Below are 113625 nucleotides of genomic sequence, written 5' to 3'. Positions count from 1 at the left end.
CTGCCCCTGGGATCTGCGCCAGGACTACGCCAGTATCGTGCCCCACACCCTGGAAGAGGCCTACGAGGTCGCCGACGCCATCGCCCGGCGGGATTTCCCCCAGTTGCGCGACGAGCTGGGCGATCTGCTGTTCCAGGTCGTCTACTACAGCCAGCTGGGTCGCGAGGATGGCCATTTCGACTTCGCCCAGGTGGTGGATGGCATCACCCGCAAGCTGGTGCGGCGCCATCCCCATGTCTTTCCCGACGGCGACCTGCATGGCCCCCTCGACCTGCCGCGACTGGACGAGGCGACCATCAAGCGCCGCTGGGAAGAGATCAAGGCCGAGGAGCGCGCGGAAAAGGCTGCGGCGCCGGAGCAGCTGTCGCTGCTGGATGACGTGCCGGCCGCGCTGCCGGCCCTGAGTCGTGCGGCCAAGCTGCAAAAGCGCGCGGCCAATGTCGGTTTCGACTGGGCCGACGCCACGCCGGTGGTGGCCAAGATCCAGGAGGAACTGGACGAGGTGCGCGAGGCCATGGCCAACGGCCAGGCGGCCCAGGTGGCGGAAGAGGTCGGTGATCTGTTGTTCGTGATGGTCAATCTGGCGCGCCACCTGCACGTCGATGCGGAAGATGCCCTGCGCCAGGCCAATGCCAAGTTCGAGCGGCGCTTTCGCTATATCGAAGAAGGCCTGAAAGCCCAGGGTAGAGCGCCCCAGGAGGCCAGCCTGGAAGAGATGGATGCGCTGTGGGACGCTGCCAAGGTGGCCGAGAAGGGCGCCGTCGGGCATTCGCTGCAGGGTCGCTGAAATCGCACGTAGGTTGGTGCTGAGCGTAGCGAAGCCCAACGCTGCCAGGGTCAGGACGGGGTTCGCTGTGCCGCTGAAGCTCGGCTGTTGGGCTTCGCTGCGCTCAACCACAACCTACGGCATGCCTTACCACCCCGGCGACAGCTCCGTAGCGTGGAAAGCCGCGCAACGTTTTCCACTGGCCCGCTCTTGGGGGAGATGAGGCTGCGCCGGTATCCACCCTAGGGCATCCGCTCCCACCCCGAGGATAGATCCGGCTGGTCGGCCAGGTGCGCCGGGCATTTGCCCTTGAGGTGCCAGGCAAAGGCGATGATCTCGGCCAGGGTGCGATAGAGCGCCTCGGGGATTTCCGCGCCCAGTTCCAGGCGCGCCAGGATGCGCACCAGGTCGGCGTTCTCGTAGATGGGTACCTCGTGCTCCCGGGCCGTGGCCAGGATGAGTTCGGCCAGTTCGGCATCGCCCTTGGCGGAGAGGATGGGGGCGCTGCTGCCGTCATAGGACAGCGCGATAGCCTGGCGGGCGGCGGATGTGCTCATGCGGTGTCGTCGATCCAGCGTTGTTCGAGGGTGGTACGTGGATGGCGTGCGGGACGGCCCTGGCGGCTGCTGAGGTCGCCGACCACGAAGCCGGCTGCCAGCAGGCGCTCGCGCAGATGGGGCAGTTCGGTATCGATCAGCGTCGCGGTGGCGCCTTTTTCCGCCCAGAATTCGCTCGACAGCCGGCCGCTGGCCAGTTGCGCCCGCACCTGCAGCGGCCCGAGCGGCGCCAGGTCGAAGGCCAGTTCCACCTTCCACAGGCTGTCGCGGGCTTCACCGCGGGTATCCGGCGGCGGTCGTTCTTCCTGGAAGCGCACCTGCACCGCACCAAGGCGCTCGCCATCGCGCCAGGGAATCTCGGTCTGCCAGGTGGAGAGGTAGTAGCCGTCCGGCAAGACCTGGGTCTGGGCCAGGCTGGCGAGCTGGTGGGTCTGCAGGCGGGCGATGACGCCCGTCGCCAGCTGCAGCAATTCGTCGAGTTCGGCGTTGGTGGCACTGCGGCCACGACCATCGCGTTCGCCCAGGGGGAAATCCAGAGCGGTGGGCTGGCGACTGGCGGTGGCGGCGTCACCCAGGGCCCGGCGCAGGGCATCGGGCAGATTCTGCTGGGCGGTCTGGATCGCGACCTGGGGATTGCGCAGGGCATCGCCCGGCACGCTGGCCAGCAGACGATCCACCAGGCGCAGCAGGTTGGCCTTGAAGTCTTCCTGGAGATCGCGACCGCCGCGATCCAGCAACTGTTGCTCCAGTTGCAGGCCACTGCGCGCCAAGGCGCGGGCCCAGCCCTGGGGCGTGCCCAGCGCCTCGGTGGTTTCCAGATTGGCCAGCAGGGACTTGAGCGCCGCGCCCACCGACGGCGGCAGCTCTGCCTCGGGGACGTCCTCCAGCCATTGCAGCAGGGCATTCATCGACAGCTGGCGCTGCCCCTGGCCCTGCAGCTGGCGGTCGATGTCGAGCTGGTCGAGGCGCTGCGCCATGGGCAGCACCGTGACCTCCTGGCTGTCCTTGATCACCACGGTCAGCAGACTGCCCACCGGGACCGGGCGGGGCGATTCCAGCTTGAGCTGGCGACCTTCGAGACTGGAACTCAGGGCCTTGGCGATCACCCCGTAGGTGGGCGTCGCGCCGGGCGGCTGTTGCAGCAGGCTGCTCAGCACCCGCAACTGCAGGGTGGTGCCCACCGGCAACTGGCGCAGATCCAGTTGCTGCAGCGGCGGCGGTGGTGCGTCGCCCTCCAGGCTCTGCAACAGCACCGCCAGCTGGGTGGAGCCGAGGGTGCTCACCAGCAGCTGGCTGCCCACCGGCAGGTTGTTGGTCGGACTCTGGGTGGTGAGCAGGACGCTGCCGCCCTCGGCCAGCTGCAGTTGCAGCAGGAACTGGAAGCTCTGGCCGGCCGGACGGGTGGCGAGTACCTCGGCGGTGGCCGTGCTGCCGGGCGGAATCAGGTCATCGAGGGATTGCAGGGCCTGCAGGATCTGCGCACCCGCGTCCGACGCCTGCGCCGCCGCGGCCCGGACGGGCAGGGCGGGCGTGACGCCGACGCTGGGTTGGATCGCGGAGATGGAAGTCATCGGGCAGGTCCGGTGGAATCGCCTGTGTATAATGGCGCGCCTTCGAGGGCGTGTGCCGGGTTAACGGCCAGCGCCCGACCGACTTTAGTGCCGTGAGATCCCCTGTCTTGAATCAGCCCCTGCTCGACGCCGTCGCGCTCCGTTGCGAACGGGGCGGTCGCCTGCTGTTCGATGACCTGAGTCTGAGCGTGGCGGCGGGCGACTCGCTGCGGATCGGTGGGGTCAACGGCAGTGGCAAGACCAGCCTGCTGCGCATCCTGGCGGGACTGCTGCCGGCGGATGCGGGTAAGGTGCGCCGGCCCGCCGCGGCCGAATTGCTCTGGCTGGGGCATGCGCCCGGGATCGCCGAGGGGCTGACCGCGGCGGAAAATCTCCACAGTCTGGCCAACCTGTGGCGCCCGACCACGAGTGAGGCCTGCCGGGCCGCCCTGGCGGTGGTGGGGCTGGCCGACTGGGCGGACGAGCCCTGTGGGCAGCTGTCGGCCGGCCAGCGTCGCCGCGTTGCCCTGGCTCGGCTCCAGTTGCCCGAACCGCCGCGGCTCTGGCTGCTGGACGAACCCTTCACCGCCCTCGACGCCAGCACCTGCACGCAGCTGGAAGCGCGTCTGCGCACCCATTGCGCGGCAGGCGGCGCCCTGGTGCTGACCAGTCACCGCGAACTGGAGGTCGTCCCCGAAGGGCATCGGCTGCTCTGGCTGGACGGTGGCCGATGAGCGGCGCCTGGCTGGCCATCCTCAGGCGCGAAGGGCGTCTGGCCTGTCGCCGTCCGGCGCTGTGGCTCACGCCCCTGGCCTTCCATGCCCTGGTGGTGACCCTCTTTCCCCTGGCCCTGGGTCCCGATAGCCGGCAGCTGGCCGCCCTGGCGCCAGGCCTCCTGTGGATAGCGCTGCTGCTGGCCTTGCTGCTTGGCCAGGAAGCCCTGTTTCGCCGCGACTGGCAGGATGGCTCCCTGGAGCTCTGGCTGCTGGCGCCCCAGCCCTTGCCGCTGCTGGTGCTGCTCAAGCTGCTGGTGCACTGGTGCTTCGCCGGCCTCGGCCTGGTGGCGCTGACGCCGCTGCTGGCGCTGATGCTGGGGTTGCCCGCCGCGGCCCTGCCGGCGACCCTGGCGGCCCTGACCCTGGGCAGTCTGACCCTGACCCTGATCGGCGCCATCGGCGCGGCGCTGACCGTGGGGCTGGCCCGTGGCGGGCTGTTGCTGGCGCTGCTCAACCTGCCGCTGCAGATCCCGGTGCTGATCCTGGGCGCCAGTGCCCTGGACGCGGCGCGTCTTGGCCTGCCGGTGACGGGGCTGCTGCTCTGGCTGGGTTGCCTGACCCTGCTGGCCCTGACCCTGGCGCCCCTGGCGGTCGCCGCCGGCCTGCGCATCGGCGCGGCCCAATGACGAGGACGACATGAACTGGACCTGGCTGCATCGCCTGGGCTCTCCCGCCATCTTCTATCGCCTGGCCGGCCGCCTGCAGGGGCCCTGCCTGGCGCTGGCCGGGGTGCTGCTGGCCGTCGGTTTGGTGTGGGGGTTGTTCCTGGCCCCGCCGGACTACCAGCAGGGCGACAGCTTTCGCATCATCTATGTGCATGTACCGGCCGCCTTGCTGGCGCAGTCCTGCTATCTGCTGCTGGCGGTCGCCGGGGCCATCGGCCTGGTCTGGCGCCTCAAGCTGGCCGACGTGGCCCTGCGCGCGGCCGCGCCGATCGGCGCCTGGATGACGGTGATCGCCCTGGCCACGGGGTCGCTGTGGGGCATTCCCACCTGGGGCACCTGGTGGATCTGGGATGCCCGGCTCACCTCGATGCTGGTGCTGCTGTTTCTCTATCTGGGCGTGATCGCCCTGGGGCAGGCCATCGAGCATCGCGAGAGCGCCGCCCGCGCCTGTGCCATCCTGGCCCTGGTGGGCTCGGTCAATCTGCCGATCATCAAGTATTCGGTGGAGTGGTGGAGCACCCTGCACCAGCCGACCACCTTCAGCCTGGTGGAACGTCCACCGATGCCCGCCGCCATGTGGCTGCCGCTGCTGGTGATGGTGCTGGCGTTCTATCTGTTCTTCGCCGGCGTGCTGCTGCAGCGGATGCGGGTGGAGGTGCTCAGGCGCGAGTGGCGCAGTCGCTGGGTGCGCCTGGAGCTGGGGGAGGAGGGCACGTGAGCGGGCTGGAGTGGGCGCAGGTCCTCGGTATGGGCCGCCATGGCCTCTATGTCTGGCCGGCCTTCGGCCTGACCTTGACCATCCTCGGCGGCCTGCTGCTGCAGGGCTGGCGGGCGCGGCGGCGCCTGGAGCGGGCGTTGCGCCAGCGCTGGCGCCGGGAGCGGCGGCCATGAATCCGGTCCGCCGTCGACGGCTGCTGTGGGTCCTGCTGCTGTTGCTGGGCGTAGGGGGCGCGGCGGCGCTGGCCCTCAGCGCCCTGCGGCAGAACATCAACCTCTTCTATACCCCGAGCCAGATCGCCCGGGGCGAGGCGCCGCCCGCCACCCGCATCCGCGCCGGCGGCATGGTGGAGAAGGGCAGCCTGGTGCGCGCCGCGGATTCCCTGGTGGTGAGCTTCGTCATCACCGACTTCCAGCGCGAGGTGCGGGTGAACTATGCCGGCATCCTGCCGGATCTGTTCCGCGAGGGGCAGGGGGTCGTGGCCCTGGGCCGACTCGACGACCAGGGGCGTCTGGTCGCCGATCAGATCCTCGCCAAGCACGACGAGAAATACATGCCGCCTGAGGTGAGCCAGGCGTTGCGTCAGGCCGGACGGCCGCTGGACGGCGCGAGGCCGACGCCATGATCCCGGAACTCGGGCAACTCTGCCTGCTGCTGGCGCTGGCCATGGCCCTGGTGCAGGGCACCCTGCCACTGCTGGGCGCCTGGCGCGGCCAGGCCGACTGGATGCGCCTGGCGCGCCCGGCCGCCTTCGGCCAGTGGCTGTTCCTGGCGCTGGCCTTCGCCGCCCTGACTTGGGCCTTTCTCCAGGACGATTTCTCGGTGGCCTATGTGGCGGCCAACTCCAACAGTCGCCTGCCCTGGTACTACAAGGTCAGCGCCACCTGGGGCGCCCACGAGGGCTCCCTGCTGCTGTGGGCGCTGATCCTGGCAGGCTGGAGCCTGGCGGTGGCATGCTGTTCGCGGTCATTGCCCCAGGCCCTGCTGGCGCGGGTGCTAGGCATCCTCGGGCTGGTGGCCACGGGGTTCCTGACCTTCCTGGTCGCCACCTCCAATCCCTTCGCGCGCCTGCTGCCGCAATTTCCGCGGGAGGGCAACGACCTCAATCCGCTGCTGCAGGACCCGGGGCTCATCCTGCATCCGCCCATGCTCTACATGGGCTACGTCGGTTTCTCGGTGGCCTTCGCCTTCGCCCTGGCGGCGCTGCTCGAAGGGCGACTGGACGCGGCCTGGGCGCGCTGGGCACGACCCTGGACCCTGCTCGCCTGGGCCTTTCTCGGCTGCGGCATCGTGCTGGGGTCCTGGTGGGCCTACTACGAACTGGGCTGGGGCGGCTGGTGGTTCTGGGATCCGGTGGAAAACGCCTCCTTCATGCCCTGGCTGGTGGGCACGGCGCTCCTGCATTCCCTGGCGGTGACCGAGAAGCGCGGCCTGTTCAAGGGCTGGACGGTGCTGCTGGCCATCGCCGCCTTTTCCTTCAGCCTGCTGGGGACCTTTCTGGTGCGCTCGGGGGTGCTGACCTCGGTCCATGCCTTCGCCAGCGATCCCACCCGCGGCGTCTTCATCCTGGCCTTCCTGCTGCTGGTGGTCGGTGGTTCCCTGGCGCTGTTCGCCTGGCGCGCGCCGGCGCTCGGCGGCTCGGCCTCCTTCGGCCTGGCCTCGCGCGAGGCGCTGCTGCTGGTCAACAACCTGATCCTGGTGACCGCCGCCGCCACGGTCCTGCTCGGCACCCTCTATCCCTTGATCATCGACAGCCTGACCGGCGCCAAGCTGTCGGTGGGGCCGCCGTATTTCGACCTGCTGTTCGTGCCGCTGATGGCGCTGCTGATGCTGGCGCTGGGCGTCGGCGTGCTGGTGCGCTGGAAAAGCAGTCCGGGTCGCTGGCTGGCGCGCCTGCTGGCGCCCATCCTGCTGGGCTGCGCGGTGTTGGCCGGGCTGGTCGGCTGGTGGCTGGACCAGCCCAGGGCGGCGATCCTGGCGGTACTGGCGCTGGCGGCCTGGATCCTGCTGACCGCGCTGCGCGATGTGCTGGGCAAGGTGTCGGCGCTGGGTTGGCGCCGCGGCCTGCGCGGTCAGCCACGCAGCTACTGGGGCATGCACCTGGCCCACCTGGGCCTCGCGGTGCTGGCCCTGGGCGTGGTGCTGGCCAGTCAGCTGGATGTGCAACGCGACCTGCGCCTGGCGCCGGGCGAGCACGTCGAACTCCAGGGCTATCGCTTCGGCTTCGCCGGAACCCAGCACTACGAGGGGCCCAACTTCACCGCCGAGCGTGCCCTGCTGCAGGTCGAGCGCGAGGGGCGGGTGGTCGCCCTGCTGACCCCGGAGAAACGCCGCTATCTGGCCAGCGGCGCAGTGATGACCGAAGCGGCCATCGACGCCGGCCTGACCGGCGATCTCTATGTCGCCCTCGGCGAGCCGCTGGGGCAGGGCGCCTGGGCCGTGCGCCTGCAGATCAAACCCTTCGTCCGGCTGATCTGGCTCGGCGGGCTGCTCACCGCCCTGGGTGGCCTGCTGGCCCTGGCCGATCCGCGCTATCGCCGCCGGCGCTCGTCTTCCCCTGCCTCTGCCGCGGAGTCCGCCTGATGCGCCGTCGCCTGTTGCTCTGCCTGCCACTGCTGGCCTTCTTGGTGCTGGCCGGCTTTCTCTTTCGCGGGCTCTATCGCGATCCCCAGGCCCTGCCGTCAGCGCTGGTCGGCCAGCCCTTTCCGGCCTTTTCGCTGCCGGGCGTACAGGACGAGCGACTGTTCACCCGGGAGGACCTGCTCGGCCGCCCGGCGCTGGTCAATGTCTGGGGCACCTGGTGCGTGGCCTGCAGGGAAGAGCACCCGGTGCTCACTCGACTCAAGGCCGAGGGCGTGGTGATCCACGGCATCAACTACAAGGACGACCAGGCCAGCGCCCGCCGCTGGCTGGCGGAATTCCACGACCCCTACCAGCTCGATATCCGGGACGACGAAGGCCGGCTGGGGCTGGACCTGGGCGTCTATGGCGCGCCGGAGACCTTCCTCATCGATGCCCGGGGCATGGTGCGCTATCGCCACGTCGGGGTGATCGATCAGCGCGTCTGGGATGCAGACCTCGGGCCGCGCTACCGCGCCCTGGTGGCGACGCCATGAAAGCCGGCTGGCTGCTGCTGTTGCTGGTCTGGTCGACCCTGAGCCAGGCGGCCATCGACCCCTATGGCTTTCGCGACGACGCCGAACGCGCGCGCTTCCAGGCGCTGACCCGCGAACTGCGCTGTCCCAAATGCCAGAACCAGGACCTGGCCGATTCCAATGCGCCCATCGCCGGCGATCTGCGCCGCGAGATCCAGCGCCTGATGGCGGCCGGCCGGAGCGATGACGAGATCATCGCCCACCTGGAGCAGCGCTACGGCGAATTCATTCGCTATCGGCCGCCCTTCGAGGGCCGCACCCTGCTGCTGTGGCTGCTGCCGGCCCTGGGTCTGCTGGGCGGGACCGGGCTATTGCTGGTCCTGACGCGCCGGCGGCGCCCGGAGCAGACGCTGAGTGACGCCGAACGCCAGCGACTGGCCGCGCTGCAGGCGGAGGAGGAGGAGCCAAGATGCTGACCTTCTGGGGGCTGGCGGGACTGCTGCTGATCCTGGCGATGTTGATCCTGCTGGTGCCGCTCCTGCGCGGCGGACGTGTCATGGCGGACCGGCGGGCGATGCTCAATCGCACCCTTTATCAGGAGCGCCTGGCCGAGGCCCGGGCGCGGGCCGCACGGGGCGAGCTGGACGAACAGGCGCTGGCGCTGGCCGAAGCCGAGGCGGGCCGCAGCCTGCTCGCCGACAGTCCTGCCGAGAGTTCTTCGCCGCTGCGTCACGGCCGGCGCCTGGGCGTCGCGGTCGCCCTGGCCGGTCCGGCCCTGGCCCTGGGGCTCTATCTGCTGCTCGGCGCCTGGCCGGCGCTGCAACTGAGCCAACGCCTCGCCGCGGCGCCGGTTTCGCCCCAGGCGCTGCTGGCCGATCTGCAAGCGGCGACGCGACTGCAACCCCAGGCGACCGACAACTGGTATCTGCTGGCGCGCGCCTATGCCGGCCTGGGTCGTTACCAGGATGCCGTGGCCGCCTTCGAGCAGGTCATCCAGCGCGATGGCCGGCGTGCGGAAGTCCTCGGGCAACTGGCCCAGGCCCGGTTCTTCGCCGCAGGGCGCCAGCTGGATGCCCGCACCCAGGCCCTGGCCGACGAAGCCCTGGCCGCCAATCCTGGCGAGCCCACCACCCTGGGTCTGCTGGGCATGGCTGCCTACGAACGGGGGGGCTACGCCGAGGCGGCAGACTACTGGCAGCGGCTGGTCGCCGTGCTGCCAACGGGCGATCCCCTGCGCGGCACCCTTGCGCAGGGGGTCGCCCGAGCGGAGACGGCGGCGCGGGCGGCCGGTCAGACACTGGCGGTGCCGGGGCTCGAAGTGGAGGTCCGCCTGGCGCCCGCGGTGGCGCAGCGGGTGCGGCCCGAGGACAGTGTCTTCGTGCTGGCGCTGGCGGTGGACCAGCCCGGCCCACCGCTGGCGGTACGGCGGCTGCGGGTCGCCGATCTGCCCCGCCGGGTACGGCTGGACGACCGCGACGCCATGCTGCCCCAGCGCAAGCTGTCTGACCACCGGCGGGTACGACCCGTGGTGGTGATCGCCCGGGGCGGCGATCCGCTCAGGGGCGACTGGCGGCATGAGGGACAGCCACTGGAACTCCCTTCTACTGCGTTCAGCCCATTGCGCGTGGAAGTCGATGATGCCGTTGCGCCATGATCGGCCAGGATTCCAACAAGCAGGGCAGGGAAGGCATGTACACCTATGAAGACGCCATCGCGGCGACCCGCGAACTCTGTCGCCAGATCGAGCACGCGCCTGCCCGGCGGCGGGCGGTGCGCGAAGACTTCTATCAGCGTTTTGGCGATACCGACGACGACGGCCTGAGCTATGGCGATTCGGAGCTGGCCTTTCTCGACTGGGAAATCCAGGCCGGTGTCCTGGATCCCGTGACCGGCAGCGCCTGGTGGCGCAACGTCAATCTGCACTTCATCTATCTGTCCGAGCTGGCCGGTTGCCTGGCGCATCACGGCTTGGCCGGTGACCAGGCGCCCTATCCGACGCGCTGCTGGCTGACCTTCATCGCCGATCCCACGCCGCGTCACTGGTACCGGGCGCACAATGCCTCCATCCTTGCCGGCTTCGCCCTGTATCAGCAGGACGCGCGCGCGGAAAACGCGGTGGGCCAGCTGTTCCTCAACATCACCCTCTACCGACTGATGTTCGCCCAGGCGCTGGTGGAAGAGGCGACGCTGTTCGCCGAGCTGGGGGCCTTGCTGGCCGATCCGCGCGGCTTCTCGGTCAAGTTGCTGGTCAGCCTGGCCGACTTCTATCCCCCGCACTATCCCCTCACCGAGGCGGATCGCGAGGTGATCGAGGGGCACGGGCTGGGCATCGAGGAGCTGGGCGTGCGCCTCATGGACGGCTGGATTCGCCTGGAATTGCACCGCCTCTACAGCGAGGCCGCCGTCTGGAACCAGGCGCCCGAGTTGCTGGCTTACCTGGACGGCGCCGAGCCGTGCTATCCCCCTGCCGTGGAGCGCTGCGCCGAGCGCGCAGCGCTCCAGGCAGTGGCGCTACTGGAAGGCGTCCTCGCCGGGCAGGATCTCTCGGTGGCCGAGCACGGCGCGAGCGGTCTGCAGGCCGGATAGGGTAGCCGACTCCACGCAGCCCATGTTGAAGCCGTTGTCGATCCAGTCGCCGGTCAGATAGAGGTTGCGGCAGACGGTGCCGTCGGTGGGCAGCCGATAGCGGCTGCTGCCGGCCACGCTCTGCACATAGCGCTCGCTGGGGTCGACGTTGGCGCGCCAATACTGATGGTCGAAGCGCGCCGGGCCCTGGACGTCGGCGGGCGCCAGCAGGAAGTCCCAGCGATAGCCCGCGGGCGTCACCGCTTGCGGCCAGTAGGCGCCCAGTTTGGCGTTCATGAGGTCGAGGAAGGCCTGCTTCACCTTGGTGGCTTCCTGCTGCGGATAGCCATCCTTTTTGCCGATGGGTGGGGCGGCCTCGGCGGCGAGGACCCCGCAGAAATAGCTGATGTCCGCCGGCGGCGTGCCGCTCGACCAGTCTTCGCGGTCCACCAGGTAGCTGACATCGGCCCAGGAGTCCATCGCCTGGGCGGCGAAGCCCAGCAGCTCGGGGGCCTGCCCACCCTGGGGCGAGCCACTCCAGCCCAGTTGCCAGGCGTCGCGATTCTGCCAGAGTTGTACCGCCTGGGTGGCGACGGTGGCCACCTGCCGGGTCATGCGGTCGAACGCCGGGTCCAGGGCGCACAGGCTGGGGGCGAGGTCGGCCAGGCCGGCCACGGAGATCCCCAGCACCACCTCGTCGAAGTCGCGATCGACCTGCAGCTCCAGTTGCTCGACGCCCTGCCAGCCGCTCCAGTTGGATTCCAGATTGATCTGGTTCTCCTGCAGCTCCCGGGCGATCTGGTCGTCGAGCTGGTCGTACAGTGGCGCCGAAGGCCAGCAGGGCAGGCCCTTGACGTCCACCAGTGGCCGGTAGGCGGCATCCTTGAGCCTGACCTGGCGCTGGATCTGCAGGCGCGTCACCCGGGGACCCTGACCGTCGTCAGCGGCTTCGATAGCGGTGACCTGGTGGAAGAAGCGGAAGTCCACCCCGCGGCGGGCGAGCACTTCGTAGTAGGGCGCGAAGACCACGTCGCCCATGCCGGCCTGCATGCGCCAGATGAAGGAACCCTTGGCCGTGGTCAGGGCCAGCAGGGCGGCGCGCAGCACGGTGCCGGCCTCGACGTCGGGCTCGGCGAGGTCGCCGTCGCGATAGGCGAAGATGCCGCCATGCAGGGACTTGAGCACCGCGCCGTCCAGGGTCGCGGCACTGGCGCCATGGCGGCCCAGCCAGGCCTGGAAGGTTTCCCCGTTGAGCGCCACGAAGCCCTTGGCATAGACCTCGTCGGCGAGCATGCCGATGAGCACGGTGAGGCCGAAATCCATCAGCAGCCACAGCCGGTGGGCCTTGACGTGGGTCTGGCTGCGGTCGTGCAGGATTTCGCCGAGCAAGCCGCGGGCCCTGCGCAGCAAAGCCAGCAGCACGGGATGGTCGACGCCCTCGGGCAGCGCCGTGCGGGCCTGCTGCAGCTGGCGCTCCACCTCATTGAGGGTCAGCTCCTGCAATTCTTCCCGGCAGTGCGCGCGCAGCCGGGCGAACAGGCCGCTCGGCGCGGTGGCGGTCGGGGTATCGTCCACCTCGCCCAGCCGCAGCAACCACTCCAGCAGATCGCCGAGGGCGGCCATGAAGGGCTTGGGATTCCAGCCCTCGCCGGGCTTGCCGGGCAGGGCCAGGGTATCGATGGGCCAGGTGGTCCACTGCCCCTGGAAGGCGTCGGCGAAGGCGGTATGGGAATGCGGGAAGAAAGCCTCGTCGAGGGTCGCCAGCGGTGCGCCGGCAGGCCGGTCCAGTTCCTCGTAGCACTGCCTCAGGCTATGGAAGGCGTTGTAGTAGAAGCCGAACCAGACATGGATGCCGTGTTCTTCGATGCGCTGGTGGTCGGCGGCATTGCGTCCGCTGGCACCCTTGCCGCCGAGACGCCAGCCCTGCTGGTACAGCGTGATCTGATAACGGTCCTGCCAGTTAGGCTCACTAGTAAGACGAAAGGCGGTGGTGACGGCGGACACGCCACCGCCCAAGATGGCGATCTTGCGGATGGAAGGTACAGCGTCCATGCATATTGCTCCGAAGTGTGCAAATTGTTGCACCAGTGGACGAATGCCACGTGATGGCTAGGGTAATATCACTATATCGAAAAGTTCCCTTGAGACTTTAGCAAGGCAACGGGAATAGTTGAGGCGCTGGTCCGGCATCCCCGGTCGGCCGAGGATCGAGGCGAACGCGGTGTTGAGTATTCCAGGCTACAGCTGCAAGACGCAGGTGAGCGAAAGCCGCCATGCCCTGATCTACCGAGGTACGCGCCTGGCCGACGGTCAGCCGGTGATCCTCAAGCAGCTGGCCGCCGACTATCCCACGCCCCAGGCGCAGGCCGGGCTGCGCCATGAATTCGAACTGACCCGTCGTGCCAGCGCCAGCGGGGCGGTGAGCGCCGCCCTGGAACTGCTGGAATACCAGGGCCGCCAGGTTCTGGTGCTCGAAGACATCGGCGGCACCGATCTCGCTGGGTTGCTCGCCACCGGGCCACTGGCGCTGGACGACTTCTTCGATTGGGCGCTGGCCATCGTTCGCGCCCTGGCGCGGCTGCACCGGCTGCGCATCGCCCATAACGATCTCAATCCCCGCAACATCGTCTGCAACGGCACCACGGGCACCCTGCGGCTGACCGATCTGGGCATCGCCACGGTCTTTGGCGCCGTCAAGGGTAGCGACGCCCGCCTGGAGGGCTCGCTCACCTATCTGGCCCCGGAACAGAGCGGGCGGACCGGGCGCCACCAGGACTATCGCAGCGACTTCTACGCCCTGGGCGTGACCTTCTACGAGATGCTCGCGGGCGAGCCGCCGTTTCGCGCCCAGGACCCGCTCGAACTGGTGCATGCGCACCTGGCGATGCGCGCGCCCTCGCTGGTCGAGCGGGTGCCGACGGTACCGCCGATGCTGGCGGCGCTGGTGGACAAGCTCATGGCCAAGGCCGCCGAAGAACGCTACCAGGGCTGCTTCGGCATCCTGCGCGACCTGCAGCGCTGCCAGGCGGCCCATCAGGCCGGTGAACGGGCGCCCTTCGCCCTGGGCGAGCAGGATCCGCCGGCACGCCTGATGCCGGTACGCACCCTGCAGGGCCGCGGCGCTCCCCTGCGCCTGCTCGAAGAGGCGCTGGCCCGGGCGACCCTGGGCCGGATCGAAGCCGTCTTCGTCAGCGGCAGTTCCGGGGTAGGCAAGTCAGCGCTGGTGCAGGCCTTCGTCCGCCGCCAGGGTGAACGGGTACTGCTCGCCCACGGCAAGTTCGAGACCCTTGGCAGCGGCGTGCCCTATGGCGCCCTGCGCCAGGCCGCGCGCGAGCTGATCGAGATCGGTCAGAGCCTGGGCGCGGCCTTTGCCGACCGCCTGATCGAAGCCCTGGGTGACAACGCCGGGGTGCTGACCGAGGTCTCGCCCGAGCTGGCCACCTGGCTCGGGCCCCAGGCGCCGGTGGCCGAACTTCCCCCGCAACAGGCCGAACAACGCTTCGACGAAGCGGTGGTCGCGCTACTGCTGGCCTTCGCCACGGACACCCGTCCGCTGCTGCTGTGGCTGGATGATCTGCAATGGGCCGACAGCGCTTCGCTGCGACTGATCGAGCGCCTGCTGGCGCGGACCGACCAGGGGCCGTTGCTACTGGTGGCGACCCATCGTGAGGATCAGCTGGCCGGCAGTGCCCTGGAGCGCCTGCTCGGGGCGGCGCTGGTCCGTACCCTCTCGCTGGGTCCGCTGTCGCGCGTGGAGATCGAGCGACTGATCGCCGAACTGCTGCCGGCGCCGGCGGAGGAGCAGGCGGCCCTGGCCGGTCTCTGCCTGGACAAGACCCTCGGCAATCCCTTCTTCATCGAGCAGCTGCTGCGCAGCCTGCAGCAGGAAGGCCTGCTGGAATTCGACGGCGAGCGTGGTCAGTGGCACTGGGAGCTGCCGCGGCTGCAGGCCCTGGACGTCTACGACAATGTCGTCGACTTCATGGTCGGCAAGCTCAATGACCTGCCGGCCAACACCTCGCAACTGCTGCAGTGGGCAGCCTGTCTGGGCACCCATTTCTCCAGCGATCGTCTCGCCACGCTGATGGCGGAATCGCCCGCGGACATCCGCCGCCTGTGCCAGTCGCTGGTGCAGGAAGGGCTACTCACCGAGCCCGAAGGCCGCCCGGCGGGGGAACAGACACCCACGCACTACAGTTTCTTGCACGATCAGGTACGCCATGCCGCTCATTCGTTGCTGGCGCCCGCCGAGCGCGAGCGGGTCCACCTGCGCGCCGGTCAGCTGTATCTCGCCGAAGGCAGCGCCACCCGGCTGGATGCGGTCAATCACCTCAACCTGGCGCTGGCCCTGATCGAGACGCCCGCCGAGCGGCTGCAGCTGCTGGAGCTCAATCTGGACGCCGCGCGCAAGGCGCGCCAGGCCAATGCCTATCCCGCCGCCCAGGAGTTCCTGCGCACGGCGGTCGCGCTGATCGACGACGCTGCCTGGGAAAGCCGCCATGTGCTGCTGTTCCAACTGCATCGGGAATGGGCCGAGGTCGCGCACCTCTGTGGCGATGCCAACGAAGCCCTGCGCATCTGCGAAGTGCTGCTGCCACGGGCGCGTACCACCTTCGAGGAAGCCGGGGTGCGGGCCCTGCAGATCGACCTCTACAGCGGCCTCGGACGCTTCACCGAAGCCCTGGTGGTGGCCAAGGCCGGCATCCAGGTACTGGACGAACCCTGGCCGGAGGCGCCGGACGACATCAACCAGGCCATCGGTGCCGACAGCGCCGAGGTCGAGGCCTGGCTCGCCGCGCGCCATCCGGCGGCGCTGCTCGACCTGCCGCCCATGGAAGATCCGCGTGCCCAGTTGCTGATCCGCCTGCTGGGCCTGCTCTGGGGGCCGGCGATCAACGTCGACCTGCCGATGAGCCTGCTGGCGGTCATGCGCATCGTCAAGCTGTCGATCCAGTACGGCAACGGCGATCTCTCGCCCTTCGGCTATGCCAACTACGGCTCGCTGCTGTCGGCCTTCCATGGTCGCTACGAGCTGGGTTACCAGGTCGGGCGCCTGGCCGTCGACCTGGTCGACCGCACCGGCAATCTGCCGCTCAAGTGCAAGGTCTACACCATGTTCGCGGTGACCAACAGTCCCTGGTCGAGCCCCATCGCGGACAACGTCGCCCTGCTGCGCGAAGCCCTGGCCGCCGGTCAGCGCACCGGCGAGATCATCTTCACCGCCTACAGCGCCTTCCACATCCTCAAGCACCTGCAGCACGCTGGTGCGCCGCTGGACGACATCCTCGGCGAAACCGCGGAGATCGAGCGGATCCTGCTGGGCATCGGCGATCCCAACACCCTGGAGATCTTCACCATCCTGCGCCAGTCGCTGCGTCTGCTGCAGGGGCTCACCCCGGGTCAGGAGACCTGGGACGAAGAGGGCCAGGACGAAGCGGCGCTGGTGCGGCAGATGCAGGACAGCGGCCATGTGCTCTGTCTGAACTACTACGATTTCAACAAGATGCAGGCGGCGCTGCTGTTCCGTAGGCTGCCCCAGGCGCGGCACCACGCCGAAGCCATGGAAGCCTCGCTGGCGGCGAGTTTCGGCTGGTTCAGCATCGCCGAGCACGCCTTCTATCAGGCGCTGATCCTGCTGGCCGAGGGCGAACTGGCGGGCGAGGCGCTGGCCAAGGTCGAGGTCGCCCAGGAACGGCTGAACGGCTGGGCCGCGCACTGCCCGGAAAACTTCGCCCACAAGCGCGACCTGGTGGCGGCCGAACGGGCCCGCCGCGAGGGCCGGGTCGAAGCGGCCATGGACCTCTATGAACAGGCCCTGGAATCCGCGCGACTGCACGGCTTCCGCCAGGGCGCGGCGCTGGCCGAGGAACTCTATGGGCGCTTCTGGCTGGAACAGCAGCGTCCGCGGATCGCCCGGACCTATCTGCAGGATGCCCAGCGCAGCTATCTGCACTGGGGCGCCGCGGCCAAGGCCCAGGCGCTGGAGAACGAATTTCCCCACTGGTTGCGCGTGGCCGAGGCCACTGCCCTGACGGTGCAGCGCACCCAGGGCCAGGCCACCAGCGAGATGATGCGACTGGACTGGCTGTCGGTGCTCAAGTCGCTGCAGACCATCTCCAACGAACTGGCGCTGGATCAGCTGCTGGCGCGGATGATGCGCATCATCCTGGAGGAGGGCGGCGCCCAGCACGGCCTGCTGCTGTTGCCCGAGGGCGGTCGCTGGCTGGTGCAGGCCTCGATCTGCAGCGGCTCGGGCGAGCCCAAGGTGCTGCAGGGTCTGCCGCTGGCGCTGAACGAACAGGACTCCGCCGAGGGCCTGGTGCCCCTGACCCTGGTGTCCCACGTGATCCGTCATCGCGAACCGGTGATCCTGGACGACGCCGCCCGCGCCGGCCGCTTCGTCCGCGACGCCTACATTCGCGCGCGGCGCCCGCGTTCGGTCTGTTGCCTGCCGGTGCTGCGCCAGGGGCGCCTGATCGGCATCCTCTATCTGGAAAACAACCTGCTGGCCCAGGCCTTCACCCCGGGTCGGCTGCAGGTGCTGGGCATCCTGGCCACCCAGGCGGCGATCTCCCTGGAGCACGCGCAGATCTACGAAACCCTGGAGCAGCGCGTTGGCGAACGCACCCTCGAGCTGGACCAGGCGCGCATCCGTGCCGAGGAAGCGGCAGCGGCCAAGTCGCTGTTCCTGGCGACCATGAGCCACGAGATTCGCACGCCGCTCAATGCCGTGATCGGCCTCAGCCGCCTGACCCTGGGCACCCGGCTGTCCGGCGAGCAGCGGGGTCACGTCGGCAAGATCCTCGACTCCGGCGAGACCCTGCTGGGGGTGATCAACGACGTGCTCGACTACTCGCGCAACGAAGCCGGCGGTACCCAGCTCGAACAACTGGGCTTCAACCTGGCCAAGGTACTCGAACGTACCCTCAACCTCTGTGCCATCAAGGCCCACGAGAAAGGCGTCGAACTGGTGCTGGATTGCGGTCCGGACATTCCCCTGGCGCTGGAAGGCGATCCGCTGCGCCTGCAGCAGGTGCTGGTCAATCTGCTGAGCAATGCGGTCAAGTTCACCGAGCGGGGCCATGTGCTGATCCGCGTCGGCGCCGTCTGCGAAGCCGGCCGTGCCCATTTCAGCCTGGCGGTCGAAGACACCGGCATCGGCCTGACCGAGGCGCAGCAGGCGCAACTCTTCCAGCCTTTCACCCAGGCGGATGGCTCCATCAGCCGCCGCTACGGCGGTACCGGCCTGGGCCTGGCGATCTCTCGCCAGCTCACCGAACTCATGGGGGGCACCCTGGAGGTCCATAGCGAAGCCGGGCGCGGCTCCTGCTTTACCCTGCGCCTGACCCTGCCGGTGGTGGGCGAGCCCGAGCGGCTGCCCAGCCAGACGTCGCGGCAGGTCCTGCTGGTGGACGACCACGGCCTGGCCCGGCGCACCATGGGGCAACGCCTGCGCGAACTGGGCATGCAGGTGGTGGAAGCGGAATCCACCGCGCAGGCCCTGGCGGCCATGGCCACGTCGGTCTTCGAACTGGCCATCGTCGACTGGCGCCTGGGCGCCGAGGATGGCCTGGCGCTGGCGCGTCAGTTGCGCTTCCGTCAGCCGGAGCTGGCGCTGACCCTGCTGGCCTCGCCCTACGAGGCGGAAGAGGTGCGCAGCCTGGGCGAGGATCTGCCGGGCCTGGAGCTACTCGACAAACCGGTCACCGGCCCTGCCGTGCAGCGCTTGCTCGCGGGCCTGGGCCTGGCGCCGGTCGCCGCGCCGACGGTGGGCCAGAGCGTGGTGGATCTGCAGGGCATTCGTCTGCTGCTGGTGGACGACAACGCCATCAACCGCCAGGTGGTCATCGGCTTCCTGCAGGGCAGCGGCATCCTGATCGACGTGGCCGAAGACGGCCAGGCGGCGCTGGACCAGCTGGAACGGCAGCGCTACGACCTGGTGCTGATGGACGTCCATATGCCACGCCTGGACGGCCTGTCGGCCACCCGCGAATTGCGCACTCGCCCGGCGCTGGCCGCGCTGCCGGTCATCGCCATGACCGCCAACGGCCTGCCGGGCGATCGCGAGCGGTGCCTGGATGCGGGCATGAACGATCACCTGGTCAAGCCGCTCGATCCCGCCGAGCTGTTCCGCATCATCGCCGCGTGGGCCAATCTGGAGCAGCTGCAGCGCGCCGAGCGCAAGGCGGTGGAAGAGGTCGTCGACGTCAAGGAGGTCAGCGTGCTGGCGCGGGCGCGTGCCAGTGCGGTGCTCGAACCCGAGTCGGCGCTACGTCTGCTGCGCGGCAGCGCCGAACTCTATGAGCAGTTGATGCGGGATTTCCGCGTGCAACAGGCTGAACTGCCCGGGCGGATCGCTGCCTGGCGCGCGGCGGACGATGTCACCGCGCTGTTCGAGTGCGCCCACGGCCTGCAGGCCACCGCCGCCTATGTCGGTGCCATCGCCCTGCAGGAAGCGGCGCAATGCCTGACCAACCGGATCCGGCTGGCCCAGCCCATCGGCGAGGACGTGCGCCGCCTGCAGGCCGAGGCCGAGCGCTGCCTGGCGTCCCTCGACGAGATCCTGGTCGAGGTCGCCGGCGGCGAGGAGGCCTCCGTCGAAGAACTGGAGGCCCTGCTCGAACGCCTGGTCGGGCTCCTGCAGACGTCGGACTTCGCCGCCGAGGAGGTGCTCGACACCCTGTTGCGCGCCTGCGTGAGCACGTCCCACAGCGCCGATGTGGTGCGCATCCGCGAATGGGTCAATGACGTCGAGTTCGAACATGCCGCCGATGCCACCGCGGACCTGCTGCGGCGGGTGCGGCAGGCCGGGAAACGGTCGGGATAGTTGCCGATGGAGGGGCGTCGTCCCGACCTGCCGTTGATCCTCATCGTCGACGATCAGAAGAGCAACCTGCGCGTCCTCGGCGACCTGCTGCGCAACGAGGCGCGCATCATGCTGGCCAAGAGCGGGGTCCAGGCGCTAACCAAGGCCGCCCGCGAACACCCCGATCTGATCCTACTGGACGTGGTGATGCCCGGCATCGACGGCCTGCAACTGATCCAGCTGTTCAAGCGCCGCGCCGAGACCAGCGCCATCCCGGTGATCTTCATCACCGCGGCCAACGACCTGCACCGCGAGGTGGAGTGCTTCGAGCTGGGCGCCAGCGATTTCATCCAGAAGCCCTTCAATCCGCTGGCCGTACTGGCGCGGGTGCGGCTGCACCTGCAGCTCGCCCGCCAGCGGCGGCTGCTCGAGGAGCTGGCGCACATGGATCCACTGACCGCGGTGGGCAATCGCCGCCGCTTCGACGAGCAGCTGACGATCGAGTGGCAGCTGGCGGTCAGCCGGCGGGGCTCGCTGGCCATCGCCATGCTCGATATCGACTACTTCAAGCAATACAACGATACCCACGGCCATGGCGCCGGGGATCAGGCGCTGGCGCGGGTCGCCCAGCTGCTGGAGCAGCGCATCCGCGAGCGGGACTGCCTGGCGCGCTATGGCGGGGAGGAATTCGTGCTGTTGCTACCCGGCGCCTCGCGCACGGCCGCGGAAGCGGTGCTGGAGCGCTGCCGGCAGGGCATCGCCGAATTGCGCATCGCTCATCCGCTGGCAGAGGACCGTCTCTGGCTGACCATGAGCATGGGCCTGGCCTGCTGCAATCCGACCCCCGAGCAGACCCCAGACGGCCTGCTCAAGGCCGCCGACAATCTGCTCTACCAGGCCAAGGCCGAAGGGCGTAATCGCCTGGTGAGTCGCAGCTTCTAGACGTTCGCCGAGGCGCCCTGGGACGGAAGGTCCTTGGCGCCCTTGACCAGATGCACCCGGTTGCGGCCCTCGGCCTTGGCCTGGTACAGCGCCTGGTCGGTGCGTTCGATGAAGGCTTCGTGATCGTCGCCGCTCTGCGGCTGGATGCTGCCGACGCCGATGGAGATGGTGACGAAGCCGAGGTCGCTGCCGGAGTGCGCCACCTGCAGCCGCTCCACGCCGGCACGGCAGGCTTCGGCGACCTTGAGCGCGCCCTCGGCGTCGGTCTCCGGCAGCACCATGGCAAATTCCTCGCCGCCGTAGCGGGCCACCAGGTCGGCCGGTCGCTTGAGTTGCTCGGTGAGCACCGCCGCCACCTTCTTCAGGCAGAGATCGCCGCTGAGATGGCCATAGGTGTCGTTGTAGCGCTTGAAGTGGTCGACGTCGCACAGCAGCAGGGCCAGCGGCTGGCGATTGCGCCGGGCGCGCAGCCACTCGCCTTCGTAGGTCTGGTCGAAATGGCGGCGGTTGTTGATGCCGGTGAGGCTGTCGATGGCCACCAGCTTCTGCAACTGGATATTGGCTTCGGCGAGCTGGCGCTGGCTTTCGCGCAGGAAGCGAAAGGCCTCGTCGCGCTGGGCGCGCAGCACATGGGCCTCGGAGTGATAGCGCACCCGCGCCAGCAGTTCCAGCTTGTCAGGCAGCTTGACCAGATAGTCGTTAGCACCGGTGGCGAAGCTCTGCGCCTTGACCTGGGGATCCTCCTTGGAGGAGAGCACCACGATGGGCACGTCGCGCAGCGCCGGCTCGGCACGGAAACGCCTGACGGTTTCCAGGCCGTCGATCTCGGGCATGATCAGGTCCTGCAGGACCACCGTGGGCTTGAGTTGCAGGGCCATGTTGACCGCCTGGTGGGCGTCCAGGCAGTAATGCAGCTCGATGTCGGGCTGATCGGCGATCATCCGCCGCAGGGCTTCGATGATGATCAGCTGATCGTCCACCAGCAGCAGACGCACCTTGGGTGCGGTCAGGCTGTCCAGGGTATTACCCTCGTGCGTGGCCATTACTGCGAGTCCTTGTGCGAGCGGGGTCGAACGTCCCGCGTCTCTTCTTGGCCAGTCCCTGCCACTGCGCCGTCCAACGCTCCTGTTGGCGACCTGTCATATGCTGTCCCGCGAGCCGTTGCCGAAGCGTCGCTGCAGCCAGGCACCGATCTGCGTGGGGCTGAGTACGCGCTCCGCGGCGCCCATTCTAACCGCAGCCGCGGGCATGCCGTATACGGCGCAACTGGCCTCGTCCTGGGTCAGGGTAGGGCAGCCGCTCTGGCGCAGGGCGTAGAGGCCACTGGCGCCGTCGCGGCCCATGCCGGTCAGCAGGATCCCCAGGGCCTTGGCGGACCGCAGCGGGTGGCTGGCGAGCTGGGTAAAGAACACATCCACCGAGGGACGATAGGGATAATCCACCGGCTCGGCGGTGTAGGCGAAGCGGCCGCGCCCGTCCAGCAGCAGGTGGTCGTCACCCAGGGCCACTGACACCTGACCGGGTGCTGGCAGGGCGCCGGGCAGGGCGGCGGTGACCGGCCAGGCGATCTGGGTGCCGAGCCAGCCGATGAAACTGGGGGCGAAGCGCCGGTCGATGTGTTGCACCAGCACCACGCTGGCCTCTTTGGTTGGCGCCCAGGCCTCGAACAGGCTGACCAGGGCCGCCGGTCCACCCGTGGAGGCACCGATGGCCACCAGGCTGTCGGTGGTGGCTTCGGCCGCGGTGCTCGGCGCGGCGGCGGTGGCCTGGAGCGGGCGCGTGGCCCGTTCGGGCAGCCGCACCAGGGGTTCGATACGGGCGATCTTGCGCAGCAGGGCGCCGCCATCGGCACCGCCGCTCAAGGCCGGGGTAGCGGTCACGTCGAGGGCGCCGGCGCCCATGGCGCGAAACACACCCTCGCAGTCGTCGGGGGTGGCGGTGACCATGAGGATGGCGCAGGGCGACTGCGCCATGATCCGCCGCGTCGCCTCGACGCCGTCCAGGCGGGGCATCTGCAGGTCCATGAGGATCAGATCCGGGCGGTCCTCGGCACAGCGCGCCACGGCTTCCTCGCCGTCATGGGCGATCCAGGCGACCGTATGGCGCCCGTCGCCGATCAGCAGTCGACGCAGGGCCTCGGTGGCCAGCAGCAGATCGTTGACGATGGCGATTCTCATGGCGCTCCGATGAGGTCCTGCACGGCGGTGATCAGGGCGTCGTCGTGGAAGCTGCCCTTGGTCAGATAGTAGTCGGCACCGGCCTGCATGCCCTTGAGCCGGTCTTCCGGGCGATCCTTGTAGGACACGATCATCACCGGCAGGGCATGCAGACGCGGATCGCGGCGCACCAGTTCCACCAGTTCGATACCGTTCATGCGCGGCATGTCGATGTCCGACAGTAGCATGTCGAATTCGCCGGCGCGTACGGCGTTCCAGCCGTCCATGCCATCCACCGCCACCTCCACCTGATAACCCTGACCTTCCAGGAGCTTGCGCTCCATCTCGCGCACGGTGAGGGAGTCGTCCACCACCAGGATACGCTTGACCCTTCGGCTGTCCAGGACGGCACCGCTCTGCACCTGCCGCAGGCGGCCCTCGCCGAGCAGTCGCTCGATGCCGGTGAGCAGATCGGCGACGTCCAGCAGGAGTACCGGACTGCCGTCGTCGAGCAGCGCCCCGGCGGTGACCGAGCGTAGCTTGCCGAAGATCTCGTCCAGCGGCTTGAGCGCCAGGCCCTGCTCGCCGCGCAGGCGATCCACCACCAGGCCGTAGCGCCGTTCGCCGCTGCCGATCACCAGCACGGCGAGATCGCCGGTGGGCGGCGCGCCGTCCAGCTCCAGCAACTGATGGGCCGCGACCAGCCCCAGGCGATCCTCGCCGAGCAGGAAGAAGGCCTTGCCCTCCAGCGAGTGCACCTCGGCTGGGTCCAGGCGCAGCACCCGTTCGATCCGGTTGACCGGCAAGGCATAGGCCTCGCCGGCGATGTCGACGATCAGCGCCCGAACGATGGAGCGACTGACCGGTACCAGCAGGTGGGTGCTGAAGCCCAGGCCCGGGCGGGTTTCCAGGCGGACCTCGCCATCCAGAGCGCGAATGGCATCGGCCACCACGTCCAGGCCCACGCCGCGGCCGGAGAGCTCGGTCACCGTCTCCTTGAGACTGAAGCCGGGCAGCAGCAGGAATTCCAGCAATTCCGCCGGGGTCAGCTCGGCGGCCAGCGGGGGCGGACTCAGGCGCCGGGCGATGACCGTGGCGCGGATGCGCTCCAGGTCCAGGCCGCGGCCGTCGTCGTGCAGGCTGACCTGCAGGCGCCCGGCGACATGGCGGGCTTCCAGGCGGATCTGGCCGCACTCGGGCTTGCCCAGGGCGCGGCGCTCGGCCGGGGTTTCCAGGCCATGGTCGACGGCATTGCGCAAGAGGTGGTTGAGCGGGCTTTCCAGGCGCGCCAGCACCTCGCGATCGATCAGGGTGTCGGCGCCGTCCACCTGCAGCACGGCATCCTTGTCCAGGCCCCGGGCCAGGTCGCGTACCAGCCTCGGGAAGCCCTGGACGGCATCGCGCAGTGGGCGCATTCGCACCGCCAGCACCTCGTCCAGCAGCCCCTGGCAGACGCCGAGCAGGCGCCGCTCGTAGGCTTCCAGGGCCTGCAGCTGCTGCTGATAGCGATCGAGCAGACCTTCCTGGCGCTGACGCACGTCGCTGCTGACCGCCTGTGCCTGGCCGAACAGGCCCTGCAATTCCGCGCGATAGCCCTGGAAGCCCTGGACCAGGCCATGCAAGCCGAGGCCCATCACCCGGGCTTCGCTGGTGAGGGCGAGGATCTGGTTGAAGCGACCGCTGTCCACTCGCAGCGGGTCTCGGCTACGCTCGGCGTCAGGGGCAGGTTCTTCGGGTACGGCGGGTGCAGGCGCCGGTTCCCGCGGGGCGACGGCGGTCGCCGGGAGCGGATCGCCCGCGCCGGCGCTCAGCGCCTGCGCCAGCGCCCGCTGGCTATCACGCTGTTCGCGCTGCCAGCGCTGGCTGGCGGCCTCGTCCAGGCGACTGACCTCGCCGAGGACGTCGACGCAGCGAAACAGCTGGTCGATGTCCGCCGGACCGAGCTGGCGGCGTCCGGCCTGGACCGCGACCAGGCAATCCTCCATGGCGTGGGCCAGCTCCACCAGGCCGTCGAGATCGACGATGCGTGCCGCGCCCTTGATGGAGTGGGCCGCGCGCATCATCGGCTCGATCACCCCCGTGTCGGTGGGGTCGCGCTCCAGGCGCAACAGACCGGCATCCAGCGCCTGCAGGTGACTCTGCACCTCGCTGGCGAAGAGATCGTAGAGAGACATCTCGCGCACGTCGCGCGGTGGCTGACTCATCGCAGCGCCTCTTCCAGGGCCCGTTCCAGACGCGCCAGCTCGAGCAGGCCGACCTGATGCGTGCCCTCGCGATAGACGCCGCCCAGGTAGCTGAGTAATTCGCCGCCCAGGGTGGCTGGCGGCGGCTGCACCTCGCCAGGGGCGTAGCGCTGCAGGCCCAGGACCTCGTCCACCTGCACCGCCCAGTCGCGGCGCCCGATATGCAGCAGCAACAGGCGCGGAAAGCCGCGCGTCTGCTCACCCGGCGCCACCGCCAGCAGCAGCTCCAGGGCGATGCAGGGTTGCAGCTGGCCGCGCACCGGGACGATGCCGCGCAGGAACGGCGAGCGCCGGTGGGGGACGCGGTGCACGGCGGTGGGATCGGTGGCGGTGACCAGGCAGCTGCCGGGCAGCCCCAGCCATTCCGCACCGAGGCGAAAGACCAGGGCGCTGGCCGAGCGCGCCTGGCGGTCGTCCAGGGGCTCGGCATAGTGTGCGGCCCAATCGGCACGCTCCAGGGCGTGGAGTTCGCGGTTCAGGCTCATGCGTCGTCACCGGCGCGGGTCTGGATGCGCGCCGCCCGTTCGCGCAGGCGTCCGGCTTCATCGAGTCGGCCGGCTCTTTCGCAGATCAGCGCCAGACGACAGAGCGCGGGGTAGTGCCCCGGCTCCAGATAGAGTGCCTGGCGCAGCGCCCGCTCGGCCTCGGCGGCGCGGGCGTCGGGCAGGATGAGCGCCAGCAGGAAGTGGGCACCGGCCTGGCCGCGATCCGCCTCGAGCACGTTGCGCAACAGCGTCTCGGCTTCGGCGCCGCGTCCGGCATCGGCCAGGCGCTGGGCCTCTTCCAGGGGCGAAGGGCCGGCGGAGACGAGGCTGGCCGGGGCGGGGGCGGGCAGACTTCTGGCGCGCAGGCGCGCAGGCAGGGTCGCCGCGGCGGGTGGGCGCGCTGCGGCCTTGCGCCGTGGCGGCGCAGCCGGCGGGTGCGGACGCGGTTGCTCGGGGGCGGCGGCCTGGCGTTTGACCAGGGCCGAGGCGTGGGCCACGCCCAGGCTGGCGAAGCCATGACGCATGGCGCTGACCATCTCCGAACTGCCGACGCAGAGCAGGCCGTCGTCGTGCATGAGTGCGGCCAGGTGGCTGAGGGCGCGGCCCTGGGTCTGGTCGTCGAAATAGATCAGCAGGTTGCGGCAAAGCACCACGTCGAAGGCGGTGCCGTCGCGCAGGCTGCCCAGCTGCAGGATGTTGCCCTGGCGAAAGCGCACCTGGTTGCGTACCCGCTCGGCCAGCCGCTGGCGATCGCCCTGGGGTTCGAAATAGCGGTCGCGAAAACTCAGGTCGCGGGCGCGAAAGGAATTGCGCCCATAGAGGCCGCGGCGGGCGCGCTCCAGGGACGGCTCGTTGATGTCCACCGCGGTCACCTCGAAGGCCGCAGCCGGCAAGCCGGTGTCGAACAGCGCCATGGCCAGGGTGTAGGGCTCTTCCCCGGTGGAGCAGGGCAGGCTGAGCAACCGTACCGGCACGCCACTGCGGGCATGGCGTTCCTGGGCGAAGCGGGCGGCGTGGGCGATGGCCTGGGGATCGCGAAAGAACCAGGTCTCGGGAATGACCAGCAGGTCCAGCAGATCGGCGAATTCGGCTTCGTCGTCGAGGATGCGCGACACGTAGCCCTCCGCATCGGCCTCCTGGCGCTCGCGCAGCCGCTGGCGAATGGCACGACCGAGCATGTCATCGGCGATGGCCAGGCCGGTGCGCGCCCGCACCAGGGGCGCCAGCCGGGGATCGAGCTTCACGCGGCCTCCTGGAACAGCAGGGCGGCGAGGGCCGGCGAGAGCAGACGATCCGGCTCCAGCCACAGCCAGAGCCCTTCGGGCGTCTCCAGCACCTCGCCGAGCCAGGGGTAGTCGGGCAGTCGGACGCCTGCCGGTCGCGGCGCGCGGGCGGTGACCCGGCGCACGCCGGCGACGCCTTCCACCACCAGGCCGAGCGGACGGCTGCGGCCATCGGACGGAATGAAGTCCACCAGCAGGATACGGGTGTCCTGGCGCGCCTGGGCACTCGGGCCGCCGCTCATGGCGGTGACATCCACCACCGGGATGGCCGCGCCGTGCAGATTCATCAGGCCGGCCACTCCGGGCGGCGCAGCCGGAAAGCGGGTCAACTGCAGAAAGGGCAACACCTGGCGGATCGCCGTCGTCGGTAGGGCTGCCGCGGCATCGGCCAGCTGGAAGATCAGGACCTGCATGGTCAACGGGTGACCGAGAAGGTGGCGACGCTACTCTGCAGGTCCTGAGCCGTCTGCTGTAGATACTGGACCGCCTCGCTGGTGGCCTTGAGCGCCTCGGTGGTCTGCTGGGTGCTGTCGTTGAGCTGGGTGATGGTCTCGGCGATCTGGCCGGCACCCACCGCCTGGGACTGCATGCCCTCCAGCACGATGTCGAAGCGCGTCGGCAGCTTCTGCACGTCCTCGATCACCTCGGCCAGCTGATCGCTGACGCTGGCCACCTCCTGCACGCTGCGGCGGATCTCCTCGGAAAACTTGTCCATGCCCATGACGCTGGCGGAGACCGCGGAATTCATGTCCTTGAGCATCTGCTCGATATCGTCGGTGGCGGCGGTGGTCTGGTCGGACAGCCGGCGGATCTCGGTGGCCACCACCGAAAAACCCCGCCCCGCCTCGCCGGCCTTTTCCGCCTCGATGGCGGCGTTGAGCGACAGCAGGTTGGTCTGGTCGGCGACCTTGGTGATGGTGGTCAGCACCTTGTTGATGTGGCTGGACTTCTCCGACAGCGCGGCAAGCTTGGCGTTGATGGAATCGGTCGCCGCCACCATGCGCTGCATGGTGGCGTCCATGCTCGCCAGGCTGCTGCGCGCCTGTTCCGCGCCCTCGGTGGTCTCGTCCGCCACCTGGACGGCTTCTTCCATGGTGCGTACCAGGGCGTTGGCGTTGGCGGCGATCTCCCGCGTGGTGCTCAGCACCTCCACGCTGGTCTGCGCCTGCTCGATGCTGGTGGCCTCCTGCTGGCGTGAAGAGGCGGCGATCTCGGTGGTGGAAGAGGTCACCTGGATGCCGGCGCGCTGCACCTTGGCGATCATGCCGCGCAGGTCCTCGATCATCTTGCTCAGGCCGCGGGCCAACTGGCCGATGGCGTCGTCGCCGCTGACCGCGGTCCGCCCGGTGAGGTCACCGGCGGCAGCCTTGTTGACCACCCCGAGCAGGTCGTCGACATCGGCGCGCAGGCGTTGCATCAGTACCTGTTCGCGGGCGTGATCATCCTGGATCTGCTGCGCCATCTGATTGAAGGCCAGACCGACCTGGGCGAGTTCGTCACGGCCCCGTACGTCCACGCGCGCACTGCTGTCGCCCGCGGAAATGCGTGCCACGGTATCGGTCAGCCGGCGCACCGAACGCAGCAGATGATGGGACAGCAGCCAGGCGATGAGGGCGGCCAGCAGCACGCAGAGGGCGCCGCCGGCGACCAGGGTCCAGGTCAGCTGATCGCGTACCTCCTCGGTATGGCCCGCTCGTTGCGCGTACAGGCGGTGCTCCTCATCGACGATGCTCTGGATCTGCTGACGCATGGCCGCGACCTGATTGGTCAGGGTGGCGATCAGGGGCTCATTGGCCAGCTGCACCGCCGATAGATTGCCGGTATCACGCAGGCGCAACAGCGGTTCGAAGGTCTGCTGCCGCCAGGTGTCGATGTCCGCGGTAAGGCGAGCGAAGCGCTGCTGCTGACCAGGATTGTCCTGGGTCAGCTGCTGCGGCACGCGCACGGCTGCGGCCAGTGGCACCAGCGCCTGGCGGGCGAGGTCGGCGTCCGCGGTGGCGCCGGAGTACCAGTAGTTACGCAGCTTGGCCCGGGTTTCGAGCAGATTGTTGTCGAGCGTGGTGACCGACAGCAATACCTCGGCGGTGTGCCTGTCCCAGCGATTGGCGTCGACCAGGCTCTGCAACGCGGCATAGGTCAGCCAGAGCAGCAGGACCACCAGGGCGATGATGGCGGCAAAGCCAGCGAAGAGTTTGTTCTGGATGCGAATGTTGTTGAGCATGGGCACCGGCGCAGACGGACAGAGGTGGAGGAAGTGAGCCCTGGGGACCACTCGGGTTGTCCGATAAAAGTAGCACGGTCATGCATTTGTGTGAGTTGCAACGCACTTCAAGGCTCAGGGCCTGCAGTGCCAGCAAAGCCAGAACGGCAAACACGGAAAGGGCAGCCGGCCAGGTCTTACGATGCCTGGAGGGCTGCCGGGCGACGCCGAATGACGTGGGTCAGGTCGCTTCGACGTCATTCGCCACATCGGTTCGACGGGTGCCATGGCTGTTCTGACCACCCTTGCGCCCGGCTTCGGAAGCCCGCGCCGGATTGTTGGCGAAATTGCCGCCGCTGGCACGTCCACCCTTGCGCCCAGCCTCGGCAGCGCGATCGCGATTGTTGGCGAAGTTGCCTGGATTGTTGCTCTTGTTAGCCATAAGAACATCTCCCACTTTCAATTATTGAAGAGTCGAACACTGCGCTCCCCAAAAGGCTCAGCGTTTCGGTTATTGAGAGTAGGGGTATAGAAGGCGAGTTCGGGCGAGGTGATAAAGGGGTGTTTTGTTATACAGCATGCAAGTTGAATACAGGCCTTTATTTAACAATCGCCAGGCTAGAGCCGTCAGGTAGCAGGTTGTACAGGAGCTGTAGAAGATTCTTCGTACAGGGCCGCAATATTCCAGTGGGCTGTTGTTCAAGCGCTGAAATGTCTTGAAACATCCGACTGTAGGGCGCATCGCTGTTGGGCTCTGCTGCAGTCTTGACTCAGACGCCTTCGCCGGGAGCTCGTTCTTTCTCCAGGCGTAAATTTATCGCTAATTCAATAGCGTCGTTCCTAATTACTGTTACCGGGTAACGCTGTTCGCATGACGAAAAAAGGGGGGCGAACGGCTAAGCTAGGGCGTTTCGCTGAGGAAACAAGTCGATTGATCAGGGGGGCTGGACAATCACCGATATAAGATTCCTTCGATAACGCTTAATGCGATAGGAAGTTTGTCATCGAGCCCGCGGGGGCGGGTTCCGCAAAAAAGTCCTTTTCAATTTATCCCGAATGTGAGAAAAAATCCCTAAATCGGGAGGAGAGCATGCTTGATCAACGTCTTGCCGCCAGGCTGAAGGCCCTGCGCCTGGCACGCGATCTGTCACTGGAACAGTTGGCGACCCTGAGCGGGGTCAGCCGCGCGGCGCTGTCTCGGCTGGAAAACGGCGAGGTCAGCCCGACCACGGCGGTCCTCGGGCAGCTCTGTTCGGCCTACGGGCTGACCCTGACACGCCTGTTGCACAGTGTGGAAAGCGACTTTCCCGCCCAGGTCGAGCGCCAGGCCCAGCAGATCTGGACCGATCCCAAGCAGGCCTTCAACCGCCGTTCCGTCTCGCCGCCAGCCCAGGCCCTGGCGGGCGAGGTCATCGAAAGCCACCTGGGGCCGGGCGTGGATATCCGCTATCAGGCATCGCCTCGTCCCGGCCTTGAACACCATCTGCTGTTGCTCGAAGGCGAGTTGCAGCTCTGGATCGAGGAGCAGCCCTACCGCCTGGGTGTCGGCGACTGCCTGCGCTATCGCCTCTGGGGCAGCAGCCGGTTCCTGAGCGGCCCGGCGGGCGCGCGTTATCTGCTGTTCATGATCTGAGGTGCGTCCATGAGTGCTTCCCTGCGTATCGAGCGGCTCGACGCCGCAACCTTCACCCGTCATCTGGATGACTTCCGGCGGTTGCTGGCCGCCTGTGTCGAACAGGGCGCCAGTATCGGCTTCATGCTGCCACTCGGCGACAGCGTGAATCGGCGCTTCTGGACCGAAGCCGTGGCGCCAGGCCTGGAACGGGGTACCCGGCTGCTGTTCGCCGCGCTCCTGGACGGTCGCGTGGTCGGCAGCGTGCAACTGGTGTTGGATACCCCGGCCAACCAGCCGCACCGCGCGGACGTGGTCAAGTTGCTGGTGCATCCGGACTGCCGTCGCCAGGGACTGGCGCGCCGGCTGATGCAGGCGGTGGAAGCGGCCGCCCAGGCAGAGGGGCGGGAATTGCTGACCCTGGACACCCGCAGCGACGACCATGCCGAGCCGCTCTATCTGTCGCTGGGCTATCAGGTGGTCGGCCGGATTCCCGGCTATGCCCTGGACGCCCGCCAACCGGAACGCCGCGACAGCACCACCCTGATGTACAAGACGCTGACCGCCGCGCCCGTTAAGCTGGGCGCCTTCAGTTAAGGACGCCTACCCGCCATGCCGCCTCGCTCCGCTCCCGAACTCTGGCAACTCCTGCGCGCTCAGGCCGAGGCTGGGCGCCGCGACGCCCCGGCCCTGGCCGAGGGGCTGACGCGAGCGCTGCTGCAGCCGGTGGATCTGGCCGCCGCCCTGGTCCGGCGCTGCGCCGAGGCCCTGGCGGAGGATCCGCGGCAGGCCGAGGCTCTCGCCGAGCGCTTCGCTGCCCTGCACGCTGACTGGCCGGAATTGACCATGGCGGCCTGCGTGGACCTCGAAGCGGTGCTGGCACGGGATCCGGCCTATGCCAGCCTGCTGGAGATCTTTCTGTTCTCCAAGGGCTTCCTGGCCCTGCAGACCCAGCGTCTGAGCCATGCCCTCTGGGGCAACGGCGAGCGGCTGCTGGCCCTGCACCTGCAGGCGCGTTGCAATCGCCTGCTGGCCATCGACATCCATCCGGCGGCGCGGCTGGGGCGCGGCCTCATGCTCGACCACGGCACCGGCATCGTCATCGGCGAAACCGCGGTGGTGGAAGACGACGTCTCCATCCTGCAGCAGGTGACCCTGGGCGGTACCGGCAAGGAGCAGGGCGATCGCCATCCCAAGGTGCGTCGCGGGGTGATGATCGGCGCCGGGGTCAAGATCCTCGGCAATCTGGAGATCGGCGAAGGCGCCAAGATCGGCGCCAACAGCGTGGTCCTGCACCCGGTGGCGCCCCACACCACGGTGGTGGGCATTCCGGCGCGCCCGGTGGGTCGCCCGCGCGACGCTCATCCGGCCGAGAGCATGGACCAGTCCTTCGACGGCTGAGCGAGAAAGACCTCGGCCTTGGGATAGCGCTCGCTGTTCAGCGCACTCGGCTGCAGGCCTTCAGCCTGCGCCAGGCTGCGCACCAGCTCGCGATTGAAGGCACTGTTGCCCGGATCCGCCAGGTAGTCGGGCAACGCCAGCCAGCGGGCATCCTCGATCTCGTCCGGATCCTGGATGGCGATGTCGGCACTCAGGGGATCGAGACGGCAGACCACATAGAGATTGGACTTGCCGAAGCGGTAGGGGTGGGTGGTCACCAGCCCGGCCACGCTGCGAAAGGCGCTGTGGATGCCGGTTTCCTCCCAGACCTCGCGCACCACCGCCGGCGCCAGGTCTTCACCCAGCTCGACATGGCCGCCCGGCAGCTTGTAGCCCTGGCTGCCGCGTTCGCGGATCGCCAGCAGTTCACCGCGGGCGTTGAGCACCAGGCCGCCCACGCCCAGGCTGTGGGTCGGCACGAAGGGCGCGAAGGCCGTGGGTGTGCCACGCCAGACCAGCGTGAGTTCCTCCTCCAGGCAGTTGTGAAAGACGAAGCCGGCGCTGGTGGCCACGCCGACCAGCTCGCCAAGGGCCAGGGGCAGGGTCAGCCAGATCAGGTTGCGGCCCTCGCGGCGGGCGCTGTCTAGCAACTCGGCCAGCGCTGGAGCGAAGGCCTCGCGGGTGGTGGGCAGCGAGGCGGCGTCGATGATCAGGCCGTTGAAGGCGTCTTGGCGATACTGCACGGGCTTACTCCGCAGGGCGTGGCTGGATGGGCGAGGAGGGCACGATACCGGCTTCGCTGGGCAGCAGCAGACTGGCACGCGGATTGGCGATCTCGATACCGCGTTCGCGGAAGCGTTCCAGGATGCGTCGGTTGAGTTCGCGCTGGACGCCCCAGCGGCCCTTGTCGAGGCATCTCATCTGCCCGGCGATGGTCACCATGGAGCCATCGACGGCGTCCACGCCCCAGATCTCCAGATCGGCGAGGATAAGGTCCTTGAAGGCCTCGTCGGTACGCATGCCCGCGCCGATGTCCTTGAGTTCGGCGATCACTCGCTCGATGTCTTCTGCGTAGCCCACGCTGATGCGCAGGGCGGCGTTGCCCAGCCCACGGTTGATGTTGTTGACCGCCGACACCGAGCTGAAGGGCACGATGTGCAGGGAGCCGTCGCCGGCGCGCAGGCGCACGGTGCGGATCGACAGGTACTCCACGGTGCCCGAGACCCCGGCCACGGTGACCCAGTCGCCTACCTGCATGGCGTTTTCCAGCAGCAGGAAGATACCGGTGATGAAGTCCTGCACCAGCTTCTGCGAGCCGAAGCCGAGGGCCACGCCGATGATGCTGGCGCTGGCCAGCAGCGGCGTGGTGTTGATGCCCAGCTCGCTCAGGGCGGTCAGGCCGACGATCAGCGCGACCAGGATGAACAGCCCGGTGCGCAGCATGGGCAGCAGGGTGCGCAACCGGGCGGCCCGTACCGTATCGCCGCGTTCGCTCCAGGCGCTCAGCCGGCGATTCACCGTGGCGTTCGCGCCTTCCCAGACCACGACGGCGATGATGGCGGCGATGAGGATGGTGAGGAAGGCGGACAGCAGGCTGCGTCCGATGCTGCCGTCGCCGAACCAGTCCAGCACGCTCCAGCCCCAGGACTGGAACAGCGCCAGGGCGGTGATCAGGGTGACGATCACCCCGACCAGCCAGCGCGCCAGCGGATAGTAGCGCTGCAGATGCAGATCGGTGCTGCTGCCTTCGCTGGTCGCCGGCTGGAACAGCCGACCGAGCAGACCGAGCAGGAACACCGCCGCCAGGCGCCCGAGGATGACGATGCCGGCGGAGAGCGCGACGAAGTTCATCAGGCGCGGCAGGCCGTTCTCGATGTCCAGCGCCCACATGGTCCAGCCGCCCATGACGAACACCGCGGCGAACACCGCCCAGACCTGACCCAGCCAGGCCCGCAGCACGGCGAAGGCGCCACCGCCGTCCTGGCGCCCGGCGATACGGGCGGCCACCGGGCGGCGCACGTGGAAGATCAGGCCCACCACCAGCAGGTGGGCCAGCAGCGAGACCAGCTTGACGATGGCCTCGCGGCCCTCTTCGTTGGCGCCGAGGATGTCCGCGGCCTGGGCCAGCGCCAGGCCGAAGGTGATCAGGGCGACGAAGGCATGCAGCCAGCGCAGCAGGGTGCAGGCGAGGGCCGCCTTGACCTTGAGCAGGCGGATGCCGTGGGCGGCGGGATCGATCAGCAGGCGGATGACGATCAGCGCCAGGCGCGTGGTCAGGTAGGCGCCGATGAAGCCGCCCAGCAGCTCGCGCAGCTTGGCATCCGATCCCACCAGGTAGTGGATCAGCAGCGCCGTCATGGCCCAGAAGGCCAGCAGCGGCAGCAGTTCCAGCAACAGCAGCCCGAGCGCGAAGGGCAGGTGCCGCAGGGTGGTCCAGTGCTGCTCGGCGCTGGGCCGGGCGCGGCTGGCGTATGCGGCATCGGTGGCGGCGGACTCGGTCGCTGGCGCGGCTGGCGCGGGTGCGGCGCTGTCGGATGGGGCGATGGGCACCTCTTCGAGCCGATCCACGCCATCGCGCTGGGTCTTGACCAGGGCCACCGCCGGTTCCGCAGGACGGGTAGCCGTGTCCTCGGTCGTGGTTGCCGAGGCTTCAGGTGGAGGCTGCTGGGCCGCCGCCTGCTGGGCCTCGCGCCGGGCGCGGCTGTCGGCCTGATCGGCATGGCGTTGCAGCCGTTGCCGAGTGTTGCGGAGCGCCCGGCGCAGCAGCCATTCGCCGATCAGCCCGGCGGCGAAGAGGGTCGCCAGGGTCAGCAGGGCTTCCAGCAGGGCATGGCGACCCGCTTCGGAGGTGAAGCTGGCGCGCGACCAGTCCGGCAGGGTGCGCACCGCGCGCTGCACCTGGTTCAGTTCGCTGCCCAGGTTGTCGGCCCAGCGTCCGACGCGACTGAGCGTCTGGGCGATCAGGCCGTTGGCTTCCAGGGGCACCAGCGCCTTTTCCTCGCCCGCCGCCGGGGTGGCGGCCGTGATCGGCGCTGCGGCGGTTGCCGTGTCCGCCGGCGCCGGGTTCGTCCCGGCGGCGCTCGCCGGCTGGCTGGCGATGGCCTGCAGGGTCAGGATCAGTTCCTGGCGGCGTTGCGGATCCTGCAGCAGGGCCGCGACCTGGCGCGCCTGCTGGGGGTCGAGGCCGGTCGAGGCCTGGGTGGGGGGTTCGGCGGCGTGCAGGGGCAGCGCCAGGCACAGCAGCAACAGGACGAGTAAGGCTTTGAACATGGTTGAGACCTGAGCAGCACCAAAAGACGAGTCTGGCCACATAGACTCGTCAGGCAGCGCGATGACTCACTGGCGAATGGCGACGCCAAGAATAGACCCGGCCTGCATTCAATCGACTTTAAATGTAAATTTTGCATATTAGATTAGTTCTAAATTGAATTTTACTAATTATCAGCCTGTGCTTTACCGTCGTGCCATTGGATCGCCACAGCGTATCTGACGTCGGTTTCCCGACCCGGCTCGGCGTCCGGCGGCAGGGTGAGCGAGCGGGCGCTTCGCGCCCGATCCGGAGTCGGGTCGACCGCTCTGGTACGGCCTTGATCTGATGCACGCCGCGCGTGGATTCACCCTTTCGGGAATGACCGAAGGCGGCTCGCCGCGACCGTCGCAGGTCGGTTCATCCGTCCTTTACATCTCGATTGGCACGCCACCCGACGCTGTGGAGCCTGCCCGGAAACATTCAGGAGGCTTCATGACCATTCACACCTTCAATCGACGCCGCCTGCTCGGCATGGCGGGTGCCGCCACCGCCGCTGCCCTGGTCGGCCGGCTGGGCTATGCCGCCGAGGCGGTCGCGGTCCACGCGGGGCATGCCGTCCAGGGGCTGCCGGTCGCCAGTCCGGTGGATTTCCTGCAGGACACCGCCCGCTGGGCCTTGCCGGAGCCACGCAAGGTGCGGCTGGCGGTCAATCTCAACGCCGTCTGCCTGGCGCCGGTGACCGTCGCCGATACCCAGGGCATCTTCGAGCAGCACAACCTGGACGTGGAGTTCGTCAACTTCGGCAACTCCACCGAGGTCCTGCTGGAATCCATGGCCACCGGCAAGGCCGACGCGGCGGTGGGCATGGCGTTGCGCTGGCTCAAGGCGCTGGAACAGGGCTTCGACGTCCAGCTCACCGGTGGCACCCACGGCGGTTGCCTGCGACTGCTGGCGCGGGAGGGCGGACCCGGTGACCTGCCGGCGCTCAAGGGCGCCACCATCGGGGTGACCGACATGGCCGCGGCGGACAAGAATTTCTTCGCTCTGATGCTCAAGCGCCACGGCGTCGATCCCAGCCGCGACATCACCTGGCGGGTCTATCCGGTAGACCTGCTGGGCCCCGCGCTGGACAAGGGCGAGATCCAGGCGGCCAGCGGCTCGGACCCCATGATGTACCGGGTCAAGCAGCGGCCTGGCATCGTCGAGCTGTCCAACAACCTGACGGAAGACTACGCCAACCTCAGTTGCTGCGTGATCGGGGTCAGCGGCACCCTGGCGCGCCAGGACAAGCCGGTGGCAGCGGCCATCTCCCATGCCATCCTGCAGGCCCACGCCTGGGCTGCGCAGCATCCGGAAGCCGTGGCCGAGCACTTCCTGCCACTCACGGTGAACAGCTCCCGGGAAGAGTTGCTGGCCATCCTGCGGGAGCACACCCATGCCCACTATTCGGTGGGCGAGGCCTTCGTCAAGGAAATCGCCGTCTACGCCCGCGACCTCAAGCAGATCGAGGTGCTGCGGTCGCGGACCGACCCCTTGGAATTCGCGGAGAGCATCCATGCCGACGTCTTCGCTTGAATCCAGTCAACTGGTGAGGACCACTGCGTTGTCCTGGCGTGGCGGCTTGCTCGCCGCCGTGGCCTGGCTGGCCTTGGCGCTGTTCCTGCCGTTCTATCCCGAGCACGGTCGGCCCTGGCCCTTCACCCGGGAGTTGGCCGTGGTGGCCACCGCGGTCGCCGCGCTGTTGGCCCTGCTGGCGCTGCTGTCCGGACGGAGCGAGCGGCTTTTGGTCAGGGTGCGCAAGGCTGGTCCCTGGCTGATTGCGCTACCCCTGCTACTGGGGCTCTGGACCCTGGCGACCGCGAAACTGCGATTGCTGCCGGTCCCCTTCTTCGCGCCGCCTCAGGCGCTGGTCGAGGTATTCGTCGACGATTGGCCGCGGCTGGGCCTGAGTCTGGTGCATTCCTTCTGGCTGTTGCTCAACGGCGTCATCGCCGGCGCCCTGTGCGGCTTTCTGGCCGGTCTCGCCATCGGCTGGTCCCAGCGCATCGGCTACTGGGTGCATCCGGTGCTGCGCCTACTCGGTCCCATCCCGTCCACTGCGTTGCTGCCGATCTGCTTCTTCTTCTTTCCCACCAGCTGGAGCGCGAGCGTCTTTCTTATCGCCCTGGCCACCTGGTTCCCGGTCACGATACTGACCTGGTCCGGCGTCGCAAGCGTCGATCGCGCCTATTACGAGGTGGCACGGACCCTGGGCGCGAGCAATGCCTTCCTGATCCGGAGAGTCGCCATTCCGGCGGCCTTGCCGCAGGTGTTCGTCGGGCTGTTCATGGGGCTGGGGGCCTCCTTCTCGGTGCTGGTGGTGGCCGAGATGATGGGCGTCAAGGCCGGTCTCGGCTGGTATCTGCAATGGGCCCAGGGCTGGGCGGCCTACGCCAACATGTATGCGGCCCTGCTGGTGATGGCGTTGCTCTGTTCGGGGTTGATCACCCTGCTGTTCGCTATCCGCGACCGGGTGCTGTCCTGGCAGAAGGGGACGATGAAATGGTGAGTGCAGCGACTTCGATAGTCCCGGAAACCAAGGGGATGACCCTGGCGGTGCGCGGTCTGAGCCACGCCTTCGAGTTGGCGGATGGCCCTCTGCCCGTGCTGGACCGCGTAGATCTGCAATTGGCGGCCAGCGAGAGTCTGGGGTTGCTCGGCCCCTCGGGCTGTGGAAAGTCGACCCTGCTGCGGCTGGTGGCGGGCCTCGAGCTCGTGCAGAGTGGCAGTCTGCTGGCTGATGGCGCCACCATTCCCGGGCCGCATCACGCCCGGGTCCTGATGTTCCAGGATCCCACCCTCTATCCCTGGCGCAGCGTTTGGGACAACGTCGCCCTCGGTCTGCAGGCGCGCGGCCTGCTCGCCACCCAGCGCGAACGGGTGGACGAGGCCCTGCGCCGGGTCGGTCTGTTGGCGTTTCGCAACGCCTATCCGCGCCAGCTGTCCGGGGGCATGGCGCAGCGTGCGGCCCTGGCGCGGGCATTGGTGAACGAGCCACGGCTGCTGCTGCTCGACGAACCTCTGGGCAAGCTGGACTCCTTGACCCGCATCGCCATGCAGAGCGAGCTGATTCGTCTCTGGCAGCACCAGCGCTATAGCGCCTTGCTGGTCACCCATGATGTCGAAGAAGCCTTGCTGCTGTGCGACCGGGTTCTGGTGTTTTCCGCACGACCGGCCCGGGTGCTGGCCGAGATCGTCGTCGACCGGCCCTATCCCCGCCGGCGCGATGATCCGCGGCTGCTGGAATTGCGCCACCATGCCCTGGAGCTCCTTGGGCAGGGCAGCGATTGGTAGTGCCGGGGCCGCACGTGGCGGGGCCCGCGGAGGTCAGGTCAGGCGCGCGGTGCGCCGCCGCCAATCGCCCGGCGTCTGCTCGGTCCAGCGCTTGAAGGCGCGCTGGAAGGCGGCGGGAGAGGCGAAGCCGAGCAGGTAGGCGATCTCGCCGAAACTGGCCTCGGTGTCGCGGATATAGGCCAGCGCCAGGTCGCGGCGGGTCAGGTTGAGCAGGGTACGGTACTGGGTGCCTTCCTCGGCCAGCTTGCGCCTGAGCGTCCAGGAGGGCAGGCGCAGCCGGGTGGCGATCTGTTCCAGCGTCGGCTCGCCATGCCGCAACAGCGGCCCCATGACCTCGACCACCCGCTCGGTAAGTCCACGGGTGCGGGTCAGCCGACCATGCTCGGCTTCGCTCAGCGCCAGCAGCTGGCGCCAGGTGGCCGGGCAGTGCTCGGGCCCGGGCAGGGCCAGGGTCGCGGCATCGAGCAGCAGGGCATTCTCGGCGGCGCCGAATTCCACCGGGCAGCCGAAGGCGGCCTCGTAGGGCGCCAGGTCCGCCGGCGCGGGATATTCGATGAGGACGCGCCGCGGTCGTAGCGCTCGCCCGGCCACCGTGCCCAGCAGTGCCAACCAGGCGCTGAGCACCACGTCCACCACGAAGCGGTTGTAGCCGTTGTAGGGGCTGATGCTATAGAAGTGCAGCCAGGCGTCGCGGCCCTGGGCGGCATAGCGCGACTGGCCCCGATAGTTGCGGCCATAGAGCGGCTCCAGGCTGAGCAGCGTCTCGGCGGCGTGGCGCACGTCCGGCGCCTGGCCCACGGTGATGCCGGCGAGGCCGAGAAAGGCCGGTCGCATCGCCCGGCCCATGGCCAGGCCCAGCGCCGGATCGTCCGTCAGCTCCAGGGCGGCATGGCCCAGGCGCATGTAGTGGGGAATCGACAACCGTCCGCCGGGCTCGGCCAGCCGCGCCGCGGTCAGGCCGAAGCGCGCCAGCAGACTGGCGGCATCGGCGCCCCGCTGGTCGACGGCCGCTGCCAGCGCCAGCACGAAGCCGGTGGAAAGGTCGCCCAGGCGCAGCGCCGGCGCGCTCATAGCCGCAGATTGATCAGCTTGCTGCCGGCCTGGGCGGAATCGGTGGCCGCTGCCGCATCCGGGATGAAGGCCTGGCTGCCGCCGCCGGCCTGCCATTCCCAGAGACGGCCGCGCAGCTGCACTTCCAGGGCGGCACGGATGCCGGCGGCGCGCAGGCGCTGGACGTCGAAGGGTGCCGATGCCGGGGTGGTGCCCGAGGCGAGGGCGGGGATCGCCAGCAGGTCCACCTGGGGAGCATCCAGCACGCCGGCGCGACCGGTGTCGCTACCCTGGATGACGCCGAGACGGCCCAGTGGCGTCTCCAGCCGCAGCAGGGGCGGGCTGAGATCGTCGCCGCTGTCCCTGGCCGTCAGCGGTCGCACCAGCGGTTGGCCGAGCACCTTGCCGTCGGGGCCGAAGACCAGGGTGACATTGCGCAAAGGTCCCGTGCCCACCTGCAATTCGCCTTCGACCAGGGTCGGACCGGGCAGGACGATGGAGCCGGCCACCAGGGTGACGCCGTACTGGCGGGCGAGGCCGCCGAAGAGTTGCTGGTAGGCGCTGGCCATGTCCCAGGCCTTCATGCGCAACAGGCTGTCGGCCAGGCGCCGGTCACCCTCGGCCTGGAACCAGGCGCGGGCCACACGCAATGGGTTGCCCAGCAGCAGCCACTGGATGGCTTCTTCGCTGCGCGCGGCGGCATAGACCTCGGGCTTCTCGCCCATCAGCGCCAGGGGCGTGCCCAGGTGCTCGGGCAGCACCACGATGGTCTGGGCGCCGATCAGGCCCAGGTGCCGTGCATTGGCCAGATAGGCATCGAGCTTGAGGCGCAATCGCTCGGGATCGCCATAGTCCAGGACGACCAGTTCGGGCTCGATCCCCAGCAGGTTGCCGGTGGTCGCCGCGGCTGGCGTGGTGGTCAGGTCCACCGCCAGGCTGCTGCGCAGATCCGACAGGTAATGGAAGGCTGGCCGCTGGGCCACCCAGCCCGCCAGCACGGCGAACAGGGCGATCAGCACCAGGAACACGAGCTTGCGCATCGGCACTCCAGAGCGGTCCCGGCCTCCTGGGCCGGGCGAGATAAAGGTGCCCAGGGTAGGAGACCCGACCGCCACTGCCAAGGGGTGGCTGTACATCTGGGTAAAGAGGTTGTCATTTCTGGTGATTGAGGCCAGCCCGCGCTGCTCCTATCGTGGCGCCAGGCTTTCCCAGAAAGGCCAACCACCGGAGACCGCCATGATCGAGCTCGCCCCCCGTAATACCACCCCTTTGAATAGCTATCCGCATCTGCTCGAACCCCTGCCCGTGGGGTCGATCACCTTGCGCAATCGCGTGGTGATGGGGTCCATGCACACGGGGCTGGAAGAGCGGCCCGGCGGCTTCGCGCGGATGGCCGCCTTCTTCGCCGAGCGAGCGCGGGGCGGGGTGGGGCTGATCGTCACCGGGGGCATAGCGCCGAACGAGGAGGGGGCGGTGGCCAAGGGCGCGGCCAAGCTGACCACTCCCGAGGAGGCCGAGCACCATCGGCCGGTAACGGACGCGGTCCACGCCGCCGGCGGCCGTATCTGCCTGCAGATCCTGCACGCCGGTCGCTATGCCTATAACCCCCAACTGGTGGCGCCCTCGGCGCTGCAGGCACCGATCAATCCCTTCACCCCACGCGAACTGAAGGAGGCCGAAGTGGAGGGGCAGATCGCCGCCTTCATCCGCTGTGCCACCCTGGCGCAGCAGGCCGGTTACGACGGCGTCGAGGTGATGGGTTCCGAAGGCTACTTCATCAACCAGTTCATCGCCGCGCGGACCAATCACCGCACGGATCGCTGGGGCGGCGATTTCGCCAGTCGCTGCCGCATGCCGCTGGCTATCGTCGCGGGCATCCGCGCGGCAACCGGCCCGGACTTCCTGATCATCTTCCGCCTCTCGCTGCTGGATCTGGTGGAACACGGCAGCACCCCCGAGGAGTGCCTGCAACTGGCACTCTGGCTGGAAGACGCCGGCGTCAGCTTGATCAACACCGGCATCGGCTGGCACGAGGCGCGCATTCCCACCATCGCGACCCTGGTGCCGCGCGGCGCCTTCGCCGCGGTCACCGCGCAGCTCAAGGGCCGGGTGCGGGTGCCGCTGATCGCCACCAACCGCATCAATACCCCCGAGGTGGCCGAGGCCATCCTCGCCGCCGGCCAGGCCGACCTGGTGTCCATGGCCCGGCCGTTGCTGGCCGACCCGGACTTCGTCGCCAAGGCCGCCGCCGGCCGCGCCGACGAGATCAATACCTGCATCGCCTGCAACCAGGCCTGCCTGGACCACACCTTCGCTGGCAAGCTGACCAGCTGCCTGGTCAATCCGCGCGCCTGCCACGAGACCGAGTTGCAGATCCTGCCCGCCACCCAGCCTCGTACCTTCGCCGTGGTCGGCGCCGGACCGGCTGGACTGGCCGCCGCCTGCACCCTGGCGGAGCGGGGGCATCGGGTAGTGCTGTTCGAGGCCAGCGAGCGCATCGGGGGCCAGTTCAATGTCGCCAAGCGCATTCCCGGCAAGGAAGAATTCGGCGAGACTCTGAGGTATTTCCAGCGGCGCCTGGAGCGACTGGCGGTGGACGTCCGCCTGAATCGCCGGGTCAGCGCCGCCGAGTTGCAGGCCGAAGGCTTCGCCGGAGTGATCCTGGCCACCGGGGTGACGCCGCGGGTGCCACCCATTCCGGGGGTCGACCATCCCAAGGTGCTGGGCTACCTGGACGTCCTGCTGGAGCGCAAGCCGGTAGGGCGGCGGGTGGCCCTGATCGGCGCCGGGGGCATCGGCTTCGATGTGGCGGATTTCCTCACCCACGGCCATCAGGAATCGGAGCCCATCACCGCCTTCTACCGGGAGTGGGGCATAGACCCCAGTTTCAGCAGCCGCGGCGGGCTGGCACCGGCCGCGCCGCCGGCGGTGCCGCGCGAGGTCTGGCTGCTGCAGCGCAAGCCGGGCAAACCGGGCAAGGGCCTGGGCAAGACCACCGGCTGGATCCACCGCGCGCGCCTGCAGCAGCGTGGCGTCAAGGCGATCGGTGGGGTGGAATACCTGGGTGTCGACGACGCCGGCCTGCACCTGCGCCTGCCCGATGGGGCCGAGCAGGTATTGGACGTCGACAACGTCGTGCTCTGCGCGGGCCAGGAGTCCCTGCGTGAGCTGGAAGACGAGTTGCTCGGTGCTGGCGTGGCGGTGCATCGGGTCGGCGGCGCGGATGTCGCCGCCGAACTCGATGCCAAGCGTGCCATCGATCAGGCCACTCGACTTGCCGCCGAGCTGTAACTCTTCGTTGCAATCACGGATGATTTCCGTGATCCACTCCGCATAACATCGGTTCCAGACCGACCCTCGTCCCAATGTCTGGCCTCTCTTCCATTCCGCCGAGCAGGATTGGCTAAGCTGCCGTCCTGATGCGTCGGGTGGGGGCCCGGCGCTTCGGGAGTCGGGCGGAGACGCGGGTCAAGCGCGTCGCCGCCGGAGGTCGGCGGGCGGACGCAGGTCCGATCGCCAATCGGCGAGACGCCGGCCTCGGTATTCATGTGGGATCGACAGAGCACGCGGCGAGAGATGGCAGAGACGTTGAACGAAGAGGCGGTACTGACCCCGGTGGTGCTGGGGTTCGGCGACCAGGGTGTGAATCGCGCCTTGCTGTTTCCCGATTTCCAGGCGCTCTGGCAGGGCGACCAGACGCTGCTCGACTGCGCCGGACGGCGCCATCGCTTCGTCTATCTGCTGCTGGACGATCACCGCCGGGTCAAGGCCGCGGTGTTTTTCCTGCTGGCCTTCGATGCCCAGGGCAGTCCGCTGCCGGAATGGGATCTGCCGCTGGGGGAGCTGGCCGAGCGCGGCGATGTCGGTCCCGACCTGGGCGCCGGGCCGATCCGCCTGGCCAGTCGCAGTCATTGTCCGATTTCCTGGCACCAGGGCGATCTCTGGGATCCGCGCAGCGAGGCCGAGCACGATGACTGGCAAGCGATCCGCGATTGCCTGGGCCTGGTCGCGCCGCGCGATGGCGAGGTGGAGCTGGCCGGGGAATACCATCCCAGCGCCGCCGATGGCATCGACGTCGAGGCCCGTCTCGAACGGGTCCGCCGCATCCTCGCCCAGGAACACCAGGAGGCGCTGGACAAGCTGATCGCCGGGCAGCGCACCCGGCTGTTGACCCTGACCCGCCAGCACCAGGAAGACCTGGCGCGTCTGCAGCGCGACGCCGAGGAAGTGCGCGCCGCCAAGGCCGAGCTGGAGGTGCGCTACGCCGCCCTGGCCCGGCACCTGGAGCAGCAGCACGAGCAGGCCCGGCAGCAGCGCGAAGAACTCAACGAGCAGATGCGCACCCTGGAGCGCAACGCCCTCTACAAGATCGAGGCGCTGCGCATCCAGTCCGAAGCCGAGAGCGAGGCCCGGGTGGCCGCCGCCGTGGGCGAGCTGAAGAACCAGCTGACCATCCGCGAGGTGGAACTCAAGTACCGCGACGAGCTGGACGGCCAGTTGCAGGAAGACATCCGCCAGCTGCGCGAGCGCTGCGCCCAGCTGATCGGCGACAGCAACGAAGGCCAGCTGGAGCGCCTGGCGCGTCAGGGCATCCTGTTCGTCACCTTCCAGCCCGGCGCCGGTCATCTGATCCTCAGTCGCCAGGACGTCCCGCGTTTCAGCACGGACCCCCTGGGTTATGTCGCCGAGCACTGCAAGGTCAGCCGCGAGCAGTACCAGCGCTGGCTGGAGCACCACCAGCAGCCGGTGTGCCAGGCCGAGGTGGATGGCGAGCGCTGCGGGCGGCCGGTGGTACGGGTCGAACATCCCGCCCAGTTCGATCCGCTGCGTTCGACCCTGTGCGCCGAGCACCGCGGCGATGACAGCGATGGTGACGTCGCCAATCTCTGACTCGCTGGCCGATGACATTTCCCCCACCCGCCGCGCTCCAGGAGGTGCAGCTCGCCGCCCTGGCACCGCGCGACCTGCGCCTGGCGGTGCTGCGTCTGGATCAGCGCCCGGCCGGGCACAATGGCAACAAGGGCTACAAGCTGCGGCCCTGGCGCGAACGCCTGGCCCGGGGCGAGGGCCGCGGGCTCATCAGCCTCGGCGGTGCCCACTCCAATCATCTGCATGCGCTGGCCGCTCTGGGCCGGGAGAAGGGCTTCGCCACCGTCGGCCTCTTGCGTGGCGAGCCCTGCCTGACGCCTACCGTCCGGGATCTGCAGGCCAATGGCATGAGCCTGCACTGGCTCGGCTATGGCGGCTATCGCCGCCGGCATGCGGTCGACTTCTGGCAGCCCTGGCAGGCTCGCTATCCCGAGTTGCTACCCATTCCCGAAGGCGGCTGCGACGAGCAGGCCGCCGCGGCCTGCGCGGCCATCGTCACGGAGGTGCGGCAGGGACTCGCCGGCCTGGGCTGGCCCGATTGCCAGCAACTCTGGCTGGCCGCCGGTACCGGCACCACCCTGGCCGGGGTGATCCGCGCCGCCGATCCCGCCTGGCAGGTGGTGGGTGGCCTGGCGGTGCCACCCGGGCATGGCGTGGAAGCCACTCTCGACCGGTTGCTCGCGCAGCGCACCACCACAAATTGGCGCCTGCTGGATGCCAGCCGCGGCGGCTTCGGCCGCCTCGATGCCGAGCTGGCCCGGGCCATGGCGGACTTCGAGGCGCAGACCGGGATTGCTCTGGATCCGCTCTATACCGGCAAGCTCTGGCTGGCCCTGCGCCAGGCAATCGAGAGCGGCGCGCTGGCACCGGGCAGTCGTCTGGTGCTGGTTCACAGCGGTGGTCTCCAGGGCCGCCGCGCACTGGAGACTCAGCTGGCGGCGTTGGCCACCGGCTGAACCGGCCAACCCGCAGGCACCAGGAACAGCCGGGCGTCCTCGTCGCCGCGTGCATCGCGCCGCACCAGCAATTGCGGCCGGATCGGCTCGCCGTCCGGCAGGGGCAGGCAGGGTGTATCGGCCACCGCGGGTGCCAGCCAGTGGCCCTTCGGCAGCACCTCCCAAGGACCCTCCGGCAGTTGCCCGCGCTCGCACCACAGCTGGGGTTGTCGGGGTGGCAGGGCGCCAGCCGGCGAGGGCAGGGGGCGGTCGAGGGGCTGGAACAGATAGCCGCCCAGCCACAGCGCCGCCCGTGGCGGGGCGATGTCCAGCGCCGCCAGGCTGGCCTGGGCCAGGGGCGTGGCCGACAGCGGCAGCTGGCGCTGACGCAGATGGGCGAGTTTGCGTGCCAGCTGGTCTTCGCCGCCGGGACCCAGCCAGCGGGGCGCGTCCGGCGGGCCTTCGCCCAGGTAGAACTTCACCGCCAATTCCAGGTGATGGACCCCCTCGGCGTCTTCCACCAGCAGGTCCAGTTCACCCAGGGTACGGTCACCGTCGCGCAGGGGCAGGTTGGCCGCGCGCAGCCGCAGCCCCGGGGCGCGCTCCAGGGCGAATTGCCAGAGTCTTTCGTACTGACGCCCCAGGCGGCGGTCGCTGCCCTGGGCGAGCCAGGCCGCCAGTGCCGCGGGCGCCGCGTCCTGTTGTCGCAGCCAATCGGCCAATCGTTCGGGATGGCTCGCCCAGTCGCTGGCGGCCAACGGATGACGGGTGTCGGCGGCTTCCAGCAAGGGCGCGGCGACCAGGGTCCAGGCGAGATCGCGCACCTGGGGCTGGCTCAGGCGGCGGGGCAGGGCGTGCAGCTCGGCGAAGGGCGTCATGGTGCCAGCATAGGCCAAGCCGGGCCGCTGCGGATCACCGTCGGCGACCCGTGGTCGGATGAGGGCGGTTTGCCGCTGCCACGGGCTTTCGCCCATACTTTCCGCACTTTCCAGCCAACGGGGCCGCCGGCGCGTCATGGACTCCTTTCGTAACATCGGCATCATCGGTCGACTCGGCAGCACCCAGGTGCTGGACACCATCCGCCGGCTCAAGACCTTTCTGCTGCAACGCGGGCGCAACGTCATCCTGGAAAACACCATTGCCGAGGTCCTGCCCGGACACGGCCTGCAGACGGTGTCGCGCAAGCTCATGGGCGAGATCTGCGACTTGGTGATCGTGGTCGGCGGCGACGGCAGCCTGCTCGGCGCCGCCCGTGCCCTGGTGCGCCCACGGGTGCCGGTGCTGGGCATCAACCGCGGCAAGCTGGGCTTTCTCACCGACATCCGGCCCGACGAACTGGAGACCAAGGTCGCCGAGGTGCTCGACGGTCAGTACCTGATGGAGACGCGCTTCCTGCTGGACGCCTTCGTCGAGCGCGGCGGCGAGATGATCGGCCAGGGCGATGCCCTCAACGACGTGGTGCTGCACCCGGGCAAGTCCACCCGGATGATCGAATTCGAGCTGTACATCGACGGCCAGTTCGTCTGCAGCCAGCGCGCCGATGGCCTGATCGTCGCCACCCCCACAGGTTCCACCGCCTACTCGCTGTCGGCGGGCGGCCCCATCATGCATCCCAAGCTGGATGCCATCGTGGTGGTGCCCATGTATCCCCACACCCTGTCCAGCCGACCCATCGTGGTGTCCGGCGACAGCACCCTGTCGATCCTGGTCTCGCCGAACATGACGATCTATCCGCAGGTCTCATGTGACGGCCAGAATCATTTCACCTGCGCACCCGGCGATACCGTGACCATTCAGAAGAAGCCCCACAAGCTCAGGCTGATCCATCCGCTGGATCACAATTACTACGAGATCTGCCGGACCAAGCTCGGCTGGGGCAGTCGGCTGGGAGACGACTGATGCCCCTGGGCTACGACCTGATCGGCGACATCCACGGCTGCGCCCATACCCTGGACCTGCTGCTGGAGCGCCTCGACTATCGACAGGTGGACGGCGTCTGGCAGCACCCCGAGCGCCAGGCGATCTTTCTCGGTGACCTGGTCGACCGCGGGCCGCGCATCCGCGGCTCGCTGCGCCGGGTGCGGGCCATGGTCGAAGGCGGCCATGCCCACTGCATCCTCGGCAATCACGAACTCAATGCCCTGGCCTGGCACACCCCGGCGCTACCCGGCACCGGCCAGACCTGGGTGCGCGAGCACACGCCGCGCCATCGTCAGCTCATCCAGGAGACCCTGGCGGCCTTCGCCGACCATCCCGGCGAGTGGCAGGACCACCTGGGCTGGCTCTACACCCTTCCGCTGTGCAAGGACTTCGGCCATTTCCGCATCGTCCATGCCTGCTGGGATCAACGCCTGATCGACGAATTCCTCCACCATTATCCGGATGGCTGCATCGACGAGGACTTCGTCCGCCAGTCCATCGTCGGCGGTAGCCTGGCCAGCCGGGTGGCGTCGCGCCTGCTCAATGGCGTCTCGCTGCCCTTGCCCCACGGCCTGCGCCTCACCGGCAGCGATGGCTATGTGCGGGCGCGCTTTCGCACCAAGTTCTGGGAGAGCGATCCCCAGACCTATGGCGACGTGGTCTTCCAGCCCGATGCGCTGCCGGCGGAAATCGCCTGTGAACCTCTGAGCGACGAGGAAAAGGCCGGGCTGCTCTGCTACGGCCAGGATGAGCCGCTGCTGTTCGTCGGTCACTACTGGCGCGACGGCCATCCCGAACCCCTGCGACCCAACCTGGCCTGCCTGGACTACAGCGCGGTCAAGTACGGCAAGCTGGTGGCCTACCGCCTCGACGACGAACGCCAGATCGACCCGGCCAAGTTCGTCTGGATCGACGTGCAGCGCGAGGAAGGCCGATGAACCAGCCGCAACCCGTGCTGCGCGTGCCCCTGGGCCGTGACCTGCTCGGCTTCACCCGCCTGCTGCGGCGCCTGCAGATCCGCCACCGGGTGGTGGAAGAGGGCGACAGCCAGGTGCTCTGGGTGCTGGATCCGGCGCGGGTCGAGGAGACCCGCACGCTCTATGAGCGCTATCCCGACGGCGATCCGCGTGGGGAGGTCCAGGCCACCCGAGGCCCCCGCGGCTTCGGCCTGCTGGCGCAACTCAAGGCCAGTCCGGTCAGCGCCGTCTTTCTCGTCATCACCCTGCTGCTGGGCCTGGCCACCGAACTGGGCGACAACCTGGCGCTGATCCACTACCTGACGCTGCAGGAATTCCGCCTGATCGATGCCGAGCACATCGCCTTTCTCGATCTCGACGCCAGCCTCGCCCGCGGCGAATGGTGGCGACTGGTCACCCCGATCTTCCTGCACTTCGGCCTGCTGCACCTGGCGATGAACGCCCTCTGGTACTGGGAGCTGGGTCGCCGCATCGAATTCCGCCAGGGCGGCCTGATGCTGCTGCTCTTGACGCTGGTGTTCGCCGCCGGCTCCAATCTGGTGCAGTACGCCTGGACCGGGCCGGCGCTGTTCGGCGGCCTGTCCGGAGTGCTCTATGGCCTGCTCGGCCATTGCTGGCTGTTCCAGTGGCTGGCGCCCAATCCGGCCTATCGCATGCCGCGTGGCGTGGTGGCCATGATGCTGATCTGGCTGGTGATCTGCCTGACCGGCGTGTTCGATCTGCTCGGCTTCGGCTCCATCGCCAATGGCGCCCATGTCGGCGGCCTGGTGCTGGGATGCCTCACCGGGCTGCTGGGCGGTGGCCTGGCACGCTGGCGGCAGCGCTAGCTAGCGCTGCCGCTTGAGCTCGGGAGCGAGGCTCAAGGCATTGCGATAGCGCCAGCGCCGCTGGCTGCGGCGGCGCAACCAGAGCCCCATGAGCAAGAGCAGCGCACCACCGCCCAGGAAGCCCTGGGCAGTCTCGCGGGTCAGGGTCAGATAGGGGCCCAGCGGCGGCAGCTGCAGCAGGGCGGCACCGCCAGTCAGCAGCGCCGCCAGGCCGGTCAGCACCGAGAAGGTGCCCAGGCCGGCGGCGAGGGAGGTCAGAAAGGGCCGCCGCAGGCGCAGCGGCGGCGGATCGAAACGGTCGTGCTCGGGCAACTGCATGCTCATACCCCAGGCTCTGTAAGGCCGCCGAGGTTATACGCCTCGGCGATCCTTGGCGATCCTTGGCGAGCCTGAGACGCGCGGGCTAGCGCAGCAGCTGGCGGGCTCCCTGCTTGAGCATGTCCCAGCGATTCGGATCGCCACTGGCGATAGCGCCGAGGAAGGCCCTGGCCTGCTCGAAGCTGATGTGCGGCGGCAGCGGCGGCACGCTGGGGTCGGTGACGAATTCCAGCACCACCGGGCGATCCGCTTCGAAGGCCTGCTGCCAGGCATCGGCCACCTCGTCCGGGCGATGGATGCGCAGGCCCTTGAAGCCCAGCAATTCGCCATAGCGGGCATAGGGAAAGTCGAGCACATCCTGGGCCGGGGCGAACTTGGGATCGCCGGCCAGGGCGCGCTGCTCCCAGGTCACCTGGTTGAGATCGCCGTTGTTGAGCACCATGACGATGAACGTCGGATTGCTGAATCTCTTCCAGTACTGCTGCAGGGTGACCAGTTCGGCATTGCCGTTCATCTGCATGGCGCCATCGCCGACCAGGGCGATCACCGGACGATCCGGATGGGCGAACTTGGCCGCGATGGCATAGGGAATGCCGCAGCCCATGGTCGCCAGCTTGCCTGACAGTGACCCTAGCATCTGCCCGCGCATGCGGATGTCGCGGGCATACCAGTTGGTGTGGGAACCGCTGTCGCCGCAGAGGATGGCGTCGCGCGGCAACTGGCTGGAGAGTTCATGGAACACCCGCTGCGGATTGATCGGATCGGCGGGTGCCAGGGCGCGCTGCTCGATGGAGTGCCAGGAAGCGGCCACGCTCTTCTCGATGCGTGCGCGCCATTTAGCGTGGGGCTTGCTCTCCAGCAGCGGCAGCAGGCGTCTCAGGGTCTCGCCGGCATCGCCCAGCAACGGCTGCTCGATGGGATACCTCATGCTGATGTTGCGCGCATGCAGGTCGACCTGCACCGCCCGCGCCTGGCCTTCCTTGGGCAGGAATTCGGTGTAGGGAAAGGTCGAGCCGACGATCAGCAGGGTGTCGCATTCCTTCATCAGCAGATCGCTGGCCTCGGTGCCGAGCAGGCCGATGGAGCCAGTGACATACGGCAGTTCATCGGAGAGCACGCCCTTGCCCAGCAGCGCCTTGGCCACTCCGGCGCTGAGCTTTTCCGCCACCGCCATGACCTCGCTACGCGCCTGCAGGGCACCGGCGCCCACCAGCAGGGCGACCTTCTTGCCGGCATTGAGGATGTCGGCGGCGGCCTGCAGGTCGTCTTCCTGGGCATAGGGGCGCGGCGGAATGGCGCCGGCACCGGAGAGGACATTGGCATGCTGGTGCGGCGGACTCTCCACCGCGGGCAGCTGCTGGATGTCGTTGGGAAGGATCACGGTGGCCACCTGGCGCTCGGCGATGGCCACGCGGAAGGCGCGGTCGATGACATGGCGCAGCTGCGCCGGATGCACCACCGTCTCCACATAGGCGGAAACGTCCTTGAACAGGGTGTGCAGGTCGACCTCCTGCTGGTAATCGCTGCCGAGCGACGAGGCGGCCTGCTGGCCGACCAGGGCGACCACCGGCATATGGTCCATCTTGGCGTCGTACAGGCCGTTGAGCAGGTGGATGGCCCCAGGCCCGGAGGTGGCCAGGCAGACGCCCACCTCGCCGGTGAACTTGGCATGGGCGCAGGCCATGAAGGCGGCCATCTCCTCATGACGCACCCGCACGTAGTCGAACTGGTCGGCCACCCGCCCCAGGGCGCCCATGACGCCGTTGATGCCATCGCCGGGATAACCGAAGATGCGCTCGACGTGCCATTGGCCGAGGCGCTCCCAGAGATGGTCGGCTACGGTCTTGCTCATGACGTTCTCCTCGTTGGACCTTTAGGGTTAGGAAGAAGGGATCTGCCGTTAAGTTCCTGCAGTCGGACCGGGCGCGGGTTAGAATGCGCGGCTGATTATCCGGAGCCTTTCATGAGCGAATCCCGCCTGCGCACCTTGCGCGACCACATCCGCTGGGCCGTCAGCCGCTTCCATGCCGAAGAGCTGTTCTTCGGCCATGGCCACGACAACGCCTGGGACGAGGCCCGCGCCCTGGTGCTGGGCGCCGTGCACCTGCCCTGGGACACCGCCGATCGCTACCTGGACTGCGCCCTGGAAGACGACGAGCGCTACGAACTCGGGGTGCTGCTGCACAAGCGCATCCAGGAGCGTGTGCCGACCGCCTATCTGCTCGGCGAAGCCTGGTTCTGCGGCCTGCCGTTCACCGTCGACGAGCGGGTGCTGGTGCCACGTTCACCCATCGGCGAGCTGATCGAAACGCAGTTCGCCCCCTGGCTGCCGGCCGCACCGACGCGCATCCTCGATCTTTGCACCGGCTCGGGCTGCATCGGCATCGCCTGCGCCTATGCCTTCCCCGAGGCCGAGGTGGCCCTGGGCGATCTGTCCTACGACGCCCTCGAAGTGGCCTGGCAGAACATCGAGCGCCACGATCTGGAGGATCGCGTCTATACCGTCCAGGGCGACGGCTTCGCCGGACTGCCGGGGCAGCGTTTCGATCTGATCGTCAGCAATCCGCCCTATGTGGATGCCGAGGATTTCGCCGACATGCCGGCCGAATACCAGCACGAACCGGCCTTGGGCCTGGCCTGTGGCGTAGACGGCCTGGATCTGGTGCGGCGGATGCTGGCCGAGGCCGCAGATCACCTCACCGAACAGGGCGTCCTGATTGTGGAGGTGGGCAACAGCCAGGTCCACGTCGAGGCGCTCTATCCGGAAGTCGATTTCACCTGGCTCGAATTCGAGCGCGGCGGCCATGGCGTCTTCCTGCTGGCCGCCGCCCAGTGCCGCGAGCACCAGGCGCTGTTCCGCAGCCGTCTGGTCCCCTGATCACCTGCGGTCGCCCGCGGCGGCCGCCCTTTCTTTACCGAGGTCTACCCGTGTTTACCGAACTCGCTCTGCACGAGCGCCTGCTCAAGGCCCTCGATACCCTGGGCTTCAAGACGCCCACCCCGGTCCAGGCCGCTGCCGTGGGCCCGGCCCTGGAAGGTCACGACCTGCGCGTCACCGCCCGCACCGGCAGTGGCAAGACCGCCGCCTTCCTGCTGCCGCTGCTGGATCGCCTGCTCAAGGATCCCAAGCCCCGCTCCGGTGCCCGCGCCCTGATCCTGCTGCCGACCCGCGAGCTGGCCCAGCAGACCGCCAAGGAAATCGAACGCTTCGGCCAGTTCACCTTCCTCAAGGCCGGCCTGGTGATCGGCGGCGAGGACTTCCGTGTCCAGGCCGCCGGCCTGCGCAAGAACCCGGAAATCCTGGTGGCCACCCCCGGGCGCCTGCTGGAGCAGCGCAACGCCGGCAACGTCAATCTGAAAGACATCGAGATGCTGGTGCTCGACGAAGCCGACCGCATGCTGGACATGGGCTTCTCCGAGGACGTGCTGCAGATCGCCGCGAGCTGCGAGCGGGAAGGTCGCCAGACCCTGCTGTTCTCCGCGACCAGCGGTGGCAACAGCCTGCGTCAGGTGGTCGAGCAGGTCCTGCGCGAGCCGCAGAATCTCATGCTGGACCGCACCGGCGAACTCAACGAAGCCGTGGTGCAGCAGGTGATCCTGGCCGACGAGCCGCCGCACAAGGAGCGCCTGCTGCAGTGGCTGCTGGCTAACGAGACCTATCGCAAGGCCATCGTCTTCACCAACACCAAGGTGCAGGCCGACCGCCTGACCGGCCGCCTGGTGGCCGAAGGCCTCAAGGTCTTCGTGCTGCACGGCGACAAGGACACCAAGGATCGCAAGCTCGCCGTGGAGCGGCTGCAGAGCGGCGCGGTCAAGGTGCTGATCGCCACCGACGTGGCCGCCCGCGGGCTGGACGTCGACGGCCTGGACCTGGTGATCAACTACGACCTGCCGCGCAGTGGCGACGAATACGTCCACCGCATCGGCCGCACCGGCCGCGCCGGCGAGGCCGGTCTGGCGATTTCCTTCGTCACCCATGGCGACTGGAACCTGATGTCCAGCATCGAGCGCTATCTCAAGCTGAGATTCGAGCGCCGTCACCTGCCGGGTCTCAAGGCCAGCTACAGCGGTCCGAAGAAGCTCAAGGCCTCGGGCAAGGCCGCCGGCGTCAAGAAGAAAAAGACCGAGGGCAAGAAGGACGGCAAGGCCAAGACCAAGGCAAAACCCAAGACCGAACGCCGCCCCGGTGCCCTGGTGCCGACCTCGGCCGACGGCTTCGCGCCGCCGCGCAAGCGCACCCAGGAGTGATCCCGCGCCGGGCCTGAGGCGCCAACCCGCGGCGAGACCGCGGGGCAGGGCAGGCTCAGTGCTTGGCGGCGTTGTCGAACAGCTGGAAGACCGGGGCGCGGCGAGTCGAGCGTTGCAGATCCGGTTGCTGGATCAGCAGCCAGGCCTGCAGCTCCGGTTCGGGCATGGGTTTGCCGATCCAGAAGCCCTGGCCTTCGTCGCAGCCCATGGCCAGCAGGCTGGCCAGGGCCTCGGCGGTCTCGATGCCCTCGGCGGTGATGCGAAAGCCGAGTTGATGGGACAGTTCGATCAGCGAGCTGACGATCAGCCGATCCTTGGTACGATGGGTCAGGTCGCGGACGAAGCTGCGGTCGATCTTGATGGTGTCGGCCGGCAATTCGCGCAGGTGCGAGAGGTTGTTGTAGCCGGTACCGAAGTCGTCGATGGCGATGCCGATGCCCAGCTCGCGCAGGGCGGCCAGCTGGCGATGGATCAGGGCCACGTCACCCAGCAGGGCATTCTCCGTGACCTCCAGCTCCAGGCGCCGGGGATTGACCGGATGGCGCTGCAGCAGGTCAATGGTGTGCTCGGTGAAGTCCGGATCGTTCAGGTCATGGGCGGAGATGTTGATCGCCACGCCCAGACTCCGGCCTTCCCGTTGCCAGGCATAGGCCTGGCCGATGGCCTGCTGCATCACCCAGCGACTCAGGGCGGTGATCAGCGCGGTCTTTTCCGCCAGCGGAATGAACTCCGCCGGACTGACCGGGCCCAGGTGCGGATGCTGCCAGCGCAACAGCGCCTCGACGCTGTGGCAGCGACCGGTGGCCAGGTCGATGCGCGGCTGGTAGACCAGGCTCAGCTGATCCTCGGCGCGCAGCGCCTGGGGCAGGGCGCTGAGCAGGGCGAAGGCGCGACGGTAGGCGGCGTCGTGCTGCGGATCGAAATGCCGGCAGCCGCGCATCTCGGCGCGGGCATCGTCGGCGGTGGCGATCAGCGCACGCAGCCAGTCGGCGGGATGATCGTCGGTCAGGGACATCACCCCCAGGCCCAGGCGGGTCTGGATGGGAATGCCGTTGTAGTCGAGCACCCCGGTCAGTTCCTCCTGCAGCCGTTCGAGCAGCGCCTGTTGCGCGGCCTCGGCGGCGTCGTGCAGCAAAAAGCCGAAGCGGGCCGGCCCCAGGCGGTACAGCGGTTGTTCGGCCGGCAGCAGGCGACGCAGGTGCTGCTTGATGGCGCGCTGCAGGCCATCGAAGTGCGCCTGACCCATGGCCTTGATGAAATCGTTGAGATAGCTCTGGGCGAACAGATCGGCCGCCACCGCCACCACGGGAGTGCCCGCGCGGGTCAGGGCTTCGGCGTCTTCGATGAAGCGCTGGCCATTGGGCAACTGGGTGACCGGATCCCAGAAGGCTTCGGTGCGCAGCAGTTCGATGTGCTGGCTGGCGAGGGCGGCCAGCTGCTGCAGCGCCACCAAGCGATCCTGCGGCAGGGCGGCCCGCGGAGTGGAATCGAACAGGCACAGGCTGCCGAGCATCAGGCCTTCAGACGTGCGCAGTGGCGCGCCCAGGTAATAACGGATATTCGGCGCTTCCCTGACCACCCTGAGGTCGGCGAAGCGGGCGTCGTTGCGGGCGTCTTCCACCTGCAGCGGCAGGCTGGTTTCCTGCAGGTGCTGGCAGAACGACTGGGTGCGCGGCACGGTCAGGGGCGCACAGCCCACGGTGGCTCGACAATGAACCTGCTGGCCGTCGAGAAAGCAGATCATGGCGTAGGGGACATCGAACAACCGCGCGCAGAGATCGGTGAGATCCTGGAAGGCGCGGTCGGAAGGACGGTCGATCAAGGCGAGATCGCGCAGCAGTGCAAGACGCTGGCGTTCATTGGCCGCAGTGAGTGGAGCAGGCTCCATGGCAACGTCTCGGTGCGCTGTAGTAGCAGATTGCTACTTAGAGCGTGATCGGGTCGAGAGTTCCCTCACCATCCGCCTCACACTCTGCCGGTCGTCTTTTATCCGTCGAACGGCTCAAGCCGCGAAATAGAAAACCGCGAACAACGCCTGAGGGTCGGTCCACACCCGCACCTGTTTGAAGCCAGCATCTTCGGCCAGCGCACGAAAGCTCTCCAGGCTGTACTTGTAGGAATTCTCGGTCTGCAGCCGTTCGCCTTCGCGGAAGGAGAACCGGCGGCCTTCGAGACGTACGGTCTGGTCGCGGGTGCTGACCAGGTGCATCTCGATACGCGCCTGCTCCTCGTTGAAGAAGGCCAGGTGTCGGAAGCGCTGCGGATCCAGATCGGTGTCCAACTCACGACGGATGCGTTCGAGCAGGTTGAGATTGAAGGCGGCGGTCACCCCGGCGGCGTCGTTGTAGGCCGCATCCAGCCGCGCCCGATCCTTGATCAGATCCACCCCGATCAGCAGGCCCCCGGTCGCCGGCAGCATCCGGTGCAGATTGCGCAGGAAAACCCCCGCTTCTGCGGGGGTGAAATTGCCAATGCTCGAACCGGGAAAGAAGGCGATGGGCCGCAGGCCGTCGAGACTGTCGGGCAGGGTCATGGGCCGGCTGAAGTCGGCGCAGGCGGCGCTGACGTCCAGCCAGGGATAGTCGGCCGCCAGGCGCTGGGTGCTGCTGAGCAGGAATTCGCGGGAAATGTCGATGCCCAGGTAGCCGGCCGGGTGCATGGCTTCCAGCAGCAGGCGCACCTTGCGACTGGCCCCGCTGCCCAGTTCGACCAGGGCGGCGTCGCGCCCGGCCAGGCGGGCGATCTCACCGGCCGCGGTGGCCAGGATGCCCTCTTCGGTACGGGTCGGGTAGTACTCGGGCTGCCGGGTGATGGCCTCGAACAGCTCGGAGCCGCGCTGATCGTAGAAATACTTGGGCGACAGCGCCTTGGGGGTCCGGGCGAAGCCCTGAAGCACGTCGTCCCGCAGCGAGCTGTCGGCGACGGTCACCGGTTGCTGATCGAAGAAGCGCACGGCTAGGGCCATGGGTCAGACCTCTCTGGCCAGGCGCAGGCCGGAGAACTGCCAGCGCATGGTGGGATAGAAGAAGTTGCGATAGGTGGCGCGCACATTGTCCCGGGGCGTGGCGCAGCAGCCACCGCGCAGGACCATCTGCCCAGACATGAACTTGCCGTTGTATTCGCCCAGACTGCCCGGCAGTGGCTTGAAACCGGGATAGGGGCGGAAGGCGCTGCCGGTCCACTCCCAGACATCGCCGAACAGCTGGCGCATGCCCTGGCCCGTGTTGGCGACCGGCTGCAGGTGATCCTGGTCGACGAAATTGCCCTGGATCGGCTGGCGCGCCGCCACGGTTTCCCATTCCGCCTCGGTGGGCAGTCGGGCCCCGGCCCAGCTGGCGTAGGCATCGGCTTCGTAGAAGCTCAGGTGGCAGACCGGCGCGGTCGGATCCACCGGAGTCAGGCCTCCAAGGGTGAAGTGGTGCCAGACGCCATCGAGCTTCTCCCAATACAGCGGTGCCTGCCAGCCGAGGGTGCGGATGGCCGCGGCGCCGTCGGACAGCCAGAGATCGCTGCGGCCATAGCCGTTGTCCTCGATGAAGGCCAGGTATTCGCCATTGGTGACCAGGCGATCGGCCAGCTGGAAGTCGTCGACGAATTGCCGATGGACCGGCGTCTCGCAATCGAAGGCGAAGCCTTCGCCGCCATGGCCGACATGCCGGACGCCGCCCGGATGCGCTTCCCAACCCAGGGGCGCGACCCCGGCCGCGGGGCCCTTGGCCAAGTCGGCGCGATAGACCGGATGCAGCGGGTTCTGCGCCAGGATGTGCTTGATGTCCATGAGCAGCAATTCCTGGTGTTGCTGCTCGTGGTGCAGGCCCAGCTCCAGGCGCCGGGCGATCTCGGCGGCATGTTCGGCGGGCGGAGAACTCAGCAGCTCGGCCATGGCGGCGTCCACCGCCGCGCGAAAGCGATAGACGTCGTCCACGCCCGGCCGCGACAGGTGCCCGCGGGCCGCCCGGGGAAAGGGCTTGCCGTGGGTCTCGTAATAGGAATTGAACAGGTAGTCGTAGGCTGGATTGGGCGTCTGGTAACCCTTGAGGAAGGGCTTGAGGATGAAGGCCTCGAAGAACCAGGTGACGTGGGCCAGGTGCCATTTCGGCGGACTGACGTCGGCCATGCTCTGGATGACGTAGTCCTCGACGGTGAGTGGGGCGCAGAGCGCCTCGCTGGCCCGGCGCACGCGCTGGAAGCGGTCGAGCAGGGTGGTGGCGGTGTCACTCGCTGCGGGCAGCTCGCGGGCGAGAGGATTCATGGCGTTCTCCCTGGTCGGCCATTTGGTTGTCAGGAACACCGACCGGGCGGCCTACGTTTAGTTCGCCCGGTCATGACGGGCGGTCTCGCTTGCCTGTGTCTACCACCAGGTTTCCAGCTGCACGCCGAAGTTGTTGCCGTGGCGGGCGTCGCCGAAGGCGCCGCTGTCGGACAGCGCCGTACCGGCCACCGCGGCGTCCTGGGCGCCGCGGTTCCAGCTGGCGTAGGTCCAGTAGAGGCGGATCTCCGGGCGGTCCATCAGCCCCATGCCGCCCAGCGCCAGGGTCGGGGCCACGGTGACCTTGTTCAACTTGCGGGTGGCGCCGCTGTCGGGGTGGATCTGATCGTGGCCGAATTCCACCTGCAGCTTGAACCGCCGGGTGAAGGCATAGCTGGGTCGCACGCCGAAGGAATACCAGGTCTGGCCGCCATCCCCGGGCGCGCGGTCGCGCTGGTAGAGCGCCAGCAACTGGCCGCCGAAGCGCGGGGTGAGCTGCCAGCGCGGCGATTCGAGCACGCGCAGGCTTTCGTAATCCTGGTCGGCGGTCAGGCTGCCGGTAGCGCCCAGGCCGGTGCCCGGGCCGCGGCCGTACTGCACGGTGAAGACGTTGACCCCGCCAAAGAACTGCGCCTGCTTGTGCTCGGCGGTGGCCGACCAACCACTGTGAGCGTTCCGTACCTGGCCGGCGCGCTGGATATAGGACAGCCCCAGTTCGATCTCGCCACCGGGATTGGTCTTGATCCCGCCCAGGTTCACGTCGTGCCGGTTGGCCTTGTCCGGCTGGTCGATGTTGTCTTCGCGACTGAAGGCGTAGCTCAGCCGCATACCGCTGTCGCCCAGCCCGTAGTCCTCCAGGCCGAAGCCGGTGCCGCTCGGATTCCAGTAGTAGAAGTCGTTGATATGGATGTCGTGACGCTTGTAGTAACGCCGGCCGGCCCAGATGCCGCCACCATTGAGCGCCGGCAGGCTGAGGCTGGTCCAGATCTGCGGCAGGCGCACGTTGCCGTTGTCGCCACTGAAGGTCGGGGTCTGGTCGTAGACGTTGTAGAGACTGGCCATGCCGTGCACCTTGAGTTCGGTGCCATCGACGCCCCTGTACAGGGTCTGGTGGAGTTCGAGTTCCCAGTAGGTCTCGCATTCGTTACCCAGGCGGTACTTGGCGGGTGCCCCGGGCAGCTGGAAGCAGCTCTGCTTGCCACCTTCCGCGGCGCCACCGGCGCCTACCCGGCCGTAGCCGCTGAATTCCAGCGCCGTGGCGGTCAACGGCAGGCTGCCGGCGAGCAAGGCAAGACAGCAGGTGGTGCCGGCCTGGCGGAGAACTCTGGTCATCCCGAAAATCCCTGTGTGGTTGGCGGACGCCGATCGGACCTGGGGTCGGGTCGACAAGTTGCGCGAATTTCCCAGCCGATCAAGGACTTGGCCTGGTCCGGGGGCACTGATGAAGACCGCCGAAACCGGCAGCCTAAAGAGAATGGTTGACGACCACGGCTCCTGCTGGCGACGCTTGGGTTTTGCCCCAGGGAAAGTATTACAAGATGAAACCGACGCTGCTGATGGCCCCGCAATTGCCCCCGGGACTGGTGACCCGGCTCGAAGCCCACTACCGGGTCCTGGGGCCCTTTCCTTCGGCCGATCCCGCGGCGCTGCCCGCCGGGGCCGAGGAAGCCGTGGCTCTGCTGACCATCGGTGGCCTGCCGACCCGCGCCGCGCTGCTGGATGCCCTGCCGGCCCTGCGCCTGGTGGCCTGCTACGGCACTGGCTACGAGGGGGTCGACCTGGCGGCCTGTCGCGCGCGCGGCATCGCCGTGACCACCGCCGGTGACGCCAATGCCACCGCCGTGGCGGAATTCACCTTTGGCCTGATCCTGGCCAGCGCGCGCCGCCTGCTGCAAGGCGATGCCTTCGTCCGCAGCGGCCGCTGGCAGGGCAACGCCATCGAGCGCATGCCCCAGGTGCCGGGCCTGGCCGGGCGGCGCCTGGGCATCTATGGCCTGGGCGAGATCGGGCGGCGCATCGCCCGGCGCGGCGCGGCCTTCGACATGGAGATCGGCTATTTCAATCGCTCGCCGCGAGGGGGGCTGGACTATGCCTATCACGGCAGCCTGCTGGAACTGGCACGCTGGAGCGACGTGCTGGTGGTGGCGGTCCGCGCCAGCGCCGAGACCGTGGGGGCAGTGGATGCCGAGATCCTGGCCGCGCTCGGCGCGGAAGGCCATCTGGTCAATATCTCCCGCGGCAGCGTGGTCGACGAAGTCGCCCTGGCCGCAGCCCTGGAGCAGGGGGTGATCGCCGGCGCGGCGCTGGATGTCTTCGCCCGCGAACCCGAGGTGCCCGAGCGCCTGCGCCAGCAGCCCAACCTGGTGCTCAGCCCTCATGTGGCGGCCAATGCGGCCTCGGCCCAACAGGCCCAGCAACAGGTGATGCTGGCCAACCTCGAAGCCATGCTGCAGGGCGGCGAATTGCGCAATCGCATCGCCTGAGCCGCCGGTCGGCTCGGGTTGTGGCCTGTTATGGCCACTCCCATATTGGGCAGATGACCTCGATATCGCCTGCCGCCGCCGTCCTGGCGGACTTTCACGAAGCGCCGCGCAGCTGGTTCACGACGCGCTTTCCCGCGCCGACCGAGGCGCAGCTGCAGGCCTGGCCGGCCATTCGCGCCGGCGCCTCGGTGCTGGTGGCGGCGCCTACCGGTTCGGGCAAGACGCTGACCGCCTTCTTCGCCGTGCTGGATGGCCTGGTGCAGGAAGCGGTGCAGGAGGGCGGCCTGCCCGAGGCCTGCCTCTGGCTCTATGTGTCGCCGCTCAAGGCCCTGTCCAACGACATCCGCCTCAATCTCGAAGAACCCCTGGCCGGCATTGGCGCGGCGCTGGAAGCACGGGCCCTGCCGCCGCTGGCGTTGCGCACGGCGGTGCGCACTGGCGATACCCCGCAGAAGGAGCGGGCCGCCATGCGTCGGCGGCCGCCCCACCTGCTGGTCACCACGCCCGAATCTCTCTATGTGCTGCTGGGTTCGGATTCCGGGCGGCGGATGCTGGCCAGCGTGCGCGGCGTCATCGTCGACGAAATCCATGCCATCGCCGATGACAAGCGCGGCAGTCACCTGACCCTGAGCCTGGCGCGACTGGAGGCCCTCACCGGGCGTTCGCTGCAGCGTATCGGGCTGTCCGCCACCCAGAAGCCCCTGGTCGCCGTGGCCGCCTTTCTGGTCGGGCGCGATGCGCAGGGGCAGGCCCGCCCCTGTACGATGATCGACATCGGCCACCAGCGCGCCCGTGACCTGGCCCTGGAGGTGCCGCCCATCCCCCTGGAGGCAATGCTGTCCACTCAGGCCTGGGAGCTGGTCTACGACCGCCTGGCCGAACTGGCCGAGGCGCACCGCACCACCCTGGTGTTCGTCAACACCCGCCGCCTGGCCGAGCGCATGGCACGACAGCTCTCGGATCGTCTGGGCAATGCCCAGGTGGCCGCCCACCACGGCAGCCTGGCCAGGGAACAGCGACTGGACGCCGAGCAGCGCCTCAAGCGCGGCGAGTTGCGCCTGCTGCTGGCGACCGCTTCCCTGGAACTGGGCATCGACATTGGCGACGTCGACCTGGTCTGTCAGATCGGCTCGCCGGGTTCCATCGCCGCCTTCCTGCAACGGGTCGGACGGGCCAATCACCAGGTCGGCGGCCTGCCCAAGGGACGGCTGTTTCCCACCTCGCGCGACGACCTGGTGGAATGCGTGGCGCTGCTCGACTGCGTGCGTCGCGGTGAGCTGGATACCCTGCATATCCCCGTGGCGCCCCTGGATGTCCTGGCTCAGCAACTGGTGGCCGAGGTCGCCTGCCAGGAGTGGTCGGAAGCGGGGCTGCTGGCCGTGCTGCGCCAGGCCGAGCCCTATGCGGCGCTGAGCGAGGCCGATTACCGGGCCGTGGTGGAGATGCTCAGCCAGGGCTATACGGATCGCCGCGGTCCGCGCGCCGCCTATGTCCATCGGGACGCGGTCAACGGTCTCCTGCGCGGCCGCCGGGGCGGCAAGGCGACCGCCGTGATGAGCGGCGGCACCATTCCGGAGAGCGGCGACTTCAGTGTGCTGCTCGAACCCCAGGGCCATACCGTCGGCAGCGTCAACGAGGATTTCGCCTTCGAAAGCCTGGTGGGCGACGTCTTCCAGCTGGGCAACACCGCCTACCGCATCGTCAAGATCGAAGGCAGCAAGGTGCGGGTGGAGGATGCCAAGGGACAGCCGCCCAACATCCCCTTCTGGCACGGCGAGGCGCCGGGCCGTAGCGATGAGCTGTCGGCGGGCCTGGCGCGGCTGCGCGCGGAACTCGAACCCCTACTGCCCGCAACCGACGAACCTCCGGAACCGGCCATCGCCCGCATTGGTGCGGCCTATGCGCTGGAGGAGGGCGCGGCACGCCAGTTGGTGGACTATCTCGGTCGGGCGCGCCAGGCGCTGGGCGCCTTGCCGACCCAGCAGACCCTGGTCATGGAGCGGTTCTTCGACCAGGCCGGCGGCATGCAGCTGATCATCCATGCGCCCTTCGGCAGCCGTATCAACCGCGCCTGGGGCCTGGCTCTGCGCAAGAGATTCTGCCGCCATTTCAACGTCGAGCTGCAGGCGGCAGCGACCGAGAACGCCCTGATCCTTTCGCTGGCCACCAGCCACAGCTTCGTGCTCGACGAGGTCTGGCGCTACTTGCATCCGGCCACCGCCGAGACTGTGCTGATCCAGGCGCTGCTCGACGCCCCGCTGTTCGCCGTGCGCTGGCGCTGGAACGCCACCACGGCCCTGGCCCTGCCGCGCTTCCGCGCCGGGCGCAAGGTGGCCACCCAGGTGCAGCGCATGCGCAGCGAAGACCTCCTGGCCACGGTCTTTCCCGACCAGGTCGCCTGCCTGGAGAATCTCGCCGGCGAGCGGCAGGTGCCGGATCATCCGCTGGTCCGCCAGACCCTCGACGACTGCCTGCACGAGTCCCTCGACAGCCGCGGCTGGCTGGCCCTGCTGGCGCGTATCACGGGTGGCCGACTGACCCTGCTGACCCGCGACCTGCCCGGCCCCTCACCGCTGGCTGTCGAGGTGCTCACGGCCAAGCCCTATGCCTATCTGGACGATGCTCCCGTCGAAGAGCGGCGGACCCTGGCGGTGCAGAATCGCCGTTTTGGCGGCGCCGATCCGGACGAGCTGGGCGCCCTGGATCCGGCGGCCACCGACCTGGTCCGGGAGGAAGCCTGGCCGCGGCTGGAGAGCGCCGATGACCTGCACGAAGCCCTGCTCGGTGTCGGTTTTCTCACCGAGGCGGAATTGGCACCCCACCAGGCCCAGGCCCGTCAGTTGGTCAAGGCCGGGCGGGCAGGGCGGTTGCGGCTGCCGGAAGCGACCCTCTGGATCGCGGCCGAGCGACTGCCGTTGTTCCAGATGCTGTTTCCAGGCGCCGCCACGGAGCCAGTGCTCAGTCCGCCGCCAGGTTTCGCAGCGCCGGCGGATGCCGGGGCGGCCCTGGTCGAGGTGCTGCGCGCGCGCCTCACCGCGCTGGGTCCGGTAGACCAGGACGAGCTGGCCGACAGCCTCGGGTTGCCGTCGGCGCAGCTCACGCCGGCGCTGCTGGCCCTGCAGGGCGAGGGCTATGTCCTGCAGGGGTGCTTCTCCGCGGCAGGCGGTAGCGTGGAGTGGTGCGAGCGCCACCTGCTGGCGCGGATCCATCGCTACACCCTGGGGCGTCTGCGCAAGGCCATCGAGCCGGTGGCCCTGGCCGATTACCTGAGATTCCTGCTGGAGCACCACCATCTGGCCGGTCCGGCGACCCTGAGAGGTAACGAGGGCCTGGAGCAGGTGATCGGCCTGCTGGAAGGCTTCGAGGTGGCCGCCGCCGGCTGGGAAGGCGAGATCCTGCCCAGTCGCCTCCCGAGTTATCAGTTCACCTACCTCGACGACCTCTGTCGCGCCGGTCGCGTGGCCTGGCTGCGCCTGCCCCAGGCGGGACGCGGGGGCGGCGGACCGGTCAAGGGCTCGCCCATCGTCCTGCTGCCGCGGCGGCACCTGGCCGATTGGACCGGCCTGAGCGAGCCCACCGGCAGCGAGATGCTGTCACCCAAGGCGCAGCGGGTGCTCGAGGTGCTGACGCGCCGCGGTGCCTCTTTCTTCGATGAGCTGCTCGGCGAGGCGCGCCTGCTGCGCAGCGAGCTGGAGACGGCCCTGGGCGAGCTGGTGGGGGCCGGTGCGGTCAACGCCGACAGCTTCGCCGGCCTGCGCGCGCTGCTGTTACCGGCGGCCAAGCGGGGCAGCCGCAGCGGCGCACGCCGTGGGCGCATGGCGCTCTATGGCGGGATGGACGATGCCGGTCGCTGGGTCGCCTTGCGGCCCGCCGCGGCGCCGGTCGGGGCACGGCTGCCGGATGCGCTGCTGGAGCGCCTGGTCGGGCTGCTGCTGCGTCGCTATGGCGTGCTCTGCTGGCAGCTGCTACAGCGCGAAAGCGCCGTCTTGCCGCCCTGGCGTGATCTCGTGCGCGCCTGCCATCGCCTGGAAGCCCGCGGCGAAATCCGCGGCGGGCGCTTCATCGCTGGTCTGTCCGGCGAGCAATTCGCCGATCCGGCGGCCATTGCGCCCCTGCGCGAGTGGCGCCAGCGTCCGGCGGAAGATCTCTGGGTGTGCGTCTCGGCGCTGGATCCGCTCAATCTGGTCGGCACCCTGCTGCCTGGCACCAAGGTGCCCGCCGTGGCCGGCAATCGCCTGCTCTATCGCGACGGGGTGCCGATCGCCACGCGAGTGGGGACCAAGGTCAACTGGCTGGTAGAGCTGGAAGCCGGGGAGCAGGTGCGGGCGCGGCAGGCCCTGCAGCAACTTGGAAGGGAACGGCCCTAGGTCGGTCTTGGACGGAGCCTGGTGCGACAGTAGCGGACTAGAAGAAGGGGTGCGAGGCCTTGAGCATCAGGGCGCTGTCGCAATAGGTGTTGTGGCCCGAATACACCGAGCAGTCGGCGCCTCTCAGGCTAGTGCCGCTGTAGGTCAGGTTGAACAGGGTATTCACCCACTTGCGACTCAAATTCACCGACCAGTCGTTGAAGCTGCGCACCATGCCGCCACTGTCGAGGGTCGAAGGTACGTCCAGCACATAGTTGGTGTACTTGAGCGAGACGCCGGTCTTGATCAGCGGCAGGGTCCCCAGGTCGGCATAGACCGAGGCGTTGTGGCGACCCGGGTCATTGGCGAAGGCCGCGCCCAGGCGTTTGCCGTAGACGGTCATCCCGGAATACAGCTCGCGACTGGGATCGACGTTCTGGATCAGGTTGCTGTAGTTGATCACGCCCAGTTCGTAGCCATAGCCTGGGGCGAAGCGGTGCTTGTAGCCGGCGTAGGTGTCCATCTCCAGCAGCGGCGCTTCCGCGGACGAGGCGTTGTTGGTCGTCCACTGGCCGAAGTACAGACCGCTGTCGTGGGTGAGATCGAAGCCACCGCCCATGCCGGCGGAGTTCGGTGCGACCAGTCCCTGCGCCATGCTGCGTGACGGCGCCGTGCCCATCTTCAGATCGAAGTCCCCCACCTCGCGCTGCAGGCCCCAGCTGGCCGCCATCACCGGACTGGCCAGGAGCCCGAGAACGATGAAGAGAGGTAAGGATCTGGTCATGGGAGCACTCCTGCCGTGCCGGTCACGCGAACTAGAGAAAGGATGTGATGGGGATAACAACAAGCAGGGAAAACATCGAGGTGCGAGCACCCTGATGACATCGTTGTTATTGGCTGAGGAACTGCGGCTAACCCGTTATCGCCCCACGATGATAACCAACGATCGCAGCATATTTTCACCATTCGTCAGTTGATGGGTCGCGAATTGAACTCGATCGCAGTGTCAGGACGGGCAGATTTGATATGGGTTCCGATAACAATCGCCACTCGGCTGCCTGGCCAGGGCGCATCGGTGCTGCCGCTGTCTTTCAGGCGAAAGACACACTTTTTGACAAAGCGCAGCCCTGTTGCGACGAACAACCACATGCCAATGGATTGAATCGACAGGGAAAGACTCAATATCGTGGAGGAGGGCAGCACGCTCTGCCCGCCATGGCTGTCCCTGACTGAGCGCTGGCTCGAGGAGTTTTCATGAACGACCGTATACAAGCTCTGATGCTGGACCTGCTCGCCCGGCTCGGTCTGGTCAAGGCCATCCCGATTCCCAGTCGTGAACGCGAGCGACTGGCTGCCCAGCGTCGTCGCCAGCAGCAGCGCCGCTGAGCGGGCTGGCACGAACCTGAGCGGCTGGCGCCGCCCGGTTCGCATAGGGTCCCCGGCCGGGGACCCAGGCTTACTTGAGATTGCCGCTGAGGAACTGGCGCAAGCGTTCGCTACGCGGACTGACCAGCACTTCACTCGGCGGACCTTCTTCCTCCACCACCCCCTGGTGCAGGAACAGCACCTGAGAAGACACCTCGCGGGCGAACGCCATCTCGTGGGTCACCATGAGCATGGTGCGTCCTTCTTCCGCCAGGGCGCGGATCACCTTGAGCACTTCGCCGACCAGCTCCGGGTCCAGGGCCGAGGTGGGCTCGTCGAACAGCATGATCTCCGGCTCCATCGCCAGCGCACGGGCGATGGCGACCCGTTGCTGCTGACCGCCGGAAAGGAAGGCGGGGTACTGGTCTGCGACCCGGGCGGGCAGGCCAACCTTGTCCAGGTACTTGCGCGCGCGGTCTTCGGCTTCCGCCTTGCCGATACCCAGGGCCTTGCGCGGCGCCAGGGTGATGTTGTCCAGCACGCTCAGGTGGCTCCAGAGATTGAAGTGCTGGAAGACCATGGCCAGGCGGGTGCGCAGATTCTGCAGCTGGGCCGCATCGGCCACCCGCACGGCGCCGCGATCGTCGGCCATGCGAACGGTCTCGCCATCCAGGGTCATGGTCACGGCGTTGGGCTGCTCGAGGAAGTTGATGCAGCGCAGGAAGGTGCTCTTGCCCGAGCCACTGGCGCCGATCAGGCTGACCACATCGCCGGTCTTGGCCTTGAGCGAGACGCCCTTGAGCACTTCGTGGTCGCCGTAACGCTTGTGCAGGCCTTCGACGGTCAGTTTGTACATGGATAGGGATTCCACAGCAGAAAAAGGGTAGGGATCACGGCGAGAGCAGGTAGCCGCTGCGATAGGCCTCGGTGCCCGCCACATGGGCGATCACCATGCCGGCCGTGGCCATGCGGCGATTGGAGCGCGCATAGAGGATGCCGGTGACCGCGCTGCGCACCTCCTCGACACGATCGCTGATGGGGTCCACGACCTGCGCCAGTACCTGGCCGACCGCGATGCGCTCGCCCACCTGGGCCTTGAGCACCAGCACGCCACCCTGGGTGGTCGCCACCGGCTCCACGGCGGCCAGGGGCGTGGCGGGTTGCAGCAGGGGCGGCAGCGAGGCGGCGGCGCCGCTCAGGAAGCCCTGATGGCGCAGGTAGTTGACGATGGCCTCGGCATCCGCCGCGGCGAGTTCGTCACGCACGTCCAGCTGGCCGCGCAGCTCCAGGGTCACCGACAGGCTGCCCAGCGGCAGGCGTTCGCCAAAGCGCTGGTTGAGATTCCACCAGAGCAGGGTGAAGCATTCGTCGAAGGACTGACCGCCCGAATCGGTGGCGAGCAGGCTGGCTTCGGAACCGAAGTAGCGCGCCAGGGGCTCCACCTGGGGCCAGGCTTCCGGCGTGGTGTAGAGATGCGCCACGGCGTCGAAATCGCAGTGCAGGTCGAGCACCACCTCGGCGTCACAGGCCAGGCGCTGCAGGGTCAGACGCTGACTGTCGAGCTGGGTGGTGGCGGCTTCCGCGGCCAGGGCCTCGCGGAACGCCACTCGTACCAGGGCCTGGTTGGCAGCCACGTCCTCGCCGAGGCGCTCGGCGACGGCGGTCTCCACCTGGGCGGTCATGTCGCGGAAGCGCCGATTGAAGTTCTGCCCCGTCTCCAGCTCGTAGCGGCCGAGGTGGACGTCGGCGACCTGCTGATCCTGGCCGATGGGGTTGGCCACCGGCACCAGGACCACCTCCGCCAGCAGCTCGCCGGCGGCTTCCAGCGCCCTGAGGCGCTGCTTGAGGTGCCAGGCGGTGAGCATGCCGGGCAATTCGTCGGCATGCAGCGAGGCCTGGATATAGACCTTGCGACCGCTGTCCGCGGGGCCGAAGTGGAAACTGTGGATGCAGCGCTCGGTGCCCGGGACCGGGGCGACCAGCGGATGGGTGAGATGGCGCATGACTACTCCGGGGCCGCGCCGGGCGCGGCCGCTTGGGTCAGTGGGTCGGGCCGAGGAAGGCCAGCCAGCGGCGCTCCGCCAGGCGGAACAGGCCGATCAGGATGAAGGACACCGCCAGGTACAGCAACGCGGCCAGGCCGAAGGCCTGGAAGGTCAGGAAGGTGGCGGTGTTGGCATCGCGGGCGATCTTGAGCAGATCCGGCACCGTGGCGGTGAAGGCCAGGGTGGTGGAGTGCAGCATCATGATGACTTCGTTGCTGTAGAAAGGCAGCGAACGCCGCAGCGCCGAGGGCAGGATCACATGCACGTACAGGCGCCAGCCGTCCAGGCCGTAGGCCTTGGCCGCTTCGACCTCGCCGTGGGGGGTGTTGCGGATGGCCCCGGCGAAGATCTCGGTGGTGTAGGCGCAGGTATTCAGGGCGAAGGCCAGGATGGTGCAGTTCAGGCCGTCGCGGAAGAAGCTGCCCAGCATCGGCTGGTCACGCACGAAGCCCAGGCTGTAGATGCCGGTGTAGCAGATCAGCAACTGTAGATAGAGCGGGGTGCCGCGGAAGACGTAGGTGTAGAAGCCGATCGGCCAGCGCAGCCAGCGGCGCTCCGAGACCCGGGCCACCGACAGCGGCACCGAGACGATGAAGCCGATCACCACCGAGGCCACCAGCAGCCAGAGGGTCATGGCCAGGCCGGTGATGTGGTAGCCATCGGTCCACAGCAGCGGTTTCCAGTATTGCTGCAGGAGTTCGATCATCGCTTGGCCTCCCGCACGCCGACGTGATAGCGCCGTTCCAGCGCCCCGAGGATGGCGTTGGTCACGGCGGTGATGAGCAGGTAGATGACGCCGGCGACGATCAGGAAGTAGAACAGCTTGAAGGTGCCCTTGCCGGCTTCCTGGGAGGCGCGGACCAGATCGGCCAGGCCGATGATGGAGACCAGCGCGGTGGCCTTGAGCAGCACCTGCCAGTTGTTGCCGATGCCGGGCAGGGCGAATCTCATCATCTGCGGGAAGGTGATCAGGGTGAAGGTCTGCCAGCGGGTCAGACCGTAGGCCAGGGCGGCTTCGCCCTGACCGCGCGGCACGGCGAGGATGGCGCCGCGAAAGGTCTCGGTGAAGTAGGCGCCGTAGATGAAGCCGAGGGTGGCGATGCCGGCGGCCATGGGATCGATGTCGATGTAATCCCAGCCCATGTAGTCGGTGAGGGCGCCCAGCCAGTTCTGCAGGCTGTAGAAGATCAGCAGCATCAGCACCAGATCGGGCACGCCGCGGATCAGGGTGGTGTAGCTCTGGGCAATGAAGCGCAGGGGCGCGAGGCGCGACAGCTTGGCCGAAGCGCCGAGCAGACCGAGGATGACCGCCACGATCAGCGCGAAGCCGGCGAGCTTGAGGGTCGTCAGGGTGCCTTCCAGGATCAGCGGGCCGTAGCCATGCAGGCTGAGCGTGCCCAGTCCGATGGACTGCAAGAAGGAGTCGAAGGAATTCTGCTGCATGCGTCTTGGGGGAATCGCCTGGTGAGGCCGCCGGCGCGGTGGGCGCCGGCGGTCATACGTAAAACGCCCCCGGTGGCACCGGGGGCGTCTGCCGAACCGACCTTACTTGGGATCGTAGAGGTTCAGGTCGCCGAAGTACTTCTTCTGGATCTTGTCGTAGGTGCCGTCGGCGTGGATGGCCGCGATACCCTTGTTGACGAAGGTCTTGAACTCGTCGTTGCCCTTGCGGATACCGACAGCGGTATCGGCCGGCAGCAACTCGTCGTGGATGGCGGTGTTGGTGTAGCCCTTGCCCTGGGGCGACTTCATGAAGCCACCTTCGGCCTGCAGCATGTCCTGCATGGCGACGTCGATCCGGCCGGACACCAGGTCGGCATAGACCTGATCCTGATTCTGGTAGCTCTGGACGTTGACGCCATTGGGCGCCAGCTTCTGCTTGGCGAAGGTTTCCTGGATGGTGCCCTGCTGCACGCCCACGGTCTTGCCCTTCAGGCTTTCCGCGGTGGCCTGCAGGTTGGCGCCTTCCTTGGTGACCATGGAGGAGGGGCCCGACCACAGCAGGTCGGAGAAGTCGATCTGCTCGGCACGCGCCGGGGTCTTGGTCAGCGAGGACAGGATGCCGTCGAACTTGCGCGCGCGCAGGCCAGGAATCAGGCCGTCGAAGTCACTCACCACCCACTTGCACTTCACGTCCAGCTTTTCGCAGATGGCGTTGCCCAGCTCGATGTCGAAGCCGACGAAGCTGCCATCGGCGGCCTGGGATTCGAAGGGCGGATAGGTGGTATCCACACCGAAGCGGATCTCTTTCCATTCCTTGGCCATCGCCGAACCGGCGGCCAGACACAGGGCGAGCGCAGAGAGAGTCAGCCAGCTTTTTTTCATGTCGGATCCTAGTGCGAATGTGGATGAAATCATGGCGCCAGTACGACGCCCGTGCCCTCGCGGGAGCAATAAGCTTACCAGTCGGCGAAGATCGTCCCAAATCTGTACGCGGTTGCCGCGTTGGTTACATCCTGTAGCAGCCTACCGCGCCACGCGGCGCGCATTATGCACCGGAAAAGCGCGGCTTTCCTGCCCGGGGGCGGACGAATGCACTGCTTTGAGTCTAAAAAGACACGCATGCGCCAAGGGTGGGCAGAAAGGTAGCAGAAGGCCTGATTCGATAAGGCATCGTATCTGTGCGGTAGCAGTGTCAAGGTGCAGCTGTGTGCAAAGGAAACGGGAGCGAGCCAGATGAGCTGTCGGGACAAGGCTACGACCTCCAGCTGGCTGAGAGCGGCCAATGTCCATCGACGCCGCTGCGTCTCCCAGGCAGGGATGACAGGCTTGCACAGCTTTCCAAGACGTTGGGTTAGCCGATGACGCAAAGCCTGGGCCGGTTGCTGGCGCTGATCGCCCTGGCCGCGTTCTATGGGGCGCTGCATGACCAACTCAGCTATGGCATCGGTCCGGACTACTTCAGCTGCCTGAAATTTCCGCAATTCGGTCTGCTCGACGCCAGCGTGGCGCCACGCTGGCGGGCGGCTCGGGTAGGGCTGCAGGCTGGCGCAGTAGCAGGGCTGCCCTTGGGCCTGGCGCTGCTCTGGCTGGGCCGCGGGCAGCCGGCCCCTGACCGCTATCTTTGGCGCGGCAGCGCTGCCGTCCTGCTTGGGGCCCTAGGCCTGGCCCTGCTGGGCCTGGGCCTGGGCTGGTTCGCTCTGGAACTGGGTAGCGTGCAACGGGTACCGGTCTGCGTCCACGACAGCCGTGGCTTCCTGCTGGCGGCCTGGATGCACGCTGGCAGCTACCTGGGCGCCTTGCTGGGTTTGCTGGTGTTCGCCTGGCGCAACCGGCGTCGCCGCTGAAGTCGGGCGAGGCTCCGTTCGACGCCGGCTTCCAGCGCCAGGAAGAGCAGAGCGACCGCACCGCCGAGCAGGGTGCTACCGATCCGTTCGCGGGCGATGCTCGCTTCTGGAGCACCGGCCAGGGCGACCATCAGCACCGTGGTGCCGGTGATGAACAGCGTCTGCAGCGAATAACGACCGTCCTGCAGCAGATAGGCACCCGCCGCGCACAGCAGGCAGGCGATGGCCAGGACGGCGGGCGTATCGTCGAGCCAGACCACCGCGCCTGCCAGCAGGCAGCCGGCCAAGGTGCCGCCCAACCGACCCAGGCCGCGCCGCCAGGTGTCGCCCAGTCGCGGCGTCAGCACCAGCAGGGCGGTCATGGGCGCCCAGTAGCCGTGGCCGTAAGCGAGCAGGCCGGTCAGGGTCTGGCAGAGGGCGACCACGGCGGCCGCATAGAAGCCGTAGCGCCCGAGGCGAAACCTGTCCGCGAACAGCACCACGACCTCCCAGAGATGAGCCTTCAAGGAGCCGGTACGCAGCCGCCACTGGGAGCGATAGAGGGCCTTTTGCACGAGGGCGAAAAGCAGCAGTTGCAGCAGCCCACCGCCGAGCACGAGGCCACCTCGCGACAGGGCCTGCTGCAGATCGCCGGGAAAGCCGCCCGCCACCAGCAGGGCTACCGTCCACTGCTGGGTGATCCACCAGGGGCCGTTGCCGACGGCGAACAGCCAGGCGCAGCAGGCCGCCCACAGCGCGCCGGCTAGGACCAGGGCGGGCAACTGATGACCCAGCAGGGAGCCGACCACGGCGGAAAAGGCCATACCCAGAGCGGCCACCAGCATGGGGGCCAGCGGCTCGGCGGCAAAGCTCTTGTAGGCGCCGAAGCCGACGGTATAGGCGCCACCCAGGGCCACTACGCAAGGCAGCCAGGCCCCGGTCCACCAGCCGCCGAGCAGGAGCGCGGCCAATGCCGGCAGGCAGGCGAGGGCCAGGGCCCAGCGGGGTTCCCGCGGCGCGCCTATGGCGCCGTCGGCTACCGGCGGCGGTGCCTGGCCAGCCATCCGCTAGTCCAGCAGATGCTGCAGGATGTCGAGGGTGTCGGCTTCGGCCACCGGCTTGTCGTGGCGCCAGCGCAGCATCCGCGGAAAGCGTACCGCGACGCCGCTCTTGTGGCGCTTGGACAGGGCAATGCCTTCGAAACCCAGTTCGAACACCAAGGTCGGCTCGACGCTGCGCACCGGGCCGAACTTCTCCACCGTGGTACGCCGGACGATGGCGTCCACCTTGCGCATCTCTTCGTCGGTAAGGCCGGAGTAGGCCTTGGCGAAGGGCACCAGGGTGCGTTCGCTACTCTCCGGCGGACCGTCCCAGACGGCGAAGGTGTAGTCCGAATAGAGACTGGCGCGCCGCCCATGGCCGCGCTGGGCATAGATGAGTACCGCATCCACCGAGAAGGGATCGACCTTCCATTTCCACCAGGTGCCCATGTCCTTGGTGCGACCGACGCCATACAGCGAATCCTTAGCCTTGAGCATCATGCCTTCGACGCCCAGGGTGCGGGAAGCCTCGCGCTGGCGGGCGAGGTCCTGCCAGTCGTTGCCGTGCAACAGCGGCGAGGGGCGCAGCAGCGGGCTGGCGCAGCGCGCCACCACCCGCTCCAGTTCGGCGCGGCGCTGGCGTTGAGGCTGGCTGCGCAGGTCATGGCCCTGCCATTCCAGCAGGTCGTAGGCGAGCAGGATGACCGGTACGTCTTCGAGGATCTTCTTGCCCAGGGTCTTGCGGCCGATGCGTTGCTGCAAGAGGGCGAAGGGCTGCACGCCAAAGGGAATGGGCGCGGCCGGATCGCGGCCGTCCTGCTGCTCGCTGACCTCCTCGCTGCTGAGCAGGGCGTCGGGCGCGGCGTCTTCCTTCCAGACCACGATCTCGCCGTCGATGACGGTGCCATCGGGCAGTAGATCCGCGAGGGGATGCAGTTCGGGAAAGCGGTCCGTGACCAGGTCTTCGCCCCGCGACCAGACCCATAGGCGGCCGTCGCGCTTGACGAGTTGGGCGCGGATGCCATCCCATTTCCATTCCACCTGCCAATCCTCGGCCGGACCCAGTTGCGCCTCGAATTGCGCCACCGGCAGTTGCAGGGCGTGGGCGAGAAAGAAGGGATAGGGCTGGCCGCCGCGCTGGGCATGCTCGTCCGGGCTTTCCGGGGCGATCAGGCGGGCATAGCCCTCGGCGGTGGGGCGGTGCGAGAGGTCGGTATAGCCCACCAGGCGCTGGGCGACGCGCTTGGGGTCCAGGTCCGCCAGGGTAGCCAGGGCGCGGGTCACCAGCAGCTTGGAGACACCGACGCGGAATTCGCCGGTGATCAGCTTGATGCAGACCATCAGGCTCTGGCGATCCAGCTGGCCCCAGAGCGGCGGCAGGCGCTCGGCCAGTTCTTCCGCTGGCAGGCCGCGCAGGGGCAGCAGGTACTCTTCCAGCCAGAAGGCCAGGCCCTCGGCATTGGCGGCATTGGCGCTGGGAATCAGCAGTGCCATGGTCTCGGCCAGGTCGCCCACCGCTTGGTAGCTCTCTTCGAACAGCCACTCGGGCAGGCCGGAGAGCGCCATGGTCAGCTCACGCAGCTGCCGGGTCGGTACCAGCCGGCGGGGCCGGCCGCCGGCGAGGAAATACACCGCCCAGGCGGCATCGGCGGCCGGGGCGTTACCGAAATAGTCCACCAGGGCGGCCAGCTTGGCATTGCTGGAGGTGGTGGCGTCGAGACGGCCATAGAGTTCGGCGAAGGCCTTCATGCCTGGACCTCCGCGGCGACAGGGGTATCGTCTTCCTCACCGTACTCGGTGGTGAAGCCTTGGGCGTCCAGGCCCTGGTCCCGCAGATAGCGCACCAGGGTGGCGACCGAGCCATGGGTGACCATCACCCGCTCGGCGCCGGTCTGCTCGATGGACCACAGCAGGCCCGGCCAGTCGGCGTGGTCGGAGAGGACGAAGCCGCGATCCACCCCCCGCCGGCGCCGGGTGCCACGCAGCATCATCCAGCCGCTGGCGAAGGCGTCGCTGTACTCGCCGAAGCGGCGGATCCAGGTACTGCCCCCGGCCGAGGGCGGGGCGATGATCAGCGCCTGACGCAGCAGCGGATCGCTCTTCTTGAAGTCCCCGGCGTAGTGGGTCTCGGGAATGCGGATGCCGGCCTCGCGATAGACCCGGTTGAGCGGCTCCACCGCACCATGGGCGAGGATGGGACCGATCTCGGGATCGAGGCCATGCAGCAAGCGTTGCGCCTTGCCGAAGGCATAGCTGTAGAGGACGCTGGCCAGCCCCTGGGCCTGGTTGGCGCGCCACCAGGCGTTGACCTCGGCGAAGATCTCCGCCTGGGGCCGCCAGCGATAGATCGGCAGGCCAAAGGTGGATTCGGTGATGAAGGTATGGCAGCGCACCGGCTCGAAGGGGGTGCAGGTGCCATCGGGTTCGACCTTGTAGTCGCCCGAGGCCACCCAGACCTCGCCGCGGTATTCCAGGCGCACCTGGGCCGAGCCCAGCACATGGCCGGCCGGGTGGAAGCTCAGCTTGACCCCGTGGTGGTCGATGACCTCACCGTACTCCAGGGTCTGCAGGTTGATGTCGGCACCCAGGCGCGCGCGCAGGATGCCGGCGCTGCCGGAGGTGGCAAGATAGTGGCCGTTACCCACCCGGGCATGGTCGCCGTGGCCGTGGGTGATGACCGAACGCTCCACCGGATGCCAGGGATCGATGTAGAAGTCGCCGGGCGGGCAATAGAGGCCGTCCGGTCGGGCAATGACGAGGTCCATGGGCGCCGCTCTGCTGGGGAATACCCATAGGAACGGCGGCTGGGCGCCGGAGTTCGCCGCTCAGGCCTGGGCGGCGAAGCTCAGGGCCTGTTGCAGGGCGGCCTGGCCGACCACCTCGCCGATCACCAGGATCGCCGGACTGCGCAGCTGGAAGAGGGCGGCGTCCACCTGCAGGTCCTGCAGGGTCGAGCGACACTCGCGCTGGTCGGGAAGGGAGGCGTTCTCGATCATGGCCACAGGGGTGGTCAGTGCCAGACCACCCTCCAAAAGGCCCTGCTGGATCTCGGCCAGGCGGGCCACGCCCATGTAGACCACCAGGGTGGTGCCGGTAGCCGCCAGGGCCGGCCAATTGGGTGCGCTGTCGTCCTGGGTGTGAGCGGTGACCAGGGTCACGCCACGGGCCACGCCTCTCAGGGTCAGGGAGATGCCGCAGGCGGTGGCGCCGGCCAGGCCGGCGGTGATGCCGTTGACGATCTCGCTGGCGACGCCACGGGCGGCCAGCCATTCGGCTTCCTCGCCGGCACGACCGAAGATGCAGGGATCGCCGCCCTTGAGCCGGGCCACGCAGCGGCCCTGGCGAGCATAGCGCAGCATCAGTCGGTGGATGAAGGCCTGGGGCGTGGAGCGGCAGCCGCCGCGCTTGCCGACGCGGATCACCCGGGCGGCCGGGCAGTGTTCGAGCACCTCCGGATTGACCAGGTCATCGATCATCACCACCTCGGCCTCGCCGAGGGCGCGCACCGCCTTGAGGGTCAGCAACTCGGGATCGCCCGGGCCGGCGCCGATCAACCAGACTTTCCCGCTCATGTAGTGACCTCTCTTAGTCAGGTGGCGACTGTAACGCAAAAAAAAGGCGTCCCGCTGCAAGCAGCTGGGACGCCTTTGTCCGGAGGGTCTTTCCTCGCCGTTGAAGAAAGACCGTTGATATCGAGAAACCTGCATGCTTCATGCCAGCTGCGGCCTGCCGGCATTCTGCGGTGATCCGGGCGACGACCCGTGAAAGGTTGCCCTCTTTCGAAGCAACGTGCCTCGAAAGAGGGCGCGATCAGGCCACCGCACCGGGATGGCTGTGCTTTTCATAGAGAAAGCTCAGCACCGCGTGGCGATAGCCGTTGTAGCGCGGGTCGTCCACCAGGGTGAGGCGATCGCGGGGCCGCGGCAGGTCGATGGTGAGGATCTCGCCGATGGTGGCCGCTGGCCCGTTGGTCATCATCACGATGCGATCCGACAGCAGCACCGCCTCGTCCACGTCGTGGGTGATCATCATCACCGTGTTGCGCAGTTCGCTCTGGATGCGCATCACCTCGTCCTGCAGGTGCGCCCGGGTCAGGGCGTCCAGGGCGCCGAAGGGCTCGTCCAGCAGGAGCACCTTGGGCTCCATGGCCAAGGCGCGGGCGATACCGACACGCTGCTTCATGCCGCCGGAGATTTCGCTGGGCCTTTTGTGCAGGGCATGGCTCATGTTGACCATTTCCAGGTTGTGCAGCGTCCAGGCGTGGCGCTCGGCCTTGCTCTTGGTGCCCTTGAACACCTTGTCCACCGCCAGGGCGACGTTCTCGTAGACCGTCAGCCAGGGCAGCAGCGAATGGTTCTGGAATACCAGGCTCCGCTCCGGGCCGGGACCGCGGACCTCGCGGTTCTCCAGCAGGATCGACCCGGAGCTGGGTTCTATCAGGCCGGCGACGATGTTGAGTACCGTCGACTTGCCGCAACCGGAGTGGCCAATGATGGAAAGGTACTCGCCGCGTTCGATCTTGAGGTTGACGTCGCGCAGTATCGCGGAGGTCATGCCGTTGCGGGTGAAGTTCTTGTCGACGTGCTCGATGCTCAGGTAGGGCTGGGCCATGGTGGGAATCCTCTAGTGTGGGGCTTCAGAAGTTCGCGCAAGAATTGGCGAGTGATTTTTGTCTCCGGGCTAGGCGCCGCGACGAGTCATAGCAGGGCTATGGCGAGGAGTGGCAACGCCGCCCGGGGCGGTCCGCCGCTGCGGGCAAAAAGCGCCGCCAAAATTGTGTAGATAACTTCTGAAACACCGCACTAATTCGCGGTGCCGCGGGTGACCAGCCGGCCGATGAGGGCCACCAGCCGGTCGAGCAGGAAGCCGATGACGCCGACGTAGACCAGCGCCAGGATGATGTCGCTGATGCGCGAGGCGTTCCAGGCATCCCAGATGAAGAAGCCGATGCCCACGCCGCCGATCAGCATCTCGGCGGCGATGATGGCCAGCCACGACAGACCGACGCCGATGCGCAGGCCGGAGAAGATGTAGGGCGCCGCCGCTGGTAGCATGATCTTCTGGAAGTATTCCCAGCCGTTCAGGCGCAGCACCCGCGCCACGTTGCGGTAGTCCTCGGGGATGTTACGGATGCCCACCGAGGTATTGATGATGATCGGCCAGATGGCGGTGATGAAGATGACGAACAGCGCCGAGGGGTGGCTGTCCTTGAAGCCGGCCAGGGACAGCGGCAGCCAGGCCAGCGGCGGCACGGTACGTAGGATCTGGAACAACGGGTCGAGACCGCGCATGGCCCAGGCCGACTGGCCGACCAGCACGCCCAGGGCGATGCCCACCACGGCGGCCAGCAGGTAGCCGTAGGCGACGCGCTCGAGGCTGGCCAGCAATTGCCAGGCCATGCCCACGTCGTTGCCGCCGTTGTCGTAGAAGGGTTGGGTGATCAGTTCCCAGGTGTCGCTGACCACCTGGCTCGGAGGTGGCAGGGCCGCGCCGGGGCGACTGCACAGCAGTTGCCAGACGATCAGCAGCAGGGCGCCCACCACCAGCGGGGGCAGGCCGTTGCGCAGTACCTGCTGGCCGAAGCGACGCATACGGGTTTGCGGGCGAAAGATCGCGAGGGCCTTGGGCGGCCGGGTGTGGGCGGTCATGGGCGGCACTCCTAGGGGGATGGGGACGTCAGGCCTTGAGCGTCAGGCTGGCGAGATAGGCCTTGGGGTCGGCGGGATCGAACACCTTGCCGTCGAAGAAGGTTTCCTTGCCGCGGGAGTTTCCAGCGGGGATGTCGCCGGCCGGAACGCCGATGGCCGCTGCCGCTTCACGCCAGAGATCGGAGCGGTTGACCTGGGCGATCAGGCCCTGGGCATCCAGGTCGCCGGGCAGATAGCCCCAGCGCTGGTTCTCGGTGATGAACCAGAGGTCGTGGCTCTGGTAGGGGAAGGAGGCATGCTCGCTCCAGAACTTCATCAGGTGCGGACTGTTCTGTACCACCCGGCCGGTGCCGTAGTCGAAGGTGCCCTGCAGGCGGCCGACCACGTCCTCGGCGGGCGCGCCGATCCAGCGACGCTTGGCGCAGATCTCGGCGACCTTCGCCTTGTTCGCCGCCACGTCGCAGTATTGCTGGGCCTCCAGCACCGCCTTGAGCAGCGCCACGGTAGCCTTGGGGTTGGCCTGGACGTAGTCGCCGCGCAGGGCCAGGGCCTTCTCCGGGTGGTTGGCCCAGAGTTCGCCGGTGGTCAGGGCGCTGTAGCCGATGTTCTGCTTGATCAGCTGGGCGTTCCAGGGCTCGCCGACGCAGAAGGTGTCCATGTTGCCCACCTTCATGTTGGCCACCATCTGCGCCGGTGGGACCACCATGGTGGTGATGTCCTTGTTCGGATCGATGCCGTTGGCCGCCATCCAGTAGCGAATCCAGAGATCGTGGGTCCCGCCGGGAAAGGTCATGGCGGCCGAGGTCTTCTTGCCGCTGGCCTGGCGCGCGGCCAGGGCGCTCTTGAAGCCGCTGGCGTCGAGGCCGATCTTCTGTTCCTTGTAGTCGTTGGACAGGGAGATCCCCTGGCCGTCGACGTTCAGCCGTGCCAGCAGCGCCATGGGCAATGGCTGGCCGTTGGGGGTGATCTTGCCGGCGGCCAGCTGATAGACCATGGGGGTGAGGATGTGCGCGCCGTCGATGCCATTGGCGGCCGAGCCCAGCACCAGGTTGTCGCGGGTGGTGCCCCAGGAGGATTGCTTGAGCACCTCCACCTCGGTCATGCCGTACTTGGCGAACAGCCCCAGCTCATCGGCGACGAACAACGGCGCGGCATCGGTGAGGGCGATGAAGCCAAGCTTGGCCTTGGGCGTCTCCACGGCATCGCTGCCGGCTGCCCAGGCGGCGGACCTCAGGCCAGGCGGCAGCAGCGTGAGCGCGGCACCAGCGCCCAGTACGCCCAGCGACTGCTTGAGGAAACTGCGGCGGGGGAGTCCGCGACCGGCCTGGTCATCGTTACGGGAGCTGTCGTCCATCGTCCTATCCTTATTTCTCGGGCACAAAAAAAGGCGTCCACTCTCGGCAGGCTTTGGCTGCGAGCGTGGACACCTTCGTCCGGGGATTGCTGTGGGAGCGCCAGGCGCTCGACAGGACTTCTGCAGGGACTGTGCCAAGCCCGCGATTGTGGGCGATCTACGCCTTTTGCGGGTCTCGGGCGCACAGTCACGGGGCGTTGTCGCCCAGGGTGCGCCCTGGCGACGCATGGATAGTGCTGAACGATGACCAGTGCTGAATGATGAAGACTGCTGACTAGAGCTCCTGGCCGAGCAGCTGCCGGACCACCTCCGGCAGCGGTCGACCACTGCGCATCGCCAGTTGCTGCAGGTGCTGGTGCGCATCCGCCTCCGGCAGCTGCAGCTGCTGCATGAGGTGCTGCTTGGCTCGCTCAAGCAGCTTGCGTTCGACCAGGGAGCGACGGGTTTCCTGGAGTTCCGCCTCCACCTCGTGCAGGCGGCGGGTCTGCTCGTGCAGCAACTCGAGGATGCCGGGCTGACCTTCGCCTGGCCGGGCTTCACCCAGGGGATTGGCGGTCAGGCTGAACAGCAACGGCGTGCTCGGCTCGCGATCGAGCTCAGCCAGCCGGCGGGACAACTTGCGATGGCTGTCCAGGTCCGCTTGGGCCTGGGCGATGCTCTTCGCACAGCGCGCGCGGAGTTCCAGTACCAGATGCTGGGCGACGGCCTGCATGGCGTCCAGGCGGCGGGTATTGAGTTCGAACCAGAGTTCGGCCAGCGCCGGCTCCACCCGGGCACTCGCCGAGGTGCGCTCGGCGACGCCGCGTAGCCGTTCGATCTGCTGCCGCGAGGCGCAATCCTGCACCCCGTGCCAGAGGACCAGGGCCTGGGGATCGGCATGGTCGAGGAAGCCGGCGAAGCAACGGGCCTGGCCACTGTCCAGGTCGTCGAGACGGGCCAGCAGAACGGCGTCGAAATGGCCTTGGGCGAAGCCGACCACCCCGGTCGCCCGGGCCTGGCCCGCCAGTTCCTTGCCCTGCATGAAGTTGAACAGCGCTACCAGGGCCCGACTGAGACCGGGGTCGCTCGCCGTGTCGGCCGCCTCGAAGATGACCGCCAGCAAGCCGCCGATCAGGTGCGAGAAGGCCGCGGTGGCCTCTTCCATCCCCAGGCGCCGGTCGAGGATGCCGCGCCTCAGGCCGGGCAGGCCATCGAGCAGATGCAGGACGCAGGCGATACGGTTGAGCAGGCGCGGGCGATCCTGGGCCACGCTGGCGTCGAGCTGCTCGAGCCAGTCACGCAGGTGGGCCTCGCTGCCGCGGGCGATGGTGGAGTGCTGCTCCAGAGCGGTGCGATAACGGTCGTTGCCGGTGCCTAGCAGGATATTGCTGAAACCGCGCTCGCGCTGCAGGTCATGCACCAGGGCGCTGGCCCCCTCGACCAATTCGCAGGTCAGGGCGAGGCCTTCCAGTTGCTGCAATTCGCAGCGTCGGGCTGCCAGCATGAAATGCAGGGCCGAAGGCATCTGGTGATCGGACATGAAGAGGGCTCGAACAGGGTGCTGGCCTTTGGCCTGCAAAAGCTGCTCCAGACCCCTTCCACCTCAATGTCTGTTCACATTCTCATGAGCGCTGTCTAGTGCCGATAGAGCCAGAATAGGATGATCACCAGGTTGCAGGCGAGGGACAGGGCCGCCACGATTTGCCAGGTGCGCAGGGGATCGCGCTGCAACAGCGGCAGCGGGCGGGCCAGGGGTTGGCGCTCGCCCTGCTCCAGTAGCAGCAGGGCTTCTTCGGCGGTTTCGAAGCGCTCGACGGGGTTCACCGCCACGGCGCGCTGCAGCCAGTCGTCGAGCCAGGCCGGTACATCCGGACGTCGGCGCAGGGCACTGGCGGGCGCGCCGAAACGTGGCCGCTGGAAGGGCTCGACCTCGCCGTAGGGATAGCCGCCGGTGAGCAGCTGATAGAGGGTCACCCCGGCCGCATAGAGATCCTGGGCCGGGCTCGGCTCGGCGCCCTCGAAGGACTCCGGCGCCCGGTAGCTGGGTGTGCCCGGGCTGTCATGCAGATCCTCGGACAGCTGCGGACAGTAGGCCAGCCCGAAGTCCAGCAGGCGCAGTTCGCCATCCTGGCCGCGATGCAGGTTGTCCGGCTTGATGTCGCGGTGAAGGATGTTGCGTCGGTGCAGCTGGCCGAGGGCCCGCAGCAGGCGGGAGGCGACGTCCAGCCAGTCGGCAAGGGCCAGGGGGCCTTCGCCGCGTAGCTGCTGCGCCAGGGTGCGGCCGGCATATTCCCGTTGCACGAAGTAGAGATGCGCCCGCCGCGGCAACGGATGGACCTCGACGAAGGCGCGCCCGGCGACCCGGCGCAGGAACCACTCCTCCATGAGCAGGGCATGGCCGGCCAGGGTGTCGAATTGCAGCGCTGCGGGCAGGGTCTTGAGCAGCCAGGGACGGCCACCCTCGTCCTTGACCCGGTAGAGCAGCGATTGCCGCGACTCGGCCAGGCGCTCCACCACCGTCCAGCCTTCGAAGTGCTGCCCGGGCTTGAGGGCCGGCAATGGCGGCCAGGTATCGGCGCTGGCCAGGGTATCGGCCAGGGACACGTCGGGCAGGCGGTCGACCCGTACCAGCAGGGCGCTGGCGTTGTCCTGGCCACCGGCATGCAGGGCACCGGCCACCAGGGCCTGGGCAGTGGCGTCCAGCTCCATGACGCCATCGACCAGGATGCGCCTCATGCTGTCTTCGCCCAGCGCGGCCCAGACGCCATCGCTCACCAGGAGCAGGGTTTCGCCGGCTTCCAACTCGCCTTCGCGAAAGTCCACCACCAGGTGATTCTCCAGCCCCAGGGCGCGGGTCAGGACATGCTGCATGCCGGCCTGCTGCCAGACGTGGTCAACGGTGAGACAGGTCAGCCGGTCGCCGTGCCAGCGGTAGGCGCGGCAGTCGCCGACGTGGGCCAGGGTATAGCGCCGTCCACGGATCACCAGGGCGGTGAGGGTGGTCAGCAGTGGCTGGCCATTACCCGCGGCCTGTAGCCAGCGATTCTGCGCCAGCAGCAGTCGCTCCAGCGCCTGGGCCACCGGCCAGGTCTCCGGGGTGGAATAGTAATCCTGGGCCAGGGCCTGGAGGGTGGCGCGGGCGGCCAGGCCACCGTCCGGACAGCCGCTGACGCCATCGGCGAGGGCGAACAGATGCCCCTTGGTCGCCGCCAGCGCCGCGCTGGGCTGGACACTGCGCAAGGCGTCCTGGTTTTCCTTGCGTGGACCGGTCGCGGTGGCTTCGGCGAAGGCGAGTTCTAGAGGCATGGACGGGGCGCCAGAGGAAAGGGAAGACGGGCGATGCAAAAGCGATACCCGCTCAACCGACGCCCCGGGTCCCTCACCAGATTTCCACGCGCTGCTCGTCCGGCCGGACCATGGCATCGCCCGCCTTGCACCTGAAGGCCTGGGCGAAGGCCGGCATGTTGGACGGCGCGCCGAGGGCGCGGAATCTCATGGGCGCATGGGGATCGGTGTTGAGGAACAGGCGCGCCTGCTCTTCACGGATCGAGCCCCGCCAGACCCGCGCCCAGTTGAGGAAGAAGCGCTGCTGCTGGGTGTAGCCATCGATCTTGCGCGTGGCTTCCTCCGGATTCTTCGCCAGGGCCAGTTGCAGGGCGTCATAGGCCGCATTGATGCCACCGAGGTCGCCGATGTTCTCGCCCAGGGTGAGCTTGCCATTGACGTGCAGCTCCGGGTGGTCCGGCAGCGGTTGGTAACTGTCGAATTGCTGCACCAGCTTGCCGGTGCGGGCCTCGAAGGCCTGGCGATCGGCCGGGGTCCACCAGTCGACCTGGTTGCCGGCACCGTCGAACTTGCTGCCCTGGTCGTCGAAGCCATGGCTGGCCTCGTGGCCGATCACCGCGCCGATGCCGCCGTAGTTGATGGCGTCGTCGCCGTCCGGGTAGAAGAATGGCGGCTGCAGGATGGCGGCGGGGAAGTTGATGGTGTTGTCGGTCGGGCTGTAGTAGGCGTTGACCGTCTGCGGATACATGCCCCATTCCTTGCGATCGGTGGGCTTGCCGATCTTGTCCAGGTCATGCCGGTAGTTGAAGCGCGAGGCGGCTTCCAGGTTGGCATAGAAGCCCTGGGGCTTGAGGGTCAGGCCGCTCCAGTCACGCCAGCGCTCCGGATAGCCGATCTTGGGCAGGAAGCTGTCCCACTTGGCTAGCGCCTTCCGCTTGGTCTCGGGGCTCATCCAGTCGAGTTGCTCGATGCGCGCCTTGAGCGCCAGCATCACATTGTCCACCAACTCCTGGGCCCGCGCCTTGGCCTGGGGCGAGAAATGCTCCTGCACATAGAGCTGGCCGAGGCCTTCGCCCATGGCGCCGTTGACCGCGCTCAGCACCCGCTTCCAGCGTTCGCTCTGTTGCTGCTGACCGCTCAGGGTCTTCTGGTTGAAGTCGAAGCTCTCCTGCTGGAAGGGCCTGGACAGCAGCGGCGCGGCGTCGTCGATCACGTGGGCGCGCAGATAGGCCTGCCACTGTTCGATGGGGGTCTCGGCCAGCATCCGGTCGAATTCGGCGAAGAAGCCGGGCTGGGACAAGGAAAAACCCTGCTGGCCGGTGACGCCCTGGCTGGCGAAGAAGGCCTGCCAGTCGAAGTGCGGCGTGACCTTGTTGGCTTCGGCGAAGCTCAGGTAGTGATACTGGTTCTCCGGATTGCGCAGCTCCACCGGCTTGACCGAGGCCCGCGCCAGGCGACTTTCGAAGGCGAGCACCAGTTCGGCCTGGGCGGCCGCCTTGGCCTTGGGCACTCCGGTCAGCACCAGCAGCCGGGCGATGTGGTCGAGATAGGCCTGGCGCAGCTTGGCGTAGTCGGCTTCGGTGTAATAGTCGGGCGTGGGCAGGCCAAGGCCGCCCTGGTAGGCGTAGGCGATCTGCTGCTTGGCGTTCTGATAGTCGGCGCCGGAGCCGAAGGAGAACACCTGCATGTCGCCACGGGCGAAGCTCTGTTGCAGGTACTTCACGACATCAGCCGTGGTGCGCAACCCGTCGATGGCCGCCAGTTGCGCCTGGATCGGCCGATAGCCGGCGCGCTCGATGGCGGCCTCGTCCATGCCCGAGCGATACAGCCAGCCGACCTTCTGTTCCACCGAGCCTGCTTGCGCGCGGTCCGCCGTGCGGGCGGCGCGCTGCAGGATGGCGTGCTGGTCGTTGAGCGATTTTTCCCCCAGGGCCATGAAGGAACCCCAGCGTGACTTGTCCGGCGGGATCGGATTGGCCGCGACCCATTTTTCATTGACGAAGGTGTCGAGGTCGGTACAGGCGGTGGCCGGGTCACCCAGTTCGGTGACGTCGAAGACGGGAGCGGCGAAGGCCTGGCTGCCGAGCAGCAGGCCGATGGCGAGGGTGAGGGGTTTCAACGCAGGCATGGGAGAAAAGGGTCTCCAGGATAGACAGGGAAAAACAGGGTAGGGCGTCGAGGGTAGCGGTCGGGGCGCGACCCTACCAAGGGCGGCGGCTTTGTCTGAAAAGTGCCTGAGCTCGGTCATGCAGCGTTAAAAATGCGTTCGGAATGCTCATTTACCACTCGTAAACTGCGCTTCCTCACGGATTTTTGCCTTGCCTGACCTTCGCTCGGCGACTTTTCAAACAAGCCGTGACCCCAGAAACGATGATCCCCGCCGAAGCGGGGATCGTGCACAACGCCCTGGATCAGAACACCGTCAGCTGCGCCAGTTGCAGCAGCGGCTGCGGATAGACGCCGAGGACGAAGGTCGCGATGGAAATGGCGATCAGCATCACGCCACCGGCGCGCTGACCCCAGTTCATCGGCGCGTCGTGGCGCTGCAGACCCTGCTCGGTCAGGTACAGGGTGACCATCACGCGCAGGTAGTAGAACAGGCCGATGGCGCTGCCCAGCACGATGGCCGCGGTCTGCCACCACATGCCCGCTTCCACGCCCACGGTGATGACGTAGAACTTGCCGATGAAACCGGCGGTGAGCGGGATGCCGGCCAGGGACAGCATCATCACCGTCAGGGCCGCGGTCAGGTACGGACGGCGCCAGAACAGGCCGCGGTACTCGAACAGGGCATCGGCGTCACGCTGGCCGTTGCTCGGGCTGGACATCAGGGTGATCACGCCGAAGGCGCCCAGGCTGGTGAAGACATAGGTCACCAGATAGACCGCCACGGCTTCCATCGACAGGCCTTCGCCCGACGCCACCGCCACCAGCAGGTAACCGAAGTGGGAGATGGAGGAGTAACCCAGCAGACGCTTGAGGTTGCTCTGCATCAGCGCCAGCAGGTTGCCCACCAGCATGGAGGCGATGGCGATGAAGGCGATGGCATCGTGCAGCCAGCCGTCTTCGGTGGCCATGGGCATGGTCTGGAACACCCGTACCAGCACGGCGAAGACGGCGACCTTGCTGGCGGTGGCCAGGAAGGCGCCGACCGGGGCCGGGGAGCCTTCGTAGACGTCCGGGGTCCAGAGGTGGAAGGGCACCAGCGACAGCTTGAAGCCGAGACCGACGATCAGCATGCCGAGGCCGATTTCCATCAGCAGGCCGGTGCTGGCCGGGGCGTCCATCTGCACGCCGATGTCGGCGAAGTTCAGGCTGCCGGACTGGGCGTAGAGCAGGGCCATGCCGAACAGCAGGATGGCCGAGCCGGCGGCGGACAGCACCAGGTACTTCATGCCGGCTTCCAGGGAGCGGCGATTGAAGTAGCTGTAGGCCACCAGGCCATAGACCGGTACCGACAGCAGTTCCAGGCCGATGAACAGGCCGGCGACGTTCTGCGCCGCCACCAGCACCAGACCGCCGGTGGCGGAGATCAGCAGCAGCAGGTACAGCTCTTCGCGGTTGCCCGGATAGCCTTCCATGTAGGCATGCGACAGGGTCATGCAGGCCAGGGTGGCGATCAGGATCAGCGCCATGTAGAAGCAGGTGAAGCCGTCGATGCGCAGCAGCGGGGTGACGTCGATGGCACCGACGCCCAGGGCCGGGATGCAGGACAGCAGGGCCAGGTTGAGACCGATCACGCCCAGGGTGGGAATGAGGGTGTGATCCCGCCGCCAGGCGATGCCCAGCATCACCACCACGGCGGTGAAGCCGGTGATGATGATCGGCAGGAGGGCGATGAAGTGTTCGTAGGTAAAGGTCATGGCGCTCTTACCGGGCGGAAACGAGAGAGGAGAAGGCTTCGCCGAGCCACTGCTGGACACCGGCCATGCTCGCGGCCGAGGTATCCAGCACCGGCTGCGGATAGACGCCGAGCAGCACCAGCAGCACGCCAAGCAACAGCAGCATCGACAGTTCCCGTGCGTTCAGACCCGGCAGGGCGCCTTCGGCCTTGGCCGGACCGAAGTAGGCGCGGTGGATCATGATCAACGAGTAGACCGAGGCGAACACCAGGCCGAAGGTGGCGATGACGGTGATCATCGGCACCACCGGGAAGGCGCCCAGCAGGATCAGGAATTCGCCGACGAAGTTGCCGGTACCCGGCAGGCCCAGGGATGCCGAGGCGAAGAACAGGCTCAGGGCCGGCAGGTAGGGTAGCCGTGCCCAGAGACCGCCCATCTGGCGCATGTCACGGGTGTGCATGCGTTCATAGAGCTGGCCGCAGAGGATGAACAGGCCGGCGGCGGAGAGACCGTGGGCGATCATCTGCACCACCACGCCCTGCAGCGCCTGGGGGCTGCCGGAGTAGATGCCGATCAGCACGAAGCCCATGTGCGAGACGCTGGAGTAGGCCACCAGGCGCTTGATGTCGGTCTGGGCGAACGACAGGATGGCGCCGTAGAAGATGCCGATGATGCCCAGCCACATGGCGATCGGCGCGAATTCCGCCGAGGCGTTGGGGAACAGCGGGATGGCGAAGCGCAGCAGGCCGTAGGCGGCGGTCTTGAGCAGGATGCCGGCGAGGTCGACGGAACCGGCGGTCGGCGCCTGGGCGTGGGCATCGGGCAGCCAGGAGTGCAGCGGAACCACCGGCAGCTTCACCGCGAAGGCGATGAAGAAGCCCAGCATCAGCAGGTATTCCAGCTTCGGATCCAATTGCAGCTGCAGCAGGTCTTCGTAGTCGAAGGTCAGGACGCCGGTCGCACCGTAGTTCACCAGCACCAGGGCGATGATCGCCACCAGCATGATCAGGCCGCTGGCCTGGGTGAAGATGAAGAACTTGGTGGCGGCGGTGATGCGGCTCTTCTTGCCGTCCGCGGAGCTATGGCCCCACAGCGCGATCAGGAAGTACATCGGCACCAGCATCATTTCCCAGAAGAAGAAGAACAGGAACAGGTCCAGGGCCAGGAACACCCCCACCACGCCGCCGATGATCCACAGCAGGTTGAGGTGGAAGAAGCCGACGTGGCGCTGCACTTCGCGCCAGGAGCAGGTTACCGCCAGCACACCGAGCAGGCCGGTGAGCAGGATCATCAGCAGCGACAGGCCATCGAGGCCGAAGTGCAGGCTGATGCCGAAGCGCGGGATCCAGTTCATCTGGAATTCCGCGGTCCAGGCGGTTTCGGCGCCGGGAGCCGGCGCCAGGCTGTAGTCGCCGTGGGCCCACAGCCACAGGCCGAGCACCAGCTCCAGCAGCATGGTGAACAGGGCGATCCAGCGGGGCACCAGCGGGCCGGTCTTTTCCGTGAGGAAACAGAGCAGGCCGCCAATGAAGGGGATCAGGATTAGCCAGGGCAGAAGCATGACGTGTACTTATCCTTAGTCAGGGGGTCAGGCCAGCAGCAGCGCGCCGAGCAGCAGCACGGCGCCTCCCACGATGGAAGCCGCGTACCAGCGCAGACGGCCGTTCTCGGTGATGCTCAGTGCCAGGTTGCCGCCACGCGCCAGCATCGGGATCAGGCCAATGGCCTGGTCGAAGGGATCGCGACGCAGCAGGCGGGTCAGCAGCAGGTACGGCTTGACGAAGATCAGGTCGTACAGCCAGTCGAAGCCCCAGGCGTGATACCACCAGGTCCCGAAGAAGCGACCCGGTGCGCTCTTGGCCAGGCCGTTCACGAAGGAACGCTTGCCGAGGAAGAGCAGGGCGGCCAGCAGGATACCGGCGATGGCGATGGCCCCCGAGGTGATCTCCAGCGAGTGCTTGGCTTCGCCACCGGCATGGCCGATCGATTCCGGCAGCACACCGGCCAGCGGCGGCACGATCATCGCGCCGACGAAGGTCGAGAGCACCAGCAGCACCGCCAGCGGCAGGTTGTGGGCGATGCCGTGGCCGGCATGAGCCTCGGTATGCGCCTGGCCGTGGAAGGTGATGAAGATCAGGCGGAAGGTGTAGATCGAGGTCAGGAAGGCGCCGGCCAGGCCTGCGTAGAGCAGGTAGGTGTGACCGCTGGCCATGGCTTCCCAGAGGATCTCGTCCTTGGAGTAGAAGCCGGCGGTGACCAACGGCAGCGCCGCCAGGGCCGAGCCGCCCACCACGAAGCTGGCGTAGGCCAGGGGAATCTTCTTCCACAGGCCGCCCATCTTGAAGATGTTCTGCTCGTGGTGGCAGGCCAGGATCACCGAACCCGAGGCGAGGAAGAGCAGCGCCTTGAAGAAGGCGTGGATCATCAGGTGGAAGATCGCCGGTTGCCAGGCACCCACGCCCAGGGCCAGGAACATGTAGCCGATCTGGCTCATGGTCGAATAGGCCAGGATGCGCTTGATGTCGGTCTGCACCAGGGCGGCGAAACCGGCCAGCACCAGGGTCACGGCACCGACGATGCCGACCAGGTGCAGGATCTCCGGCGCCAGCAGGAACAGGCCGTGGGTCCGGGCGATCAGGTAGACGCCCGCGGTCACCATGGTCGCCGCGTGGATCAGTGCGGAAACCGGGGTCGGGCCGGCCATGGCGTCCGCCAGCCAGGTCTGCAGCGGCAGCTGGGCCGACTTGCCGACGGCGCCGCCGAGCAGGGCCAGGGTGGCCAGCACGATCAACGGATCGCCGCTGGCGAAGACGTCGGGCGCCTTCTGCAGCAGCTCCTGGATGTCCAGGGTGCCCAGGGTCATGAACAGGATGAACAGACCGAAGGCCATGAAGACGTCGCCGACGCGGGTGACGATGAAGGCCTTCAGCGCCGCGTTGCCGTTGGCGCGCTCGCTGTAGTAGAAGCCGATCAGCAGGTAGCTGCACAGGCCCACGCCTTCCCAACCGAAGTACAGCAGCAGCAGGTTGTCGCCGAGAACCAGCAGCAACATGCTGAAGATGAACAGGTTGGTGTAGGCGAAGAAGCGCGAGTAGCCCTCTTCACCGCGCATGTACCAGGAGGCGAACAGGTGGATCAGGAAGCCGACGCCGGTGACCACGCCGAGCATGGTCAGTGACAGGCCGTCCAGGTAGAGCGCCATGTTGGGCGTGAAGCCCTCCACGCTCATCCACTGCCAGAGGACGAGGGTCAGGTGACCGTCGACGGGCGGCGCGACGTGGAAGTTCCAGCCGACCCAGGCGGCGACCAGCGCCGCCAGGCCCACCGAACCCACGCCGATCAGCGCGGAGAGATTCTCCGACAGCCGACCGCGGGAGAAGGCCAGCAGGAAATAGCCGACCAGGGGAAAGGCGAAGGTGAGGGGTAGCAGGTTCATCCGTGCATCTCGCTGGCGGCATCGACGTCGAGGGTGTGGAAGCGGCGATAGAGCTGCAGCAGGATCGCCAGTCCGATACTGGCCTCGGCGGCGGCCAGGCTCAGTACCAGGATGAACATCACCTGGCCGTCGGGAGCGCCCCAACGGCTACCCGCGACCACGAAGGCCAGGGCGGCGGCGTTCATCATGATTTCCAGACTCATGAGCACGAAGAGGATGTTGCGGCGGACCATCAGGCCCACCAGGCCAAGGGCGAACAGGGCGCCGGCGAGGGCGAGTCCGTGTTCCAGAGGTATGGCGTTCATTGGCTGTTCTCCAGTCCTTGGCGACTCACTCGCCGATCCCGTCTTTGACGTCGCTGCGGCCCAGGTGGTAGGCCGCGACCAGGGCACCCAAGAGCAGCATGGAGGCCAGTTCGACCGCCAGCAGATAGGGTCCGAACAGGCTGATGCCCACGGCCTTGGCCTCTACCGAGGTATGACCGATGGCGGCACCGCCCGGCGCGCGCGCGAGCACCACCAGCAATTCCACCAGCAGCGCACCGGCAAGGATCGACGGAGCTATCCAGACCTTGGGGGTCAGCCACTTGCGTTCCTGGTCGGCGATGACCGGCCCGAGGTTGAGCATCATGACCACGAAGACGAACAGCACCATGATGGCGCCCGCGTAGACGATGATCTCCAGGGCGCCAGCGAAGGGTGCGCCCAGGGCGAAGAACACCATGGACACGGCCAGCAGCGAGATGATCAGGTACAGCAGCGCATGCACCGGATTGGTGTTGGTGATCACCCGGAAGGTGGCCAGGACGGCCACCCCAGCGGAGAAATAGAAGGCGAATTCCACGACAGCTCCTTAGGGCAGCAGGCTCTTCACGTTGATCGGCTCTGCCTCGCTCTGCGCGGCACCCTTGGGCTTGCCCGCGATGGCCATGCCGGCCACACGGTAGAAGTTGTATTCCGGGTACTTGCCGGGTCCCGAGATCAGCAGGTCCTGCTTCTCGTACACCAGCTCCTGGCGCTTGAACTCGGACATCTCGAAGTCCGGGGTCAGCTGGATGGCGGTGGTGGGGCACGCCTCCTCGCACATGCCGCAGAAGATGCAGCGGGAGAAGTTGATGCGGAAGAACTCCGGGTACCAGCGACCGTCCTCGGCCTCGGTCTTCTGCAGCGAGATGCAGCCGACCGGGCAGGCCACGGCGCACAGGTTGCATGCCACGCAGCGCTCCTGGCCGTCGGGGTCACGGGTGAGCACGATGCGGCCTCGGTAGCGCGGCGGCAGGTACACCGGTTCCTCTGGGTATTGCAGGGTGTCGCGCTTGCGGAAGGCATGGCCGAAAACCATCACGATGCTGCGCAACTGGGTGTAGGTGCCATGCAGGACGTGCAGAATTTCCTTGATCATGACGAATACCTCACTGGCCGATGGCCGGCGTGGCGCTGTAGAGCACCACCGCGCCGGTCACCAGCAGGTTGATCAGGGTCAGGGGCAGGCAGAACTTCCAGCTGAAGGCCATTACCTGGTCGTAGCGCGGACGCGGAATGGACGCGCGCAACAGGATGAAGATCATGATGAAGAAGGCGGTCTTCAGGGCGAACCAGAAAAACGACAGCCAGGGCAGGGTATCCAGGAAGGGACCGTGCCAGCCGCCGAAGAACAGGGTCACCAGCAACGCCGAGATCAGCACGATGCCGATGTACTCGCCGACGAAGAACATGCCCCACTTCATGCCCGCGTATTCGATGTGGTAGCCGTCGGCGAGCTCCTGCTCGGCTTCGGGCTGATCGAAGGGATGGCGGTGGGTCACCGCGATCCCGGCGATGAAGAAGGTGCAGAAGCCGAAGAACTGGGGAACGATGAACCACCAGCCCTGGTGCTGTGCCTCGACGATGTCCCTCATGTTGAAGGAACCGGTCACCGCCACGATGCCCATCACCGACAGGCCCATGAACACCTCGTAGGAGAGGGTCTGGGCCGAGGCCCGCATGGCGCCCAGCAGCGAGAACTTGTTGTTGCTCGCCCAACCGGCGAAGAGCACGGCATAGACGTTGACGCCGGCCATGGCGAAGAAGAACAGCAGGCCGACGTTCAGGTCCGCCACGCCCCAGGTGGGGGTGATCGGAATGACCGAGAAGGCCACCAGCAGCGAGCCCATGGCGATCACCGGTGCCAGGCTGAAGATCATCTTGTCGGCGAACGGGGGCGTCCAGTCCTCCTTGAAGAACATCTTCAGCATGTCGGCGCCGAGCTGGAAGGCCCCGAAGGGACCCACCCGGTTGGGACCGTGGCGGTCCTGCCAGAGACCCAGCAGACGCCGTTCGACGAAGCTCAGCAGCGCCCCGCAGATGACCACCGCCAGGAGGATGACGATGGCCTTGAGGACGCCGATCACCACGGCGATGAGGGTAGGGGTGAGCCAGGTCATGCCGCGGCCTCCTGCAGTCCTTCCACGGTGAGGCCGGCGAAGTCCACCGGAATACCTTCGAAGCCGGCGGGCAGACCGACCAGGCCGGCAGACAGCTCGGCCTTGATCTGCAGCGGCAAGCGCAGTTCCTGACCGGCGACCTGCAGACGCAGCAGGGCACCTTCGTTGACGCCCAGGCGGTCGGCGTCGGCCTTGGCCAGCGCCACGTAGGCAGCCGGGATGCGCTCACGAACCGGCTCAGCGCGGGAAGAGGTCTCTTCGCTGCCGAACAGGTGGTACAGCGGCACGGCCTGGAACGCGGAATCGGTATCGCGTACGGCGGCGGTCGGCACGGCGAACCAGCTCAGGCCATCACCCTGGGGCTCGATCAGGCGCACGCCCGGGTCACCGGCGCGCAGGTGGCCACCGACCTCGTCCTGGAACTTGTTCCAGGCCTGGGGCGAGTTCCAGCCCGGGGACCAGGCGAAGGGGATCTGCTGACGCGGTTCGGCGCTGCCGGCATAGCCTTCCATGGAGAAGGCGAAGGCGGTGTCGGCGTCCTGGGGGGCACGTGGTTCGTGCACGCTGAGGTTGGCGCGCATGGAGGTGCGACCACTGTAGCGATGCGGTTCGCGGGCGAGCTTGAGGCCCTTCACCCGGAAGCTGGCGTTGGGCGCGGCGTCGCGGATGCCGTCCAATTGCGGGGCGGCGGTGGCCACGGCATCGGTGACATGGTCCAGCTGGGTCCAGTCCACCGGGCGGTTGTCCAGGGTGTTGCGCAGGGCGTGCAGCCAGCGCCAGCCCTCGCGGACCAGGCTGGAGGGATCGTAGTAGCTCGGTTCGTAGACCTGGAAGAAGCGCTGGGCGCGGCCTTCCTGGCTGACCAGGGTACCGTCGCCTTCGGCGAAGCTCGCGGCCGGCAGCACCAGGTCGGCGCGTTGGGCGGTGGCGGTACGCTGGTGATCCAGCACCACCAGCACCTGGGCGCGGGCCAGGGCCTGATCCACCTGCTGGGCAGGGGCGCGGCGATAGAGATCGTTCTCCAGCACCACCAGCGCATCGGCCTGGCCGTTTTCCAGGGCGGCGAAGGCGTCTTCGACGGACGCGCCACCATAGAGCGCCAGACCCAGGCTGTTGGCCTCGGGGACGACCAGGCTCAGGGAACCGGCCTTGCCCTTGGCGGCCAGGGCCTTGGCCAGGTTGGCGGCGGCCTCGATCAGCGCCGGTTCACCCAGCGAGGTACCGGACACCACCAGCGGACGTTCGGCGGCCAACAGGGTCTCCGCGAGCAGGCGAGCCTGCTCGGCCACTTCGCTGCTCAGGCCGTCGACGGCAGGGGCGCTGGCGTCGATGGCATGGGCCACGGCATGGCCGAAACGGGCCAATTCCAGCGGCGAACCATGCAGGCGGGCATCGGCGACGTCGTCCAGGCGGGTGGCGGCGACGCTGGCGATGAACAGCGGATTGCGTTCGCTCTGGCCGATGTTCTGCACGGCGGCGTTCAGCCAGGGCTGGATCTTCTGCGCGGCGGCCATGGCCTCGGGCTTGCCCTTGACCGATTGACGCAGGGACAGCGCCAGGCGAGCCGCGGTCTGGGTCAGGTCCTCGCCGAGGACGAAGACGGCATCGTGCTTTTCCATCTCGCGCAGGGTCGGGACGGGCAGGGGACTGTCCTTGAGCACCTGCAGCACCAGGCGCACGTTGGCCAGGTCACGGGCGCTCATGCCACTGGAGAAGTTCTCGGCGCCGACCAGCTCGCGCAGGGCGTGGTTGCTTTCCAGGCTGGCGCGGGGTGAGCCGATGCCGATCACCTTCTTGCCGCGCAGCAGCAGGGCGGCACGATCCAGGGCGGCGTCGATGCCGGTCTCCAGGCTGCCGTCCTTCAGCAGGGCCTGGCGCGGACGATCCTTGCGATTGACATAGCCATAGCCGAAGCGGCCACGGTCGCAGAGGAAATACCCGTTCACCGAGCCGTTGAAGCGGTTCTCGATGCGGCGCAGTTCGCCATAGCGCTCGCCGGGGCTGATGTTGCAGCCCGAGGAGCAGCCATGGCAGATGCTCGGGGCGAACTGCATGTCCCACTTGCGGTTGTAGCGTTCGGAGTGGGTCTTGTCGGTGAACACCCCGGTGGGGCAGACCTCGGTCAGGTTGCCGGAGAATTCGCTCTCCAGGACACCGTCCTCGACGCGGCCGAAATAGACGTTGTCGTGGGCGCCATAGACGCCCAGGTCGGTACCCCCGGCGTAATCCTTGTAGTAGCGCACGCAGCGATAGCAGGCGATGCAGCGGTTCATCTCGTGAGCGACGAACGGGCCGAGGTCCTGGTTCTGGTGGGTACGCTTGGTGAAGCGATAGCGGCGCTTGTTGTGGCCGGTCATCACCGTCATGTCCTGCAGGTGGCAGTGGCCGCCTTCTTCGCAGACCGGACAGTCGTGGGGATGGTTGGTCATCAGCCATTCGATGACCGAGCTGCGGAATTCCTTGGCTTCGGCGTCTTCGATGGAGATGTAGGTCTTGTCGCTGGACGGGGTCATGCAGGACATGACCAGGCGCCCGCGGGTGTCATTCTCGTCGGCGAACTGCTTCACCGCGCACTGCCGGCAGGCACCGACGCTGCCCAGCGCCGGGTGCCAGCAGAAATAGGGGATGTCGAGCCCCAGGGACAGGCAGGCTTCGAGGAGGTTGTCCGCCCCGTCGACCTCGTACGTTTTGCCGTCTACATGGATAGTGGCCATAGGGTTTTCTTCTCACCCGCGCAGGGCGGGTCTGGCTAATGGGAAAACGTTCGCGCCGCCCTGGCGGTCGCCAGTGGCAGCGCCGGCCAGGTCGGGCCCGGCCAGCAAGCGATAGGTTCGGCCCCTAAGGGGGCCAAACGTCAGATCACGGTCGCGGAGGCAGTCGGCCGAGGTTCACTGGGCGCCTTGCGCACACCGGCCTCGAACTCCTCGCGGAAATACTTGATGGCACTACCCAGGGGCTCGACGGCGCCCGGTGCATGGGCACAGAAGGTCTTGCCTGGGCCGAGGAAGTTGACCAGCTGCAGCAGGGTATCGAGATCGCCCTGCTGGCCTTCGCCCTTCTCCAGGCTGCGCAGCAGCTTGACGCTCCAGGGCAGGCCGTCGCGGCAGGGCGTGCACCAGCCGCAGGATTCCCGGGCGAAGAACTCTTCCATGTTGCGCAGCAGCGAGACCATGTTGACGCTGTCGTCCACGGCCAGGGCCAGACCGGTGCCCATACGGGTGCCGACCTTGCCGATGCCGCCGGCATACATCTGCGCCGATAGGTGCTCGGGCAGCAGGAAGCCAGTACCGGCGCCACCGGGCTGCCAGCATTTCAGCTTGAAGCCGTCGCGCATGCCGCCGGCATAGTCCTCGAACAGCTCCTGGGCGGTGATGCCGAACGGCAATTCCCAGACGCCGGGATTCTTCACCTTGCCGGAGAAGCCCATGAGCTTGGTGCCCATGTCTTCGCTGCCTTCGCGGGCCAGGCTCTTGTACCAGTCCACGCCGCCCGCGACGATGCCCGGCACGTTGCACAGGGTCTCGACATTGTTGACGCAGGTCGGCTTGCCCCAGACGCCGACGGCGGCGGGGAAGGGCGGCTTGGAGCGCGGGTTGGCGCGACGGCCTTCCAGGGAGTTGATCAGCGCGGTCTCTTCGCCACAGATGTAGCGACCGGCGCCGGTGTGGACGAACAGCTCGAAATCGAAGCCGCTGCCCAGGATGTTCTTGCCCAGCAGGCCGGCGGCCTTGGCTTCTTCCACGGCGCGCCGCAGGTTGGCGGCGGCGTCGACGTATTCGCCACGCAGGAAGATGTAGCCACGATAGGCCTTGAGCGCCCGGGCGCTGATCAGCATGCCTTCCACCAGCAGGTGCGGCAGCTGCTCCATGAGCAGGCGGTCCTTCCAGGTGTTGGGCTCCATCTCGTCCGCGTTGCACAGCAGGTAGCGGATATCGAGGGATTCGTCCTTGGGCATCAGGCCCCACTTGACGCCGGTGGGGAAGCCCGCACCGCCGCGGCCCTTGAGGCCGGAGTCCTTGACTTCCTGGACGATGGCGTCGGGCGCCAGCTCGGTCAGCGCCTTGCGCGCCGCGGCGTAGCCGTCCTTCGCCTGGTATTCCTCCAGCCAGACCGGGGCGCCGTCTTCACGCAGGCGCCAGGTCAGGGGATGGGTCTCGGGAGTACGGGCGATGCTGTTGGCAGGCCCGAAGGAGGTCAGTCTCATGCGTATCCCTCCAGCAGTTTGGCCACGCCCGCAGGTTGGACATCGCCATGGGTGTCGTCGTCGATCATCAGCGCAGGGGCCTTGTCGCAATTGCCCAGGCAGCAGACCGGCAGCAGGGTGAAGCGGCTGTCGGTGGTGGTCTGGCCCAGGCCGATGCCCAGCTGGCGCTGGATCTCGCCGACCACGGATTCGTGGCCGCCGATGTAGCAGGTCATGCTGTCGCACACGCGGATGATGTGGCGGCCGACCGGCACGCGGAAGATCTGGCTGTAGAAGGTCGCCACGCCCTCGACGTCGCTGGCGGGAATGCCCAGCACCTCGCCGATTGCATAGATGGCGCCATCCGGCACCCAGCCACGTTCCTTCTGGACGATCTTCAGGGCTTCGATGGACGCCGCGCGCGGGTCCTCGTAGTGATGCATCTCGTGCTCGATGGCCGAGCGCTCGGTTTCGCTCAGGACGAAACGGTCGGTTTGGATCAGGGTTTCGGTGCTCATGCTCAGCGGTCCACGTCGGCCATGACGAAGTCGATACTGCCCAGGTAGGCAATCAGGTCGGACACCATGCTGCCGCGGATGACGGCCGGGATCTGCTGCAGGTGCGGGAAGCTCGGCGTCCGGATGCGGGTGCGGTAGCTCATGGTGCTGCCATCGCTCGTCAGGTAATAGCTGTTGGCGCCCTTGGTCGCCTCGATCATCTGGAAGGCTTCGCCGGCCGGCATCACCGGACCCCAGGACACTTGCAGGAAGTGGGTGATCAGGGTCTCGATGTGCTGCAGGGTGCGCTCCTTGGGCGGCGGCGTAGTGAGCGGGTGATCCGCCTTGTACGGGCCTTCGGGCATGTGCTGCAGGCACTGCTCGATGATGCGCAGGCTCTGGCGCATCTCCTCGACGCGCAGCATGCCGCGGTCGTAGCAGTCACCGTTATGGGCGATGGGCACTTCGAATTCGAAGTTCTCGTAGCCGGAGTAGGGACGGGCCTTGCGCAGGTCGAAATCGAGACCGGTCGCGCGCAGGTTGGGGCCGGTGACACCCCACTCCAGGGCTTCCTTGGTGTTGTAGACGGCGACGTTCTTGGTCCGGCCGATGAGGATGCTGTTCTTCATCGCGGCCTTTTCGTACTCGTCCAGGCGCTTGGGCATCCAGTCGAGGAATTCGCGGACCAGCTTGTCCCAGCCACGCGGCAGGTCGTGGGCGACGCCGCCGATGCGGAACCAGGCGGGGTGCATGCGGAAGCCGGTGATGGCCTCGATCACCTTGTAGGCGCGCTGGCGGTCGGTGAAGGTAAAGAACACCGGGGTCATGGCGCCGACGTCCTGGATATAGGTACCCAGGAACAGTAGGTGGCTGTTGATGCGGAAGAACTCGGCCATCATCACGCGGATGAAGTCGACCCGCGCCGGCACCTTGATGCCGGCGAGTTTTTCCACCGAGAGGACGTAGGGCAGGTTGTTCATCACCCCGCCGAGGTAGTCGATCCGGTCGGTGTAGGGGATGTAGCTGTGCCAGGACTGGCGCTCGGCCATCTTCTCGGCGCCACGGTGGTGGTAGCCGATCTCCGGTACGCAGTCGACGATCTCTTCGCCGTCCAGCTGCAGGATGATACGGAAGGCCCCGTGAGCCGAGGGGTGGTTCGGGCCCAGGTTGAGGAACATGAAGTCGGAATTTTCCGCATGTTCCTTCATGCCCCACTCTTCGGGCTTGAATCTCAGGGTTTCCTGTTCGAGATCCTGCTTGGCGGCGTTCAGCGCATAGGGATCGAACTCGGTGGCCCGCGCCGGATAGTCCTTACGCAGCGGGTGGCCCTGCCAGTTGTCGGCCATCAGCATGCGCTTGGGCAGCGGGTGACCGTCGAAGTGGATGCCGTACATGTCCAGCACTTCCCGCTCGTACCAGTTGGCATTGGGGAAGATGCCGGTGGCGGTGGGCAGGTGCAGGTCGTTGGCGGACAGGGCCACCTTGAGCATCACATCGCTGTTACGGTCGATGGACAGCAGGTGGTAGAAAACGGTGAAGTCCGCGTTGGGCAGGCCGCGGCGGTGGGTCCGCAGGCGTTCGTCCACGCCATGCAGGTCATAGAGCATGACGTAGGGGCGGGGCAGGTTGCGCAGGAAGCGCAGTACTTCGATGATTCTTTCGCGCGCCACCCAGATCACCGGCATGCCGGTACGGGTGTCTTGCAGGGTCAGGGCGTCGGCGCCGAATTGGCCCTGGAGTTCGCCAACCACCGACGCTTCGCCGGCAGGGGCGAGCACAGAGGCGGACAGAGCGGTGTCTGCGGTCATGATGTTCCGTCGCTAATCGATCGTCGTCAGCGTGCAGGTCCCGGAAGGGACTTACACTTCGTCTGGGCTGCGCAGGTTGGTGACCTGGATGCGGCGCTCACGGTTCTGCTCGCGCTGCGAAGGCATCTCGGCGCGGTAGATACCCTGGTCACCCACCACCCAGGAAAGGGGGCGGCGCTCTTCACCGATGGAGTCCTGCAGGAGCATCAGGCCCTGAAGGAAGGCTTCGGGACGCGGCGGGCAGCCGGGCACATAGACGTCGACGGGCAGGAACTTGTCCACGCCCTGAACGACCGAGTAGATGTCGTACATGCCGCCGGAGTTGGCGCAGGCGCCCATGGAGATCACCCACTTGGGTTCCAGCATCTGCTCGTACAGGCGCTGGATGACCGGGGCCATCTTCATGAAGGGGGTGCCGGCGATGACCATGAAGTCGGCCTGACGCGGCGATGCCCGGATGACTTCGGCGCCGAAGCGGGCGATGTCGTGGGGCGCCGTGAAGGCGGTGGTCATTTCCACGTAGCAGCAGGACAGGCCGAAGTTGTAGGGCCAGAGGGAATTCTTGCGTCCCCAATTGACCGCGCCCCGCAGGACATCTTCGAGCTTGCCCATGAAGATGCTGCGGTTGACCTGACTTTCCATGGGGTCGGCAACGGTTTCCCGTTGGCCGGCCGGATAGCGGTCTACTGCCGCATCGGGATCGATCCGGGTAAGATTGTATTGCATTGCCAAAGCCTCATTGTTTCGACTTCGCCTGCCGCTCGCGACGGCTCGCAGGCGCCCAATCGAGCGCTCCGATTCGCCACAGGTAGACAAGACCCGCCAACAGAATTGCTATGAAAATGGAGGCTTCCACGAAGCCGGCCCATCCCGATTCACGGATGGAGACCGACCAGGCGAAGAGAAAGAGGGCTTCGACATCGAAGATCACGAAGAGCATCGCGACCAGGTAGAACTTGGCAGAGAGACGGAGACGGGCACCCCCGGTGGGGACGATGCCGGACTCGAAGGGATCGTTCTTGCTACGGCCCACGGCTTTGCTGCCGAGCAGGCTCGAGACTCCCAGCATGAAGGCGATCAGACCGACCACGCCCAGGAGAAATACCGCGAAGCTCCAGTTGTGGGTCAGTAGGCTGATCGACTCAGACATGCTTTGAATCCTTAATTATTGGGTATCAGGCGCTATCAGTGCGACACGGTGTCGCAAGGCAGACAGATTTTATGCTCTATCGATTCATTCTGTAAATTTATTGGTCCAAAAAGATTCTATTGGACTGCTTTGAATCAAACTAAACGGAACTTCCGGTTTATTTGAGAATGAACATAAGAATTATTCTCAAATAACATCCCTTTGTTCATGAAACCTAGATTGCCAGCGGCAGCAGGAGTTCTCGCCATTCGCCGGTTCGCTAGTCGATGAGATCAGCGCGAACGCTCAGTTGACGGTCGTCATGACCCACGGTCGAGTAGTAGCGGGTGAGTCCATTCTGGTCGCCCTCGACCTGCTGTCGGAGGCCCCCCAGATCCAGCCATTGCCCGAGCGGACCGCTGATGCGGGTAGCGGCGCTCTGGGTCCGTACCGTGCCCGGACCCATGGCCGCGGCGCGATCATCGACGCTGCTGATGTCCAGATGCACCACGTTGCCGCTCAGACGGGCGGTGACCTGAAAACCCCGTTCGAGGCGGCGGTAATCAGTCTGGGCGTAGCTCTGCCCATAGGGAGAGGTCTGGTAAGTGGTGACCGGGACGTCTTCACCGAAGCGAATGAAGGCGGGATAGCCCTCGGTCGCCTGGACGCGCTGGGCGCCATCCTCCTTCTGGTCGGTGCTGTCCTCGATGATGCGCACCTGGGGCGAGCCCACGTTGCCGTTTACCGAGTACCCCTGACTGGCACCCGAGCTGCCGGCGCGGGTAGCCAGGGTGATGAGCAGACGCCGTGGCTGGGTATCCAACTGAGCCAGCAGATTCTTGATCTCGGCCAGCTTGGCCGGCTCGGCATTGACGATCAGCTGATTGCCATAGACGTTGATCTTGCCTTCGCTGCCGAGGACGGATTGCAGGGTGGGCAGGAGATCGTCGGCAGTGCGGTACTGCAGGGGAATGACCTCGGTGCGCGGGGTGGCCCAGGCGGTGCTCGTCAACAGCAGCAAGAGCGCCAGCAGGCGTTTCACAGCACCATCCTCCGCAGTTCCTGATCCGGCTGGCTGATGGCCCAGAGACGATCGAAGACCTGCTGCTGGACCTTGACGGCGGCGCGGTCGCCATAGCGGACGAAGCCCGTGGGAGCGCTGCCCGTGCGGCGCAGCAGGGCTTGGTCGTCGATGATCAGGCAGCTGCCTTCCGGTTGCCGATCGGCCGGTGGCCGGCGGATCAGCAGATTGCTGGTCAGGCGCTGCGCCAGGGCGATGAGGCGGTGGCCCTGGCGCATGGCGAGGGCGCTGTCGTTGATCAGGAGGCGTACCTGATGCCGTGGATTGCCCAGCAGCAGGCCCTTGATCGCCGCCTCGACGTCCAGGTTGTCGTAGAGGGGCGCTTCCAGGTCAGGCGTCTGGATACACAGCTGACGACTGGCTTGAGCGATGAGGCGGACACCGTGCTCACGCAGGGCGTCCAGGCCTTCCAGTCGCAGGGCGAGGTCCTGGCCGAGCTGAGGTTCGGGCAAGGCGTCCAGGGTCAGATCGGCAAAGGACTCGTCCACGGCGGCTCCCTCTCACTCGTCGTCGTCTTCTCCGGCGAAGATCAGGCTGCCCTGCTGGAGCAGTTCGCGGATCAGGCGCATGGCATCGTCGTCCTGCAGCCAGGGCGCGAGGTTGGCCTCGTGCAGGACCTCCGCCGAGCATAGCAGGTCGAGCAGCGGTTGCAGTCGCATGGGCAGCAGGCGGCTCTGGCCGCTGGCGAAGACCATCACCTCGTCCTCCAGGCGACTCCAGGCGATGCGACCGCTGGGGTTGCGCATCAGCAGGGCGCCTTCGTCGAGTTCCTTGCGCAGCTGCTTGGCGCTGAGGTTTTCCCCGGCGACCCGCTCCGGGTAGCGCGGCTCGGTCATGTGCTGGCCGAACCAGGCCAGCAACAGGCGATCGTCGCTCAGGTGGCGCTCCATCAGACCACGCAGGCGCTCGATGGCTTCGGGCGGGATCTCCGCCGGATGCTCGCTGGCCGGGGCGCAACCGGCGTCGCTGTAGCGCTCGTCCTCGGGGATGAACTGGGCGAGGAAGTCGGTGAAGTGGGTGAGCACCTCGCCGGCGCTGGGCGCGCGGAAGCCGATGGAGTAGGTCATGCACTCGTCTTCGGCGATGCCGTCGTGGGCCAGACCCGGCGGCAGGTAGAGCATGTCGCCCGGTTCCAGGACCCATTCGTCGGCCCGCTGGAAATCGGCGAGGATCTTCAGCTCCAGGCCGTCGATCAGCGGGCTGTCGGCGCTGCACTGCTGACCGATGCGCCAGCGGCGGCGGCCATGGCCCTGCAGCAGGAAGACGTCATAGTGATCGTAGTGCGGACCGACACCGCCACCGGGGGCGGCATAGCTGACCATGATGTCGTCGACGCGCCAGCTGGGCAGGAAGCGGAAGGCCTCCAGCACCTCGGCCACCTCGGGAACGAACTGGTCGACCGACTGCACCAGCAGGGTCCAGTCCCGCTCGGGCAGCCCGGCGAAGGTCTCTTCCGGCAGCGGGCCGCGGCGCAGTTCCCAGGTGCGGTCCTGGCCGATGATCAGGCGGGATTCGATTTCCTCTTCCAGCGACAGGCCGGCCAGTTCATCGGGCTCCAGGGGATTCTGGAAGTCCGGGAGGGCCTGGCGGATCAGCAGGGGTTTCTGCTGCCAATAGTCGCGGAGGAATTCTCGGGCGGTCAGGCCGCCGAGCAGTTGCAGGGGTTGATCCGGGTTCATGCACACCTCGCGCAATGAAAAACGCCCGGCGAGGCCGGGCGTAGAAAAGTAGGCAGCCTCAGAACCTGTTTACGATCTTGCGAGCTAGAGTCAAACAAGGCGAAAAGGCCTGAGGAAGCGGACCGCGCTCGCGAACGAGTTTACGAGTGGTAAATGAGCATTCCGACCGGGCTGGCGACCCAGGGCCTTTTCAACGCCGTTTGGCCGACGCGCAGCAGATCGTGGGCAGGTGCTCAGACCCGACGGGCTTGCTCGGCGGCGTTGCCGATATAGCCGGCCGGGGTCAGCTGGCGCAGCTCGGCCTTGGCGGCCTCGGGAATTTCCAGGCCGTCGATGAAGTCCTGCAGGGCGCTGGCGCTGATGCCCTTGCCGCGGGTCAGCTCCTTGAGCTTCTCGTAGGGGTTGGCCACGCCATAGCGACGCATCACGGTCTGTACCGGCTCGGCCAGGACTTCCCAGCAAGCGTCCAGGTCTTCGGCGATGCGCGCGGCGTTGAGTTCCAGCTTGCCGATGCCCTTGAGAGTGGCTTCGTAGGCGATCACGCCGTGGGCCAGGCCGGTACCCAGGTTGCGCAGCACGGTGGAATCGGTCAGGTCGCGCTGCCAGCGGGAAATCGGCAGCTTGCTGGCCAGGTGCTGGAGGATGGCGTTGGCGATGCCCAGGTTGCCTTCGGAGTTCTCGAAGTCGATGGGGTTGACCTTGTGCGGCATGGTCGAGGAGCCGATCTCGCCGGCCACGGTCTTCTGCTTGAAGTAGCCGAGGGAGATGTAGCCCCAGATGTCCCGGTCGAAGTCGATCAGGATGGTGTTGAAGCGGGCGATGGCGTCGAACAGCTCGGCGATGTAGTCGTGCGGCTCGATCTGGGTGGTGTAGGGATTCAGGGTCAGGCCGAGGTCGTCTTCGATGAAGGTACGCGCATTGGCCTCCCAGTCGACGTCCGGGTAGGCGGACAGGTGGGCGTTATAGTTGCCCACGGCGCCGTTGATCTTGCCCAACGGGCGGATGGCGGCGATCTGCTCGATCTGGCGCTCCAGGCGATAGACCACGTTGGCCAGTTCCTTGCCCAGGCTGGTGGGGGAGGCGGGCTGCCCGTGGGTCCGCGACAGCATGGGCACGTCGGCGAAGCGATGGGCCAGCACGCGGATCTCGCCGGCGATCTGGCGCATCAGCGGCAGCAGTACCTGATCACGGCCTTCGCGCAGCATCAGGGCGTGGGACAGGTTGTTGATGTCCTCGGAGGTGCAGGCGAAGTGGATGAATTCGCTCACCGCGGCCAGTTCCGGCAGGCCCGCGACCTCTTCCTTGAGCAGGTACTCGATGGCCTTGACGTCGTGGTTGGTGGTGCGCTCGATGTCCTTGACCCGCTGCGCCTGCTCGACCCTGAAGTCGGTGGCGAGCTTGTCCAGCAGGGCATTGGCCTCGGCGGAGAAGGGTGCGACCTCGGGAATGCCCGCGTGGGCGGCCAGGCGCTGCAGCCAGCGGACCTCGACCTGGGCGCGGAAACGGATCAGGCCGAATTCGCTGAAGATGGGGCGCAGGGCGGCGGTCTTGCCGGCGTAGCGGCCGTCGATGGGCGATACGGCGGTGAGCGAGGAGAGCTGCATGGGCATTCTCTTGGTAGCGGGGGAGAAAGGGGCGGAATTCTACACGTAAAGGCCGGGGCTGTAGTACCGCCGCCGGCAAGTCCGGGATCAGCTGTTGCGCAGGGGATAGAGGTTGTCGAGCAGCTTGCGGCGATTGAGCACCAGCTGCCAGCGATGACCGCCCAGCTGCCGCCATAGACGGGCGGAGCGGATGCCGGCCAGCAGCAGGGCGCGCACCCGCGAAGCGGTGGCGGACTGCTGCAGATAACGCATCTCGCCGTGCACCTGGATGCGCTGCTTGAAGGTGCTCAGGGTGTCCTCGTAGAGGCCACCGCAGGCGGCGATGACGTTCTCGTGGGCCACCCCGAAATGTTCGACCTGGGACTGGATCTGGGTGAGGCGCCGGCCGATGAGGTCGAGCAGGTCGCCGCGCTTCTCCAGCTTGCGTTCCAGGGCGGTCATCGCCAGGGCATAGCGCAGGGGTTCGCGCTGCAGACTGTTGGGATTGCGCTCCAGGGTGCTGGAGAGGGCACCCAGGCCCTCGCGCAGGGGGGCGACGCTGCCGCCATAGACTTCCAGGGTGCTGCCCGGGTCCCGTACCAGCAGGCTGCCGAGCAGACAGGCCAGGGGTTCTTCCGTGACCTGGCCGGTACGCGCCAGCTGGTCGACCAGCAGGGCGGCCTGGAAGACGCCGCCCAGGGCGATGAGTTGTTCCTGGGTACGATTCATGCGGCGGGCGCCTCGGCACAGGCGGGCTGGTAGTGTTCGATCACGCCGCCGCCCAGGCAGACGTCGCCGTCATAGAAGACCACCGATTGGCCCGGGGTCACGGCGCGCTGGGGTTCGTCGAAGACCACCCGGTAGCCGGCGCCCCGGCGCTCGATCCGGCAGGGCTGGTCCTGCTGGCGATAGCGGACCTTGGCGGTGAGGCGGCGCGGCTGGGCGAGCTCCAGGTCATTGACCCAGAACATCTCGCCGACGGTCAGGGACTCGGCGAACAGCCAGGGGTGGGCATTGCCCTGGCCGACGATCAGCACGTTGCGCGCCAGGTCCTTGCTCAGCACGTACCAGGGGTCGTCACCGGCGTCCTTCATGCCGCCGATGCCCAGGCCCTGGCGCTGACCGATGGTGTGGTACATCAGGCCGTGGTGGCGACCGATGACCTCCCCGGTAGTGGTCTCGATGGCGCCCGGCTGCGCCGGCAGGTACTGCTTGAGGAAGTCGCTGAAGCGGCGCTCGCCGATGAAGCAGATGCCGGTGGAGTCCTTCTTGCGCGCGGTGGCCAGGCCATGCAGTTCGGCGATGGCGCGGACCTCGGGCTTTTCCAGCTCCCCCACCGGGAAGAGGGTGCGCGCCAGTTGCTCGCCGCCCACGGCGTGGAGGAAATAGCTCTGGTCCTTGTTGGCATCCAGCCCCTTGAGCAGCAGGGTCTGGCCATCGACGTCGCGACGACGCACATAGTGGCCGGTGGCGATCAGGTCGGCGCCCAGGGCCAGGGCGTAGTCGAGGAAGGCCTTGAACTTGATCTCGCGGTTGCAGAGGATGTCCGGATTCGGCGTCCGGCCGGCCTTGTATTCGGCGAGGAAGTGCTCGAAGACGTGGTCCCAGTACTCGGCGGCGAAGTTGGCCGTGTGCAACTTGATGCCGATGCGGTCGCATACCGCCTGGGCGTCGGCCAGGTCTTCCTTGGCGGTGCAGTACTCGGTGCCGTCGTCCTCGTCCCAGTTCTTCATGAACAGGCCCTCGACCTGATAGCCCTGCTCCTTGAGCAAGAGGGCCGAGACCGAGGAATCCACTCCGCCGGACATGCCGACGATGACGCGGGTGCCGTTCACTTCAAAAACCTCTCATATCTACGATCATCGACAGGGGATAGCGGTGGCCGTCCAGGTATTTCTCGATGGCGTCCAGGACCAGGGGGCTGCGCAGCCGCGCCTGTTCGGCGCGGATCTCGTCGAGCGTCAGCCACACCGCGCGGGTGATGTCGGCGTCCAGGGCGCGCCCGGGCTCGTGGGCCACGGGTCGGGCATGGAAGGCCGTGCGGTAGTAGGTGACGCCATTGGCTGGCGCCACATAGAGGCCGATGCCGATCACGCCCTGGATCTCCACCTGCCAGGCGGTTTCTTCCAGGGTCTCGCGGCGCGCGGCCTCGATCAGGCTCTCGCCCGGCTCCAGGTGCCCGGCCGGCTGGTTGAGCACCAGGCGACCCTGCTTCTCTTCTTCCACCAGCAGGAAGCGACCGGCGTCTTCCACCACGGTGGCCACGGTGACGTGGGCGTGCCAATCCATCTCGGACTCCGCTATCGGTAATCGCGCAGTATACGCCTTAAGCTTTGCCGGTCCCAAATGCAGCGAACCCCGGCCAGGGCCGGGGTTCGCTGTGATCACCCATAAAGGCGGCGGGCGCAGCCCTCAGGTTCAGCCCTTGAGCTGTTCCAGGGCGGCGTTGAGCGTGGCGCTCGGACGCATGGCCTGGCTGGTCTTGGTCTGGTCGGGATGGTAGTAGCCACCGATGTCCACGGCCTGGCCCTGGACGCCGTTCAGCTCGGCGACCACCTTGGCTTCGTCGGCGGTCAGCGACTTGGCCACCGGCTCGAACTGGGCCTTGAGCTGGGCGTCGTCGCTCTGCTCGGCCAGGGCCTGGATCCAGTACAGCGCCAGGTAGAAGTGGCTGCCGCGGTTGTCCAGCTCTCCGGCCTTGCGCGACGGCGACTTGTTGCTGTCGAGGAACTTGCCGTTGGCCTGGTCCAGGGTCTTGGCCAGGATCTTGGCCTTGGCGTTACCGGTGGTCTCGCCCAGGTGATTCAAGGATTCGGCCAGGGCCAGGAACTCGCCCAGGGAATCCCAGCGCAGGTGGTTTTCCTGCACGAACTGCTGGACGTGCTTGGGTGCGGAACCGCCGGCACCGGTCTCGAACAGGCCGCCGCCGTTCATCAGCGGGACGATGGACAGCATCTTGGCGCTGGTGCCCAGTTCCATGATGGGGAAGAGGTCGGTCAGGTAGTCACGCAGGACGTTGCCGGTCACCGAGATGGTGTCCTCGCCCTTGCGGATGCGCTCCAGGGACACGCGGGTGGCTTCCTCGGGCGCCAGGACACGGATGTCCAGGCCGTTGGTGTCGTGGTCCTTGAGGTAGCGCTCGACCTTGGCGATGACCTGGGCGTCATGGGCGCGGTTCTGGTCCAGCCAGAAGATCGCCGGGGTGCCGCTGGCACGGGCGCGGTTGACGGCGAGCTTGACCCAGTCCTGGATCGGCGCATCCTTGGTCTGGCACATGCGCCAGATGTCACCGGCCTCGACCGGATGCTCGAAGACCACCTTGCCCTGGTCGTCGGTTACGCGCACGGTGCCGTCGGTGGGAATCTGGAAGGTCTTGTCGTGGGAGCCGTATTCCTCGGCCTTCTGTGCCATCAGACCGACGTTGGGCACGCTGCCCATGGTGCTGGGATTGAAGGCGCCGTGCTGCTTGCAGTCCTCGATCACCACCTGGTAGACGCCGGCATAGCAGCGGTCGGGGATGATGGCCTTGGTGTCCTGCAGGGTGCCTTCGGCGTTCCACATCTTGCCGGAGTCACGGATCATGGCCGGCATGGAGGCGTCGACGATGACGTCGCTCGGCACGTGCAGGTTGGTGATGCCCTTGTCGGAGTTGACCATGGCCAGCGCCGGACGCTGGGCGTACTGGGCGTCGAAATCGGCCTTGATGGCGGCCTGGGTGGCTTCCGGCAGGCTGGACAGGCGGGCATAGAGGTCGCCGATGCCGTTGTTGCGATCGAAGCCGGCTTCTTTCAGGGCGGCTTCGTGCTTGGCCAGGACGTCCTTGTAGAACTCGCCGACGATGATGCCGAACATGATGGGGTCGGAGACCTTCATCATGGTGGCCTTCAGGTGCACGGAGAACAGCACGCCCTGGGCCTTGGCGTCTTCGATCTGGGTGGCGATGAAGCTCTGCAGGGCCTTGCGGCTCATGGTCGAGGCATCGACAATCTCGCCGGCCTTGACCGCGGTCTTCTCTTTCAGGACCTTGCTGCTGCCGTCCTTGCCGATCAGTTCGATCTTCAGGCTGCCGGCGTTCTCGAGGGTGGCCGAGCGCTCGCTGCCATAGAAGTCATGGGCGTCCATGTGGGCGACGTGGGACTTGGACTCGGCGCTCCAGGCACCCATGCGATGGGGGTGCTTGCGGGCGTAGTTCTTGACCGACAGCGGCGCGCGGCGGTCGGAGTTGCCTTCGCGCAAAACCGGGTTCACGGCGCTGCCCTTGACCTTGTCGTAGCGCGCCTTGACGTCCTTTTCCTTGTCGTCCTTGGGCTCGTCCGGATAGTCCGGCAGGGCGTAACCCTGGCCCTGCAGTTCCTTGATCGCGGCCTTGAGCTGCGGCACCGAGGCGCTGATGTTGGGCAGCTTGATGATGTTGGCTTCGGGAGTGGTGGCCAGTTCGCCGAGTTCGGCGAGGTGGTCGGAGATGCGCTGCTCTTCCTTCAGGTACTCGGGGAAGAGGGCGATGATGCGGCCGGCAAGGGAGATGTCACGGGTTTCGAGGGCGACGCCGGAGGAGGCGGTGATGGCCTCGACGATGGGTAGCAGCGAATAGGTCGCCAGGGCGGGCGCTTCGTCGGTCAGGGTGTAGATGATCTTCGACGTGGTGGACATGTCTTGCTTTAACTCCTCTTTATCACAGCTGTGGCGCGAAGCCGGGCGAGCGAGGATCGACCCTTGAGTCGATAGACGCCCCAAGAAGGCGTTATCGGGCCGCGCGACAGGCGCGGCGGCGATGGACGTGCGATGCGACAAAGCGTCGCTGCGGAAATTGCGGGGTCGGCCGATACAGCCAGCGGAACCGGCAGGGCCTGCAGCGACCCGTCAGTCGGCGGAGTATACCAGCGCGGCGCCTGGCGTGCATTCGCACCGCCGTGGCCTGGCTGTGGGGAAATGTTGCGGGCGCGCTCGGTCCGGCAGAAGCGAACGGCTGTATCGAGGATTCAGGTCAAGAGGCTTGACCATTCGACGGCTGGCGCTGCACGGCAGTTGCTTAAGGGACTAAACTATTGCCCCTCTTAATTCGATGAGGTCGTTATGAAAACCAAGGACAACGCGTCCAAGAGTCGTTCCTGGGCTATCGTCGGGCTGGAAACGCTCGTCATCGTCGCCCTGTCGCTGTACGTCGCCTTTGGCGCCGGGCTGTTCATCAAGCACCACTGCTGGGACACCCTGACCCCGCAGCAGCAAGACCAGATCCTCGAGCAGATGAGCCGCAGCGCTCAGGAAAATACCCTGCTCACCTGATTCGCTTCCGTTCGAATCCCTTCCCTTCAAACAATAAGAATCCTTCTTTTTCCCTCGCACTGCCCAAGTGTCTGGGTGGCCTCGTCACGTCCGCAGCGCTAGCAGGCCAGATGTTTGCCTGGACTCGCGGGGGAGGTGGGCGTTGCCGTGGGCAGCACCCGGGGCGCGGACGTCGCCACGGGTCTGGCGCGTCGTGCCAGGCGCAGCATGGCCCAGAGTATGGCCAGCGCCAGGGCCAGCCAGCCAAGTACCAGGAGAAGGATATAGGTCGCAGGAGTCATGGACGTTCACCGTACGGCTGTCTCGGAAAGGTGTCTCTGCTGGGACACATTTCACTAGACTCGTCAATAGCTATCCTGTTCAGGCTTTCCCGACGAGGGGTCCGACCGGGCGCCGCTGGCGCGGAGCCCGGTCGGTACGGGTCACAGGAACAGGTGCGCCAGCCAGAACAGGCCGGCGGAAAGGGCCATGGAGGCCGGCAGGGTCAGGACCCAGGCCATGAGGATGTTGCGCACCGTGCTGCCCTGCAGGCCGCTGCGGTTGGCGACCATGGTGCCGGCCACGCCTGAGGACAGCACATGGGTGGTGGAGACGGGCAGCGCGAAGACGTTGGCCATGCCGATGGCGGCCACGGCCGTCACCTGGGCGCTGACGCCCTGGGCATAGGTCATGCCCTGGCGGCCGATCTTCTCGCCTACGGTGAGCACCACGCGGCGCCAGCCGACCATGGTGCCGATGCCCAGGGCCAGGGCGACCGCGATGATGACCCAGAAGGGCGCGTATTCGGTGGTGCTGGTGAGGTCCTTGCGCAGGCGGCTGAGGTCGTCACGATCACGCGCGGTCAGCACCGGCAGCTTGCTCACCTTCTTGGCGGTGTCGTCCAGGCACAGCAGGTAGCGGCGCACCTGCTGGCGATGGTCGTCGCTCATGGCGCGGTAGTCGGTGATGCCTTCCAGGTCGGCCAGCAGCGCCTGCAGGGTCGGCACGGTCATGTGCGGGGCGCAGCGGAATTCCTGGGGCAGGTCGCGATTACCGGGCACTTCAGCGAGGAAGTCCTTGAGGTTGTCACCCTGGCGCTCATAGAACTGGCCCAGGTGGATGGCGGCGTCGCGGGTGCGCTCGATCTGGTAGGTGGTGCTGTCCAGGTCCAGCACGAACTTGGCCGGGACGATGCCGATCAGCACCAGCATGATCAGGCCGATGCCTTTCTGGCCGTCGTTGGAGCCATGCACGAAGCTCATGCCCATGGCCGAGAGGACCAGCATCAGGCGGTTCCAGAACGGTGGGTGCTTCTTGGCATCCAGTTCGCGGCGCTGTTCCGGGGTCTTGTGCATCTTCGACAGCGGCCGCCAGCGCTTGAGGGCGAGCAGCAGCAGACCGGCGACGGCGAAGCCGGCCAGCGGCGAGAAGATCAGCGACAGGCCGATGTCGATCGCCTTCTGCCAGTTCACGCCCTCGCTCATCGGGATGCCGGTCAGCAGGGCGTTGGTCACGCCGACGCCGAGGATGGAGCCGATCAGGGTGTGGGAGCTGGAGGCGGGGATACCGAAGTACCAGGTGCCCAGGTTCCAGGTGATGGCCGCGGCGAGCAGCGAAAACACCATGGCCAGACCGTGGCCGGTGTTGACGTTGATCAGCAGTTCGACCGGTAGCAGGTGGACGATGGCGTAGGCGACACCGACACCGCCGAGCAGCACACCGAGGAAATTGAAGATGCCGGAGAAGAACACCGCGAGGTGCGGCGGCATCGCCTTGGTGTAGATCACCGTGGCGACGGCGTTGGCGGTGTCGTGAAAGCCGTTGATGAATTCAAAAGCCAGCACAAAGGCCAGGGCCAGGACGAGGCTGATGGCGACCCAGGCGTGGAGTCCGCTGAAAAGTTCGAACATGGGGATACGTCGACAGTTGGCAGGCGCGAATTATGGCAGAAAAATGACTGCCGCCATCGCCACCTTGAATGGGAGGGGCGAATTAGTCGCCGCGGTAGATGCAGCCGCAGGTGCAGGTCTCATGGACGCGAACCTGGCTGAGCTCGGGCAGCAGGGGCTTGAGCTGTTGCCAAATCCAGCGGGCGAGCACTTCGCTGGTGGGGTTCTCGAGGCCCGGGATGTCGTTCAGATAGTGGTGATCGAGACGCTCGTACAGGGGTTTGAAGACGGCCTTGATGTCGGCGAAATCCCGGACCCAGCCGGTATGAGGGTCGATGACACCCTCGATGTGCAGGCCTACCTTGAAGGAATGCCCATGGAGGCGACCGCACTTGTGCCCGGCCGGAACGTTGGGCAGGAAGTGTGCGGCTTCGAAAACGAATTCTTTGAAAATTTCCACGATAACCACTCGCGTTGGGCCACGGTGTGTGGCGGCTGCGGGGCGGCAGTCTATCAGCTCGACAGCGGCTTGCCGAACCTCCGGCTTCAGGCGCCGGGGCAGGCGGAATTCCGATTTGCCTTCGTCGGCGGGCTTAGGCAGTCTCCCGGTCTTTGTCTGGACGAGATTCCCTATGCGCAGCAGCAATTCCCGTACCTTCTGGGTACTTCTTGGCCTGGCCGCCGTCTTCGGTCTCGTCGGTCTGATCGGCAATCAGCTGGGATGGGAGCGTGTGGAGATCGGCTACCGGACGGTACCTTCGCCCAGCGGCCTGGACATCGGCGTGGCGGGGCAGGTCATCACCGGCTTGCCGTCGCTGTGCATCGCCCTGGCGCTGGTCACGGTGGTGACGGCGCTGATCATTCGCGGTGGCCGCCGCTTCCGTTCGCGGCTGCCCTTACCGGTGACGGCGGGCATTCTCTGGGTGCTGCTGGCGGGCCTGCTGGTGCTCTTCTATCCCAGCACCCTGGCGTTCCAGTGGGAGAATCATCGCAGCGCCGCGGATATCGACTTCTATGTGCTGCAGGAGCGCAAGGGGCCGTTCCAGGGTACGGCGCAGAAGAGCCAGCGCCTCAGTTACTACCAGGACTGCGGCAAGACCGGGCAGGCCGCCTGCCCGGTGTTCGAGTGCGTGGTGGAGAAGCGCAGCTGGCTGGGTGGCCTGCAGAAGATCGAAGGCTTCTACCCGGGCCTGGACCAGCAGCGTCAGCTGGAGCTGCTGCGTACCCGCTGCCTGCTCGGCACGCCATGACCGACGAAGCCGCCGGTCTGGTGGCGCCATAGGCGGGCATAGAGGCCGTTGTAGGCGATCAGCTCGTCGTGGGAGCCCATCTCGACGATCTGGCCGCGCTCCATGACCACCAGGCGATCCATGCGCGAGATGGTCGACAGGCGGTGGGCGATGGCGATCACCGTCTTGCCTTCCATCAGGGTTTCCAGGCTTTCCTGGATCGCCGCTTCCACCTCGGAGTCGAGGGCGGAGGTGGCTTCGTCCAGCAGCAGGATCGGCGCGTCCTTGAGCAGGGTGCGGGCGATGGCGATGCGCTGGCGCTGGCCGCCGGAGAGCTTGACGCCGCGTTCGCCCACCTGGGCGTCCAGGCCGGTACGGCCATGGGCGTCGGTGATACGGGCGATGAAGTCGTCGGCCTTGGCCTTGCGCAGGGCGGCGTGCAGCTCTTCATCGGTGGCTTCGGGACGGCCGTAGAGCAGGTTCTCGCGGATCGAGCGGTGCAGCAGGGAGGTGTCCTGGGTGACCACGCCGATCTGGCATCTCAGGCTTTCCTGGGTGACGTGGGCGATGTCCTGGCCGTCGACCAGGATGCGACCGCCTTCCAGGTCGTAGAGGCGCAGGAGCACGTTGATCAGCGTCGACTTGCCGGCGCCCGAGGGGCCGACCAGGCCGATCTTCTCGCCCGGGGCGACGTCGAGGGTCAGGCCTTCGATGATGCCGGCACCCTTGCCGTAGTGGAAGGCGATGTCCTCGAACAGCACCGCGCCGCGGGTCACCTGCAACGGCTTGGCGTCCTCGGCGTCGCCGACCTGGCGCGGCTTGGCGATGGTGCTCATGCCGTCCTGCACCATGCCGATGTTCTCGAAGATGCCGTTGACCACCCACATGATCCAGCCGGACATGCTGTTGATGCGAATCACCAGGCCGGTGGCCAGGGCGATGGCCCCTACGGAGATGACGCCCTGGTGCCAGAGCCAGAGGGCGAGGCCCGTGGTGCCG

General features: G+C 67.3%; 97 protein-coding genes (2 of these 97 only partly in view). 33 read left to right on the top strand and 64 right to left on the bottom strand.

Annotated features, from left to right (window positions below; all coding sequences use genetic code 11):
• Positions 1–787, top strand: partial view of a nucleoside triphosphate pyrophosphohydrolase gene (mazG, locus tag RCF34_RS03810; RefSeq protein WP_308706979.1) — the 3' portion only. 59 nt of this gene lie to the left of the window's left edge; 787 of the gene's 846 nt are visible here — the last part of the coding sequence; its start codon lies beyond the left edge, outside the window; it ends in the stop codon at positions 785–787.
• A gap of 221 nt (positions 788–1008) precedes the next feature.
• On the opposite strand, the gene RCF34_RS03805 is transcribed toward mazG, so the two are convergent.
• Both RCF34_RS03805 and RCF34_RS03800 read right to left on the bottom strand, forming a co-directional pair.
• The gene (locus RCF34_RS03805; RefSeq protein WP_308706978.1) at positions 1009–1323 is read right to left on the bottom strand and encodes an EscU/YscU/HrcU family type III secretion system export apparatus switch protein; all 315 of its coding nucleotides are present in this window, start codon (positions 1321–1323) and stop codon (positions 1009–1011) included.
• Positions 1320–2894 carry a flagellar hook-length control protein FliK gene (locus tag RCF34_RS03800; protein ID WP_308706977.1) on the bottom strand — a complete coding sequence of 525 codons (1575 nt, stop codon included), beginning with the start codon at positions 2892–2894 and terminating at the stop codon, positions 1320–1322. Before RCF34_RS03800 ends, RCF34_RS03805 begins: the two co-directional genes overlap by 4 nt.
• Before the next feature lie 107 nt (positions 2895–3001).
• Between RCF34_RS03800 and ccmA the strand changes: the two genes are divergently transcribed.
• From ccmA to RCF34_RS03750, 10 genes are read left to right on the top strand one after another with little or no spacing between them, the layout of a single operon-like run.
• Complete coding sequence (gene ccmA / locus RCF34_RS03795) at positions 3002–3607, top strand: cytochrome c biogenesis heme-transporting ATPase CcmA (protein ID WP_308706976.1); 606 nt, start codon at positions 3002–3004, stop codon at positions 3605–3607.
• A complete protein-coding gene (ccmB, locus tag RCF34_RS03790; protein ID WP_308706975.1) occupies positions 3604–4275 on the top strand; it encodes a heme exporter protein CcmB in 672 nt (223 codons plus the stop codon). The genes ccmA and ccmB overlap by 4 nt, the downstream gene beginning before the upstream one ends.
• A gap of 10 nt (positions 4276–4285) precedes the next feature.
• Positions 4286–5032 (top strand): heme ABC transporter permease, encoded by a 747-nt coding sequence (locus RCF34_RS03785; protein ID WP_308706974.1) that lies wholly within the window; start codon positions 4286–4288, stop codon positions 5030–5032.
• Entirely contained in the window at positions 5029–5205 is a 177-nt protein-coding gene (gene ccmD / locus RCF34_RS03780; RefSeq protein ID WP_308706973.1) for a heme exporter protein CcmD, read from the top strand. The genes RCF34_RS03785 and ccmD overlap by 4 nt, the downstream gene beginning before the upstream one ends.
• Positions 5202–5657 carry a cytochrome c maturation protein CcmE gene (ccmE, locus tag RCF34_RS03775; protein ID WP_308706972.1) on the top strand — a complete coding sequence of 152 codons (456 nt, stop codon included), beginning with the start codon at positions 5202–5204 and terminating at the stop codon, positions 5655–5657. The genes ccmD and ccmE overlap by 4 nt, the downstream gene beginning before the upstream one ends.
• The gene (locus RCF34_RS03770) at positions 5654–7615 is read left to right on the top strand and encodes a heme lyase CcmF/NrfE family subunit (protein ID WP_308706971.1); all 1962 of its coding nucleotides are present in this window, start codon (positions 5654–5656) and stop codon (positions 7613–7615) included. Before ccmE ends, RCF34_RS03770 begins: the two co-directional genes overlap by 4 nt.
• Positions 7615–8148 carry a DsbE family thiol:disulfide interchange protein gene (locus tag RCF34_RS03765; RefSeq protein WP_308706970.1) on the top strand — a complete coding sequence of 178 codons (534 nt, stop codon included), beginning with the start codon at positions 7615–7617 and terminating at the stop codon, positions 8146–8148. Before RCF34_RS03770 ends, RCF34_RS03765 begins: the two co-directional genes overlap by 1 nt.
• A complete protein-coding gene (locus RCF34_RS03760; RefSeq protein ID WP_308706969.1) occupies positions 8145–8603 on the top strand; it encodes a cytochrome c-type biogenesis protein CcmH in 459 nt (152 codons plus the stop codon). The genes RCF34_RS03765 and RCF34_RS03760 overlap by 4 nt, the downstream gene beginning before the upstream one ends.
• Positions 8597–9781, top strand: coding sequence for a c-type cytochrome biogenesis protein CcmI (gene ccmI, locus RCF34_RS03755; protein ID WP_308706968.1), 1185 nt, complete (start codon positions 8597–8599; stop codon positions 9779–9781). Before RCF34_RS03760 ends, ccmI begins: the two co-directional genes overlap by 7 nt.
• Positions 9778–10713: a hypothetical protein gene (locus RCF34_RS03750; protein WP_308706967.1), complete on the top strand. Its 936-nt coding sequence runs from the start codon at positions 9778–9780 to the stop codon at positions 10711–10713. The genes ccmI and RCF34_RS03750 overlap by 4 nt, the downstream gene beginning before the upstream one ends.
• Here the strand turns inward: RCF34_RS03750 and RCF34_RS03745 are convergent.
• Entirely contained in the window at positions 10639–12744 is a 2106-nt protein-coding gene (locus RCF34_RS03745) for an NAD(P)-binding protein (RefSeq protein WP_308706966.1), read from the bottom strand. The genes RCF34_RS03750 and RCF34_RS03745 overlap by 75 nt on opposite strands.
• A gap of 205 nt (positions 12745–12949) precedes the next feature.
• Between RCF34_RS03745 and RCF34_RS03740 the strand changes: the two genes are divergently transcribed.
• On the top strand, positions 12950–19519 hold the full coding sequence (locus RCF34_RS03740; RefSeq protein WP_308706965.1) for a response regulator: 6570 nt from the start codon (positions 12950–12952) through the stop codon (positions 19517–19519).
• 6 nt (positions 19520–19525) lie between these two features.
• Positions 19526–20440: a diguanylate cyclase domain-containing protein gene (locus tag RCF34_RS03735; RefSeq protein WP_308706964.1), complete on the top strand. Its 915-nt coding sequence runs from the start codon at positions 19526–19528 to the stop codon at positions 20438–20440.
• Here the strand turns inward: RCF34_RS03735 and RCF34_RS03730 are convergent.
• From RCF34_RS03730 to RCF34_RS03695, 8 genes are all read right to left on the bottom strand, one after another.
• Positions 20437–21483: a diguanylate cyclase gene (locus RCF34_RS03730; RefSeq protein WP_308706963.1), complete on the bottom strand. Its 1047-nt coding sequence runs from the start codon at positions 21481–21483 to the stop codon at positions 20437–20439. The two genes, RCF34_RS03735 and RCF34_RS03730, sit on opposite strands and share 4 nt — an antisense overlap.
• 96 nt (positions 21484–21579) lie before the next feature.
• Positions 21580–22617: a chemotaxis-specific protein-glutamate methyltransferase CheB gene (gene cheB, locus RCF34_RS03725; RefSeq protein WP_308706962.1), complete on the bottom strand. Its 1038-nt coding sequence runs from the start codon at positions 22615–22617 to the stop codon at positions 21580–21582.
• Positions 22614–24800 carry a response regulator gene (locus RCF34_RS03720; protein ID WP_308706961.1) on the bottom strand — a complete coding sequence of 729 codons (2187 nt, stop codon included), beginning with the start codon at positions 24798–24800 and terminating at the stop codon, positions 22614–22616. The genes cheB and RCF34_RS03720 overlap by 4 nt, the downstream gene beginning before the upstream one ends.
• On the bottom strand, positions 24797–25324 hold the full coding sequence (locus tag RCF34_RS03715; RefSeq protein ID WP_308706960.1) for a chemotaxis protein CheW: 528 nt from the start codon (positions 25322–25324) through the stop codon (positions 24797–24799). Before RCF34_RS03715 ends, RCF34_RS03720 begins: the two co-directional genes overlap by 4 nt.
• Positions 25321–26568 carry a CheR family methyltransferase gene (locus tag RCF34_RS03710; RefSeq protein ID WP_308706959.1) on the bottom strand — a complete coding sequence of 416 codons (1248 nt, stop codon included), beginning with the start codon at positions 26566–26568 and terminating at the stop codon, positions 25321–25323. Before RCF34_RS03710 ends, RCF34_RS03715 begins: the two co-directional genes overlap by 4 nt.
• Positions 26565–27020 carry a chemotaxis protein CheW gene (locus RCF34_RS03705; RefSeq protein WP_308706958.1) on the bottom strand — a complete coding sequence of 152 codons (456 nt, stop codon included), beginning with the start codon at positions 27018–27020 and terminating at the stop codon, positions 26565–26567. The genes RCF34_RS03710 and RCF34_RS03705 overlap by 4 nt, the downstream gene beginning before the upstream one ends.
• A gap of 2 nt (positions 27021–27022) precedes the next feature.
• Positions 27023–28828, bottom strand: coding sequence for a methyl-accepting chemotaxis protein (locus RCF34_RS03700; protein ID WP_308706957.1), 1806 nt, complete (start codon positions 28826–28828; stop codon positions 27023–27025).
• 220 nt (positions 28829–29048) lie between these two features.
• Positions 29049–29249 (bottom strand): general stress protein, encoded by a 201-nt coding sequence (locus tag RCF34_RS03695; RefSeq protein WP_308706956.1) that lies wholly within the window; start codon positions 29247–29249, stop codon positions 29049–29051.
• A gap of 648 nt (positions 29250–29897) precedes the next feature.
• Between RCF34_RS03695 and RCF34_RS03690 the strand changes: the two genes are divergently transcribed.
• Genes RCF34_RS03690 through cysE form a run of 3 tightly spaced genes read left to right on the top strand, consistent with a single transcriptional unit; the run spans position 29898 to position 31820 of the window.
• On the top strand, positions 29898–30440 hold the full coding sequence (locus RCF34_RS03690) for a helix-turn-helix transcriptional regulator (RefSeq protein WP_308706955.1): 543 nt from the start codon (positions 29898–29900) through the stop codon (positions 30438–30440).
• Positions 30441–30449: 9 nt separating this feature from the next.
• Positions 30450–31016 (top strand): GNAT family N-acetyltransferase, encoded by a 567-nt coding sequence (locus tag RCF34_RS03685; RefSeq protein ID WP_308706954.1) that lies wholly within the window; start codon positions 30450–30452, stop codon positions 31014–31016.
• Between the two features lie 15 nt (positions 31017–31031).
• Positions 31032–31820 (top strand): serine O-acetyltransferase, encoded by a 789-nt coding sequence (gene cysE, locus RCF34_RS03680; protein ID WP_308706953.1) that lies wholly within the window; start codon positions 31032–31034, stop codon positions 31818–31820.
• On the opposite strand, the gene RCF34_RS03675 is transcribed toward cysE, so the two are convergent.
• On the bottom strand, positions 31781–32542 hold the full coding sequence (locus tag RCF34_RS03675; protein ID WP_308706952.1) for an NUDIX domain-containing protein: 762 nt from the start codon (positions 32540–32542) through the stop codon (positions 31781–31783). The genes cysE and RCF34_RS03675 overlap by 40 nt on opposite strands.
• Positions 32543–32546: 4 nt before the next feature.
• Positions 32547–35069, bottom strand: coding sequence for a mechanosensitive ion channel domain-containing protein (locus RCF34_RS03670; RefSeq protein ID WP_308706951.1), 2523 nt, complete (start codon positions 35067–35069; stop codon positions 32547–32549).
• A 472-nt stretch (positions 35070–35541) separates the two neighbouring features.
• Here RCF34_RS03670 and RCF34_RS03665 point away from each other — a divergent pair, with 472 nt between their 5' ends.
• From RCF34_RS03665 to RCF34_RS03655, 3 genes are read left to right on the top strand one after another with little or no spacing between them, the layout of a single operon-like run.
• The gene (locus tag RCF34_RS03665) at positions 35542–36624 is read left to right on the top strand and encodes an ABC transporter substrate-binding protein (RefSeq protein ID WP_308706950.1); all 1083 of its coding nucleotides are present in this window, start codon (positions 35542–35544) and stop codon (positions 36622–36624) included.
• A complete protein-coding gene (locus RCF34_RS03660) occupies positions 36605–37597 on the top strand; it encodes an ABC transporter permease subunit (RefSeq protein ID WP_308706949.1) in 993 nt (330 codons plus the stop codon). The genes RCF34_RS03665 and RCF34_RS03660 overlap by 20 nt, the downstream gene beginning before the upstream one ends.
• Entirely contained in the window at positions 37591–38382 is a 792-nt protein-coding gene (locus RCF34_RS03655; protein ID WP_308706948.1) for an ABC transporter ATP-binding protein, read from the top strand. Before RCF34_RS03660 ends, RCF34_RS03655 begins: the two co-directional genes overlap by 7 nt.
• Positions 38383–38415: 33 nt before the next feature.
• Here the strand turns inward: RCF34_RS03655 and RCF34_RS03650 are convergent, their stop codons facing one another.
• Both RCF34_RS03650 and RCF34_RS03645 read right to left on the bottom strand, forming a co-directional pair.
• On the bottom strand, positions 38416–39453 hold the full coding sequence (locus tag RCF34_RS03650; protein WP_308706947.1) for an AraC family transcriptional regulator: 1038 nt from the start codon (positions 39451–39453) through the stop codon (positions 38416–38418).
• Positions 39450–40472, bottom strand: a complete 1023-nt coding sequence (locus RCF34_RS03645) for a carbon-nitrogen hydrolase family protein (protein WP_308706946.1) — start codon at positions 40470–40472, stop codon at positions 39450–39452. Before RCF34_RS03645 ends, RCF34_RS03650 begins: the two co-directional genes overlap by 4 nt.
• Positions 40473–40668: 196 nt before the next feature.
• On the opposite strand from RCF34_RS03645, the gene RCF34_RS03640 reads away from it, so the two are divergent.
• The 3 genes from RCF34_RS03640 (at position 40669) to RCF34_RS03630 (ending at position 45257) form a co-directional block, all read left to right on the top strand.
• Positions 40669–42723 carry an NADPH-dependent 2,4-dienoyl-CoA reductase gene (locus tag RCF34_RS03640; RefSeq protein WP_308706945.1) on the top strand — a complete coding sequence of 685 codons (2055 nt, stop codon included), beginning with the start codon at positions 40669–40671 and terminating at the stop codon, positions 42721–42723.
• A 285-nt stretch (positions 42724–43008) separates the two neighbouring features.
• On the top strand, positions 43009–44322 hold the full coding sequence (locus RCF34_RS03635) for a chromosome partitioning protein ParA (protein ID WP_308706944.1): 1314 nt from the start codon (positions 43009–43011) through the stop codon (positions 44320–44322).
• A gap of 11 nt (positions 44323–44333) precedes the next feature.
• The gene (locus RCF34_RS03630; RefSeq protein ID WP_308706943.1) at positions 44334–45257 is read left to right on the top strand and encodes a pyridoxal-phosphate dependent enzyme; all 924 of its coding nucleotides are present in this window, start codon (positions 44334–44336) and stop codon (positions 45255–45257) included.
• Here RCF34_RS03630 and RCF34_RS03625 read toward each other — a convergent pair.
• Positions 45230–46210 (bottom strand): DUF1853 family protein, encoded by a 981-nt coding sequence (locus RCF34_RS03625; RefSeq protein WP_308706942.1) that lies wholly within the window; start codon positions 46208–46210, stop codon positions 45230–45232. The two genes, RCF34_RS03630 and RCF34_RS03625, sit on opposite strands and share 28 nt — an antisense overlap.
• A 40-nt stretch (positions 46211–46250) precedes the next feature.
• Between RCF34_RS03625 and RCF34_RS03620 the strand changes: the two genes are divergently transcribed.
• The 3 genes from RCF34_RS03620 to RCF34_RS03610 are packed head-to-tail and all read left to right on the top strand — an operon-like array spanning position 46251 to position 48960.
• Positions 46251–47135, top strand: a complete 885-nt coding sequence (locus RCF34_RS03620; protein ID WP_007158929.1) for an NAD(+) kinase — start codon at positions 46251–46253, stop codon at positions 47133–47135.
• On the top strand, positions 47135–48094 hold the full coding sequence (locus RCF34_RS03615) for a metallophosphoesterase (protein ID WP_308706941.1): 960 nt from the start codon (positions 47135–47137) through the stop codon (positions 48092–48094). Before RCF34_RS03620 ends, RCF34_RS03615 begins: the two co-directional genes overlap by 1 nt.
• A complete protein-coding gene (locus RCF34_RS03610; protein WP_308706940.1) occupies positions 48091–48960 on the top strand; it encodes a rhomboid family intramembrane serine protease in 870 nt (289 codons plus the stop codon). Before RCF34_RS03615 ends, RCF34_RS03610 begins: the two co-directional genes overlap by 4 nt.
• On the opposite strand, the gene RCF34_RS03605 is transcribed toward RCF34_RS03610, so the two are convergent.
• Both RCF34_RS03605 and RCF34_RS03600 read right to left on the bottom strand, forming a co-directional pair.
• Positions 48961–49284 (bottom strand): hypothetical protein, encoded by a 324-nt coding sequence (locus tag RCF34_RS03605; protein WP_308706939.1) that lies wholly within the window; start codon positions 49282–49284, stop codon positions 48961–48963.
• A gap of 79 nt (positions 49285–49363) precedes the next feature.
• Positions 49364–51130, bottom strand: coding sequence for a thiamine pyrophosphate-requiring protein (locus RCF34_RS03600; protein ID WP_308706938.1), 1767 nt, complete (start codon positions 51128–51130; stop codon positions 49364–49366).
• Between the two features lie 111 nt (positions 51131–51241).
• Here RCF34_RS03600 and prmB point away from each other — a divergent pair, with 111 nt between their 5' ends.
• Together prmB and RCF34_RS03590 are read left to right on the top strand one after the other, a co-directional pair.
• The gene (prmB, locus tag RCF34_RS03595; RefSeq protein ID WP_308706937.1) at positions 51242–52156 is read left to right on the top strand and encodes a 50S ribosomal protein L3 N(5)-glutamine methyltransferase; all 915 of its coding nucleotides are present in this window, start codon (positions 51242–51244) and stop codon (positions 52154–52156) included.
• A gap of 50 nt (positions 52157–52206) precedes the next feature.
• Entirely contained in the window at positions 52207–53526 is a 1320-nt protein-coding gene (locus RCF34_RS03590) for a DEAD/DEAH box helicase (RefSeq protein ID WP_308706936.1), read from the top strand.
• A gap of 55 nt (positions 53527–53581) precedes the next feature.
• Here the strand turns inward: RCF34_RS03590 and RCF34_RS03585 are convergent, their stop codons facing one another.
• From RCF34_RS03585 to RCF34_RS03570, 4 genes are all read right to left on the bottom strand, one after another.
• Entirely contained in the window at positions 53582–55414 is a 1833-nt protein-coding gene (locus RCF34_RS03585; RefSeq protein WP_308706935.1) for a GGDEF and EAL domain-containing protein, read from the bottom strand.
• 114 nt (positions 55415–55528) lie between these two features.
• On the bottom strand, positions 55529–56491 hold the full coding sequence (egtD, locus tag RCF34_RS03580; RefSeq protein WP_308706934.1) for an L-histidine N(alpha)-methyltransferase: 963 nt from the start codon (positions 56489–56491) through the stop codon (positions 55529–55531).
• A 3-nt stretch (positions 56492–56494) separates the two neighbouring features.
• Positions 56495–57778: an ergothioneine biosynthesis protein EgtB gene (egtB, locus tag RCF34_RS03575; protein WP_308706933.1), complete on the bottom strand. Its 1284-nt coding sequence runs from the start codon at positions 57776–57778 to the stop codon at positions 56495–56497.
• A 99-nt stretch (positions 57779–57877) separates the two neighbouring features.
• Positions 57878–59107, bottom strand: coding sequence for a carbohydrate porin (locus RCF34_RS03570; RefSeq protein WP_308706932.1), 1230 nt, complete (start codon positions 59105–59107; stop codon positions 57878–57880).
• Between the two features lie 206 nt (positions 59108–59313).
• Here RCF34_RS03570 and RCF34_RS03565 point away from each other — a divergent pair, with 206 nt between their 5' ends.
• Both RCF34_RS03565 and RCF34_RS03560 read left to right on the top strand, forming a co-directional pair.
• A complete protein-coding gene (locus RCF34_RS03565; protein ID WP_308706931.1) occupies positions 59314–60258 on the top strand; it encodes an NAD(P)-dependent oxidoreductase in 945 nt (314 codons plus the stop codon).
• Between the two features lie 53 nt (positions 60259–60311).
• Positions 60312–64625, top strand: a complete 4314-nt coding sequence (locus tag RCF34_RS03560) for a DEAD/DEAH box helicase (RefSeq protein WP_308706930.1) — start codon at positions 60312–60314, stop codon at positions 64623–64625.
• Between the two features lie 37 nt (positions 64626–64662).
• Here RCF34_RS03560 and RCF34_RS03555 read toward each other — a convergent pair whose 3' ends face one another.
• Complete coding sequence (locus RCF34_RS03555; protein ID WP_308706929.1) at positions 64663–65388, bottom strand: TorF family putative porin; 726 nt, start codon at positions 65386–65388, stop codon at positions 64663–64665.
• A 185-nt stretch (positions 65389–65573) separates the two neighbouring features.
• The gene (locus RCF34_RS03550) at positions 65574–65807 is read right to left on the bottom strand and encodes a hypothetical protein (RefSeq protein ID WP_308706928.1); all 234 of its coding nucleotides are present in this window, start codon (positions 65805–65807) and stop codon (positions 65574–65576) included.
• A gap of 51 nt (positions 65808–65858) precedes the next feature.
• Here RCF34_RS03550 and RCF34_RS03545 point away from each other — a divergent pair, with 51 nt between their 5' ends.
• Positions 65859–65990: a hypothetical protein gene (locus tag RCF34_RS03545; RefSeq protein WP_308706927.1), complete on the top strand. Its 132-nt coding sequence runs from the start codon at positions 65859–65861 to the stop codon at positions 65988–65990.
• Between the two features lie 70 nt (positions 65991–66060).
• Here RCF34_RS03545 and RCF34_RS03540 read toward each other — a convergent pair whose 3' ends face one another.
• The 5 genes from RCF34_RS03540 to RCF34_RS03520 form a co-directional block, all read right to left on the bottom strand.
• Entirely contained in the window at positions 66061–66825 is a 765-nt protein-coding gene (locus tag RCF34_RS03540; protein WP_308706926.1) for an ATP-binding cassette domain-containing protein, read from the bottom strand.
• A gap of 34 nt (positions 66826–66859) precedes the next feature.
• Positions 66860–67972 carry a M14 family metallopeptidase gene (locus RCF34_RS03535; RefSeq protein ID WP_308706925.1) on the bottom strand — a complete coding sequence of 371 codons (1113 nt, stop codon included), beginning with the start codon at positions 67970–67972 and terminating at the stop codon, positions 66860–66862.
• Between the two features lie 37 nt (positions 67973–68009).
• On the bottom strand, positions 68010–68720 hold the full coding sequence (locus tag RCF34_RS03530; RefSeq protein ID WP_007158912.1) for an ABC transporter permease: 711 nt from the start codon (positions 68718–68720) through the stop codon (positions 68010–68012).
• A complete protein-coding gene (locus RCF34_RS03525) occupies positions 68717–69457 on the bottom strand; it encodes an ABC transporter permease (RefSeq protein ID WP_007158911.1) in 741 nt (246 codons plus the stop codon). The genes RCF34_RS03530 and RCF34_RS03525 overlap by 4 nt, the downstream gene beginning before the upstream one ends.
• Positions 69458–69559: 102 nt before the next feature.
• Positions 69560–70339 carry a transporter substrate-binding domain-containing protein gene (locus RCF34_RS03520; protein WP_308706924.1) on the bottom strand — a complete coding sequence of 260 codons (780 nt, stop codon included), beginning with the start codon at positions 70337–70339 and terminating at the stop codon, positions 69560–69562.
• Between the two features lie 476 nt (positions 70340–70815).
• Between RCF34_RS03520 and RCF34_RS03515 the strand changes: the two genes are divergently transcribed.
• Positions 70816–71301, top strand: coding sequence for a hypothetical protein (locus RCF34_RS03515; RefSeq protein WP_308706923.1), 486 nt, complete (start codon positions 70816–70818; stop codon positions 71299–71301).
• Here the strand turns inward: RCF34_RS03515 and RCF34_RS03510 are convergent.
• The 31 genes from RCF34_RS03510 to RCF34_RS03360 all read right to left on the bottom strand — a co-directional run bounded on the left by RCF34_RS03510 (position 71241) and on the right by RCF34_RS03360 (position 108896).
• Entirely contained in the window at positions 71241–72344 is a 1104-nt protein-coding gene (locus tag RCF34_RS03510) for an FUSC family protein (protein ID WP_308706922.1), read from the bottom strand. The two genes, RCF34_RS03515 and RCF34_RS03510, sit on opposite strands and share 61 nt — an antisense overlap.
• Positions 72345–72347: 3 nt before the next feature.
• Positions 72348–74069, bottom strand: coding sequence for an ATP-dependent DNA ligase (locus RCF34_RS03505; RefSeq protein WP_308706921.1), 1722 nt, complete (start codon positions 74067–74069; stop codon positions 72348–72350).
• On the bottom strand, positions 74066–75085 hold the full coding sequence (locus RCF34_RS03500) for a ligase-associated DNA damage response exonuclease (RefSeq protein WP_308706920.1): 1020 nt from the start codon (positions 75083–75085) through the stop codon (positions 74066–74068). Before RCF34_RS03500 ends, RCF34_RS03505 begins: the two co-directional genes overlap by 4 nt.
• Positions 75086–75145: 60 nt before the next feature.
• Positions 75146–75892: a uroporphyrinogen-III C-methyltransferase gene (cobA, locus tag RCF34_RS03495; RefSeq protein WP_308706919.1), complete on the bottom strand. Its 747-nt coding sequence runs from the start codon at positions 75890–75892 to the stop codon at positions 75146–75148.
• Positions 75893–76130: 238 nt separating this feature from the next.
• On the bottom strand, positions 76131–76931 hold the full coding sequence (locus RCF34_RS03490; protein ID WP_308706918.1) for an ABC transporter ATP-binding protein: 801 nt from the start codon (positions 76929–76931) through the stop codon (positions 76131–76133).
• 191 nt (positions 76932–77122) lie between these two features.
• Positions 77123–77968 carry a nitrate ABC transporter permease gene (ntrB, locus tag RCF34_RS03485; protein WP_308706917.1) on the bottom strand — a complete coding sequence of 282 codons (846 nt, stop codon included), beginning with the start codon at positions 77966–77968 and terminating at the stop codon, positions 77123–77125.
• 28 nt (positions 77969–77996) lie between these two features.
• On the bottom strand, positions 77997–79322 hold the full coding sequence (locus RCF34_RS03480; protein WP_308706916.1) for a CmpA/NrtA family ABC transporter substrate-binding protein: 1326 nt from the start codon (positions 79320–79322) through the stop codon (positions 77997–77999).
• 274 nt (positions 79323–79596) lie between these two features.
• On the bottom strand, positions 79597–80841 hold the full coding sequence (locus RCF34_RS03475) for a nitrate- and nitrite sensing domain-containing protein (protein ID WP_308706915.1): 1245 nt from the start codon (positions 80839–80841) through the stop codon (positions 79597–79599).
• A gap of 95 nt (positions 80842–80936) precedes the next feature.
• Positions 80937–82607, bottom strand: a complete 1671-nt coding sequence (locus RCF34_RS03470; RefSeq protein WP_308706914.1) for a bifunctional protein-serine/threonine kinase/phosphatase — start codon at positions 82605–82607, stop codon at positions 80937–80939.
• Between the two features lie 73 nt (positions 82608–82680).
• Entirely contained in the window at positions 82681–84714 is a 2034-nt protein-coding gene (locus RCF34_RS03465; protein WP_308706913.1) for a M13 family metallopeptidase, read from the bottom strand.
• Between the two features lie 283 nt (positions 84715–84997).
• Positions 84998–86449 (bottom strand): NADH-quinone oxidoreductase subunit NuoN, encoded by a 1452-nt coding sequence (gene nuoN / locus RCF34_RS03460; RefSeq protein ID WP_308706912.1) that lies wholly within the window; start codon positions 86447–86449, stop codon positions 84998–85000.
• Positions 86450–86456: 7 nt separating this feature from the next.
• Positions 86457–87989 carry an NADH-quinone oxidoreductase subunit M gene (gene nuoM / locus RCF34_RS03455; RefSeq protein ID WP_308706911.1) on the bottom strand — a complete coding sequence of 511 codons (1533 nt, stop codon included), beginning with the start codon at positions 87987–87989 and terminating at the stop codon, positions 86457–86459.
• A gap of 27 nt (positions 87990–88016) precedes the next feature.
• A complete protein-coding gene (nuoL, locus tag RCF34_RS03450; RefSeq protein ID WP_308706910.1) occupies positions 88017–89864 on the bottom strand; it encodes an NADH-quinone oxidoreductase subunit L in 1848 nt (615 codons plus the stop codon).
• The gene (gene nuoK, locus RCF34_RS03445) at positions 89861–90169 is read right to left on the bottom strand and encodes an NADH-quinone oxidoreductase subunit NuoK (RefSeq protein WP_007158894.1); all 309 of its coding nucleotides are present in this window, start codon (positions 90167–90169) and stop codon (positions 89861–89863) included. Before nuoK ends, nuoL begins: the two co-directional genes overlap by 4 nt.
• Before the next feature lie 25 nt (positions 90170–90194).
• Complete coding sequence (nuoJ, locus tag RCF34_RS03440; protein ID WP_308706909.1) at positions 90195–90707, bottom strand: NADH-quinone oxidoreductase subunit J; 513 nt, start codon at positions 90705–90707, stop codon at positions 90195–90197.
• Between the two features lie 9 nt (positions 90708–90716).
• Entirely contained in the window at positions 90717–91265 is a 549-nt protein-coding gene (gene nuoI / locus RCF34_RS03435; protein WP_017642306.1) for an NADH-quinone oxidoreductase subunit NuoI, read from the bottom strand.
• Between the two features lie 10 nt (positions 91266–91275).
• Positions 91276–92286 (bottom strand): NADH-quinone oxidoreductase subunit NuoH, encoded by a 1011-nt coding sequence (gene nuoH, locus RCF34_RS03430; RefSeq protein ID WP_308706908.1) that lies wholly within the window; start codon positions 92284–92286, stop codon positions 91276–91278.
• Entirely contained in the window at positions 92283–95000 is a 2718-nt protein-coding gene (gene nuoG, locus RCF34_RS03425) for an NADH-quinone oxidoreductase subunit NuoG (protein WP_308706907.1), read from the bottom strand. Before nuoG ends, nuoH begins: the two co-directional genes overlap by 4 nt.
• 140 nt (positions 95001–95140) lie before the next feature.
• On the bottom strand, positions 95141–96490 hold the full coding sequence (gene nuoF / locus RCF34_RS03420; protein ID WP_093252346.1) for an NADH-quinone oxidoreductase subunit NuoF: 1350 nt from the start codon (positions 96488–96490) through the stop codon (positions 95141–95143).
• Complete coding sequence (gene nuoE, locus RCF34_RS03415; RefSeq protein WP_187979635.1) at positions 96487–96987, bottom strand: NADH-quinone oxidoreductase subunit NuoE; 501 nt, start codon at positions 96985–96987, stop codon at positions 96487–96489. Before nuoE ends, nuoF begins: the two co-directional genes overlap by 4 nt.
• Before the next feature lie 2 nt (positions 96988–96989).
• Positions 96990–98774, bottom strand: a complete 1785-nt coding sequence (gene nuoC, locus RCF34_RS03410; protein WP_308706906.1) for an NADH-quinone oxidoreductase subunit C/D — start codon at positions 98772–98774, stop codon at positions 96990–96992.
• A 51-nt stretch (positions 98775–98825) separates the two neighbouring features.
• Positions 98826–99500 (bottom strand): NADH-quinone oxidoreductase subunit B family protein, encoded by a 675-nt coding sequence (locus RCF34_RS03405; protein ID WP_059315327.1) that lies wholly within the window; start codon positions 99498–99500, stop codon positions 98826–98828.
• A gap of 10 nt (positions 99501–99510) precedes the next feature.
• Positions 99511–99924: an NADH-quinone oxidoreductase subunit A gene (locus tag RCF34_RS03400; RefSeq protein WP_007158885.1), complete on the bottom strand. Its 414-nt coding sequence runs from the start codon at positions 99922–99924 to the stop codon at positions 99511–99513.
• Between the two features lie 259 nt (positions 99925–100183).
• Positions 100184–100945, bottom strand: coding sequence for a secretin N-terminal domain-containing protein (locus tag RCF34_RS03395; RefSeq protein ID WP_308706905.1), 762 nt, complete (start codon positions 100943–100945; stop codon positions 100184–100186).
• A complete protein-coding gene (locus RCF34_RS03390; protein WP_308706904.1) occupies positions 100942–101472 on the bottom strand; it encodes a histone acetyltransferase HPA2 in 531 nt (176 codons plus the stop codon). Before RCF34_RS03390 ends, RCF34_RS03395 begins: the two co-directional genes overlap by 4 nt.
• 12 nt (positions 101473–101484) lie before the next feature.
• Positions 101485–102663, bottom strand: coding sequence for a cupin domain-containing protein (locus tag RCF34_RS03385; RefSeq protein ID WP_308706903.1), 1179 nt, complete (start codon positions 102661–102663; stop codon positions 101485–101487).
• Between the two features lie 233 nt (positions 102664–102896).
• A complete protein-coding gene (gene purB, locus RCF34_RS03380) occupies positions 102897–104267 on the bottom strand; it encodes an adenylosuccinate lyase (protein ID WP_308706902.1) in 1371 nt (456 codons plus the stop codon).
• Positions 104268–104354: 87 nt separating this feature from the next.
• Entirely contained in the window at positions 104355–104975 is a 621-nt protein-coding gene (gene hflD / locus RCF34_RS03375) for a high frequency lysogenization protein HflD (RefSeq protein ID WP_308706901.1), read from the bottom strand.
• Positions 104972–106081 carry a tRNA 2-thiouridine(34) synthase MnmA gene (gene mnmA / locus RCF34_RS03370; protein WP_308706900.1) on the bottom strand — a complete coding sequence of 370 codons (1110 nt, stop codon included), beginning with the start codon at positions 106079–106081 and terminating at the stop codon, positions 104972–104974. The genes hflD and mnmA overlap by 4 nt, the downstream gene beginning before the upstream one ends.
• Position 106082: 1 nt before the next feature.
• Positions 106083–106535 carry an NUDIX hydrolase gene (locus RCF34_RS03365; RefSeq protein WP_308706899.1) on the bottom strand — a complete coding sequence of 151 codons (453 nt, stop codon included), beginning with the start codon at positions 106533–106535 and terminating at the stop codon, positions 106083–106085.
• A 129-nt stretch (positions 106536–106664) separates the two neighbouring features.
• Positions 106665–108896: an NADP-dependent isocitrate dehydrogenase gene (locus tag RCF34_RS03360; RefSeq protein WP_308706898.1), complete on the bottom strand. Its 2232-nt coding sequence runs from the start codon at positions 108894–108896 to the stop codon at positions 106665–106667.
• Between the two features lie 423 nt (positions 108897–109319).
• Between RCF34_RS03360 and RCF34_RS03355 the strand changes: the two genes are divergently transcribed.
• On the top strand, positions 109320–109529 hold the full coding sequence (locus RCF34_RS03355) for a hypothetical protein (RefSeq protein WP_007158876.1): 210 nt from the start codon (positions 109320–109322) through the stop codon (positions 109527–109529).
• A gap of 98 nt (positions 109530–109627) precedes the next feature.
• On the opposite strand, the gene RCF34_RS03350 is transcribed toward RCF34_RS03355, so the two are convergent.
• From RCF34_RS03350 to queD, 3 genes are all read right to left on the bottom strand, one after another.
• Positions 109628–109810, bottom strand: coding sequence for a hypothetical protein (locus RCF34_RS03350; protein WP_308706897.1), 183 nt, complete (start codon positions 109808–109810; stop codon positions 109628–109630).
• Between the two features lie 141 nt (positions 109811–109951).
• Positions 109952–111418 carry an inorganic phosphate transporter gene (locus RCF34_RS03345; protein ID WP_308706896.1) on the bottom strand — a complete coding sequence of 489 codons (1467 nt, stop codon included), beginning with the start codon at positions 111416–111418 and terminating at the stop codon, positions 109952–109954.
• A gap of 82 nt (positions 111419–111500) precedes the next feature.
• A complete protein-coding gene (queD, locus tag RCF34_RS03340) occupies positions 111501–111857 on the bottom strand; it encodes a 6-carboxytetrahydropterin synthase QueD (RefSeq protein ID WP_308706895.1) in 357 nt (118 codons plus the stop codon).
• Between the two features lie 172 nt (positions 111858–112029).
• Between queD and RCF34_RS03335 the strand changes: the two genes are divergently transcribed.
• The gene (locus tag RCF34_RS03335; RefSeq protein ID WP_308706894.1) at positions 112030–112647 is read left to right on the top strand and encodes a hypothetical protein; all 618 of its coding nucleotides are present in this window, start codon (positions 112030–112032) and stop codon (positions 112645–112647) included.
• Here RCF34_RS03335 and RCF34_RS03330 read toward each other — a convergent pair.
• A protein-coding gene (locus RCF34_RS03330; RefSeq protein WP_308706893.1) for an ABC transporter ATP-binding protein crosses the window boundary here: on the bottom strand, positions 112602–113625 show its 3' portion. The gene runs 848 nt beyond the window's last position; the window shows 1024 of its 1872 coding nt (coding positions 849–1872); its start codon lies beyond the right edge, outside the window; its stop codon occupies positions 112602–112604. The genes RCF34_RS03335 and RCF34_RS03330 overlap by 46 nt on opposite strands.

Origin of the sequence: Pseudomonas sp. 102515, assembly GCF_031085165.1 — a bacterium.
Taxonomy (GTDB): Bacteria; Pseudomonadota; Gammaproteobacteria; order Pseudomonadales; family Pseudomonadaceae; genus Chryseomonas.
This window is presented reverse-complemented; position numbering and strand designations above follow the sequence as displayed.

Excerpts from the sequence above, each read along its gene's own strand:
- RCF34_RS03805 (WP_308706978.1), bottom strand. The coding sequence starts at position 1,323 with ATGAGCACATCCGCCGCCCGCCAGGCTATCGCGCTGTCCTATGACGGC.
- RCF34_RS03800 (WP_308706977.1), bottom strand. The coding sequence starts at position 2,894 with ATGACTTCCATCTCCGCGATCCAACCCAGCGTCGGCGTCACGCCCGCC.
- ccmB (WP_308706975.1), top strand. The coding sequence starts at position 3,604 with ATGAGCGGCGCCTGGCTGGCCATCCTCAGGCGCGAAGGGCGTCTGGCC.
- RCF34_RS03785 (WP_308706974.1), top strand. The coding sequence starts at position 4,286 with ATGAACTGGACCTGGCTGCATCGCCTGGGCTCTCCCGCCATCTTCTAT.
- ccmE (WP_308706972.1), top strand. The coding sequence starts at position 5,202 with ATGAATCCGGTCCGCCGTCGACGGCTGCTGTGGGTCCTGCTGCTGTTG.
- RCF34_RS03770 (WP_308706971.1), top strand. The coding sequence starts at position 5,654 with ATGATCCCGGAACTCGGGCAACTCTGCCTGCTGCTGGCGCTGGCCATG.
- RCF34_RS03765 (WP_308706970.1), top strand. The coding sequence starts at position 7,615 with ATGCGCCGTCGCCTGTTGCTCTGCCTGCCACTGCTGGCCTTCTTGGTG.
- RCF34_RS03760 (WP_308706969.1), top strand. The coding sequence starts at position 8,145 with ATGAAAGCCGGCTGGCTGCTGCTGTTGCTGGTCTGGTCGACCCTGAGC.
- ccmI (WP_308706968.1), top strand. The coding sequence starts at position 8,597 with ATGCTGACCTTCTGGGGGCTGGCGGGACTGCTGCTGATCCTGGCGATG.
- RCF34_RS03750 (WP_308706967.1), top strand. The coding sequence starts at position 9,778 with ATGATCGGCCAGGATTCCAACAAGCAGGGCAGGGAAGGCATGTACACC.
- RCF34_RS03745 (WP_308706966.1), bottom strand. The coding sequence starts at position 12,744 with ATGGACGCTGTACCTTCCATCCGCAAGATCGCCATCTTGGGCGGTGGC.
- RCF34_RS03735 (WP_308706964.1), top strand. The coding sequence starts at position 19,526 with ATGGAGGGGCGTCGTCCCGACCTGCCGTTGATCCTCATCGTCGACGAT.
- RCF34_RS03730 (WP_308706963.1), bottom strand. The coding sequence starts at position 21,483 with ATGGCCACGCACGAGGGTAATACCCTGGACAGCCTGACCGCACCCAAG.
- cheB (WP_308706962.1), bottom strand. The coding sequence starts at position 22,617 with ATGAGAATCGCCATCGTCAACGATCTGCTGCTGGCCACCGAGGCCCTG.
- RCF34_RS03720 (WP_308706961.1), bottom strand. The coding sequence starts at position 24,800 with ATGAGTCAGCCACCGCGCGACGTGCGCGAGATGTCTCTCTACGATCTC.
- RCF34_RS03715 (WP_308706960.1), bottom strand. The coding sequence starts at position 25,324 with ATGAGCCTGAACCGCGAACTCCACGCCCTGGAGCGTGCCGATTGGGCC.
- RCF34_RS03705 (WP_308706958.1), bottom strand. The coding sequence starts at position 27,020 with ATGCAGGTCCTGATCTTCCAGCTGGCCGATGCCGCGGCAGCCCTACCG.
- RCF34_RS03700 (WP_308706957.1), bottom strand. The coding sequence starts at position 28,828 with ATGCTCAACAACATTCGCATCCAGAACAAACTCTTCGCTGGCTTTGCC.
- RCF34_RS03695 (WP_308706956.1), bottom strand. The coding sequence starts at position 29,249 with ATGGCTAACAAGAGCAACAATCCAGGCAACTTCGCCAACAATCGCGAT.
- RCF34_RS03690 (WP_308706955.1), top strand. The coding sequence starts at position 29,898 with ATGCTTGATCAACGTCTTGCCGCCAGGCTGAAGGCCCTGCGCCTGGCA.
- RCF34_RS03685 (WP_308706954.1), top strand. The coding sequence starts at position 30,450 with ATGAGTGCTTCCCTGCGTATCGAGCGGCTCGACGCCGCAACCTTCACC.
- cysE (WP_308706953.1), top strand. The coding sequence starts at position 31,032 with ATGCCGCCTCGCTCCGCTCCCGAACTCTGGCAACTCCTGCGCGCTCAG.
- RCF34_RS03670 (WP_308706951.1), bottom strand. The coding sequence starts at position 35,069 with ATGTTCAAAGCCTTACTCGTCCTGTTGCTGCTGTGCCTGGCGCTGCCC.
- RCF34_RS03665 (WP_308706950.1), top strand. The coding sequence starts at position 35,542 with ATGACCATTCACACCTTCAATCGACGCCGCCTGCTCGGCATGGCGGGT.
- RCF34_RS03660 (WP_308706949.1), top strand. The coding sequence starts at position 36,605 with ATGCCGACGTCTTCGCTTGAATCCAGTCAACTGGTGAGGACCACTGCG.
- RCF34_RS03655 (WP_308706948.1), top strand. The coding sequence starts at position 37,591 with ATGGTGAGTGCAGCGACTTCGATAGTCCCGGAAACCAAGGGGATGACC.
- RCF34_RS03650 (WP_308706947.1), bottom strand. The coding sequence starts at position 39,453 with ATGAGCGCGCCGGCGCTGCGCCTGGGCGACCTTTCCACCGGCTTCGTG.
- RCF34_RS03645 (WP_308706946.1), bottom strand. The coding sequence starts at position 40,472 with ATGCGCAAGCTCGTGTTCCTGGTGCTGATCGCCCTGTTCGCCGTGCTG.
- RCF34_RS03640 (WP_308706945.1), top strand. The coding sequence starts at position 40,669 with ATGATCGAGCTCGCCCCCCGTAATACCACCCCTTTGAATAGCTATCCG.
- RCF34_RS03635 (WP_308706944.1), top strand. The coding sequence starts at position 43,009 with ATGGCAGAGACGTTGAACGAAGAGGCGGTACTGACCCCGGTGGTGCTG.
- RCF34_RS03630 (WP_308706943.1), top strand. The coding sequence starts at position 44,334 with ATGACATTTCCCCCACCCGCCGCGCTCCAGGAGGTGCAGCTCGCCGCC.
- RCF34_RS03625 (WP_308706942.1), bottom strand. The coding sequence starts at position 46,210 with ATGGGCGAAAGCCCGTGGCAGCGGCAAACCGCCCTCATCCGACCACGG.
- RCF34_RS03620 (WP_007158929.1), top strand. The coding sequence starts at position 46,251 with ATGGACTCCTTTCGTAACATCGGCATCATCGGTCGACTCGGCAGCACC.
- RCF34_RS03615 (WP_308706941.1), top strand. The coding sequence starts at position 47,135 with ATGCCCCTGGGCTACGACCTGATCGGCGACATCCACGGCTGCGCCCAT.
- RCF34_RS03610 (WP_308706940.1), top strand. The coding sequence starts at position 48,091 with ATGAACCAGCCGCAACCCGTGCTGCGCGTGCCCCTGGGCCGTGACCTG.
- RCF34_RS03605 (WP_308706939.1), bottom strand. The coding sequence starts at position 49,284 with ATGAGCATGCAGTTGCCCGAGCACGACCGTTTCGATCCGCCGCCGCTG.
- RCF34_RS03600 (WP_308706938.1), bottom strand. The coding sequence starts at position 51,130 with ATGAGCAAGACCGTAGCCGACCATCTCTGGGAGCGCCTCGGCCAATGG.
- prmB (WP_308706937.1), top strand. The coding sequence starts at position 51,242 with ATGAGCGAATCCCGCCTGCGCACCTTGCGCGACCACATCCGCTGGGCC.
- RCF34_RS03585 (WP_308706935.1), bottom strand. The coding sequence starts at position 55,414 with ATGGAGCCTGCTCCACTCACTGCGGCCAATGAACGCCAGCGTCTTGCA.
- egtD (WP_308706934.1), bottom strand. The coding sequence starts at position 56,491 with ATGGCCCTAGCCGTGCGCTTCTTCGATCAGCAACCGGTGACCGTCGCC.
- egtB (WP_308706933.1), bottom strand. The coding sequence starts at position 57,778 with ATGAATCCTCTCGCCCGCGAGCTGCCCGCAGCGAGTGACACCGCCACC.
- RCF34_RS03570 (WP_308706932.1), bottom strand. The coding sequence starts at position 59,107 with ATGACCAGAGTTCTCCGCCAGGCCGGCACCACCTGCTGTCTTGCCTTG.
- RCF34_RS03565 (WP_308706931.1), top strand. The coding sequence starts at position 59,314 with ATGAAACCGACGCTGCTGATGGCCCCGCAATTGCCCCCGGGACTGGTG.
- RCF34_RS03560 (WP_308706930.1), top strand. The coding sequence starts at position 60,312 with ATGACCTCGATATCGCCTGCCGCCGCCGTCCTGGCGGACTTTCACGAA.
- RCF34_RS03555 (WP_308706929.1), bottom strand. The coding sequence starts at position 65,388 with ATGACCAGATCCTTACCTCTCTTCATCGTTCTCGGGCTCCTGGCCAGT.
- RCF34_RS03545 (WP_308706927.1), top strand. The coding sequence starts at position 65,859 with ATGAACGACCGTATACAAGCTCTGATGCTGGACCTGCTCGCCCGGCTC.
- RCF34_RS03540 (WP_308706926.1), bottom strand. The coding sequence starts at position 66,825 with ATGTACAAACTGACCGTCGAAGGCCTGCACAAGCGTTACGGCGACCAC.
- RCF34_RS03535 (WP_308706925.1), bottom strand. The coding sequence starts at position 67,972 with ATGCGCCATCTCACCCATCCGCTGGTCGCCCCGGTCCCGGGCACCGAG.
- RCF34_RS03530 (WP_007158912.1), bottom strand. The coding sequence starts at position 68,720 with ATGATCGAACTCCTGCAGCAATACTGGAAACCGCTGCTGTGGACCGAT.
- RCF34_RS03525 (WP_007158911.1), bottom strand. The coding sequence starts at position 69,457 with ATGCAGCAGAATTCCTTCGACTCCTTCTTGCAGTCCATCGGACTGGGC.
- RCF34_RS03520 (WP_308706924.1), bottom strand. The coding sequence starts at position 70,339 with ATGAAAAAAAGCTGGCTGACTCTCTCTGCGCTCGCCCTGTGTCTGGCC.
- RCF34_RS03515 (WP_308706923.1), top strand. The coding sequence starts at position 70,816 with ATGACGCAAAGCCTGGGCCGGTTGCTGGCGCTGATCGCCCTGGCCGCG.
- RCF34_RS03510 (WP_308706922.1), bottom strand. The coding sequence starts at position 72,344 with ATGGCTGGCCAGGCACCGCCGCCGGTAGCCGACGGCGCCATAGGCGCG.
- RCF34_RS03505 (WP_308706921.1), bottom strand. The coding sequence starts at position 74,069 with ATGAAGGCCTTCGCCGAACTCTATGGCCGTCTCGACGCCACCACCTCC.
- RCF34_RS03500 (WP_308706920.1), bottom strand. The coding sequence starts at position 75,085 with ATGGACCTCGTCATTGCCCGACCGGACGGCCTCTATTGCCCGCCCGGC.
- cobA (WP_308706919.1), bottom strand. The coding sequence starts at position 75,892 with ATGAGCGGGAAAGTCTGGTTGATCGGCGCCGGCCCGGGCGATCCCGAG.
- RCF34_RS03490 (WP_308706918.1), bottom strand. The coding sequence starts at position 76,931 with ATGGCCCAGCCCTACCTGAGCATCGAGCACGTCGACAAGAACTTCACC.
- ntrB (WP_308706917.1), bottom strand. The coding sequence starts at position 77,968 with ATGACCGCCCACACCCGGCCGCCCAAGGCCCTCGCGATCTTTCGCCCG.
- RCF34_RS03480 (WP_308706916.1), bottom strand. The coding sequence starts at position 79,322 with ATGGACGACAGCTCCCGTAACGATGACCAGGCCGGTCGCGGACTCCCC.
- RCF34_RS03475 (WP_308706915.1), bottom strand. The coding sequence starts at position 80,841 with ATGTCCGATCACCAGATGCCTTCGGCCCTGCATTTCATGCTGGCAGCC.
- RCF34_RS03470 (WP_308706914.1), bottom strand. The coding sequence starts at position 82,607 with ATGCCTCTAGAACTCGCCTTCGCCGAAGCCACCGCGACCGGTCCACGC.
- RCF34_RS03465 (WP_308706913.1), bottom strand. The coding sequence starts at position 84,714 with ATGCCTGCGTTGAAACCCCTCACCCTCGCCATCGGCCTGCTGCTCGGC.
- nuoN (WP_308706912.1), bottom strand. The coding sequence starts at position 86,449 with ATGACCTTTACCTACGAACACTTCATCGCCCTCCTGCCGATCATCATC.
- nuoM (WP_308706911.1), bottom strand. The coding sequence starts at position 87,989 with ATGCTTCTGCCCTGGCTAATCCTGATCCCCTTCATTGGCGGCCTGCTC.
- nuoL (WP_308706910.1), bottom strand. The coding sequence starts at position 89,864 with ATGAACCTGCTACCCCTCACCTTCGCCTTTCCCCTGGTCGGCTATTTC.
- nuoK (WP_007158894.1), bottom strand. The coding sequence starts at position 90,169 with ATGAACGCCATACCTCTGGAACACGGACTCGCCCTCGCCGGCGCCCTG.
- nuoI (WP_017642306.1), bottom strand. The coding sequence starts at position 91,265 with ATGATCAAGGAAATTCTGCACGTCCTGCATGGCACCTACACCCAGTTG.
- nuoH (WP_308706908.1), bottom strand. The coding sequence starts at position 92,286 with ATGACCTGGCTCACCCCTACCCTCATCGCCGTGGTGATCGGCGTCCTC.
- nuoG (WP_308706907.1), bottom strand. The coding sequence starts at position 95,000 with ATGGCCACTATCCATGTAGACGGCAAAACGTACGAGGTCGACGGGGCG.
- nuoF (WP_093252346.1), bottom strand. The coding sequence starts at position 96,490 with ATGAGACTGACCTCCTTCGGGCCTGCCAACAGCATCGCCCGTACTCCC.
- nuoE (WP_187979635.1), bottom strand. The coding sequence starts at position 96,987 with ATGAGCACCGAAACCCTGATCCAAACCGACCGTTTCGTCCTGAGCGAA.
- nuoC (WP_308706906.1), bottom strand. The coding sequence starts at position 98,774 with ATGACCGCAGACACCGCTCTGTCCGCCTCTGTGCTCGCCCCTGCCGGC.
- RCF34_RS03405 (WP_059315327.1), bottom strand. The coding sequence starts at position 99,500 with ATGCAATACAATCTTACCCGGATCGATCCCGATGCGGCAGTAGACCGC.
- RCF34_RS03400 (WP_007158885.1), bottom strand. The coding sequence starts at position 99,924 with ATGTCTGAGTCGATCAGCCTACTGACCCACAACTGGAGCTTCGCGGTA.
- RCF34_RS03385 (WP_308706903.1), bottom strand. The coding sequence starts at position 102,663 with ATGAACCCGGATCAACCCCTGCAACTGCTCGGCGGCCTGACCGCCCGA.
- purB (WP_308706902.1), bottom strand. The coding sequence starts at position 104,267 with ATGCAGCTCTCCTCGCTCACCGCCGTATCGCCCATCGACGGCCGCTAC.
- hflD (WP_308706901.1), bottom strand. The coding sequence starts at position 104,975 with ATGAATCGTACCCAGGAACAACTCATCGCCCTGGGCGGCGTCTTCCAG.
- RCF34_RS03365 (WP_308706899.1), bottom strand. The coding sequence starts at position 106,535 with ATGGATTGGCACGCCCACGTCACCGTGGCCACCGTGGTGGAAGACGCC.
- RCF34_RS03360 (WP_308706898.1), bottom strand. The coding sequence starts at position 108,896 with ATGTCCACCACGTCGAAGATCATCTACACCCTGACCGACGAAGCGCCC.
- RCF34_RS03355 (WP_007158876.1), top strand. The coding sequence starts at position 109,320 with ATGAAAACCAAGGACAACGCGTCCAAGAGTCGTTCCTGGGCTATCGTC.
- RCF34_RS03350 (WP_308706897.1), bottom strand. The coding sequence starts at position 109,810 with ATGACTCCTGCGACCTATATCCTTCTCCTGGTACTTGGCTGGCTGGCC.
- RCF34_RS03345 (WP_308706896.1), bottom strand. The coding sequence starts at position 111,418 with ATGTTCGAACTTTTCAGCGGACTCCACGCCTGGGTCGCCATCAGCCTC.
- RCF34_RS03335 (WP_308706894.1), top strand. The coding sequence starts at position 112,030 with ATGCGCAGCAGCAATTCCCGTACCTTCTGGGTACTTCTTGGCCTGGCC.